This window comes from Streptomyces sp. TLI_146, assembly GCF_002846415.1.
Classification (GTDB): domain Bacteria; phylum Actinomycetota; class Actinomycetes; order Streptomycetales; family Streptomycetaceae; genus Streptomyces.
Map to the genome: position 1 here is coordinate 4,785,810 of NZ_PJMX01000001.1, position 113,043 is coordinate 4,898,852.

Consider the following 113,043-nt stretch of genomic DNA (forward strand, 5'->3'; position numbering starts at 1 on the left):
CCGAACTGGGTCGGCGCCGCGCTCGCCGCCTCGGCGGTCGTCCTCGCCGTCGTCTCCAGCGCACTGGAACGGCGTACGCGGACGGACAGCCGCATCGTCACGGGCGCCGCGCCCGAGTCCACCCGCGCCGCCGCGGCGCACCACTGACCACCCCGCAGCGCCCGGTCACCCCTGGCCAACAGCTCTGCCGCACCAAGGAGTCACCCCTCATGAGCACCACCACCGCAGTTGCCCCGCTCACCATCCAGGACGCCGAAGCCCTTGTGGAGGCGGCTCGCGCCGCCGCCGACGAGGCCGGGGCCACGGTCGCCGTCACCGTGCTCGACGCCGGTGGCCATCTCCTCGCCTTCCGCCGCGATGACCGCGCCGTACTGATCGCTGGCGAGACCAGCAACCGCAAGGCGTACACCGCGCTCCAGCTCGGCACTCCGACCGCCGACCTAGTCGACGCGGTCCAGCCCGGTGGGCTCTTCCACACCCTGCCGACCGCGCTCGACCGGCCGTTGCTCTTCATCGCGGGCGGCGTCCCCGTCCACCGCGACGGCCGGCTGATCGGGGCGATCGGTGTGGGCGGCGGGTCCCACGAGCAGGACCACGGCTTCGCCACGGAGGCCGTCCAGCGGCTCGTCTGAGCCCGCTGCCCCCGCAGCTTCACCGCTCTGCGGCAGGCCCGTGCTCAGCCCGCGGCGACCGTCAGCGGAGCGAAGCGGCGGGTCCAGTCGCCGGGCAGGCCGGGGATGTTGCGGGTCATCACCGCGTTGAAGGCGATCGGTTCCAGACCGTTCGCCTTCAGCCAGTTGAGCAACTCCTCGTGGCGTACGTCGACATCGGTGCGCAACGGGCGGTCCGTGCCCGCGGCGAGCGAGGCGATCAGGGCCTTCGCGGTCTCGGTGTCACGCGCCACCAGCGGGCCCACGACATGGGTCTCCATGTTCGGCCAGGCCGCCGCGTAGCCGATGAGGCCACCGGAGTCCTCGGCGACCCGCAGTTGGTCGGCGAAGGCGGGCAGCCGGGTGATCACATGCGTGCGGTCGCGGCCGAAGACGTCGTCGTCCAGCCGCAGGATGGCGGGCAGGTCCTCGGCGGTCGCCGGGCGCGTCGCCACAGTGGGGGCCGGGCCCGAGGCCCGGAAGTGGCCACGGACCATCTCGGCGCGGCCGGTGGTCTCGAAGCCCAGCTCCTCGTAGAGCGGCTGTCCGTACGGCGTGGCGTGCAGCGTGACCGGCCGGTCGCCCAGCTCCGCCAGAACGTGTCGCATCAGCCGCCGCCCCACGCCCTGCCGTGCGTGCTTCTCGGCCACCAGGACCATTCCGATGGCGGCGAGATCCGCGTACGAGGTGACCACGCAGGCGGTGACCAGGCCTTTGCCGTCCGGGTCGTCGATGCCGTAGCCCCTTCCCGCTGTGAGCAGCAGGCCCCACTTGTGCTCCTCGCGCGGCCAGCCGCGGTTCTCGGAGAGGTCGGCGCAGGAAACCAGGTCGTCAATGGTCAGGCGGCGGATCGGAAGCTCGTCGAGCGGTGAGGGCATGGGGATCAGGCTGTCCGATAAACCCGTACCTCGTCCACCGTTTTGCGCATACAGCACGTGGCTTTCGGCCACGCTCTGTCAGCTCCCGCCCCGGATGTTTCACGTGAAACAGGCAACAAGGGCGTTGTTTCACGTGAAACCGAGAGCGTCGTTTCACGTGAAACACAGAGCCCCTGGAGGATCAAGGCGGCCCGGGTGCCGGGCGCACAGGGCTTGACCAGGGGTACTAGCCTCGGCGTACATGGCGAGACTTCATCTCTTCGACCTCGACGGAACCCTCATCAGGGGCTCCGCCGCGCCGGTCGAGATATCCCGGCAGCTCGGGCTGCTGGAGGAGATCGGCGAGCTGGAGCGGGAGCTGTCCAGCGGTCTGATCGGGCCGCCCGAGTACGCGGCCCGGGTGCACGAGCTCTGGTCGGGGCTGACGCAGGAGCATGTGACGGCTGCGTTCGTCTCGGCGCCCTGGCTCGCCGGGATCCAGGACGTGTGGCGGCAGATCCGTCAGGGCGGCGACTACTGCGCCGTGATCTCGCTCTCGCCGTCGTTCTTCGTCGAGCGGCTGCTGGAGTGGGGAGCCCATGCCGCGCACGGTTCCGTCTTCCCCGAGGTGCCCTTCACCCGGCCCGTCGACCCGGCGGGGATCCTCAGCGCCGCCGCGAAGGTGACGGTCGCGGAGCGGCTGCGCGCCGAGTTCGGGGTGAGCAGGGAGGACTGCGTCGCGTACGGGGACTCCATGTCCGACGTGGAGCTCTTCGCCGCGGTGCCCGTCTCGGTCGCCGTGAACGCCGACCGCCATCTCGCCGGAAGAGCCACGCACACCTACACCGGAGGCGACCTCCGTGAGGCCTACGCACTGGCACAGGTCACACGAGCCTAAGGGGAATGCCGGTTCGGATACCCGGGATTCCTGCTATTTGTCCCCGCGAACTCCCTGAAGCTGACATGCTCCGTTACGGGAGGGACGGGACTCCCGGACGTCGGTAACTGCGGCCAGAGTTCGAGGCGAGACAAGGGATGAACGCTCCGACCAACACGTCGACCGACGCTGTGCTGATACGCCGCACTCTCGCGGAGATCGCACCGTTAGCGGACAAGGTCACGTCGTACTTCTACGCTCTGCTCTTCATAGGCGACCCGGAGCTGCGGACACTGTTTCCGGCAGCGATGGACGCCCAGCGGGACCGGTTGCTGAAGGCGCTGCTCACGGCCGCCGAGCATCTGGAGAACACCGCCACACTCACTGAATATCTTCGCCAGCTGGGCCGGGGCCACCGTAAGTACGGCACCCGGCCCGAGCATTATCCGGCCGTCGGCGAGGCGCTGATCGGGGCGCTGGTCCGGTACGCCGAGAAGACCTGGGACGAGCCGACCCAGGCCGCCTGGGTCCGGGCGTACACGACGATGTCGCAGATCATGATCGACGCGGCCGACGAGGACGAACTGCACCGGCCGGCCTGGTGGTACGCCGAGGTCGTCTCGCACGATCTGAGGACCCCGGACATCGCGGTGGTCACGCTCCGCCCGGACCAGCCGTACCCCTTTCTGGCCGGGCAGTACACGACGCTGGAGACGCCCTGGTGGCCGCGGATATGGCGGCACTACTCGCTGGCGTCCGCGCCCCGCTCCGACGGGCTGCTGTCACTGCACGTCAAGGCGGTACCGGCCGGCTGGGTCTCCGGGGCGCTGGTCCACCGTGCCCGCCCCGGAGACACCCTGCGCCTGGGGCCGCCCGCCGGGTCGATGGTGGTCGACCACACCACCGACGACGGCCTGCTCTGTCTGGGCGGCGGCACCGGCATAGCGCCCATCAAGGCGCTGGTCGAGGACGTCGCCCGGTACGGGGAGCGGCGGCCCGTGGAGGTCTTCTACGGCGCCCGCAGCAACCAGGACCTCTACGACATCGACACCCTGCTGCGGCTGCAGCAGGCGCACTCCTGGCTGTCGGTGCGGCCGGTGGTCTCGGAGGGTCCGGGCAGGCTCAGCGGGCGGCTCCCGGAAGCGGTGCGCGAGTACGGGCCGTGGACCTCGTACGACGCCTATGTGTCCGGGCCGCCCGGGATGATCCGCAGCGGGGTGACCACCCTGCGGGACATCGGGATCCCCTCCGACCGGATCCGGCACGACTCCGTGGAGGAGCTCGTCGCGGCGAACGACTGAGGCGGCGCCCCACCGGGTCCGCGTGCCCGGTGGGGGATCAGCCCAGGTCGGGCGCGTGCATCGCGCGGACGCCCTCGATGTTGCCGTCGAGGTAGTGCCGCAGCGACAGCGGCACGAGGTGGACGGAGGCGATGCCGACGCGGGTGAATGGGATCCGGACGATCTCGTACTCGCCGCACGGCTCGTCCACCTCGGGGCCGTGCCGCAGGGATTCGTCCATGGAGTCGAGCCGGCAGACGAAGAAGTGCTGCACCTTCACGCCGGTCGCCCCGCCGTCGGCGCCGATGTGCTCGACGGTGTCGACGAAACAGGGCACCACGTCGGTGATCTTCGCGCCGAGCTCCTCGTGCACCTCGCGGTGCAGGGCCTCGACGACGGTGGAGTCCTCCGGCTCGACGCCGCCGCCGGGGGTGAGCCAGTACGGATCCATGCCGGGCTTGGTGCGCTTGATCAGGATGAGGTCGTCGCCGTCGAGCAGGACGGCTCGTGCGGTGCGCTTGACCACGGGTCGGACGGTCATGGGAGAAATGTGGCCCGTGGCGGCGCCCGCGAAACTCCCTCAGCACCAGTCGACCGCGGCGCGCAGCAGCCACTCCTGCGCCCGCGCGATGTGCGGCAGGGCGAGCGTGCCGGTGCGCACCGCCAGGAAGTAGGTCCGCAGCGAGGGCACCGGCGGGTCGAGCAGGGCCACCAGCTCGCCGCGCTCCAGCGCTCCCTCGCACAGATAGCGCGGCAGTACGGCCAGGCCCGCGCCCGCCGTCACCGTCTCCAGGACCGCCCGCAGGTCGGGCGCGATCACCGTGCCCGCGGCGGCCGGCTTGGTGTCGAAGACCGCGGCCCAGTAGCGCGAGACGAGCGGCAGCGACTCGTGCACCTCCACCACCGGAATGTGCTCCAGTACGCCGGGGCCCCCGCGCCGCAGCGCCCCCGGCGCGACCCGCGAGGCCCAGCGCACCCCGGCGACCAGGACGTGCTCCTCGTCGCAGAGCGGGGTCGCGCTGAGCAGCCGGCCACGGGGGCGGGCGGTGGCGACGGCCAGGTCGTGGTGGCCTGCGGCCAGGCCCTCCAGGGTCTCCTCGGCGTTGCCGAAGGAGGCCCGCAGCGCGATCCCCTGGGGGACCAGCGAGGTCAGCGCGGGCAGGACGCGCAGCGAGGTGAACTCCGCCGGTCCCGCGAGGTGGAGGGTGCGTACGCCCGACTCCTCGTACGAGCCGGACTCCGCGATCTCGACCAGTGCGTCCAGATGCGGGGCGGCCCGCTGGGCCAGTTCGTCGCCGACGGTCGTCGGTGTCACTCCCCGCGCCTGGCGCAGGAACAGCGGTCGCCCCAACTGCCGCTCCAGGGTGCGGATCTGGCTGGTCACGGCGGGCTGCGAGAGGCCGAGCAGGGCGGCGGCCCGGGTGAAGGAGCCCGCGCGGTGGACCGTGACGAACGTGCGCAGCAGGGCGAGGTCCATGGCTGCCCTCCCGTTCCGAACTGCCTCACGGCGTCCCCGGCCGGACACAACTATAAATATGTCGATAGGTCTCTGTCGCTACCGTGATTGGACACTGACACAGAGTCAACTAGCCTTGGTGACGCGGTTCTTCGCGCGTGGAACCGGGGCGGTCCGAGCCATGAGGGGGGAGGCTCGGACCGCCCGTCTCACGCCGCGGCCGAGGCCTCGTCCAGTGCCCGCCGTACGTCGGCGACGAGGTCCGCGGTGTCCTCGGCCCCGGCCGAGAAGCGGATGAAGCCCTCCGCGACCTTGTCACCGCCCCAGCGGCCGCGCCGCTCGGCCGTGGAGCGCACTCCGCCGAAGCTGGTGGCGTCGTCCACCAGCCGCAGCGCCGCCAGGAACCGTTCCGCGTACGCGCGGTCGGGCAGGTCGAAGGAGACGACACAGCCGAAGCGGCGCATCTGCGCGGCCGCCTGCCGGTGCGCGGGGTCGGACGGCAGCCCGGGATGGCGCACCCCGCTCACCTCGGGGCGGTCGAGCAGCGCCTCGGCGACGGCCAGCGCGTTCGCCGACTGCCGGTCCGCGCGCAGCTGGAGCGTGGCCAGCGAGCGGTGCGCGAGCCAGGCCTCCATCGGCCCCGGAATCGCCCCGACGACCTTGCGCCATCGACGTACGCGCGCGACGAGCTCGGGGTCCCGGCAGACCACATAGCCGAGCAGCAGGTCGCCGTGGCCGGTGAGGCCCTTGGTGCCGCTGGCCACCGCGAAGTCCGCGCCGAGCTCCAGCGGGCGCTGGCCGAGCGGGGTCGCCAGCGTGTTGTCGACCGCGACCAGCGCGCCCGTGTCGTGGGCGGCCCGCGCGAGGCGCCGGATGTCGCAGACGTCCAGGCCCGGGTTGGAGGGCGTCTCGATCCACAGGAGGGCCGCGCCGTCCAGGACGGCGAGCTGGGCATCGCCCGCGGTCGGCGCGGTGCGGACCTCGACCCCGTACGCGGCGAGCTGCTCGCGCACCAGGGGCAGTGCCTGGTAGCCGTCGTCCGGCAGGACCACGGCGTCGCCCACGCGCGCGTGGGAGAGCAGGACCGCCGAGACCGCGGCCATGCCGGAGGCGAACACGACCGCCTCGGCGGGCGCGTCTGGGGACTCCAGCTCGGCGAGGGCGCGCTCCAGATGGGTCCACGTCGGATTGGTGTCCCGGCCGTAGGTGTAGGGGCCCGCCGCCTCGCCCGGCAGGTGGAAGTGCGCGGCGAACACCGGCCCCGGCAGCGAGGGTTCGTACGCCACCGGGTCCGGGAGCCCGGCCCGTACCGCTCTGGTGCCGTCGCCCGGCTCCTGGGGAGGGTTCACACCGGAGGTCATCCGCGCTCCCCTCAGTCGTTGTCGTCGGGCAGAACGACGTTCAGCGCCCAGGACACGATCGAGATGATCAGGCCGCCGAGGAGCGCGGTCCAGAAGCCCTCGACATGGAAGTTGAGGTCGAGCTTTCCGGCCAGCCACGAGGTGAGCAGCAGCATCAGGGCGTTGATCACAAAGGTGATCAGGCCGAGGGTGAGGATGAACAGCGGGAACGAGAGGAGCTTCACGACCGGCTTGACGATGAAGTTCACCACCCCGAAGAGCAGGGCGACCAGAATCAGCGTCAGGGCCTTCTTGCCGGTGCTGTCACCGGTGAGCGTGATGTTGTCGACCAGCCAGATGGCCACGGCCAGGGCCGCCGCGTTGGCGAGCGTCTTGACTACGAAATTCTTCATGTGTCTGATCGTGGCAGACGTGATCGGTACCAGTGCAGGGGCGGACGGCGATGAAGCAATTCCGGCTTGACGAACTCGAGGCGGAGCGCGCCGCCAACGACGGCGCGTACCTGCAGTTTCTGCGGGAAAGGAACATGTCGGCCGGGCTCTACGCGCTGGACGCGGGCGATCAGGACCCGCAGAAGCCGCATGCCCAGGACGAGATCTACTTCGTGGTGAGCGGCCGGGCGTCGATCACGGTCGGCCTGGAGACCACCGAGGTGGCGCGGGGCAGCGTCGTCTACGTGCCGGCCGGGGTCGCCCACCGGTTCCACCACATCGCCGAGGACCTGCGGGTTCTGGTCGTGTTCTCTCCCCCTGAGAGCTGAGGGCGGCCCCCGGGTATCCCTAGGGGTTCGGTCAGGGGAGTTCAAGGGCTGCGAGGCCCCCGTTCGATGCCCCCGCGCACCTAGCATCGAGGGTGTCGAAGGCAGCAGCCCGAGACTCCAGGAGAATCACGAGCACGAAAGAGGTATGGACGATGGCCGCACGGGAGATATTCGCGGGGATGCCCTGGTGGGTGAAGTGGGTCGCCGTGCCCGTCATCGCCCTGGTCGTATTCGGCGGTCTCATCGCCAGCGTGGTGGGCTTCCTGTTCGGCCTGCTCTTCAAGGTGCTGATCTTCGTGGCCCTGGTCGGCGGTCTCATCTACGTCGTACGGCGGTTCATGTCCTCGTCGTCCTCGCGCGGCGACTGGTAGGCGGCGGCGCGCATTTCGTACGGGCGCCGTCCGCAAAGGCACAGCGCTCGTACAGAACGACCCGGGATTAGCCCGGCTGAGGGATGGAAAGGCCGAACCCCTCATGGCGCCAGAGGCGGCCGTTATGGTGAAAACCTCTGCTGCCTCGGGCGGGCTCCTTGCCCGTCAGCACGCCTGGGGGTGACCTGTGGCCACGGCTGCGAACGCCGGTGTCCCTACCCTGATCGGTTCCGTCCAGCGGGCGCTGCGCCTGCTGGAGGCGGTGGGCGCCCATGTCGACGGCGCTCCCGCCAAACAGCTGGCCCGGGAGGCCGGGCTGCCGCTCCCGACCGCGTACCACCTGCTGCGCACCCTCACCCACGAGGGCTATCTGCGCAGGGAGAACGGGGTGTTCGTCTTCGGCGAGGCGGTCGAGCGGCTGGCGGACGGCGGAGCGCTGCAGAATCGTCGCACCAAGATCAGCCGGTCTCTCGCGGAGTGGCGCGACGCCATCGGGGTCCCCGTCTACTTCGCGGTCTACCGCGAGGGTGAGATCGAGATCGCCGGAGTGGCCGACACGCCGTCGGTCCCGGCCGTCGAGGAGTGGGCCGATTTCCGGGAGACCGGACACGCCCACGCCATCGGCCAGTGCCTGCTGAGCCAGCTCGACGAGAAGGCCCGCGAGGACCACCTGGACCGGCACCCCGTCCGCGCGGTCACGCCCTATTCCGTACGCGACCGCCGGACTCTTCTGGACCGCCTCGCGGCTACGGAGCGTATGCAACCGGTCGTCGAACGACAGGAGTACGCACTGGGCACGGTCTGCGCGGCCATCCCGATCACAGCGGGCTCCGGGGCCGCCACGATGGCCATCTCCCTGCCGCTTCACCAGCAAGAACGCCTGCTTCCGGCGATCGAGCAACTCCGCGGCGAGGTCGGCAGACTGCTCAGCTCCCTCGCCTTCTCTATCAGTATCTGAAAACTCACTCCTTGTGATCTGCTACCACTTACAGCACCATGGCGTCACGAAGGCCAGAGGGATCATTCCTGGCCATTTCAGCTACAGCGGGGTACGTGATGCGTGAGGTCCTGGCAGAGGTCATGATGAGCTTCCTCGTCTCCGAGGAGCTCTCCTTCAGGATCCCGGTGGAGCTCACCTACCGCGCCGACGATCCGTACGCGGTCCGCATGACCTTCCATCTGCCCGGCGACGAACCCGTGGCCTGGACCTTCGGGCGGGAACTGCTGCTCGACGGCATCAACACCCCCACCGGCGACGGGGACGTGCACATCGCGCCCTCGCGCCCCGAGGAGCTCTCCGACGTCCACATCCGCCTCCGGGTGGGCGGCGAGCGGGCGCTCTTCCGGGCCGGGGCCGGTCCGCTGGTGGCCTTCCTCGACCGCACCGACAGGCTCGTACCGCTGGGGCAGGAGCGCGCGCTCGGCGACTTCGACGGACACCTGGACGAGGCGCTGGGGCGGATCCTGGCCGAGGAGCAGAACGCGGGCTGAGCGCCGCCTACTTCTTGCGGCGCCGGCCCCGCCCGCCCCGCAACGGCCCACGGGCCCCGGCGGCCTGGCGGTCGGCCGAGACCACCAGTGCCGCCAGCGCCGTGGTCACCGGGACCGAGGCCACCAGGCCGATCGAGCCCACCAGCGTCCGGACGATCTCCTCGGCGACCAGCTCGCTGTTGGCCACCGTCCCCACGCTGCTCTGCGCGATCGAGAACAGCAGCAACAGCGGCAGCGCCGCGCCCGCGTACGCCAGGACCAGCGTGTTGACCACCGACGCGATGTGGTCGCGGCCGATGCGGATGCCCGCCCGGTACAGCCCGCGCGGACCCATCGTCGGATTGGCCTCGTGGAGCTCCCAGACCGCCGACGTCTGGGTGACCGTCACATCGTCGAGCACCCCGAGCGAGCCGATGATCACTCCGGCTAGCAGCAGACCGGACATGTCGATCTCCGGGTAGAGCCCGTGGATCAGACCGGTGTTGTCGTCGGTGTTGCCGGTCAGCGAGGCCCAGCCGATGAACAGCGACCCGAGCAGTCCGATCAGGACGAGCGAGACCAGCGTGCCGAGCACCGCGACCGAGGTGCGCGCCGACAGGCCGTGGCACATGTACAGCGCGATCAGCATGATCGCGCTCGACCCGACCACCGCGACCAGCAGCGGATTGGAGCCCTGGAGGATCGCCGGGAGGATGAACAGCGTCAGCACGGCGAACGAGACGACCAGCGCCACCAGCGCCATCACCCCGCGCAGCCGGCCGACGACCACGACCGCGAGCGCGAAGATGCCCGCGAGCAGCGCCATCGGGAGCCGCCGGTTCACATCGGTCACCGAATACTGCAGGTCGTGCGGGGCGTCGGGGGCGTACGCGACGATCACGCCCTGCCCCTTGTGGAGTTGGCGCGGGGCGTCGGGCTGGACGATCTCGGTGAAGGTGCGGCCCTTCTCCTTGCCGCTGGTGACTTCGATGGTCGCCTTGGCGCACAGTCCCTGCCGGGAGCGCTTGGCGTCCTGGCCCTCGGGGGGCGAGGTGTCGCCGTTCGGCGGGGTCTGACCGGCGTTGACCGACTTGCAGTCGACCTTCTGGAGGGCGGTGACCTTCGCTTGCTGGGTCTGGCGGTCGAAGCCGACTCCGGTGCGCTGGTGCGACGGCGTCCCGCCGGGCCACAGCACGGCCAGGCCGACGAGCACCGCCAGGGAGAACGGGATCAGCACGGCGGCGATCACCTTGCGGAGATGCTTCGAGACCGGCGCCGCGGGACCGTGGCTGTGGGTGTGCCCATGGCTCTGGCCGTGCGGGTGTCCGTGGGCGTCTTCGGGGGGCTGCTCTGCTGACGTCACCGCCCGATCATCGCAAGAACGACGGGGCCCCTCTGTTCAGCGCGCTGGAGATGACGCTAGCGTGGTGACACCTTTGCACACGCGGGAGCTCGGAGCACCGGGCTGAGAGGGCGCTGAAAGCCGTACGAACCGTACGGAAGCAGCTGCGCCGACCGCCGAACCTGTTACCGGGTAATGCCGGCGTAGGGAGTAGGTCTCATGACCATTCAGGATGCACGCACGCCTGCCTCGAACCAGAGCGAGGCCGGGAAGTCCATCGGCTGGCACAAGGGATACGTCGAGGGCTCGCGCCCCGACCTCCGGGTCCCGGTCCGACAGGTGCACCTCACCAACGGCAAGGACGTCACGCTGTACGACACGTCCGGGCCGTACACCGACCCGAACATCGAGACGGACGTCCGCCGAGGTCTCGCGCCGCTCCGGGAGAACTGGATCATCGCGCGCGGGGACACCGAGGAGTACGCGGGCCGCCCGGTCCGCCCCGAGGACGACGGCATCAAGCACACCTCGCCGCGCGGCGGACTGAAGAACCTCGACGCGGTGTTCCCGGGCCGCCCGCGCCAGCCGCGCCGCGGCCGCGGCGGCCAGGCCGTCACCCAGCTCGCGTACGCCCGCCGGGGCGAGATCACCCCGGAGATGGAGTACGTCGCGATCCGCGAGAACGTCTCCCCCGAGGTCGTCCGCGAGGAGATCGCGGCCGGGCGCGCGGTGCTGCCCGCCAACGTCAACCACCCCGAGATCGAGCCGATGATCATCGGCAAGCGGTTCCTGGTGAAGGTCAACGCCAACATCGGCAACTCCGCCGTCACCTCCTCCATCGAGGAGGAGGTCGACAAGATGACCTGGGCCACCCGCTGGGGCGCCGACACGGTCATGGACCTCTCCACCGGCCGCAACATCCACACCACCCGCGAGTGGGTGCTGCGCAACTCCCCCGTCCCGATCGGCACCGTTCCGCTCTACCAGGCGCTGGAGAAGGTCGACGGCCGCGCCGAGGAGCTGACCTGGGACATCTACAAGGACACGGTCATCGAACAGGCCGAGCAGGGCGTCGACTACATGACGGTCCACGCGGGCGTGCTCCTGCGGTACGTGCCGCTCACCGCCCGCCGCAAGACCGGCATCGTCTCGCGCGGCGGCTCGATCATGGCCGCCTGGTGCCTCGCGCACCACAAGGAGTCGTTCCTGTACGAGAACTTCGAGGAGCTCTGCGAGATCCTCGCCGCGTACGACGTGACGTACTCCCTGGGCGACGGGCTGCGCCCGGGCTCCATCGCGGACGCCAACGACGAGGCGCAGTTCGCCGAGCTGCGCACGCTCGGCGAGCTCAACACGATCGCCAAGCGCCACAACGTCCAGACGATGATCGAGGGCCCGGGCCACGTCCCGATGCACAAGATCAAGGAGAACATCGACCTCCAGCAGGAGATCTGCGAGGAGGCGCCGTTCTACACGCTCGGCCCGCTGACCACCGACGTCGCCCCGGCGTACGACCACATCACCTCCGGCATCGGCGCGGCGATGATCGCCTGGTGGGGTACCGCGATGCTCTGCTACGTCACGCCCAAGGAGCACCTGGGCCTGCCGAACCGCGACGACGTGAAGACGGGCGTCATCACCTACAAGATCGCGGCGCACGCGGCCGACCTCGCCAAGGGGCACCCGGGCGCACAGGAGTGGGACGACGCCCTCTCGGATGCCCGCTTCGAGTTCCGCTGGGAGGACCAGTTCAATCTGGCCCTCGACCCGGACACCGCCCGGGAGTTCCACGACGAGACGCTGCCCGCCGAGCCGGCGAAGACCGCTCACTTCTGCTCGATGTGCGGGCCGAAGTTCTGCTCGATGAAGATCTCGCAGGACATCCGCCGCGAGCACGGCGGGGACCTGGCGGCAGGGGACATCGAGGCCGGAATGGCGGAGAAGTCCGCGGAGTTCGCCGCAGCGGGCAACCGCGTCTATCTGCCGATCGCGGAGTGACGTACGCGTACCGATGTTTCACGTGAAACAGCGATCCCTGTTTCACGTGAAACATGCGCGGCCTTCGAGAAGGCCGTGGTTTCACGTGAAACGAAGGTGTACCCGGGACCCGGGTGGTTTCACGTGAAACGGGCGCCCCGAAGCGCCGGTTACTCCGGCTGGTGTTCGGGGCCCCCGAAGTCGGGACTGGTGAAGTCCGGACTGGTGAAGCTGGGCCGGGTCCCCGTGGGCGAGTCACCCGGACTGTCGAAGTCGGGCCGGTCGTAGCCCAGGCTCGGTATCCGGCCCGTCGAGCGGCGCCTGGGCGCACCCGGACCGGAGCCCGGGTCGGCCAGCGCCTCGCGCAGGAACGGGTAGATGCCCCGCTCCATCAGGGCGTGACGCCAGGCCTCACGGGCCCGGGAGACCTCCTGGGCTCTCTCGTCGCCCACCTCGTTCTCCTCCGGTTCGGCGACGACCTGGGTGGCGCCGTTGCGGATCGCGGTGAGCAGGAGGCTGATCGCCGCGGCGAGTATCGCGGCCGCGGTGAGCGCCCCGAAGAACCAGCCGGCCGTCAGTAAAGTGTCGGCGAAGGCGGGCTCGGGGTTGAGCATCTTCAGGATGTAGCCCACCAGCAGGAAGATGGCGGCGGCGGTCCCGGAGAGGACGGGCGCCAGCACCGCGACGACCGCGCCGACGCCCGCGCCCGAGGTGGAATCCGGACTGTCGACCACCGGCGGCGTCATCACCGAGCCGCGTTCCGAGGTGAGCGCGGGGGTGGCGGGCGCACGCAACTCCTCGCGCACCCTGACGTAGTGGTCGTACTCGGCTGCCGCGGCCGCCGAGACGAGAGCACCGGCGTTGAGCACCATGGTGCGCAACTGCTCGGTGTTGAGCCGTACTCCTATGCCGGCCAGCTCGGGCCGGTCGGGCGCGGTGCGCAGTGCGTCGTCGAGGATCCGCTCGAACTCCGGGCGGTCCTCGGTCAGCAGGTGCGGAGCGCTGTTCATGTGCATCCCCCGATGCTCCGTAGGGCCGGAAAGCCCGCCTGATGAACGGGCAATCGGGCGGAAACGGAGGAGAGCCTGCTACGGATAAGCCGATGGTAGAGCGGTTCCGGCACGGGGTGACAGGGTGTTTCCGAAATCACCTTGCTACCGCCCGAGCCGGTGCTTTCCCGATTACGCCTCAGTCATGCAGAGGCAACTGCACGACCAGCAGTTTTCCGGCCATGGTCACTCCGCCGTCCATGGCGATGGCGAGACCGTCCGCGTACACATGCGGTCCCTCCACGACCGGACGGGAGTCTTCCTCGCCGTCTTCGGTGCCCACTTCGCCCAGGAGGTAGGGGATCGGGCTGTGTCCATGGACCACCCGCTGCCCGCCGTACGCCGAGAGCAGCTCGCGGGCGGCCTGGGGGCCACCCTCGTCGCGGAAGGCGAAACGCTTGGTGAACTTGCGGAACAGGTCCCAGCACTCGTCGGCGTCGTTGCGGGTGAGCAGCGCGTGCACGGTGTCGTTCACGGCCTCGATGGAGTCGCCGTACTCCAGATACGCGGTGGTGTCGGAGTGCATCAGCAGATGGCCGTCCTCCTGCTCGATCGCGTCGAGGCGGGACATCCACTGGAGGTGGACGTCCTGGAGGCGGTCCATGTCGGCCTTCTGACCGCCGTTGAGCAGCCAGGCGGCCTGGAAGGTGGCGGTGCCCGCACCGGAGTTGACCGGGGTGTCACCGAAGCGCTTGGCGCCGATCAGGAGCAGCTCGTGGTTGCCCATGAGCGCCTTGCAGTAGCCGCCGGCGGCCGCGGCCTCGGCCGAAAGCCGCATCACCAGGTCGATGACGCCGATGCCGTCGGGACCGCGGTCGGTGAAGTCGCCGAGGAACCAGAGGCGGGCGTTGCCCGCGGCCCAGTTCCCGTCGACGTCGATCAGCCCCTGCTCGCGCAGCGCGGCCAGGAGTTCGTCGAGGTAGCCGTGGACGTCGCCCACGACGAAGAGCGGCCCGAGGCCGTCCGGCAGGGGTGCCGGGGCGGGTTCGCTCTCCACCCGGACCTGCACGGTGTCCCCCCGGTTGATCACCGGGAGGTCGCGTGCCGTCGGGGTGTAGCCCTCCGGCGGCTCCTCGTCCGCGAAGGCGTTCCCCGGGTGGATGTCCGCGGGGTACGCCTCCATCGGGTGCAGGCCCACGGGAGGGTGGGGCTGCGCCGGTGGAGGCATCTCGACGGGTGGGGGCGGCGGGGGGACCTGCGCGGAATGCGCGGGAGCCTGCGCGTACGGAGGCACCCGGAAGTCACGCAACGTCTCCGTCCGCTCGGGTCCCTGACCGGCCCCCTGAGTCATCGACCCCTCCACCACCGTCGCGCCGCCGTACACCGTGGGACCCCCCTGGTCGGGCGGGGATCCGTGGTGTCGTGCGCCCATCATAGGAATGAGGCTCGTGCTGTGTGACGCACCAGGGGTGGTGAATCCCGGTGCGGCCGGTGTTCACCGGTGGTTATGTCCTCATTGTGTTGGTCTAGTCCTTGTCCGCATCGCTGTCGGGGCTCCTGTCCGGCACGTTCGGGTCCTGTCCGAGTCCCCTGCGGGGTTCCGCGACGGGGGAGCGCGGGGGACTGACCGTCGTACGCGGCGACCGGCGCTGCGACGACGTACGGATGATGAGTTCGGTCGGTATCACCTGCTCGATCGGGTGACCGTGGTCGATGCCTTCGATGGCGTCGATGAGCAGTTGGACCACGGCCGTGCCGATGCGCCGGGGCTTGAGCGAGAGCGTGGTGATGGGCGGTTCGGTGGTCGCGTACACGGTGGACTCGCTGCAGCAGACGAGCAGCAGGTCCTCGGGCACCCGCAGTCCGTATCTGCGGGCGGCCGCCAGCAGATCGGTGCCGTTGGGGTCGAACAGTCCGTACACGGCGTCGGGACGGTCCGGGCGGGCGAGCAGCCGGTCGGCCGCGACGGCGCCCGCGCACGGGTCGTGGGCAGGGTAGGACTCGTAGACCGGGTCCTGCCCGACCCGCTCGCACCAGCGCAGATACGCCTCGGTGGAGAGCCGGGTATAGGTGTCGGTGGTGGTGCCGGTGAGGAGGCCGATCCGGCGGGCGCCGGCGGCGGCGAGATGGTCGAGCAGTTCCAGTACGGCGGCCTCGTGGTCGTTGTCGACCCAGGCGGTCACCGGCAGCGACCCCGCGGGGCGGCCGTCGGAGACCACCGGCAGGCCCTGGCGGACCAGTTCGGTGACCACGGGGTCCTGGTCGGAGGGGTCGATCACGACGGTGCCGTCGAGGGCGACGTTCGACCAGACGTCCGCGGGGCTGCGGCGTGAGGTGGCGGGCAGGATGACGAGGGCGTAGCCGCGCGCCAGCGCGGCCGATGTCGCGGCCCTCGCCATCTCGGCGAAGTAGGCGAACTCGGTGAAGGTGAAAGGTTCATCCCCGTACGTGGTCACGGTCAGGCCGATCAAGCCGGACTTGCCGGTACGGAGCGTGCGGGCCGCTGCGGATGGGCGATAGCCCAGCCGGTCTGCGACCTCGCGGACGTGGCGGCGGGTGGCGTCGGGGAGCCGGCCCTTGCCGTTGAGCGCGTCGGAGACGGTCGTGATGGAGACACCGGCGGCGGCGGCCACGTCCCGAATGCCCGCCCGCCCCAGCCGGCGACCGGTCGACCGGCTCACCTGGTGCTTCCCTGCTGCTGTCATGGCGAGCCGATAGTAGGGCGAGGCGAGACAGTTGGCCCGGGTGCATATGCACGCGTTGACAGGCACGTTTCTGCATGATCAGAAATGGCTAAGCGCCTTGATTTGCATGGGAGTTGGAGGCAGTCGCGTTGTGGTGGCGGTTGTCGATCGGTGGGCGGCTGCCGAATGCCCGATGTTTCGAAGAGGTCTCAACTCACCTGCACGAGGGATGCGCGCCACGGCGCGAGCCACCGGCGCACGGCTTTGACGGGGAGCGCTCCCCCTCCCCTGCGCTCGCGTTCCCCGGGGCCGGGCGGGTGAGGGAGGGCGTGTCCGGAGGATGCCCCTTCGGCTCTTCGCAGGGGCGCCGAATCCTCATAAGGTGAGCAGTATTCGTACGGATGGAACGGTCGAGGAGGACCTGCGGTGAGCGAGACGAGCCCCAAGCTGCGCGCCGAGCTGGACGGCATCCCCACCTACAAGCCGGGCAAGCCCGCGGCCGCCGGCGGCCCGGTCGCCTTCAAGCTGTCCTCCAACGAGAACCCGTACCCGCCGCTGCCGGGGGTGATGGAGAGCGCCGTCGCCGCCGCGGGGAACTTCAACCGCTACCCCGACATGGCCTGCACCGGTCTGATGAACGAGCTGTCCGACCGCTTCGGGGTGCCGCTCTCCCACCTCGCCACCGGCACGGGCTCGGTCGGTGTGGCCCAGTCCCTGCTCCAGGCCACCTCCGGCCCCGGCGACGAGGTCATCTACGCCTGGCGCTCCTTCGAGGCGTACCCGATCATCACCCAGATCAGTGGCGCGACGTCCGTGAAGGTGCCGCTGACCTCCGGCGATGTGCACGACCTGGACGCCATGGCCGAGGCGATCACCGACCGGACCCGGCTGATCTTCGTCTGCAACCCGAACAACCCGACCGGCACCGTGGTCCGCCGGGCAGAGCTGGAACGATTCCTCGACCGGGTGCCCTCGGACGTGCTGGTGGTCCTGGACGAGGCGTACAAGGAGTTCGTCCGCGACGCCGACGTGCCGGACGGTCTGGAGATCTACCGCGACCGCCCGAACGTGGCAGTGCTGCGCACCTTCTCCAAGGCCTACGGGCTCGCCGGGCTCCGGATCGGCTTCGCCGTCGCCCATGAGCCGGTGGCGGCGGCGCTGCGCAAGACGGCCGTCCCCTTCGGCGTCAGCCAGCTCGCCCAGGACGCGGCGGTCGCCTCGCTGCGCGCCGAGGACGAACTGCTCGGGCGGGTCGGCTCGTTGGTGAGCGAGCGCGACCGGGTGTACGGGGGCCTGCTCGGCCAGGGCTGGAACCTGCCCGAGTCGCAGGCGAACTTCGTCTGGCTGCGCCTCGGCGAGCGGACGGTCGAGTTCGCGCAGGCCTGTGAGGCGGCGGGCGTGGTGGTCCGGCCGTTCGCGGGCGAGGGCGTGCGGGTCACGATCGGTGAGACCGAGGCCAACGACCTCTTCCTGAAGGTGGCCGAGGGCTTCCGCAAGGCGAACTAGGGCCTTTTCGCGCCCGGGGCCGGATCCGCGACGGCGACGGGGCGGCCCTGACGGTGGCGGCGCGGCCCAGCGCCTGTCGTCACCTTCCCGTCTGCCCTGCGGCGCGCCCTGGGCCGGTTCCTGGAGGCGGTCCACCCGGATCCGGTCGCCGGTGCGGATTGCGGTGAGCAGCCTCGGGTCCCCGTCGATCCGGCCGACGATGTTGCACGCGCTCGCCAGGCGGCATCCTCCCCCAAGCTCTTAAGGAGCAGGGGGACCCCCACCCCGCGAGACGGGTGTGGGGCCGTAGGGCGGCGCCAGCGCGTCGCCCTCGGTCCAGAACGCGACCGTGCCCGGCTCCACCACCTCGCGCGCGTCCGGCTCCAGCGCGGGGGAGACCGGGGTCTCGAAGTAGACCTCCTCGCCCCAGGTGCGGGCGGTGGAGACGATCGGGAGTGCCCCCGCGAGCGCCGCGCTCGTGGGGGTTTCTTCGAGGGTGGCGGTGAGCTGCCCGGTGGGCCATGAGATGCGTATCCGCATGGGTCGAAATTCAACAAGATGTTGAAGCGACCCGGCGTAGAGGCACCCCCCCGCTTGAAGGTCGCGGAAGCGTGTGCGACATAATGCTTGTGAATGTGAACGCGTTCACAAGCGTGTCCCGCTTCGTCCCGGAATCAGTGGGATCAGAGGGGCAAACTGCCGCTGTGATCACGGCGATGTTAGGAGATGACGTTGTGAATCTGGCTCTGGCGCCGGAAACACTGGCGCGATGGCAGTTCGGCATCACCACCGTCTACCACTTCCTCTTCGTACCGCTCACGATCTCGCTCGCCGCGCTCACGGCCGGCCTGCAGACCGCGTGGGTGCGAACCGAGAACCAGAAGTACCTCAAGGCGACGAAGTTCTGGGGCAAGCTCTTCCTGATCAACATCGCGATGGGTGTCGTCACCGGCATCGTCCAGGAGTTCCAGTTCGGTATGAACTGGTCCGACTACTCGCGGTTCGTCGGTGACGTCTTCGGTGCCCCGCTCGCCTTCGAGGCGCTCATCGCCTTCTTCTTCGAGTCGACCTTCATCGGTCTGTGGATCTTCGGCTGGGACAAGCTGCCGAAGAAGATCCACCTCGCCTGCATCTGGATGGTCTCGATCGGCACCATCCTCTCCGCGTACTTCATCCTGGCCGCCAACTCCTGGATGCAGCACCCGGTCGGCTACAAGCTCAACAAGGCCACCGGGCGCGCGGAGCTCACCGACTTCTGGCACGTGCTGACGCAGGACACCACCCTGGTGGTCGTCTTCCACACGCTCACCGCGGCCTTTCTCACCGGTGGCGCGTTCATGGTCGGCGTCTCCGCCATCCATCTGCGCCGCAAGAAGCACATCCCGGTGATGCGCACTTCGCTCCGGCTCGGTCTGGTCACGCTCGTCGTGGGCGGACTGCTCACGGCCGTCAGCGGCGACCAGCTCGGCAAGGTCATGTTCAAGCAGCAGCCCATGAAGATGGCGGCGGCCGAGGCGCTGTGGGACGGCGAGAAGTCGGCGCCCTTCTCGATATTCGCCTACGGAGACGTGGCCAAGGGCCACAACAGCGTCGAGATCTCGGTGCCGGGCCTGCTCTCCTTCCTCGCCGACAACAACTTCTCCTCGTACGTCCCCGGCATCAACGACGTGAACAAGCAGGAGCAGCAGAAGTACGGGCCCGGCGACTACCGGCCCAACATCCCGGTCACCTTCTGGGGCTTCCGCTGGATGATCGGCTTCGGCATGACGTCCTTCGCCATCGGAGCCGTCGGACTCTGGCTCACCCGCAAGAAGTTCCTGCTGGCACCCGGGCTCAGGACCGGTGACGACGAGGTGCCGCATCTGGTCCTCTTCCGGAACAAGGCCCTCGGCTCCCGGCTGACCGGCTGGTACTGGTTCATCGCCATCTGGACGCTCGGCTTCCCGCTGATCGCCAACTCCTGGGGCTGGATCTTCACCGAGATGGGCCGTCAGCCCTGGGTCGTGTACGGCGTGCTGCGCACCAAGGACGCGGTCTCCCCCGGTGTCTCGCAGGGCGAGGTCCTCACCTCGATGATCGTCTTCACCCTGCTCTACGCCGTGCTCGCGGTGATCGAGGTGCGGCTGCTCGCGAAGTACGTCAAGGCCGGACCGCCCGAGCTCACCGAGTCCGACCTCAACCCGCCCACCAAGATCGGCGGGGACGACCGCGACCCCGACCGGCCGATGGCCTTCTCGTACTGAGGCTGAGGAGACAGAGGCATGGAACTCCACGACGTCTGGTTCGTACTCATCGCGGTCCTGTGGACCGGCTACTTCTTCCTGGAGGGCTTCGACTTCGGAGTCGGCATCCTCACGAAGCTGCTGGCCCGCGACCGCAAGGAGAAGCGGGTCCTGATCAACACCATCGGGCCCGTCTGGGACGGCAACGAGGTGTGGCTGCTGACCGCGGGCGGGGCGACCTTCGCCGCCTTCCCCGAGTGGTACGCCACGCTCTTCTCCGGCTTCTATCTGCCGCTGCTGATCATCCTGGTCTGTCTGATCGTGCGCGGTGTGGCCTTCGAGTACCGGGCGAAGCGCCCCGAGGAGCAGTGGCAGCGCAACTGGGAGGAGGCCATCTTCTGGACCTCACTGATCCCGGCTTTCCTCTGGGGCGTGGCCTTCGGCAACATCGTGCGCGGAGTGAAGATCGACGCGCACAAGGAGTACGTCGGCACCTTCTGGGACCTGCTCAACGGGTACTCGATCCTCGGCGGACTGGTGACGCTGTTCCTGTTCACCTTCCACGGCTCGGTCTTCACCTCCCTGAAGACCGTCGGTGAGATCCGCGAGCGGTCGCGGGCGCTGGCCCTGAAGCTGGGCCTGGTCACGGCCGTACTGGCACTCTCGTTCCTGATCTGGACGCAGGTCTCGCGCGGTGACACCAAGAGCCTGGTCGCGATGGTGATCGCGGTCGTGGCGCTGGTCGGGGCGGTCGGTGCGATCAAGATCGGCCGTGAGGGCTGGTCGTTCGCGCTCTCGGGCATCACGATCGCGGCCGCCGTGGCGATGCTCTTCCTGACGCTCTTCCCGAACGTCATGCCGTCCTCGCTGCACGAGGAGTGGAACCTCACGGTCTCCAACGCCTCGTCGAGCCCGTACACGCTGAAGATCATGACCTGGTGCGCGGGCATCGCGACCCCGGTGGTGCTCCTCTACCAGGGCTGGACGTACTGGGTGTTCCGCAAGCGGATCGGCACTCAGCACATCGCCGACGCGCACTGAGTCCGCACAGGGGGTGTGTTTCACGTGAAACACACCCCCTGCCCCCGTAGCCCCCTGACCCTTCGAGGGGATGTTTCACGTGAAACCGATCGACCCGCGACTGCTCCGCTACGCCCGGGCCACCCGTCTCTTCCTCGCGGCCGTCGTCGCCCTCGGCCTGGTCGGGGCGGGGCTGGTCGTCGCGCAGGCGATGCTCATCGCCGAAGTGGTGGTGGGGGCGTTCCAGGACGACCTCGGCGCCGGTGGGCTGCGGACGCCCCTGCTGCTGCTCGGGGCGGTCGCGGTCGGGCGGGGGCTGGTGTCCTGGCTGACCGAGCTGGCCGCCCACCGGGCGAGCGCCGCGGTCAAGTCGGAGCTGCGGGGACGGCTTCTGGAGCGGGCGGCCCTGCTGGGGCCCGAGTGGCTCAGCGGCCAGCGGACCGGTTCGCTGGTCGCGCTGGCCACCCGCGGGGTGGACGCGCTCGACGACTACTTCTCGCGCTATCTGCCGCAGTTGGGGCTCGCGGTGGTGGTGCCGGTGGCGGTGCTGGCCAGGATCGTCACCGAGGACTGGGTGTCGGCGGCGACCATCGTTGTCACCCTGCCGCTCATTCCGCTCTTCATGGCACTGATCGGCTGGGCCACCCAGGCGCAGACGGACCGCCAGTGGCGGCTCCTCTCCCGGCTGTCCGGGCACTTCCTGGACGTGGTCGCCGGGCTGCCGACGCTCAAGGTGTTCGGCCGGGCCAAGGCGCAGGCCGAATCGATCCGGACGATCACCTCGGAATACCGCCGGGCCACGCTGAAGACCCTGCGGATCGCGTTCCTGTCGTCGTTCGCGCTGGAGCTCCTCGCGACGCTGTCGGTGGCGTTGGTCGCCGTCGGCATCGGTATGCGCCTGGTCCACGGCGATCTGGACCTCTATACGGGGCTGGTGATCCTGGTCCTCGCCCCGGAGGCGTATCTGCCGCTGCGGCAGGTCGGCGCGCAGTACCACGCGGCGGCGGAGGGCCTGGCGGCCGCCGAGGAGATCTTCGAGGTCCTGGAGACGCCGCTGCCCGAGGGCGGTACGGGCGCGGTGCCGGCGGGCCCCGTGCGGATCGAGGTCGACGGGGTGACTGTCCGTCATCCGGGCCGGATGGAACCGTCGTTGGCGGCCGCGTCGCTGACGGTCGAGCCGGGTGAGACGGTGGCGCTGACCGGGCCGAGCGGCGTGGGGAAGTCGACGCTTCTCGGCGCGGTGCTGGGCTTCGTGGCGCCGGACGAGGGCCGGGTGCGGATCTCCGGCACCGATCTGGACGCGCTCTCGCTGGAGCAGTGGCGCGAGCGGATCGCCTGGGTGCCCCAGCGGCCGCATCTGTTCGCCGGGACGATCGCGGAGAACGTACGCCTGGCACGGCCGGACGCGCCCGACACGGCGGTACGGGACGCCCTGCGGGACGCGGGCGCCCTGGAGTTCGTGACCGCGCTGCCCGAAGGCCTGGAGACCGAGCTCGGGGAGGGCGGCGCCGGGCTCTCGGCCGGGCAGCGCCAACGGCTGGCCCTGGCAAGGGCGTTCCTCGCCGACCGGCCGGTCCTGCTGCTCGACGAGCCGACGGCGGCACTGGACGGGGCGACCGAGGCGGGCATCGTGGACGCGGTGCGCAGGCTGTCGGCGGGCCGCACCGTCCTGCTGGTGGTCCACCGCCCCGCCCTGCTCGCGGTCGCGGACCGGGTGGTGGAACTGCGGCCGGGCGGGGGTGGGGGCGGCGAGGCGGCGCGCGGGGCCGGTGAGGTGGCCGTCGCGACGACTTCCCGTGCTGAGGTTTCCGTACCGGCTCCGGCTTCGGCTTCGGCCTCGGCCCCGGAGCTGTTCACGGCTTCTGCTTCTGGTGGGCGGGCCGCCCCCCGGGACGTGCTCGCGCGGGTGCGCGGGGCCGCCGGAGGGCTGCGCGGGCGCCTCGCGCTGGCGTTGGTGCTGGGGGCGTTGGCGCTCGGCTCGGCCGTGGGGCTGATGGCGGTGTCCGGGTGGCTCATCTCGCGGGCCTCCGAACAGCCGCCGGTGCTGTATCTGATGGTGGCCGTGACGGCGACCCGGGCGTTCGGCATCGGGCGGGCCGTGTTCCGGTACGCCGAGCGGCTGGTGTCCCACGACGCGGTGCTGCGGATGCTCGCCGAGGTGCGCGTCGCGGTGTACCGCAGGCTGGAGCGGATCGCCCCGGCGGGGCTGCGCTCCACCCGGCGCGGTGATCTGCTGTCCCGCCTGGTCGCGGACGTGGACCAGCTCCAGGACTACTGGCTGCGGTGGGCGCTGCCGGCCGCCGTGGCCGTGGTGGTCTCGGTGGCCAGTGCAGGGTTCACCGCCTGGCTGCTGCCCGAGGCCGGGGCGGTGCTCGCGATCGGACTGCTGGTCGCCGGAGTGGCCGTGCCGATGGTCAGCGGCGCGTGCGCACGCCGGGTCGAGCGCCAACTGGCGCCCGCACGCGGCCTTCTGGCCACCCGGGTGGCCGATCTGCTCACCGGAACGGGCGAGTTGACGGTCGCGGGCGCGCTCGGCCGCCGTACCCGGGAGGCGAAGGACGCCGACTCGGCGCTCACGCGGATCGCGTCGCGGGCCGCCGCCGCCATCGCGCTCGGCGGCGGTCTCTCCGCGCTGACCTGCGGACTGACCGTGGCGGCTGCCGCCCTCGTCGGGGTTCAGGCGGTCGCCGACGGGCGCCTGGACGGGGTGCGGCTCGCCGTCGTGGTCCTGGTGCCGCTCGCCGCCTTCGAAGCCGTCAACGGCCTGCCGCTCGCCGTCCAGGCGCGCCAGCGGGTCCGGCGCAGCGCTGAACGGGTGTACGAGGTGCTCGACGCGCCCGTGCCCGTACGGGAGCCGGAGCACCCGGCCGCCGCGCCCGCCTCGCCCTTCCCCCTGGAGGTGCGCGGGCTGGCGGCCCGGTACGACGGGCAGAGCCGGGACGCGCTGAGCGACTTCACGCTGACGCTCACCCCGGGCCGGCGCGTCGCCGTCGTCGGGACCTCCGGCTCCGGCAAGACCACCCTCGCTCAGGTGCTGCTGCGCTTCCTGGACGCGCGCGAGGGCACATACCGGATCGGCGGGAAGGACGCGGCGGAGCTCGCGGGCGACGACGTCCGGCGCTTGGTCGGCCTCTGCGCCCAGGACGCCCACCTCTTCGACAGCTCCGTACGCGAGAACCTGCGGCTGGCCCGTACCGACGCGGACGAGGACGCGCTGCGCGACGCGCTGGCGGCGGCCCGGCTGCTCGACTGGGTGGACGGGCTGCCCGACGGCCTCGACACGCTCGTCGGGGAGCACGGCGCCCGGCTCTCGGGCGGCCAGCGCCAGCGGCTCGCGCTGGCCCGCGCGCTCCTGGCCGACTTCCCGGTCCTCGTCCTGGACGAGCCCGCCGAGCACCTGGACCTGGCGACGGCCGACGCGCTCACGGCGGATCTGTTGCGGGCGACTGAGGGCCGGACGACGGTGCTGATCACCCACCGGCTGCGCGGCCTGGACGCCGTGGACGAGGTGGTGGTGCTGGCCGAGGGCCGGGTGGTGCAGCGCGGGGCGTACGACGAGCTCGCCCTGGTCGACGGGGAGCTGCGGCGGATGCTGGAGCGCGAGCGCGACAGCGACCTCCTCCAGGAGGCCCGCCCGGCCTGAGACGGGTCCGTGCCGGGGCTCCGCCCTCGCCTCGCGTCAGGCCCGACTTTCCTCGCCAATTGGGACTTACTAGGCTCAAGGGCATGTCAGTGCCGGATCCGAAGGACTCCCAGGACACCAAGGACCAGGACGCGCTCGACGCGGCGACCCTGGCCACCCGAAGCCTCCAGGGTCTGTCCACCGAGCTCACCGCGCGCGTGCCGCAGCTGCTCGAAGCGATGCGTTCCGTCGGTACCGGCCTGGAGCTGCACTCCACGCTCGACCGGATCTGCGAGACCGCCGCAGAGCTGGCCGACGCGAAGTACGCGGCGATCGGGGTCGTCGACGAGTCGGGCACGGGGCTCTCCGACTTCGTGACGTACGGCGTCACGTTCGAGGAGGCCGCCGCCATCGGCCGACGTCCGGACGGCCACCGGGGGCTGCTCGGCTGGCTGATCCACCACCCCGAGCCGCTGCGGCTCGGGAACCTCTCCGCGGATCCGCGCTCGGCCGGGTTCCCCGCACACCATCCACCGATGCGGACCTTCCTCGGGGTTCCCATCCGGGTGCAGGGCGAGGTCTTCGGGAACCTCTACCTCACGGAGAAGAACGGCGGAGCCGACTTCAACGACTACGACCTGCACATGGTGCGGGTGCTGGCCACCGAGGCGGGGATCGCGATCGGCAACGCCCGGCTGTACGAGGCGGCGCGTCAGCGCGAGCGGTGGATCGACGGATCGGTCGCCGTCACCACCGCGCTGCTCTCGGGCGGCGACGCGGACGACGCCCTGGAAGTCGTCGCCGAGCAGGCCCGCAACCTCGCGGACTCCGACGCCGGAATCGTGCTGCTGCCCGCCGAGGAGGGCGGCCTGGAGATCGTCGCCGTCTCCTCCGACGAACCCGGCTCGGTGCTGGGCGTGGTGATTCCCCCGGAGAGCCCCGTCGTCGCCACGCTCCTGGAGGGCGAGGCGGTCTTCGTGGACGACGCGGCGACCGACGCCCGGATGATCACCAAACTCGCGGAGCGGTACGGGCCGAGCATGATGCTGCCGCTCCACAGCGGCGGCCGGGTGCTGGGCGCGCTCGCCACCCCGCGTGCGCGGGGAAGCCGCCCGTTCACGGAGGCGGAACGGACGCTGGCCACCCAGTTCGCCTCGCAGGCCGCGCTCGCGCTGATGATGGCGGAGGCGCAGCGCGACAGGGAGCGGCTCGCGGTGTACGAGGACCGCGACCGGATCGCCCGGGACCTCCACGACCTGGTCATCCAGCGGCTGTTCGCCACCGGGATGATGCTGGAGGGCGCCCAGCGCAAGTCGGTCGTGCCCGAGGTGCAGAAGGGCGTCGGCAAGGCCGTCGACGAGCTGGACGTGACGATCCAGGAGATCCGCACGGCGATCTTCGCCCTCCAGCAGGGGCCGGCCGAGGCGCCCTCCGGGCTGCGCACCCGGGTCCTGCGGGAGATCAACATGGCGGCCGTCCCGCTCGGCTTCAAACCCGCGCACCGCTTCGTCGGCCCGGTCGACGCCCTGGTCGGGGAGCTGACCGGCAAGAACCTCATCGCGGCCCTGCGCGAGGCGCTGTCCAACGCCTTCCGTCACGCCGGTGCCTCGCGTATCGAGGTCGTCGTGGACGCCACCGTCCAGCTCCCGGACGGGAGTCAGGGCGTGCGGCTCAGCGTCGCGGACGACGGCGTCGGCATCCCCGAGGGCGGCCGCCGCAGCGGCCTGCGCAACCTGCGGCGGCGCGCGGAGGCGCTGGGCGGATCCAGCACGTACGGGCCCGGCACCGGGGACGACGGCGGTGGGACGACAGTGGTGTGGGAGGCCCCGCTGTAGGAGCGGGCCGGGAGTCGGCCCAACCCCGAGCTACGAAAAGGCGTGGGCTTCCTCTGTGTGGGCGGCCTCTACCCCGTATCCCTACGCCACTTGGGGGGAGCGGCCCCCCGGCGAGAGGTGTGTTTCACGTGAAACATGCTCCGGCCGCGCGACGATCCGGGCATGCGTCTCGGACACCTGTGCAGGGCCCTCACGCTGGTCCTGTGCGTCATCGCCGGGCCGCTGACTCCCGTCGCCACGGCCGCCGACGACCCCGATGTGCCCCGTACGAGCCTGGCGGTGGCACGGCTCTATCGGGACGCCGCCCAGGCGACCACCGCGTACGAGCAGGGCAGACGCGCGGCCGAGGCCCAGCGGGCGAAGGCGGAGTGGCTCGACCGGCTCCTCGCCGACCGGCGGCGCGATCTCGTACGGCTCCATGACGACATGGGCCGGGTGGCCCGCGCGCAGTACCGGACCGGCGGGAACATCGCGTACACCGCACAGCTGCTGCTCGCCGACGACCCCGAGGAGCTGATGCGCGGTCAGCGGCTCGCCTGGCAGGCCGACATGGCCGTGACCCGGCTCTACGGGAAGGCGCGCCGCGCGGAAGGGCGGCTCACCGCGGCCCAGCGGCGGGCCCAGGCCGCCTGGCGCGACCTCGCGGACCGCAGGGACCAGCTGGAGGGCATCAAGAGGTCCATCGCCGCGCGCCTGGAGGAGGCACGCTGGGAGCTCCAGGGCGAGGCCGACCGAAGCGTGGCGGCGGGCCAGTGCCGGGGTGCCGTACGCCTTGAGGAGCCGCCGGGGTCACGCCCCGCGAGCGCGTGGACGGCGCCCGTGGAGACGTACCGGCTGTCGGCGGGCTTCGACAGCGCGGGCGAGCGCTGGGCCCAGCGCCACACCGGCCAGGACTTCGCGGTGGACATCGGTACGCCCGTACGGGCGGTCGGCGCGGGCCGGGTCGTCTCCGTCTCGTGCGGCGGCGGCTTCGGGATCGAGGTCGTCGTCGGGCATCCCGGCGGCTACTACTCCCAGTACGCGCATCTGGCGGCGGTCACCGTGGACCAGGGCGACCGGGTGGCCACCGGTCAGTGGATCGGCCAGGCGGGCACCACCGGCAACTCGACCGGCCCGCACCTCCACTTCGAGATCCGGCTCACCCCCGAGATGGGCTCGGCGGTCGATCCGGTGCGGTGGCTGGGCGAGCGCGGGGTGACACTGCGCAGCAACGCCGCCGAGCCGGAACCGGACGGGTCGTGACGCCGGTGTGCCGCCTACGCGCGCGTGGCTGCGGGTTGCTGCGGCAGTGCGGCTCAGAGGTCAGGGGGCAGGGGTCAGAGGGAGGCGAGGATCCGCTCGATGACGACCGCGACGCCGTCGTCGTTGTTGGCGACCGTGTGGCCCGAGGCGGCGGCCACGACGTCCGGGTGGGCGTTGCCCATGGCGTAGGAGGTGCCCGCCCAGGTGAGCATTTCCACGTCGTTGGGCATGTCGCCGAAGGCGACGACCTCGGCCGGGGTGATGCCGCGCTCGGCGCAGCACAGTTCGAGCGTGGACGCCTTGGAGACGCCGGGGCCGCTGATCTCCAGGAGGGCGGTCGGGCTGGACCGGGTGATCTCGGCGCGCGCCCCCACGGCCTTGCGGGCCAGCGCGAGGAAGTCATCGGGCGGCAGCTCGGGGTGGTGGGCGAGCACCTTGAGGATGGGCTCGTCGACCGTGTCGGCGTCCTCGGCCAGCAGCTTCTCGGCGGGCGCGATGCTGCTGGCGGCGTCCATCAGCATCGGGGGATACGCCAGTTCGTGGTGGAGCCCGCCGGTCTGCTCGACGGCGAAGGACGTGCCCGGGGCGGCGGCGCGCAGGATCTCGACGACATCCAGGGCGGCCGCACGGTCCAGTGGGCGGACCTTGACGAACCGGTGCTCGTCGACACTGCCGTGCAGATCGACGACGGCCGCGCCGTTGCCGCAGATGGCCAGGCCGTGGCCGTGGACGTGGTCACTGACGACGTCCATCCAGCGGGCGGGGCGGCCGGTGACGAAGAAGACCTCGATGCCCGCCTCCTCGGCGGCCGCGAGCGCCGCGACCGTACGCTCCGAGACGGACTTGTCGTCGCGCAGCAGCGTGCCGTCCAGATCGGTCGCGATGAGCCGGGGGACGACGGGGGCGGGCTGCTCGGTCGGGAGGGGCTCGGTAGCTGAGGTCACAGATCCCATTCTCCCGTACACAGGTGCACGGGCGTGCGAGGGAGTGCACAGGTGAGTACGCACGCGGGGGCGTGCGGGGCGCAGGGGGCGCATGGGGTTGCCGACCGCCCACGGCCAGGGACGGCGGGGCCCCAGGAGCTATGGCCGGCCCCCTGGAAGCCATGGAGGGACGCCGGGAGTGTCAGAGGGAGCCGTTAGTGTCGTAGGTATGCGTCTGAGCACTGTGATTCTTCCGGTACGCCGCTGGCACGACGGCGGTCGCGACGAGTGGCTGCGAGCCGAGGAGCTGGGCTTCCACACCGCGTACACCTACGACCACCTGTCCTGGCGGACGTTCCGCGACAGGCCGTGGTTCGGCGCGGTGCCGACGCTGACCGCCGCTGCCGCCGCCACCTCGCGGATGCGGCTGGGCACGCTGGTCACCTCGCCGAACTTCAGGCACCCGGTGACCCTCGCCAAGGAACTGATAACGCTCGACGACGTCTCGAACGGCCGGATCACGCTCGGGATCGGGGCCGGTGGCAACGGCTTCGACGCCACCGCCCTGGGCCAGCAGGCGTGGACGCCGCGCGAGCGGGCCGACCGCTTCGCCGAATTCGTGCCGCTGCTCGACCGTCTGCTGACCGAGGAGGCGATGACGTCCGAGGGCACCTTCTACTCGGCCGTCGAGGCGCGCAACATCCCCGGCTGCGTGCAGCGGCCGCGGCTGCCGTTCGCGGTGGCGGCGACCGGTCCGCGCGGCCTGAAGCTGGCGGCGCGGCACGGGCAGGCGTGGGTGACCACGGGCGACCCGAAGCTCTTCGAGACGGGCACGCCCGACCAGTCGGTCGAGGCGATCCGCGGACAGATCAAGAAGCTCGGCGAGGCCTGCGACGACATCGGCCGTGATGTGGACGAGCTGGACAAGATCCTGCTCACCGGTTTCACGCCGGAGCCCGGTCGGGTGCTGGAGTCACTCGACTCCTTCGTGGACTTCGCGGGCAGGCACTTCGAGCTCGGCGTGACGGAGATCGTTCTGCACGCGCCGATCCCGGACTCGACCTTCGCCGCCGACCGGAAGGTGTTCGAGCAGATCGCCACGGAGGGGCTGGCGCAGCTGCGCTGACGCGGTGGGGGCGCGGACGGCGCGCCCCCCTTCGTCTTCCCCGTGTCCGCACCCCCGCGCGGCTCAGCTCTTGGCGCGTACGCGTCCGCTCAGCCAGGGCGTGAGCGTGCCGCCGAGGACGAGTTCCTTGTACGTCTCGTCGCCGGGAAGCGGCACCACCAGCCACCACCCCGGCGGGAAGAAGCGGCCCTTGACGTACGCCAGGTCGCCGTAGACCGAGCGGAGGAACGCGGGAACCGCGTCGCGCGGCACGTCGTGGAACTCCACCCCGTCGACCGTGATCTTCGCGTCGTCCTCCGCGAAGAGCTGCACGGTGACGGCGGGAGAGCCGCCGAGCTCGACGAACGCCTCGTGCGGAAGCGAGCCGTCCGGGTCCAGGACGGTGAACGCCCCGGCCGAGCTGCGGCGTGAGGAGCGGTCGGCGCCGATGTCGTCGGTGACCTCGATGTCGAGGTTGTGCGCGCGGGCGACCTCGCGGATCGCGGCGACGGCGCTCTCGGTGCTGGGCAGACGCGGATGTGCCATGCGTCGATCATCTCAGCCGGGGGCCATGCCCGGAGAGGCGTTCACCGACCGGCGTTCACCGACCGGCATGCGCCGACCGCTTGCCCTGGCAACGGCGGACCTCACTCCGGAAGGCGCAGGTACGTCGGCGGTACGGAGTCGGTGAGCCACACCCCGTTCGCGCTGATGTGGAAGGCATGGCCGTCCCGTCGCATCGCCGCGGCGTCCACGCTCAGGACGATCGGGCGGCCGCGCCGGGCGCCGACCCGGGTCGCCGTCTCGCGGTCGGCGGAGAGATGCACATGGTGGCGGGCCATGGGCCGCAGCCCCTCGGCCCGGATCGCGTCCAGGCTGCGGGCCACCGTGCCGTGGTAGAGGTACGCGGGCGGCTCGGCGGCCGGGAGGCCCAGGTCTACGGCGACGGTGTGGCCCTGACTGGCCCGGATCCGGTCGCCCTCGACCGCGAACCGGCGCTTGTCGTTGACGTCGACGACATGGTCGAGCTCAGCGCGGGTGATGGGGAAGTGGTGCGCGGCCGCCGCCCGCAGCAGGGTGGCGATCTCGACCCAGCCGTGCGGGTCGAGGGTCAGTCCGATGCGCTCGGGCTGGTGGCGCAGGTGTTTCGACAGGTACTTGGACACCTTCACGGTGCGTGCGGCGTCCGGTGTTTCGGCCATACCACCAGGGTGCCGGGCAAGGACCGGCCCGGCACCCCAATTTCCCCGTCGGCGTCACGGCTTGCCCCTCAGCCGGTCCGCCTTGAACGTGCGCGTCCCGTCTTGATCGCCAGCGCCCCGCCCGCCCGTTACCGCCCCGCCTCGACCGCTACCGTCCCGCCTTGAGCTGCTCGGCCGCCCAGCGCGCCCACTCCTCGTGCATCGCGCTGAGCCGCTTGCCGTACTCCAGGGCCAGGCGGCCGTGGAGGGAGAGTGGGTCGTCGTCCCACTCGATCGCGGCCTCCGCCTCCTCCAGGCCGGCGAGCTGGCGGGCGGAGCGCTCGGCCTCGGTCAGGAGATACGTCTGCGCCTCCAGCGGGGTGAGCAGGCCGAGGAAGAAGACGCGCAGCAGGGAGTCGCTGCGGCGGGTGCGGGAGGGTTCGGTCTCGACGAGCCAGTGGCGCAGCTCGGCCCGGCCCGGGTCGGTGATGGCGTACTCCTTGCGGCCCCGGGGGCCCTCGGCCGCCACCTCGACCAGGCCGGAGTCGGCGAGCTTGCCCAGCTCGCCGTAGACCTGGCTCTGGGTCGCCGACCAGACGTGGGAGAGCGAGGTCTCGAACAGTTTCATCAGGTCGTAGCCGCTGGCCGGACGTTCGGCCAGCAACCCCAGGACCGCGTGACGAAGGCTCATGACCCTCACTTTACATTCCACTCTTGACACGTCAATGCAGGACCCTCTACTTTTGACATGTCTAAGTTGGAATGTGGAGCGGGCGAGAGCCCGACGAAGGGGGACTCCCATGAACTACCTGCGCGGATTCATCCCGTGGATCGTCTTCGCCGCCGTCGGCAGCGAGCACTGGGAATGGGGCGCGGTCGCCGCGCTCGCCTCGGGAGCCTGGTTGTTCTCCATCGACCGCAAGCGCGGCGTGGCGGGCGACTCGCTGATCCTGGAGCAGTCCACCATCGCCTTCTTCGCCGTGCTGAGCGTGGTGGCCTTCGCTGCGCCGGACAGCGGGCTGCGTGAGTACGGCGGGGCGCTGGCCACCGGATGGCTGGCCCTCACGGCCTGGGCGACGCTGGCCGTCCGGCGGCCCTTCACCACCGGGATAGCCAAGCGGCAGGCGCCGCGCGAGGTGTGGAACAACCCGGTGTTCCTGCGCATCAACGTGGTGCTGACCGCCGCCTGGGCCGCCGCCTTCACCGTCACCGCCGTCGGACTCGCCGTCGTCCACGCCGAGGCCCTGGGCAGCGCCGCCGCGATAGCCGTGCAGGTCGCCGGGTTCGCCGCGCCCGCGTTCTTCACCGCCAAGTACCCCGAGCGCGCCCAGCGCGCGGCACAGGCCGCCAAAGTAACCGCTATCACGCAGTGATGACGGTCAGTTAGGTTTGATCCACAGACAAGTGCGGTTATCCACAGGGCTTGTGGCTATTCTGTGGACAACGTACGGGCCGAGAGAGCGTCCAACGTACGGGACTGGACCTCCCGTTCGGCAGCGGCGGAGATGAACGCGGCGACGTTCGCCGGGCCGACCAGGTCCCGTACGGCCCGGAGCGTGTGCGCGGGCAGAGTGACCGGCCCCGGGTCGGGATCGGCCGGGGCGGCCGGTGCCGTGGCGCCGAGATGCTGCTGCAGGTGCCGGGTGGCGAACAGGCGCATGGCCCGGGCCAGTTCGGCGTCCACGGTCTGCTGGGCGAGCGGCCGCAGTCGGCGCACCAGACCGGCGGCCTCGGCGGCCTCCGCGTCGGTGGGCGGCCGGTGGCCCAGATAGCGGGCGAAGACGTGCTCGGTGGTGAAGTCGAGGAAGCGGGCGGCGATGTGCTCCACCTGGCCGCGCAGCTCGCGCAGATGCCCGGAGATGGCGTCCAGGGGGACCCCGGCCGCGTGCAGCTCGGCGGCGACCGCCAGCTCCTGCGGGCTGGGGACCAGGAACTCGCGGTCGTTGCCGGGGATGCGCTCCAGGATGCCCAGTTCGACCGCTTCGGCGACGGCCTCGTCGTCGGGCTCGCCGCCGAAGGTGGCGTCGAGATCGTCCCGGGAGATCCGGGCGGCCTCCTCGTCGGTCCAGGGCCCGTTGACCTCGGCGACCAGGCCGAGGACACCGCCCAGGCCGCGGCCCGCGTCCCAGGCCTCCAGGAGTTCCTTGATGGAGGCCAGGGTGTAACCGCGGTCGAGCAGATCGGCGATCTGGCGCAGCCGGGCCAGATGCGTCTCGCCGTACACATTGGACCGGCCGCGCCGCTCGGGCCTGGGCAGCAGGCCGCGGTCCTGATAGGCGCGGATCGTGCGGACCGTGGCGCCGCTCGCGTGCGCCAGGTCCTCGATGCGGTACTCGCAGGAAGGGAGGGAGTGTGGCACCGCTTGCTGCGGCGCAGGCTGGACCGACTGCTGAGCCGGTGACTGGACCGGCGCCGCCGATGGCTGTGTTGCTGGCTGCCCGGACAAACCTTCTCCCTCTACCCCAGGGCGGCGCGGCCGACCGCACCCGCTGCCGCACGGGCCGCCGGCGAGGTCGCGAGATATTCGACGGCCTTGCGCAGGGAGCCCTCCTGCGAGGGATGGTACGACCGCCGGAAGTAGCGGGGTATGGCCGCGCCGAGCTCCTTCCAGCTGGGCAGCAGACCTTGCCGTACCGCCCGGTTGTGCTCGCGCAGCGAATAGCGCAGCCGGCCGGCGAGCTGGGGGTCGTGACGGATCAGATAGGAGGCACCCCAAACCCACAGCCAGAGCAGCACCGGGGCGACGACGACCATGCCCTCCACCCGGCGGGCGTAGCGGGGCAGGCCCTCGCCGCCGCAGTGCTGGTACATGTCGAAGGCGACGGCGCGGTGTTCGACCTCCTCCGCGCCGTGCCAGCGCAGCAGGTCGAGCATGATCGGGTCCGAGCCGGCCCGGTCTAGGGCCTCGGCGTGCAGCACCCAGTCCCCCAGCACCGCCGTGAACTGCTCGATCGCGGCGATCAGCGAGAGCCGGAAGCGCAGCCACTCCTGGGTCGGTATCGGCGCGCCGAACGGTGGCCGCTCACCGAGGAGTTTGTCGAAGAGGAAGTCGACGTGGCGGGTGTACGCGGCGGTGTCGAGGCGCTGCTCGGCGAGGTGGTCGAGGACGTAGGCGTGCTGGACGCTGTGGGTGGCCTCCTGGCCCATGAAGCCCTTGACGTCCTTGAGCAGCACCGGGTCGGTGACCAGCGGAAGGGCTTCCTTGAAGACCTTCACGAACCACCGCTCGCCCGCGGGAAGGAGCAGATGCAGGACGTTGATGACATGGGTGGCGGTGGGCTCGTCCGGTATCCAGTGCAGGGGGGTCTCGTGCCAGTCGAACGAGACCCGCCGCGGGGTGATCCTGTAGTGCTCGGGGGTCGCGTCCTCCCGGCGCTCCGTGCTCACAGCGGTGGCTCCAATCGGGCGATCGCGCGCAGGGTGCGGGGCGTGAAGCGGGACATGAGGTGGGCGCCGCGGGCCTCGGGCGTCACCGGCACCACGGCCTGGTTCTTCACGACCGCGCGCAGGATCGCCGTGGCGACCTTCTCCGGCGGGTAGTTGCGCAGGCCGTAGAGCCGGGCGGACTTCTTCTGGCGGCGCTTCTCCTCGGTCTCGTCGACCCCGGCGAAGCGGGCGGTGGAGGTGATGTTGGTGTTGACGAAGCCGGGGCAGATGGCGCTGACGCCGATGCCCTGCCCGGCCAGTTCGGCGCGCAGGCACTCGCTGAGCATCAGCACCGCGGCCTTGGTGGTGGAGTAGGCGGGCAGCGCCTTGGAGGGCTGGTAGGCGGCTGCCGAGGCGGTGTTGACGACGTGACCGCCCTGGCCGCGGTCGGCCATCTGCTTGCCGAAGATCCGGCAGCCGTGGATGACGCCCCACAGGTTGACGTCGAGGACCTTCTTCCAGTCCTCGGAGGTGGTGTCGAAGAATGAGCCGGAGAGGCCGATCCCGGCGTTGTTCACCAGGACGTCCACGATGCCGTACTCGGCGGCGACCTTCTCGGCGAGCTTCTCCATGGCCTGCTCGTCGCTGACGTCGACCGTCTCGGCCCAGGCCTGGGGGGCGCCGATGAGCCGGGACATCTCGGCGGTCCGGGCCGCCCCCTCCGCGTCCCGGTCCACGGCGACGACCCGCGCACCGGCCTCCGCGAACGCGAAGGCGGTGGCCCGGCCGATGCCGCTGGCCGCGCCGGTGACCAGGACCAGCTGGCCGCCGAAGCGGTCCGCGTACCGGCCGGTGGCCACGGCGTCCTGCGCCGGGACGCCGTCCTCGTTGGCGGTGATGAACTCGGTGATCCAGGCGGCCAGGCGGTCGGGCCGGGTGCGCGGGACCCAGTGCTTGGCGGGCAGGGTGCGGCGGACCAGCTGGGGCGCCCAGAGCTCCAGTTCGTCATAGAGCCGCTCGGAGAGGAACGCGTCGCCGGTCGGCGTGATCAGCTGCACCGGCACGTGCGCGTAGGCGTCGGCGCGCGGGCGGCGCAGCCGAGCCCGGACGTTGTCCCGGTAGAGCCAGGCGCCGTGCGCCGCGTCCTGGGGCAGGGACGACGTGGGGTAGTCGCCGGAGGGGACCTTCTCCACGCGTTCGAGGATCTTCGGCCACCGCTTGCCGAGCGGGCCGCGCCAGGCGAGCTCGGGGAGGACCGGGGTGTGCAGCATGTACACGTACCAGGACTTGGCGCCCTGGCCGAGCAGCTGGCCCACCCGGCGGGGGGTCGGGCGGGTCATCCGGGTCTTGATCCAGTGCCCGAAGTGGTCGAGGGAGGGGCCGGACATCGAGGTGAAGGAGGCGATCCGGCCCTCGGTGCGCTTGACGGTGACGAACTCCCAGGCCTGGACGGAGCCCCAGTCGTGGCCGACCAGATGCACCGGCCGGTCGGGGCTCACCGCGTCGACGACCGCCAGGAAGTCGTCGGTCAGCTTCTCCAGGGTGAAGCCGCCGCGCAGCGGGGCCGGAGCGGTCGAGCGGCCGTGGCCCCGTACGTCGTACAGAACGACGTGGAAGCGCTCGGCCAGCCGGACGGCGACCTCCGACCACACCTCCTTGCTGTCCGGATAGCCGTGCACGAGCACCACGGTCGGCTGCTCCACGTCGCCGAGTTCGGCGACGCACAGCTCGATCCCTCCCGTGCGCACCCAGCGCTCGCGCGCGCCCTTCATGCTGTTGCCCGTCGGCTCTCCCACGCTCACGCCGCCTTCTCCTCGGCCCAGCGCCGCACATGCGGCAGATCGTCGTCCAGCCAGAACGCGCTCTGCTCGGGGTCCTTGGAGTCGGTGACGACCAGGATCTCCTCGAACTTCGCGCCCGTACCCCGGAACCCGAGGTGCGGCTCGACCGCCCACAGCCCCGGACGGGGCGGGTGGTCGGAGAACTTGTAGGGGCTCCACAGCGGCGACCAGCCGTCGCGGTGGCCGTGCAGCGCGTCGCTCGCCAGGCCCTTGAGCGACTGGGTGCCGAACCCGAAGACGTTCGGCGACCAGCGGCGCTCCTTGACCTGGTCGACCTTGTGGGCGATCACGCCGAACGGGTACGCGCGGTGCCGGTTGGCGTAGCCCTGGCGGACCATGAGGCGGTCCACGTCCTCGTAGATCTCGCGCAGCGGCCGCCGCTCGCGGACTTCGCGCAGGATCAGCTCGCGGTGCGCCTCAAGATCGGCGAGGAGCCGGTCGTGCACGGGGTTGAGGCCCAGGCAGCCCGAGTAGCCGATGTCAGCCGTGAAGCCCTTGTAGACCGGGGCCATGTCGAGGATGAACGGCATCCCCGCCTCCAGCCTCCGGTTGGTGGGGAAGAACTGGAGCGGGATGCGGAAGTTCACGAACGCCGTGCGGTCACCGAACCAGGCGAACGGCAGGTGGAACCAGTCCCGCACACCGCGCTCGCGCAGCCACTCCCGCTGCATACGGGCCGCCTCGCGCTCCGTCACGCCCGGCTTGAGCTGGGCCGCGACGGCCTCCGCGCACTCATAGGCGAGCCGCTGCACTTCCCTGAACCCGCTGAGCCGCGCGTCGAGTTCCGTCTTGACCGCCGTTGGCATCGCGCCACACCCCTGTCGCCGTACGCGTGCGTAACTTGACACTGATGAATGTGACAATGCACGGCGGCTACGTCAAGGGTTCCGGGCCGACCTGTGGACGACGAGGGCGTTGTAGACAACTTGATCCCCCGTCGGTGGGCGTTTCTCAGGGTCCCGTCAGCCTTCCGTAGGGGGCACCTAGGGGGCCGTACCTCTGGAGTCGGACACGGATCCAGCCGCCTGGTCTGACGATTGGTGTGGCCTGCGCCACTACCTTCGAAGTGTGAATGTGATCGCGACCGAAAGCCTGAGCAAGCGGTTCCCCCGGGTGACCGCGCTTGACCGGCTCTCCTTGGACATCGGGCCCGGTGTGACCGGCCTGGTGGGTGCCAACGGAGCCGGCAAGTCGACGTTGATCAAGATCCTCCTCGGCCTCTCCCCGGCCACGGAGGGCACCGCCGCGGTGCTCGGCCTCGACGTCGCCACCAGCGGTGGCGCGATCCGTGAGCGCGTCGGCTACATGCCGGAGCACGACTGCCTGCCGCCCGACGTCTCGGCCACCGAGTTCGTCGTGCACATGGCGCGCATGTCGGGCCTGCCGGTGACCGCCGCCCGCGAGCGCACCGCCGACACCCTGCGCCACGTCGGCCTCTACGAGGAGCGGTACCGCCCGATCGGCGGCTACTCGACCGGCATGAAGCAGCGCGTCAAGCTCGCCCAGGCGCTCGTCCACGACCCCCAGCTGGTCCTGCTCGACGAGCCGACCAACGGCCTCGACCCGGTCGGCCGCGACGAGATGCTCGGTCTGATCCGCCGCATCCACACCGACTTCGGCATCTCCGTCCTGGTCACCTCGCACCTCCTCGGCGAGCTGGAGCGCACCTGTGACCACGTAGTGGTCATCGACGGCGGCAAGCTGCTGCGGTCCAGCTCCACCAGCGACTTCACCCAGACCACCACCACCCTCGCGGTCGAGGTCACCGACTCCGACGCGCACCCGGACGGCACCGAAGCCGTGCGCGGCGCGCTCGTCGCGGCCGGCATCACGCTCCACGCGGGCGTGGAGGAAGGCCTGCCGGGCGCCGGGCACATCCTGCTCGTGGAGGCGGCGGGCGAGGAGACGTACGACGTGGTGCGCGACACCGTCGCCGGGCTCGGCCTCGGCCTCGTACGGATGGAGCAGCGCCGCCACCACATCGCGGAGGTCTTCAAGACCCCGGCGCAGGCCCCGGAGCCCGTCTCCGAGCGCGCCGCCGCCGCTGTGTTCGATCAGCGGCCTCCAGCCCCGGGGGCGACCGCCGCCGCACAGCAGAACGGAGGCGGCAGCCATGGCAGCTGAGGCCGCAGGGACGCGGATGACACAGAACCAGATCGCCCAGACCCAGATCCACAACATCGGCTACCGCAACTACGACGGCCCGCGCCTGGGCCGGGCGTACGCACGGCGCTCGCTCTTCTCGCAGTCGCTGCGCGGGGCGTACGGACTGGGCCGCAGCGCCAAGTCCAAGGTGCTGCCGATGCTGCTGTTCGCGGTGATGTGCCTGCCCGCGGCCATCATGGTCGCGGTCGCCGTCGCCACCAAGGCCAACGACCTGCCGGTGGACTACACGCGCAACGCGATCCTGATGCAGGCCGTCATCGGCCTCTTCATCGCCGCGCAGGCCCCCCAGACCGTCTCGCGCGACCTGCGCTTCCGCACCGTGCCGCTGTACTTCTCGCGGCCCATCGAGCGCGTGGACTACGTCCTGGCCAAGTTCGCGGCGATGGCCTCGGCGCTCTTCATCCTCACGGCGGCGCCGCTCGTCGTGCTCTACGTGGGCGCGCTGCTCGCCAAACTCGACTTCGCGGACCAGACCAAGGGGTTCGCACAGGGACTGGTCTCGGTGGCACTGCTCTCGCTCCTGTTCGCCGGCATCGGCCTGGTGGTCTCGGCGCTCACCCCGCGCCGCGGCTTCGGCGTCGCGGCCGTCATCGCGGTCCTGACGATCTCCTACGGGGCGGTCTCCGCGGTCCAGGGCGTCGCCTTCGACCAGCAGTCCACCGGGTCCATCAAGTGGTTCGGGCTCTTCTCCCCCATCACGCTCATCGACGGGGTGCAGACCGCCTTCCTCGGCGCGACGTCGGCCTTCCCGGGCCGCGTGGGGCCGGGCGCCGGGGCCGGCGTGGTCTATCTGCTCGTCGTCCTCGCGCTGATCGCCGGTTCGTACGCCGTCCTGATGCGCCGCTACCGGAAGGTCGGGCTGTGACCACCATCGACATCGACCACACCTCCCGCTGGTTCGGCAACGTGGTGGCCGTCAACGACGTCACCATGTCGATCGGCCCCGGGGTGACCGGACTGCTCGGCCCCAACGGCGCCGGAAAGTCCACGCTCATCAACATGATGGGTGGTTTCCTCGCCCCCTCGACGGGAAGCGTGACGCTCGACGGACGCCCCATCTGGCGCAACGAGGACGTCTACCGGCAGATCGGCATCGTCCCCGAGCGGGAGGCGATGTACGACTTCCTTACCGGCCGAGAGTTCGTCGTCGCCAACGCCGAACTGCACGGGCTCGGGGCCAAGGAGGCCCAGCGGGCGCTCGCCACGGTCGAGATGGAGTACGCGCAAGACCGCAAGATCCAGACGTACAGCAAGGGCATGCGCCAGCGCGTGAAGATGGCGTCCGCGCTGGTCCACGACCCTTCGGTGCTGCTGCTCGACGAGCCCTTCAACGGCATGGACCCGCGCCAGCGCATGCAGCTGATGGACCTGCTGCGGCGGATGGGCGCCGAGGGCCGCACCGTCCTGTTCTCCTCGCACATCCTCGAAGAGGTCGAGCAGCTCGCCGCGCACATCGAGGTGATCGTGGCCGGGCGGCACGCGGCGAGCGGTGACTTCCGCAAGATCCGCCGACTGATGACCGACCGCCCGCACCGCTATCTGATCCGCTCCAGCGACGACCGCGCGCTCGCCGCCGCGCTGATCGCCGACCCCTCGACGGCCGGGATCGAGGTCGACCTCAAGGAGGGCGCGCTGCGCATCCAGGCGGTCGACTTCGGGCGGTTCACGACGCTGCTCCCGCAGGTCGCGAAGGCCCACGGCATCCGTCTGCTGACCGTCTCGCCGTCCGACGAGTCGCTCGAATCCGTCTTCTCCTACCTTGTAGCGGCCTGAAAGGAGCTGTGAGCGTCATGTACAACCCCACAGTCGCCCGGCTCACCTACCGGGCCCTGCTCGGCCGCCGCCGGGCCGCCATCCTCTGCGTGCTGCCGGTGCTGCTGATCGTCATCGCGGCGGCGGTCCGGTCCTTCAGCGGCGCCGACGACCAGGTCGCGGCCAATCTGCTGGGCGGGTTCGCGCTCGCCACGATGGTCCCGCTGATCGGTGTCATCGCGGGCACCGGAGCCATCGGGCCCGAGATCGACGACGGCTCGATCGTCTATCTGCTGGCCAAGCCGGTGAAACGCCCGACGATCATCTTCACCAAGCTGATCGTGGCGATCGCGGTGACCATGGCCTTCTCGGCCGTCCCCACCTTCATCGCCGGAATGATCCTCAACGGCAACGGCCAGCAGATCGCGATCGCCTACACGGTCGCGGCCCTGGTCGCCTCGATCGCGTACGCGGCGGTCTTCCTGCTCCTGGGCACGGTCACCCGGCACGCGGTGGTCTTCGGCCTGGTCTACGCGCTGGTCTGGGAGAGCCTGTTCGGCAACCTGGTCCCCGGCGCGCGCACGCTGAGCGTCCAGCAGTGGTCGCTCGCCCTCGCCGAGCGGATCGGCACGAACGGCTTTATCACCTCGGACGTCGGCCTGCCGGCCGCGGTCGTCCTGCTGACGGCGGTCACGGTCCTGGCGACCTGGTACGCGGGCCAGAAGCTGCGGACGCTGAAGCTGGCCGGGGAGGAGTGACCTCGCGGGCAGAGGCGAGCGTCACCCTCCCGGGACCCGGGCGGCGGCCCTCGGGCCCCGCCCGGGTCATCATCGAGGCATGACGACGCTTCACGGTCCGGGCACGCGCCGGGCCCCCGAGCCGGCCCGGCCGGTGCGGGCCTGGGTGCGTTCCTCACCGGGGACGCACATCTGGCTGGTGGTCATCGCGATCACCAGCATCGTCATCGAACTGTCCAGCCAGGACCTCGGGCACTATCTGCTGCACCGCAACAGCAGCAACATCCACGAGCTCACCAAGCACCCCGCACAGTCGCTGTTCACCAGCGCCTTCTGGATCGAGGACCCGTCCTCGTTCCTGCTGTACCTGGTGCTCTTCGAGCTCGTCCACGCGCCCGTGGAGCGCTGGATCGGCACCGTGCGGTGGCTGATCGCGGTCGCCGCCGCCCATGTCGCGGCCACGCTGGTCAGCCAGGAGGTGGTGCTGTGGAGCATCCAGAACCACGAGGTGCCCAAGCGGATGGCGCACGTCGTGGACATCGGGGTCAGCTATGGGCTCGCCGCTTCGGCGGGGCTGCTCGTGTACCGGCTGCCGCGGCCCTGGCGGTGGCTCTACCTCGCGTGCGTGGTGGCGTTCTTCGGGATGCCGCTGCTGACGGGGGGCACGTTCACGGACATCGGGCACGGAGTCGCGCTGGCCATCGGGCTGGCCTGCTGGCCGCTGACCAGGGCTAAATCAGTGGCTTCGAACGGGCGTGCGGTGCACAGTGGTTGAGGGCCCCAGGGCAGACCGCTTCGAGCGCGCCACCGGCGCGGGTCACCCCGGGGCACGGGATCGGTAAGGGGCGTCCACCCATGGTGGACGCCCCTTACATAACAGCTAACAGCTAACAGCTAACGGCTGACAGCAGCCAGCGCGCCCGCGCTCACGCGCCCAGCAACTGCTCCAGCACCACGGCGATCCCGTCGTCCTCGTTGGACGCGGTGATCTCGTGGGCGACGGCCTTCAGCTCGTCGTGGGCGTTGGCCATGGCCACGCCGTGCTCGGCCCAGCCGAACATCGGGATGTCGTTGGGCATGTCGCCGAACGCGATCGTGTCCGTCGACCGGCAGCCGAGCCGCCGCGCGGCCAGCGACAGGCCCGTCGCCTTGCTCAGGCCCAGCGGAAGCAGCTCCACCACGCCCTCGCCCGCCATCACCACGTCGACCAGGCTGCCGACGACCTGGCGCGCGATCCGTGCCAGCTCGTCGTCACCGAGCTCCGGGTGCTGTATGTAGACCTTGTTGAGCGGCGCCGACCACAGCTCGGCGACCTGGTCGAAGGCGACGACCGGCAGCGAGCCCTCCTGGACCCGGTAGCCGGGGCCGACCAGCACCTCGCCGTCGAGCCCGTCCCGGCTCGCGGCCAGCGCCAGCGGGCCCACCTCGGCCTCTATCTTCGACAGCGCGAGCCCCGCCAGCTGGCGGTCCAGCGTCACCGACGTCAGCAGCCGGTGCTCGCCCGCGTGGTAGACCTGCGCGCCCTGGCCGCACACCGCGAGCCCCTGGTACCCCAGGTCATCCAGGATGTGCCGGGTCCAGGGCACCGCGCGGCCGGTCACCACGATGTGGGCCGCGCCCGCCGCGGTGGCCGCGGCGAGCGCTTCACGGGTGCGCTCCGAAACGGTCTCGTCGGAGCGCAGCAGCGTCCCGTCCAGATCGGTCGCGATCAGCTTGTACGGGAACGGCTTCCCCGGGGCGGTGCTCACTTGGCGATGGGCTCCAGCACCTCGCGGCCGCCCAGGTACGGGCGGAGCACGGCCGGGACCCGCACCGAGCCGTCGGCCTGCTGGTGGTTCTCCAGGATCGCCACGATGGTGCGCGGCACCGCGCACAGCGTGCCGTTCAGGGTGGCCAGCGGGGCGACCTTGCTCTTGCCCTCGCTGGTGTCACGCATGCGGACCGACAGACGGCGCGCCTGGAAGCCGTCGCAGTTGGAGGCCGAGGTCAGCTCGCGGTACTTGCCCTGCGTCGGGATCCACGCCTCGCAGTCGTACTTGCGCGAGGCGGAGGCGCCCAGGTCACCGGTGGCCACGTCGATCACCTGGAAGGGCAGTTCGAGGCCGGTCAGCCACTGCTTCTCCCAGTCCAGGAGCCGCTTGTGCTCGTTCTCGGCGTCGTCCGGGTGGACGTACGAGAACATCTCGACCTTGTCGAACTGGTGGACCCGGAAGATGCCCCGGGTGTCCTTGCCGTACGTACCGGCCTCGCGGCGGAAGCACGGCGAGAAGCCCGCGTAGCGCAGCGGCAGCTTCTCCGCGTCGATGATCTCGTCCATGTGGTACGCGGCGAGCGGGACCTCGGAGGTGCCGACCAGGTAGTAGTCGTCCTTCTCCAGGTGGTACACGTTCTCCGCGGCCTGGCCGAGGAAGCCGGTGCCCTCCATGGCGCGCGGGCGGACCAGCGCCGGGGTGAGCATCGGGATGAAGCCGGCCTCGGTGGCCTGCGCGATCGCCGCGTTGACGAGGGCGAGCTCCAGGAGCGCGCCGACGCCCGTCAGGTAGTAGAAGCGCGAGCCGGAGACCTTGGCGCCGCGCTCGACGTCGATGGCGCCCAGCGCCTCGCCGAGCTCCAGGTGGTCCTTGGGCTCGAAGCCCTCGGCCCCGAAGTCGCGGATGGTGCCGTGCGTCTCCAGGACGACGAAGTCCTCCTCGCCGCCGACCGGCACGTCCTCGTGGACGATGTTGCCGAGCTGGAGCAGGAGGCGCTTGGCCGCCTCGTCCGCCTCGTTCTGCTCGGCCTCGGCGCTCTTGACGTCGGCCTTGAGCTGCTCGGCCTTCTGCAGGAGCTCGGCGCGCTCCTCGGGCGAGGCCTTGGGGATGAGCTTGCCGAGCGCCTTCTGCTCGGAGCGCAGCTCGTCGAAGCGGACGCCGGACGACCTGCGCCGCTCGTCGGCTGAGAGCAGGGCGTCGACGAGCGCGACGTCCTCTCCACGGGCGCGCTGGGAGGCGCGAACACGGTCGGGGTCCTCACGGAGCAGGCGAAGGTCAATCACCCCTCAAGGCTACCGGTGCGGATCCCTGGCACCCCACCGGATATCCCCGCCGCGCCCGTTCCGCGTGTCGGTTTGCCCGAATTGCCCGTATTGGGAAATGTGGTGGAGGAATTCCGGGACGGGCGTCAATAAAGCCCGTCCTTTTCCCTGAAAAGGGGTGCTTTCCGGACTTCCGTTGACCGGACTCCCTTGCATCCCAAGGGACTTGTCCACAGAAGTACACAGGCCGGGAAAGTTATCCACAGGGTGTGGGGAGTTCTTGTGGACTGCCCGCAAGATCCCTTCCGTGGCGCGGTGCGGGGCCAAGGATTCCCAGTTCGAGCCTCTCCCACACACTCATTCGGGTGGGAATTGCTCGCCCTAAAGAGTTCATCGAGGGAATTGGGGTGACATCGCCCTTGCTGATCTTCTGTGGACGGATGCGTCGTCACTAGAGGTATTTGTCGACTCTGTCCGGTTGCGTTGTCGACTTACCCACAGGTCGAGAAGAGAGCCTGTGGATAACTTTGTGGACAGTGAAAATCAGCAGGTAGGACTACGGGTGGGCCGGTGGAAAACCCGCCCGGACGCGACTCACCCCGGGCACGACTCGCCCCGGGTGCGGCTCCTCCTGGGTGCGGCTCACCTCTGGCCCCGGCTCGCCGGGGCAGCGCTCAGGCCCGGCCGTCCTGGCTGCGCGCCAGCCACTCCGCCGCCGCCACGAACTCGGCGTCCGAGGTCCCCGGCCGTGCCGTGCGCACCTCGTCGGCCGTCACGCCCGCGCGCGGGTACGAGCCGAGGAAGCGCACCTTCGGGCAGATCCGCTTCAGCCCCATCAGCGCCTCGCCGACGCGCCGGTCCGAGATGTGGCCCTCGGCGTCCACCGCGAAGCAGTAGTTGCCGATGCCCGCGCCCGTCGGCCGGGACTGGATGAGCATCAGGTTGACCCCGCGTACGGCGAACTCCTGGAGCAGTTCGAGCAGCGCGCCCGGGTGGTCGTCGCCCAGCCAGATCACCACGGACGTCTTGTCCGCCCCGGTCGGCGCGGCGGGCCGGGCCGGGCGGCCCACCAGCACGAACCGCGTCTCCGCGTTCTCCGCGTCGTGGATCTCGGTGACCAGCGGCTCCAGCCCGTACGTCGCCGCCGCGAACTCGCCCGCGAACGCCGCGTCGAACCGGCCCTCCTGGACCAGGCGGGCGCCGTCCGCGTTGGACGCGGCCGACTCCCACAGCGCCTCGGGCAGATGGGTGCGCAGCCAGTTGCGCACCTGCGGCTGGGCCACCGGGTGCCCGGTCACCGTCTTGACGTCCGACAGCTTCGTCCCCGGCCGCACGAGCAGCGCGAAGGCGATCGGCAGCAGCACCTCGCGGTAGATCATCAGCGGCTCGCCGGAGGCCAGCTCGTCCAGGGTCGCGGTGACCCCGCCCTCCACCGAGTTCTCGATGGGCACGAGCGCGGCCGCGGCCTCCCCGTTGCGTACCGCGTCGAGCGCGGCGGGCACGGACACCATCGGCACCAGCTCACGGGTCGCCGCCTCCGGCAGCGTGCGCAGGGCGGCCTCGGTGAAGGTGCCTTCGGGACCGAGATACGTGTATCGCGTGGCGGACATACCCGTCACCCTAATGGCCTGCCGTCACGGGCGAAGGCCGTCTCGAACGGTCAGGACCCACCGGTCACGGCTCACGACTCCAGCAACAGCTGACCCACGTACTCGCCCGCGCGCGGCCCGCCGGGCACCGCGAACAGACCGCTCGACTCGTGCCGGATGAACGCCGACAGCGCGTCGCCCCGGTCGAGCTTGCGCTGCACCGGTACGAAGCCCCGCAGCGGGTCGGCCTGCCAGGCGACGAAGAGCAGGCCCGCGTCCGGCACCCCGTCCGCCGAGATCCCGTCGTGGTACGAGAAGGCGCGCCGCAGCATCGCGGCGCCGCCGTTCTGCTCGGGCGCGGAGATGCGGGCGTGCGCGTTGTCGGGGATGACCAGCTTGCCGTCCGGGCCGAACTTGTCGAGCTGCATCGCGGTCGTCTCGGTACCGCCCGAAAGAGGGGCGCCGTTCGCCTTCTTGCGGCCGATCACCTGCTCCTGCTGGGCGAGCGGCATCTTCTCCCAGTCGTCGAGCAGCATCCTGATCCGGCGCACCACCGCGTACGAGCCGTTCGCCATCCACGCCGGCTTCCCGCTGTCCGGGACGAAGATCCGCTTCTCGAAGTCGGGGTCGGCGGGCTTGGGGTTGCCGGTGCCGTCGATCTGGCCCATCAGGTTGCGGGCCGTCATCGGCTTCTTCGTGGCGCCGGGCGTCCGGTTGAAGCCGTTCATCTGCCAGCGCACCCGGGCCGCCGCGCCCGCGTCCTTCTGGAGCGCGCGCAGCGCGTGGAAGGCCACCAGGGCGTCGTCCGCGCCGATCTGCACCCACAGATCGCCGTTGGAGCGCTTGGGGTCCAGCCGGTCCGAGGAGAAGTCCGGCAGCGGGTCCAGCTCGACGGGGCGCTGCGCCACCAGGCCCGTACGGTCGAAGAAGGTGCGGCCGAAGCCGAACGTGACGGTGAGCGAGGACGGGCCCGCGTCCAGCGCGACCCCGGTGTCCGCGCCCGTCGGCTCGCCCGCCATCAGCGCCTTCGCCGTCGCCGACCAGCGCCGCAGCAGCGCCGCCGCCTCCCTGCGCCCGGCGCCGGGCGCGAGGTCGAAGGCGATCAGATGACCGCAGGCCTGAAGCGGAGTGGAGATCCCCGCTTGGTGTTTCACGTGAAACGGGACCTCGGTGGCGCCGACCGAGGACAGCTCGGGACTCCCCGACCCGTCCGACTCGACGGCGGCGTGGACGAGCGCGCCGCCCGTCGCGCCCAGCGCGACACCGGCCGCGCCGGCCGCTCCCACCGTGCCGAGCAGGCGCCGACGGGTCATGTCGAGGGGCGCGCCGGCGCTGTCGGTGCTCTGGTTGATCTCGTTGATCTGGTCGGTCATCTGGTGCGTACTCAGCCGATCTTGATGTTCTTGTCGACGGTGACCTGGTCGATGTCGGAGGTCCGCACGGTCACGGACACCTGCCAGTCGCCCGGCATCGGAAGCTGGACGCCGCTCGCGCTCCAGTGTCCCCGGGTGATGCGCTCGGGCGCGACGGGCAGCGGGCCGATCGCCTTGGCGGTCAGTGTGAAGGCGACCCTCACCTCCGGCGCGTCCAGCGGCTTGGCGGCGGCGTCGTCCGTCCACACGTGCATCTCGTTGGCGCCGGTGCGGCCCGGGTCCAGGGTGAGGCGGACCGTGCCCTTGCCGTTCTTGCCGCCGGTGTCGAAGGGGATGCGGAGGCTGATCGGCCGGTCCGGCACGGCCACCTGGGTGTTCGACTGGGCGGCGGCCGCGGCCTCCTGCGTACGCCCCGGCTCGGTCGACGACAGGATCGTGGCGGCGGCGAGCACCGCCACCGCGACCCCGGCCTCGGTGAGCACCGAGCGCCGCAGCCCCGACCGCTGTGGGTCGGCGTCGCGGATGCGCTTCTCGCGCGCGATTGTCATGGCGGCCTGCTGGCGGGCCAGCTGCTGGGCGCGTTTGCGGTCGGCCGGGCCCTTGGCGTCGTCCGGCACGCTCACCGGCTCCGGCTCCTCGATGAGCTCGGGCTCGGGCTCGGCCGTTCGCTGCTCGACGATGGAGGCCGCCTCGGCCTCGGGGGCCGCGTGCTCGGAGAGCTGCCCGGTCCAGCGGCGGGAGATGTACGCGGCCGAGAGCAGCACCGCGATCAGCCCGGCCTTCACCAGCAGGATCTGCCCGTAACCGGTCCCGGTCAGCGCGGACCAGGAGCCGACCTGGCGCCAGGCCTGGTAGACGCCGGTCGCCGCCAGGACGGCGACGCTCCAGAAGGCGATCCGGGAGAACCGCCGCACCGCCGCCCGCTCCACCGCGGGCGTCAGGTGCAGCGCCACCAGCAGGGTCGCGAGCCCGCCCAGCCAGGTCGCCACGGACAGCAGGTGCACCACCGCGACGGGCATCGCGAGCGCCGTCTGGATGCCGGTCGAGGCGTGCTCGGCGAGCGCCCAGGTGGCGGCGATGCCGGCGGCCACCACGAAGCCGCCGATGGCGAGGCCGTAGGTGAGGTCCTTCTTCTCCTCGTCCTCGCGCTTGGCGTACGCGCCGAACAGTACGGAGATGAACAGCGCGGCCGCGCTGAGCAGCAGCAGCCGGGAGCTGAGCGCGGCACCGGACTTGGTCTGCAGGACAGCCTTGAGCCCGTCGAGGTCGAAGGCGTCCGCGAGCTCCCCGGAGCCGGTGTAGGGGGTGCGCAGAAGCAGCAGCGCGATGGTGGCCGCGGTCATCGTCAGCCAGCCGCCGACGACGAGCCGCTGCACCGGGCGCACCGAGGCGCCGCGCTGCCAGCAGGCCAGGACGAAGGCGCCGCCGCCGGTGAAGAGGATGAAGCCGGCGTAGGCGGCGTAGCGCATGGTGTCGTAGAGCGCGCCGACCAGACCGCCGCCGACGTCCGGGGCGGACAGCGAGACGGAGGTCTTGGAGGGGGCGCCGATGGAGAACGTGAAGGCGCCCGCGACCGGGTGGCTGTCGGCCGAGACGGCCTGCCAGGCCACGGTGTAGGTGCCCTTGGGCAGCCCGTCGCGCAGGCTCACTCCGTACTTCACGATGGAGCCGCTGCACAGGTTGAGCAGTTCGCCGGTGTCGGCGCGCTTGCCGTTCGGGTCGAGGACCCGGATGGACTTGTTGTCCATGGCGACCTGCTCGGAGAAGGTGAGGTCGACGTCCTTGGGGGCGGAGGCGACCACCGCCCCGTCCTTCGGGTTGGTCGCGGTGACCGCGGCGTGCGCCGAGGCGGGGGAAGCGGTCGCGAACACCGCGCCGAGCAGGGCTGCCGCGACGAGCAGCAGCCGGGCCAGGGCGGTTCCGAAGCGTGGGGCGGTGGCCGTCATCGTCTGTTCAGTCCCTCATCCCTCAGTGGTGCTTCGGGTTGTAGGTGGATTCCTTGACCGGCAGTTCGACCTTGACCGTGCCGGTCTTCTCGAAGTGCAGCTCGATGGAGACCTTCTCGCCCTGCTTCGGCTTCTTCTTCAGACCCATGAACATGATGTGGCTGCCGCCCCGTTCGAGGTCGAGTCGGCCGTTCGCCGGGATGTCGAAGGCCTTCACCTCCTGCATCTTCTGGTTCTTGGTCTCGTGGATCGTGACGTCGTCGGAGATGTCACTGGTGACCTTGGTGAGCTTGTCCGCGGTCTTGCTGTCGTTCTTCACGACCAGGAACCCGCCCGCCATGTCGGCGCTGACCGGCTGCGGCATGAAGGCCTGGCTGACCTTCAGGTCGGGCTTGGCGTCGGAGCTGTCGGACGAGCAGGCCGCCAGCGCCAGCCCGGCGGTCAGGGCTATGGCGGAGGCGAGGGTGGTGCGGCGGTTCACGGGTTCTCTCCAAGAATGATCTTCGGCAGGTCCTTGGTGTAGTCCTCTGCGGTGGCGGTGTCGCCGTACAGGACGTACCCCTGGTCGGTCTTCGGCGAGAAGGCGATGACCTGGGCGCCGTGCATGGACACGACCTTCCCGTCCTTGTCCTTCGTCGCCGGGTCGATACCGATGCCGATCGAGCGGGCCCCGGCCTGGATGGTCGGGAAGTCACCGGTCAGGCCGATGAACGACGGGTCCAGCGCCTTCAGCCACTTGCCGAGCGACTCGGGGGTGTCCCGTTCGGGGTCGGTGGTCACGAAGACGACCTGGAGCTTGTCCTGGTCGGCCTTGGGCAGCTGCTTCTTGGCGACGGCGATGTTGCCCATCGTCAGCGGGCACACGTCGGGGCAGTGGGTGTAGCCGAAGTAGATGAGGGTCGGCCTGCCCTTGGTCCGCTCACGGAAGTCGAACTTCTTGCCCTGGGTGTCGGTCAGGACGAAGTCCGGCTTGGTGAACGGCCGGTCCAGGACGGTGCCGGCCTTCTTGCTGGTGTCGGCGGAGACATCGGTGACGGGGCTCTTGGCCTTGTCGTCGCTGCCACCGCACGCGGTCAGGGTGAGTGCCGCCGCCACCGCGAAAGCGATGGCAGCCGGCACGTACTTGGTGCGCATGGGGAAAGTTTCCGGTCGGGGGGAGGGATCTGGCGGGATCACGCGTCCCGGCGGCGTCCGGCGAGTACGCCGAAGGCCACACCGGCGACGCCGATGACGATGCCCACGACACCGAGCACGCGCGCGGTGTTGTCGGTGTCCTTGGAGTCCGAGGCGGCCTCGGTCTTCTTGTCGTCGTGCCCGGCCATGTCGTCCTTCTTGTCGTCGGACGCGGGCGCGGCACCGCCGTGGTGGTCGGCGGAGGCGGCGGACAGCGTGAGCACCGGCGCCGGGTTCGCCGGCTCCTCGGCGCCCTGCTTCTGCTCCTCGATCCAGCGGACGGCCTCGCCGTTGCTGTACGTCTGGACGGCCTTGAAGACGAGCTTGTCGGTGTCGGTGGGCAGCGCGCCGATGGAGAGCGGGAACTTCTGGAAGTAACCGGACTCGATCTTGCCGCCGCTCCAGGTCACCTTGGTGACGGCCTCGTTGATCTGCTTGCCGTGCACGGTCAGCGGCTTGTCGAGCTTGGACTTGGTGACCTCGACGGTCCAGCCCGGCAGCGCCTGGGGCTGTACGGACGCCAGCGGGTGGTCGGCCGGGAAGTTCACTTCGAGCTTCACGGTCTGCGCGTCGTCGCGCTCGTTGGGCACCTTGAAGTTGACGACGGCGTAGCCGCCCTTCGCGGCCGATCCCTCGGGCTGCACGCTGACGTGCGCGAGGGCGGGGCCGGCCAGCATCACGACGGACGAGGCGGCGACGGCACCGACGACGGCGAGACGGCGGGAAACGTTCATGGTGAAGACACTCCAGTCAGCAGGAAGGTAAGGGCGACGGTCCGGCGCGCGGATGCGCGCGGACTCCGCGGACCACTCCTGGGACGGGTGTCGTCTGGTTTACGTGAGTGGGCCGCGTCAGGCTGCGAGGGTGAATACGGCGGGCGGCCCGCGCCTGATCACCGAGTGCTGAAGTGCTTCCCCGGCCGGCGGCAGGGGGGCGGCGAGCCGGGCGAGCGGGAGGCGCGGGCCGTGCCCGGGCGCCCCGGGAAGACCGGCGAGCAGAGCCCGTACGAACCCGAGGGCGGCGCGCAGTGAACGTGCGCACGCCCCTTCGGCGGCGGTGGTGGCTGCCTGGGCGGAGAGCCGCACCAGACGGAAGAGCGCGGCCTCGCCTCGCCGCAGCAGCCAGCCGGTCAGCAGCGCGGCCAGCAGATGGCCGAGGAGCATGGGGAGCGACGGGAGCAGTCCGGCCACGGCGCTGTGCGCCGAGGCGGAGTCGGCCATTCCGGGCATCCCGGCCATGGGGCCGTGTGCGGCGGAGGCGCCACCCGAGGGCGGGCGCAGGCCCGCGTCGGTGACGATCCGTCGCGCGTCCGAGGCCGTCAGCTGGGCCGACGCGGCCGGGCCGCAGACCAGCTTGGCGGCGAGCCGCAGCAGCGAGGTGTCGCCGGTTGCTCCGTTGCCGGAGGCGGCGGCGGTGTGCTGGCCGATGCCGAACAGGGTGTGGAGGCCGAGCTGTCCGGCGGCCAGGGCGCCCGCGATGGACGGCAGCGAGCGCTCCCGCCCGGCGAGCGGCGCGGCGATGGCGAACACCCCGAGGAACCCGGCGAGCAGCGTCCACCACGGGACCGTCGCACAGGCGGCCAGGACGTGCCCGAGCGCGGACAGCACGACGCAGACCGCGGCGAAGACCGCGGCCCTCAGCAGCCGGAGACCGGCCCCTGCGTCGGTGTGTCGGGCGTGTCGGGCAGACATGGCGGGGCCATCATCGCACCAGCCTTACCCGTCTCATACGGCAGGTCCACAAGGTGCCGTATTCCTGTGATGATCACATTCTTCCCCGCCTGTCCGGAACCCGACGGGTGGCCGGGCGCGGCGTCCATACACCGGCACGGGGAGCGCACACATCCGCCGAATGAGCGCTATCACGTCAAGTCCGTGCTTACGAACCACGGGTTGCGGCAATACGTAGGGGTATGTCGAGCCGCAGCCAGGAGGCTGGAGCATGAGCATCTGGTGGTCACTCCATTTGCGGCGCGAGGCCGCGAGCGTTCCGCTCGCACGTCGTCTCCTGCTCGGCACCATGGAGACCGCCGGTGTCGATCCGGACATCTCCTACGACCTGTCGGTCGCACTCGGTGAAGCGTGTGCGAACGCGGTCGAGCACGGAGGGGACGAAGGATCCGGCACCTCGGCGGCGTACCGGGTGACCGCGTATCTGGACGGCGAGAAATGCCGTATCGAGGTCGCCGACTCGGGGCCGGGCTTTCCCGTACGACGAGGCCGTCGCACCGCAGCACGGATGAACAGCACATTGGGCTCCGCCATGGCGGAGCAGGGCAGAGGACTCTGTCTGATCGAACAGCTCGCCGACCACGTCCACTTCGGCAACCGGCCGGGCAGAGGCGCCGTGGTGAGCTTCGACAAGATCCTGAAGTGGCGGGAAGGCGCCCTCCTCAACGTCTCGTGACACACGACGCGGGAGCGTCCGGTGAACACGACGCGGGCGTGAGCGGTCGTACGCACACGGGCGTGAGCGGTGGTACGGGAAGAGCCCGGCCACCCCGAAGGGCGACCGGGCTCCGGCTCTCGCGGTGGCGTCAGCCCTGCTTGACCCGCGCCATCCACGCCTCGACCTCGTCGGCCCGGCGCGGCAGCGAGGCCGACAGGTTCTCGTTGCCGTCCTCGGTCACCAGGATGTCGTCCTCGATCCGGACGCCGATGCCCCGGTACTCCTCGGGCACCGTCAGGTCGTCGGCCTGGAAGTACAGACCGGGCTCGACGGTCAGGCACATGCCCGGCTCCAGGTCGCCCGCGACATACGTCTCGGTGCGCGCGGCGGCGCAGTCGTGGACGTCCATGCCGAGCATGTGGCCGGTGCCGTGCAGGGTCCAGCGGCGCTGGAGGCCGAGCTCCAGGACCTTCTCCACATCCAGGTCGCCGCACAGGCCCCACTCGACGAGCTTCTCGGCGAGGACGCGCTGGGCGGCGTCGTGGAAGGCGCGGTAGGGGGCGCCCGGCTTCACCGCGGCGATACCGGCCTCCTGGGCCTCGTACACCGCGTCGTAGATCTTCCGCTGGAGCGGCGAGAACGTGCCGTTGATCGGCAGCGTGCGCGTGACGTCCGCGGTGTACAGCTCGTTGGTCTCGACGCCGGCGTCGAGCAGGAGGAGCTCGCCCGGGCGCACGGCGCCGTCGTTGCGCACCCAGTGCAGGGTGGTGGCGTGCGGGCCGGCCGCGCAGATCGAGCCGTAGCCGATGTCGTTGCCCTCGACGCGGGCGCGCAGGAAGAACGTTCCTTCGATGTAGCGCTCGCTGGTCGCCTCGGCCTTGTCGAGCACCTTGACGACGTCCTCGAAGCCGCGCGCGGTGGCGTCGCAGGCCTTGCGCAGCTCGGAGACCTCGAAGGCGTCCTTGACCAGGCGCGCCTCGGACAGGAACTCCCGCAGCTCCTCGTCGCGCTCGGCGGTGACCTTGTCGGTGAGAGCCGCCTCGATGCCGGCGTCGTGGCCGCGCACGGCGCGGACCGGGCCGGTGGCCTCCTTGAGCGCGGCGGCCAGCTCGCGGACGTCCTTGGCCGGGATCCCGAGGAGCTGCTCGGCCTCGCCCAGCGAGTGGCGGCGGCCGACCCACAGCTCGCCCTGGCCGTCCAGCCAGAACTCGCCGTTCTCCCGGTCGGAGCGCGGCAGCAGGTAGATCGTCGCCTCGTGGCCGTCGCCCTTGGGCTCGAGGACGAGCACGCCGTCCTGCGTCTGGTCGCCGGTGAGGTACGCGTACTCGGTGGAGGCGCGGAAGCTGTACTCGGTGTCGTTCGAGCGGGTCTTCAGGTTGCCCGCGGGGATCACCAGGCGCTCGCCGGGGAAGCGGCGGGAGAGCGCGGCGCGGCGGTCGGCGGTGTGCGCGGCCTGGGCGATCGGCTCCAGTCCGTGCAGCTCGGTGTCGGCCCAGCCGGACTTCATGTTCTCGGCCAGCTCGTCGGACACGCCCGGGTACAGGCCGTTCTTGCGCTGCTTGATCGGCTGCTCTTCCGACTCTTCCGGGGTCTCCGGGGTGAGCTGCTCGGCCACGGTCTGCCTCCACTTAGTACGACATTGGACCTCCGTCCATCGTACGGGCGGGTGGAAAAGGGTCCAGGGCCGTAGGGCCTGTTACACCGTGTAGGCGACCGCTACCGGGCCGCGGCCGTCGGTGGCCCGCTCCGCGGCTCCTCCCAGGCCCGCGGAGCCGCCCGGTCCGCTACGCGAAGCGGGCCGCGAGCAGCACCACGTCCTCGTCGCCGCCCGCTACGTCGAGCCCGTCGGGCAGCACCGTCCGCAGCACGTGGTCGGCGATCGCGCCCGGGTCGTCGCGGGCGGCCCTCGGCACGCTCGCGGCCGCCGCGTGGAGCCGGGCGAAGGCCCGGTCCATCGGGTCGCCGGTGCGGTGGAGCAGCCCGTCGGTGTACAGCAGCACCGTTTCTCCGGCCGCGGGCTGGATCTCCACGCTGGGCGCCTCCCAGCACGCCAGCATCCCCAGCGGCGCGGAGAGCGAGGTCTCCACGTACTCGGTGCGGCGCTCGCCGACGATCAGCGGCGGCGCGTGCCCCGCCCCGGCGAGGACGATCTTGCCGCGCGCGGGCTCGCAGTACGCGAAGAGCGCGGTCGCCGAGCGGGCCGGCTCGGTCAGCCGCAGCAGCAGTTCCAGGTCGGAGAGGACGGCGACCGGGTCCTCGCCCTCCATCACCGCGTACGCCCGCAGGCTGGCGCGCAGCCGGCCCATCGCGGCGACGGCACTCGGCCCGGACCCGGTGACGGACCCGACCGCGAGGCCGAGCGCGCCCTCGGGCAGCGGCAGCGCGTCGTACCAGTCGCCGCCGCCGCGCGGTCCGGTGCGGTGGCGGGCGGCGAGCTGCACCCGGGCCACCCGGGGCAGTCTGCTGGGCAGCAGCTCCTCGGTGACGGTGGCGAGCCGGGTGTGCGCGCGGTCCAGCTCGACCAGCCGGGCCACCTGCTCGGCGGCCTGCCGCAGATAGAGCCCGACCAGGTGGCGGCGGCGCTCGGGCGGCTCGGCGGGCTCGTCGTAGAGCCAGACCACCGCGCCCATGCGGTCGCCCGTGTCGGTGGTCAGGGGCAGCGCGTAGCTGGCGGCGTAGCCGAGCCGGGCGGCGACCTCGCGGTGGCGCGGATCGGGGCCGGAGCCGCCGCTGCCCGCCTCGCCGACCAGGTCCGAGCCGCCGTCGGCGTCGGGGAGGCCGTCGAGGATCCTGCCGTACGGGGTGGCGCTGCGCGGGACCGTCTCGATGTGGCCGAGGTCGGCGTGGGCCAGGCCGAGGCCGGTGGTGACGGCGGGGCCCAGACCGTCGGCGGGCTCCAGGACGACCAGGCCGCGGCGGGCGCCGACCAGCGCGGCACCGGCCCGCAGCAGCTCGTTGAGGGCGTCGTCGAGCACACAGGTGCGGGAGAGCCGCTCGGTGAGTTCGTGCAGCGTGGTGAGGTCGGAGACCCAGCCGGCCAGCCGGTCCTGGATCACCGCTCCGGGGCCCGTGGGAGGGACGGGCGCGGATGTGGACAGAGGCGCAGAAGTGTGCGCGGGGGGTGGGACGGCTGGATCGATTCCAGCCACTTTCGGCAGGTGCGGGGCGCTCATGGCAGTCGGCTTTCCGACCGGTCGATTCTGCTGAATAGCATCGCAAACCCCCATGTCAATCTGCGCCGCCATCAATGCATCCAGATGTACACGCACAAGTAAGGGGATGTCCAGCATTGTCCTAGCAGGATTGTTGGTGTCCAGGGGGTGTTCAACTTGGCGGAAAAATGCCCCCTATGGCCTATCTCTGGGGTCGACTGAGGGCGTTCAAGAGCGCGTCATATCGAGCTGGTTGGGTACGTACTCGGTGATGGCCAGGGGCAGTTGACGGTGTCCCGGAACCCGGCGGCGGGTCAGGGCGTCTTAACACCCGACGGCCGCGCCCCATCCCCGAGTGGCGGGGATTTTTTGCACAAGGGACGGCAAGCGCCACGCGCACGCCACCCCTCGCCATGCGTTTAATGGTCACAGCCCACGCTCGGTCCTGACGGGTTACCCGTACCGCAGGCTCGCAGAGCATGTACGCGCAGTGAAGTGATGCACACATGGTGTGATGTGGACCTCGGCGTTCAACGGAAAGGAACGAGCGCTCATGCGCGAGATCCTCGGAAGGCGACGCAGGCTCCGGTTCCGGCGCAGTGAAAGGGCTGCTCAGCTTGGCGCCGCGCTGACCTGCGCGACCGAGTGGAAATGGCCCGTACTCCCAGGTGTGGGACTCAAGGCGGCCGGCGGCCGCGGCGACCGGGGCCGCGGCTGTGCCTGTCCCGACCCCGATTGCGCCGTTCCCGGGGCGCACCCCTTCGACCCGGGGCTCCTCGCGGCCTCGACCGACGAACGCCTGGTGCGCTGGTGGTGGACCAACCGCCCGGCGGCCCCCGTGCTCCTGGCGACGGGCGGCACGGCGCCGTGCGCGGTGAGCCTCCCGGCTGTCGCCGGGGCGCGAGCGCTCGTGGTGCTCGACGAGATGGGCATCCGGCTCGGCCCCGTGGTGGCGACGCCCACCCGGTGGTCGCTGCTGGTGGCTCCGTACTCGATGGAACGTCTGGGTGACCTCCTCTACTCCAAGGACTGGGTGCCGAGTTCGCTCCGCTTCCACGGAGAGGGCGGATATCTGGTGCTGCCCCCGTCCGAGACGGGGAAGGGGCAGGTGCGCTGGGAGCGGGCTCCGCTGCCGGGGTCGGCCAGGCCCTGGCTGCCGGATGTGGAGGCGGTGGTGGACGCGCTGGTCGCGGCGTCGACCAGCGCACCGGACGGCGGATCCCGGCTCGCGTACTGAAGCCGGTGCCCCGGGACGCGTACTTGGTCAGCGAACGGGGCGGGCACCGAGTTCCCGCCGGGACCCGGTGTCACTCGTTCGGGTGTGAGAGCGCCCCACTTGTACGGGAAACGGGCGCGCGGATCACCGGGCGCCCGGTTTCCGTCGCTATCTTCGGCCCACCGCAGGAATTCCATGGGATGGGTGGGCCGCCGTGAACCTCCGCATGATCGGTATCGGGGCCGTGGTGGTGTTCACGGTGCTGCTGCCGCTGGCGGCTTCGGCCGGACCGGCCGAAGAGCCGGAGCCGGCGGGGGCCGGGTCCGCGGGCGGCGATCCCGCCCGGACCGATCCCGCCCCCCGGATCGATCCCAGCCGTGCCGAGGCCGCCGACTCCGAGGGGTCCGATTCCGTTCTGCCCGGTGGCTCCGGCTCGGTACTGGACGATTCCGTTCCGGATGACTCTGTTCCGGGTGACGCGGAGCGGGTTCCCCACGCGCGCGTGGGCGAGGTGCCTGTCGAGCCGGCCGCCCGCTGCGGGCCCGAACTCGTCTCGCCCGACGGCGTCGAGGCGCAGACCTGTGTGCTGACCGAGGGCCACGACGCCTGGGCGCGCACCTACTACCGCAATGCCACTGGCGGACGGTTGCGCTCGGTGCTCACACTGATGGGGCCGGGCGGCCACACCGTACAGACGAACTGTGCTGTCGGTGCGGGAGATCAACCGGGAGTGTGCGAGACGCCGAGAGAGCCCGCGAGGGGAAAACCTGGCGCGTACTCGGCGGTCGCGGAGTTCGCCGGAACAGGCGATGAGGCGCCTCTGTTGCTGCGCTCCGGATCCAATGCGGCCTACGGCGCGGCGCTCAACTCGGCGGCGGACGCGGCTCGTTGAGAGGCAAACGGCCACGTGGGCGCGTACGGCGAACCGGAAGAGAAAATGGAAGGGCCCGATCGCTGGCGACGGGGGATGCACCAGCGACCGGGCTCTTAGAACGGTAACAAGAGATCTGTCATTCGCAAATTCGATCTCGGTTATTCGGACACCGATTTATCTGCGACTACCGGGAGTTGTGACGCGGGTCACCTGTCCCGTGACAGGAATGGTCACGCTCAGCTCAAGGTCACCTGGCGGTTGGTGAGACCGCCGCGCGCCCTGCGCTCCTCCGGCGTGAGCGGCGACTCGTCCGCCAGCGCCACCGCGAGACGCTCCGCGAACGCCGCGGCCGGCTTCTCGCACTCCTCGGCCGTCATCGCGCTCGGCAGGTCCCACACCGGAACGGTCAGACCGTGCGCCCGGAACGAGCCCACGAGCCGGGTGCCCTCGCCGAGCGAGGAGGTGCCCGCCGCGTGCAGCCGGGCGAGCGCGTCCAGAAGGCGCTCCTCCTCGTGCGGCATGACCCACCGAAGGTGGTTCTTGTCGGGCGTCTCGCACCAGTAGGACGAGTCGACCGACGTGAGCCGTACGGTCGGGATCGCGGCCGCGTTGGCGCGCTCCAGGGAGGCGGACACCTCGGGGGTGACGTTCTCTGTGCCTTCTTCGTCCCGCACCCAGAACTCGAACCCGCTGTGCACGGCGGGCTCGAACGCGGCGGCCGGGTCCAGCAGGTCCTGGAGGCGGGGGCCCTGCGGGTCGACGCGCTGGGCGGCGACCGGCGTACCCGGCTCCGCCGTCAACGCGCGCGTGAGCGTGTCCGCCAGGTCGCGGCTGAGGTCACCGGACGGCGTGTCGTTCTGGAGGCCGAGCAGCACCGAGCCGTCGTCGCGGCGCAGCGCGGGCCACGCCATCGGCAGGACGGTCGCGAGCGTCACCGACGGCACGCCCTCGGGCAGCCCGTCCTTGAGGGTGAGTTCGACGGTGGCGGCGGGGACCAGCTCGCGCAGCGCGACCCAGTCGCACTCGCCCGCCAGGCCCTCGAACGGGCGCTGGACCAGCTCGGTCACGGCGTGCGACGCGGCCCGGCCGTGGCAGGCCTTGTAGCGGCGGCCGGAGCCGCACGGGCAGGGCTCACGGGCTCCGACGACCGGCACCTCCCCGTCCTTGAGCTGCGGCGCGGCGGCCTTCGTCTGGGGGCGCTTCTTGGCCATGGTGTGGCTCTCTCCCGACTGCGGTGGTGCGGTGTCGCTGTGTCGGGCGCGAGCCTAGTCGTACGGGTCGGCACACGGCGTACGGCTCGGTGCAAGTCGTACGGTGCGGTCCGCCTACGGAGGCGGTGGCCGGGTCCTACGGGCGGCCCGGGCGCTACGCGTGGGGTTCGTTGGGCGGTCGGCCCGGCGGGCGGGGTCCGGCCGTACGAGGTGCGCGGCGGCTCGGCCCGGCGGGTGGGTGCGCGGCCGGCTCCCCGGCGGTGTCCCGGGCTCAGTCCAGGTCGTCGAAGGCGTCCGCGAACTCCAGCCCCGGCATCGCCACGTGCGCGACGAAGTCGTCCCGGGCGGGCCCGCGGCCGTTCTCGCGCCCCTGTGCGCGGTCGTACCCGGCGGTGATGATCACCCAGACGGTCACCTCGCCGGACGCGCTGTCCCGTACGCCCCAGTCCTGGGCGAGCGCGCTGATGATGTTCAGACCGCGGCCCCCGCGCGCGGTGACCGAGGGTGTGGCCGGAATCGGCCGGGTCGGTCCGCCGCCGTCGGTCACCTCGACCGTCAGCCGGCCCGCCTTGTCGATGCGCCAGGCGGCCCGTACGTCCCCGTCGCCCACGTCCGCGCGCCCCAGCGGTCTGCCGTGCCGGCAGGCGTTGCTGAGCAGTTCCGACAGGACCAGTACGGCATCGTCCACGACCGGCTCCGACACTCCGCTGCCGAGCAGTTGCTCACGCATCCGGTGTCTTGCCTTGCCCACGCCCGCAGGGCCGTGGGGCACGGCCATGCTCGACGACGTGGGCACCTCCTGTGCCACCACCAACGCCACCCCCGAGACCTCCTTCACCCCACGCCACGGTGTGGATGCCCCAATGGACTGGACCGGAAACCGGCCAACCGGTGTCCGGTGACGCACTCGTAACGATCGAATACGGAACGAACGCGCCGGTGCACTCCCTGTCACCAGTATTACTGGTGACACGAGGGGGGAGGGCGACTACGTATGCGGCGCTCCCGGGGCGCTCTTGGGGAGCTTTCGCGGCGCTCCGCGAGACCCCGGGGGATGGCCTACAGGCGCCCCAACTGGTGCAGAACCTGCTTCGGGCGATTGGTGATGATGGCCTCGACCCCGAGGCGTACGCACAGTTCGACGTCCTCCGGCTCGTTCACCGTCCAGACGTGGACCTGGTGGCCCGCCGCGTGCAACCGGTCGATGTAGCCGGGGTGATTGCGGACGATCCGCATGCCGGGGCCCGCGATCCGGGCGCCCGCGGGCAGCCGTCCGTCGCGCAGCCGGGGCGACAGGAACTGCATCAGATAGACGGTCGGGATGTCCGGCGCGGCCGCGGCGACGCGGTGCAGGGAGCGCGCGGAGAAGCTCATGATGCGTACGGGCGACGTCTCGCCGGCCGGCGGCGGCTCGGCCAGGCCGAACCGCTTGAGCAGGTGCAGCAGTCGCTCCTCGACCTGCCCGGCCCAGCGGGTGGGGTGCTTGGTCTCGATGGCCAGCTCGATGCGGCGGCCCGCGTCGGCGACGAGCTCCAGGAGCCGTTCGAGGGTGAGGACGGAGGTGAAGGACGGGTCGCCCCAGTCCGGGCTCTCCTCGCTGTCCTTCCAGGAGCCGAAGTCGAGCGCCGAGAGCTCGGAGAGCTCCAGGGCGGAGACGGCGCCGCGGCCGTTGGAGGTCCGGTTGACGCGGCGGTCGTGGACGCAGACGAGATGGCCGTCGGCGGTGAGCCGGACGTCGCACTCCAGGGCGTCCGCGCCGTCCTCGATGGCCTTCACGTACGCGGCGAGGGTGTGCTCGGGCGCGTCCTCGGAGGCGCCTCGGTGGGCGACCACCTGGATGGAGGCCCGGTGGGGCGTATGACTGTCGTGCTGCCGTGCTTGGGTCACCGCGTCATCGTGCCACTGCGGAGGGGGCGAAGGGCGGCTTGCGGGCGGGTGCCCGGTCGCCGGGAGCACGGATACACAGCTCCTGCTTACAGTGGCCTGACAGCTTGTGGGAAAAGCTGAGCCCTGACATGTGCACACGTCCGCACCGTGCGATACGCGATTGTCGGACCCCTGACGCACCATGGTCGGTGTCGCGTCCCCAAGTCGAAACATACCGACCCCGAGACTGAGTGGAACCGAGGAGAGAGAGCTGTGAGCACCGAGAACGAGGGCACCGCGGTCCCGGCCGTCCCGCCTGCCCCGTCGTCAGCACCGCCCGCGCCTCCCGCCCCTCCCGTGACGTCCGAGGAGGCCGCGGCGTCCGCTTCGGCGGCCGAGCCCGCAGCTCCGCAGGCCGAGCCGGTGGCTCCGTCCCCGAAGGCCGAGCCCGCGGCCACGCACGCGACGGCGGAGCCGACGGCCGCGCCGGAGGCGGCGAGCGGGCCGGAGCCGACCTCCGTCCCGGAGCCGACCTCCGTACAGAAGGCGGCTTCCGAGCAGGCGCCCCCCGGGCAGGTGCCGACTTCCGCACAGGAGGCGGCCTCCCCGCACCAGCCCGCGCCCGAGGCGCACGACCCCGTCACCGCGCAGCTGCCCGGCGGCCCGGTGCACGCCGATCCGTACGGCGGGGCGCCCGCCACGCACGCGCAGGGGCCCGCCGGCGGTTGGCCGACGCCCCCGCCCGCGCTGCCCGGGTACGGCGGCGGAGGCGGCGGCCCGGTCTGGGGCGCGCCCGTGCCCGAGCCGCAGGGCCCGCGCCGAGGCCGCGGCGGCCTGGTCGCGGCCGTCCTGGTGGCCGCGCTGGTCGCGGGTGGCGTCGGCGGTGCCATCGGCTACTGGGCGTCGGACCGCGAGGACGGCTCCAGCGGCTCGACCACGGTCTCGGCGTCCGACACCCCGAAGGACTTCAAGCGCGACCCGGGCACGGTCGCGGCGGTCGCCGCCAAGGCGCTGCCGAGCGTCGTGACGATCCAGGCGGAGGGCAACGACGGCGAGGGCGGCACCGGCACCGGCTTCGTCTACGACCGCGAGGGCCACATCGTCACCAACAACCACGTGGTGGCCTCCGCTGCCAACAGCGGCAGGCTGACGGCGACGTTCTCCAACGGCAAGAAGTACGACGCCGAGGTGGTCGGCCGGGCGCAGGGCTACGACGTGGCCGTCATCAAGCTCAAGAACGCCCCGTCCAACCTGGTCCCGCTCGCCCTCGGCAACTCGGACCAGGTCGCCGTCGGAGACTCGACGATCGCGATCGGCGCGCCCTTCGGCCTCTCCAACACGGTCACCACGGGCATCATCAGCGCCAAGAACCGCCCGGTGTCGTCCAGCGACGGCGCCAGCCCCAAGGCGTCGTACATGAGCGCCCTCCAGACCGACGCCTCCATCAACCCGGGCAACTCGGGCGGTCCGCTGCTCGATTCGCGCGGCGCGGTCATCGGCATCAACTCGGCCATCCAGTCGGCCGGCAGCGGCGGCTTCGGCCAGTCGCAGGCGGGCTCCATCGGCCTGGGCTTCGCCATCCCGGTCAACCAGGCGAAGAACGTGGCGGAGCAGCTAATCAAGACCGGCAAGCCGGTCTACCCGGTGATCGGCGCGACCGTCGCCATGGACGAGAAGGGCCAGGGCGCCAAGATCTCCCCGCAGGCGTCCGGCGGCACCGCGGCCGTGGTCGCCGGCGGCCCGGCGGACAAGGCGGGCCTCAAGCCCGGCGACGTCATCACCAAGTTCGGCGACACGGTGATCGACAGCGGCCCGACCCTGATCAGCGAGATCTGGACGCACAAGCCGGGCGACCAGGTCCAGCTCACGTACAAGCGCGACGGCAAGGAGGCGACGGTCACGGTCACCCTGGGCGAGCGCACGGGCGACAGCTGACCCCCTCGGCCACGCCACGGAGGCCCGTCCGTCCCCGGCCGGGCCTCCGCACCACGATGGCCCCTCCGCTAGGCTGTAGCAGCCCCGACGCCGGTCGGCACGGGGCGAGGGTGGGTTGCCCGAGCGGCCTAAGGGAACGGTCTTGAAAACCGTCGTGGCGCGAGTCACCGTGGGTTCAAATCCCACACCCACCGCGTGTACGGGCCATGGCCCGTGAAAAAAGAGGTGCCCCGGACATCCGGGGCACCTCTTTTTTTGCTGCCGGGGCGCCTCGTCAGGTTGAGGTGGCCCGGCTTCCGTACGGATCAGACGCCGGCGGTCGCGCGGCGGCGGCGCAGGAGGGCGAAGCCGGCGGCGCCGAGGGCCGCGGCGCCCGTGCCGCCCGCGTACAGCGCCGTGTTGTCGCTGCCCTGGTCCTTGACCTCGGCACCGGCGGCGACACCGCCCTGGGGGACGGTCCGGGTGCCCGCCGAGTGGGTGGACGCGGCCGGGGCGGGCGTGGTGGACGACTTGGCCGGAACCGACGACTTGGCCGGGGCGGCCGCCGCGCAGCCCTTGGGCAGGGACGGGAACGGGCTGATCGCGTAAGGGGTGTTGCCGCCCTGGGTGCGCTGGCCAAGCTTCGGCGTCGCGGTGTCAGCACCGATGATCTTGATGCCCATGGCGCCGTCGACCGGGTGGGCGCGGTCTGCGGCGGCCAGCACCTTGCGCGAGGCGTCACGCAGCTGGGCCTTCGGACCGGCCGGGCCGTTGGTCAGCTTCACCGAGAGGCCCTCGCCGAAGACGCTGGGGACGATCTGCGTCACCGTGCAGCCGGCGCGGGTGCTGCTGAACTCCGAGGAGAGCTTGCCGGTCGAGCTGTTGAGGACCACGTACATCCCGTGCACATACGCGTCGGCGTCGCCGCCCACGGCCTGGGTCTCCAGGATCTTGTCCATGTGCCCCTTGGAGACGAACTCTGCGCGGTAGTGGCCGTTGGAGAACTTGTGGACCGCGATCTTCTCGCCGTTGACGAGCGTGAACGAGGAGTCGCCGCCCAGGTCGGCGCCGCAGCCCGCGGGAAGCTTGGGGAACGGGGTGTTCTTCGCCGCGTGCTCACCGCCCTCGACCCACTGGGAGAACGTCGGCACGGCCGTGCTGGTTCCCATGACGGCGATCCCGGCCGCCATGTCCTGCGTGTGCGCCTTGTCGACGGTGGCGACGATCTTGCCCTTGCCGTCCCTGAGTTCGGCCTTCGGGCCCGACTTCACGGCGTTGGTGAGCGTCACCGAGAGCCCCGTACGCACCGAGGGGATGGTCGCGACCGACGTGCACTTCTCGGGGGCGGTGGCCGCGGCGCCGCCCGGCGTGGCGGCGAGTGCGGCGGACGGGGTGAGGAGGGCCCCGGCGAGTGCGGCCGTGGCGATCGCGGCGTGAACGGTGACGCGGCGGGAGGTGTAGGTCGACATGAACGACTCCATGAAGCTGATCGGCCATCTGGGCCGGAGTGAGTGAGGAGGTGGAGAGTCGCAATGCCGCCCGCTCTGTCGGGTGGGGCCGTTGAGGCTGGGCGGTGGCTGCAGAAGAAAATCTATGCAGCGGCTGTGCGTGAACCGTACGTGCCATGTCACGGGCGTGTGACAGGCGATCAGCTTGATGACCTGCGGGGATGTGGGGATGTGGGGATACGGGGATGCGGTGGGATAGCGGCGACGCGGGGATCGCGGTGCCGCGGGCGTGGGGCGTACGTAAGGGGCCCCGGCCCATGGGTGGTGCCCCTTACAGGTGTGCACACGCATGATCGGGGCGTGCGCGGATGACAGGTGTGTACGCGGATGACAGGGGGGGGTACGCGAACGCCCCCTCAGTACGCCGTCGTCAACCGTGCCGCCGACGCGATCGTCGCCCGTGCCTCCCGCTCCGTGAGGCCGGTCCGTACCGCGGCGGCGGTGAGGTGGTCGGCCAGCGCGTCGCCGATGCCGTTCTCGTAGGCGCGGCAGGCGGCCCAGAACAGGCGGGTGTTGCGCTGGCCCTCGTGGGCGGCGAGGACGAACTGCACCAGCCCGTGGCCCCGGTCGGCGCCGTGTGCCCGGGGGTGGTGGGCGCGCGCCGGGGGCGTGAGCAGATCGAGGAGCGCGCCGGGGCAGGGCGCGGGTGCCAGATGGGCCGTTCCCGGGGCGAGCCGGTAGACGCCGTTGCTGGTCAGCGAGCCGGGGCCGACCAGATAGCCGCCCGCGCCCCGGACGTCGATCCCGGGCGCCAGCCGGCTCGCGGAGTTGGGGACGACCCGGTCGGGCGGTCCGGTCAGCCAGATGTGCCGTCCACCGCTGGGCGTGATCACGACGACCGTCTCCGGGATCGTGAACAGGTGCCGCAGCGCCAGGTGTTGGAGGGCCGCCACGGACTCGGGCGGCGGGTCGGCGGTGAGCGGCATGAAGGGCGGCGACGGCGACGGCCGCACCGCCCCCGGGACGCGCTGCGGCGGGACCGACGACCGTTCCGCCGCTCCCGCCGGCGCGTCCGTCGCACCGGGAGCCGAGCCCGGCACCGCCCCCACGTACCCGTCGGCCGCCTGCTCCGGCTGCCCCGGCTTCATCGTGTCCAGGTCGATCCCGATGAGATGGTGCGGCGGCCGCCCGCAGGCGATGCCGTACCCGGTGGCCCAGGGGGCGGCCGCGAACAGCGCCCGTACGGCCGCCGGATCCGTGGTCGCGTCGTGCACCCCGTGCCCCGGCAGCCCGCACTCGCCCCGGCAGGGCGCGGGCTGCGGCTCGTCGTGGTGCGGTGAGCGCAGCGCGGGGAGCTTCGAACGGGACAGCGGAATGACGGGGAGCCCGCGCTCGGCGACGGAGAGAGCGTGGGCGAGGGCCAGGGTGGAGGCATGCCGGTCGATGGTGGCCATGCCTTCCATGTTCGTACGAGTGTTCGAAAAAGGGAAGCGGGAAACGGTTCGGGTTCCCGTGGGGTCGGGGAGTGCGAGGAGGGGGACGGGAGGGGGCGGGCTGCGGGCGTGGGCTGACCGGCTGCGGGGGCCTGTGGCGGGCGGATACGGGGCCGGAAGGGGCGGGAGGTGGGTGTGCGGCAGGCGAGGCGCGTGCGTCCGTCACCCCGGTGACGGGAGGGTGGCGCGGAAGATTGGCCGAAAATGCGCTGAAACGGTTCTCCTCCCTTGTGGGCCGGTGTGTGACGCGGTGCGTCTGGGTCGGCATGAGAGCTCTGGGGTTTTGGAGTCGTGTTGGTGGTTTATCGACATGTCCTCACGCTTGCGGGCGAAACGCGCCGACTGGGCTGGTTCGACGGGGATTCGGTGGGCAACTCTGATCTCGCGACGTCGCAACAGCGTCCGGGGCGGTCGGCCAACTTCCCCGGAACAAGCCGTACTTCTGGTTCCTGGAGGAATAGACATGGCACACATCCGCACCGCCCGCGTCATGGCCGCCGTCGCCGCCCTGCCTCTCGCAGTGGGGCTCTTCACGGGGGTGGCCGCCGCGGACAACGGCTCCTTCGCGGACCACGGATCGAACGCGGCAGTGGCGACCGTCAGCGGGAGCGGCGTCGGGCACGACAACAACGGGAACTCGTCCACCACGCAGCAGCAGGCGGTGGGTTCAGGCGCCTCGAACCAGAGCAACACCGCCCAGGTGAACGGATCCGCCTTCACGGCGATCCGTCAGGACAACGTGTCGGTCAACTTCACCAACCTCTGGTGAGCCGGGGCCCCTCGGGGTCGGGGTCAGTGGGGTGAACGACTGCCCGGGTGGCGGCGCTGCGGCGCGGCCACCCGGGCGGTTGTGTGTCCGGGGGTGGGGGGACGCGCGTGCGTACGCGTACGCGTGGGCGTCTGCTGTGCGGTCTCCGGGCCGATTGCCCCCCGGGCGTGCTCACGCGCACGCGTCGATGCCTGCGGGGCTGCGGGGCTGTGGGGCTGTGGGGCTGTGGGGCTAAGGGTCCGTGGGTCTATGGCGGCGTCGGCATGAGCATTGACACGGCGGCCATATCTGACGGACAGTCAGAAACCCCGCCCGTAAGCGTACGTCCGGACTCCGGAGGCCGCCGCCGTGCACCTCGCCCCGACCGAACGCCAGCAGCGCCTGCGCGCCGAACTCCGCGCGTACTTCCGCGCCTTGATGCCGGACGGTGAGGGCGCCTCTCAAGGCACGGCCCCGGAGAGCGCTGATCCGGAGGGTGGCGATCCGTCGGGCGGTGATCCCGCGGCGCAGCGCGCCCTGCTCCGGCGCATCGGCGCCGACGGGATGCTGGGGCTGGGCTGGCCCGTCGAGTACGGCGGCCAGGGGCGCGGCCCCGACGAGCAGTTCGTCTTCTTCGACGAGGCGTACCGCGCGGGCGCGCCCGTCTCGATGGTCACGCTGAACACCGTCGGACCGACCCTGATGCGGTACGGGACCGAGGAGCAGAAGGCGTACTTCCTGCCCCGGATCCTCGCCGGCGACCTCGTCTTCGCCATCGGCTACAGCGAGCCGGAGGCCGGGACCGACCTCGCCTCGCTGCGGACCCGGGCCGTACGGGACGGTGGGGACTGGCTGATCGACGGCCAGAAGATCTTCACCTCCAACGCCCAGAACGCCGACTGGATCTGGCTCGCCTGCCGTACGGATCCGGCGGCGCCCAAGCACCGGGGCATCTCGATCATCCTGGTCCCTACCGACGCGCCGGGCTTCTCGTGGACGCCGATCCGCACCGTGGGCGGCCTGACCACGACGGCCACGTACTACGACGGGATCCATGTCCCGGCCGGGAACCTGGTCGGCGAGGAGAACGCCGGATGGGGGCTGATCACCAACCAGCTCAACCACGAGCGGGTCGCGCTCGCCGCGATCGGCATGCAGGCCGAGGATTTCTACGAGGCGGCGCTCGCCCGCGCCCGCACCCCCGATCCGGTGACCGGGCGGCGCAGGGTTGACGAGCCCTGGGTGCGTTCCAGGGTCGCCGAGACGCATGCCCGGCTGGCGGCGAATCGCCTGCTCAACTGGCGTTTGGTGGGGGATGTGGGGGCGGGTTCGCTGGCCCCCGGCGACGCGAGCGGCGTGAAGTTCATGGGAACCGAATCGGCCGTCGAGGTGTATCGAATGTGCCAGGAGATCACGGGGGAAGCGGCGCTGGTGCGGCGGGGTTCACCGGGCGCCGTGGGGGACGGGGAGCTGGAGCGGATGAACAGGGCGGCACAGATCAACACGTTCGGGGGCGGGGTGAGCGAGGTGCAGCGGGAGATCGTCGCGACGATGCGGCTCGGGATGAAGAGGGGGCGGAGGTAGATGGGCGAGAACGTGTCCGCGAGCCGGGAGACGCGAACTGCAACAGGCTCGGAGCCACCGCCCCAAGGCATGGAGGGACGAGATGCGGCTGCCGAGGGGAGGAACGTGCGCCGGGCGGTGGAGGAGCCGCCCGAGCGCCCGGACCCGGGCGGGTTGTACGGGCGCCTGAAGGCGTACGAGGGGAGGTCGGCGGCGAACGAAGGAGTCGGCAAGGACCTGGTCAACGAGCCGATGATCAGGCACTGGTGCGAGGCGATGGGCGACACCAACCCGGCCTACCGGGGGCCGGACGCGATCGCGCCGCCGACCATGCTCCAGGCCTGGACGATGGGCGGCCTCTCGGGGCACTCGGACCGCTCGGGAGCCCACGACGAACTGTTCGCGCTGCTCGACGGAGCGGGCTTCACCTCGGTGGTCGCGACGGACTGCGAGCAGGAGTACGTACGGGAGCTGCGCCCGGGCGACCGCATCACCTATGACTCGGTGATCGAGACGGTCTCCGAGCGGAAGACCACCAAGCTGGGGACGGGCCACTTCATCACCACGCGGATGGACGTCCGGGCGAACGGCAAGCTCGCGGGCAGGCACCGCTTCCGGATCCTCAAGTACGCCCCGGCGCGCCGCAAACCGCAGGGGCGGCGGCCGAGACCGGTCGTCAACCGGGACAACGCCGGGTTCTGGGACGGAGTCGCCGCGCACAAGCTGCTGATCCAGCGCTGCGCAGACTGCGGTGAGCTGCGCTTCCCCTGGCTGCCGGGGTGCAACGGGTGCGGGGCGGCCGAGTGGGACACGGTCGAGGCGAGCGGCGCCGGGACGGTGTTCTCGTACGTGGTGATGCATCACCCGCGATTCCCGGGGTTCACCGTCCCCGAGGGCACCGAAGCTGCCGCAGGCGGTACCGCCCCCGACGACGACGGGCCGGGGCCGTACGCGGTGGGGCTGATCGAGCTGGCCGAGGGCGTGCGGATGATCAGCAACGTGGTGGGGGTCCCGTACGACAAGGTACGGATCGGGATGCCCGTGCGGCTCGAATTCCTGCGGGTGGACGAGGAGTTGGAGCTGCCGGTGTTCCGAGGGGGTGAGGGTGGCTGATGGACTTCACCCCCACCGAGGAGCAGTCGGCCGTCCGTGAGCTGGCCGGGGAGATCTTCGGGGACCTCTCCACCCATGAGCGCCTCACCGCGGCCGGGACGGGGACGGACACCGAGCTGTGGAAGGCGCTGTGCGGGGCGGGGCTGCCCGCGGCCGTCGAGGAGACGGGGCTGCTCGGGCTGGTCCTCGCCCTGGAGGAACAGGGGCGGACCACCGCCCAGGTGCCCTTCGCGGCGAGCTGTGTCTACGGAGTCCTGGCACTGGCCGCCCACGGCTCCGAGGAACAACGCGACCGGCTGCTCCCGGCCCTGCGGGACGGCACCGCGACGGCGACCGGCGCTTTCCCCGCACACGGCGGCGTACGGGCCTCGGCGGACGGGGGGCCTACAGGGGAGCTGACCGGAGTGGTGCCGGTGGTCCCCTGGCTGCGGGATGCCACGCACGTCCTGGTCCCGGACGCGGACCGGACGCTGTGGTGGATACGGACGGGAGCACCCGGGACCGCGACAGAGCCGGTCGAGACGACCGCGCCCTGGTCGGCCGGGCGGCTCACGCTCTCGGGGGCGCGGGGCGAGCGGATCGGCGGGCCCGGGCCGGGGACGTACGAGGATGTGCTGGCGACCGCCCGTACGGCCTTCGCCGGATTGCAGACGGGGGTGTGCGCGGGGTCGCTGGCCCGGGCGGTGGAGCACACCGGCACCCGTGAGCAGTTCGGGCGGCCGCTCTCCACCAACCAGGCGGTCCTGCTGCGGGCGGCCGACGCGTACATGGAGACCGAGGCGATACGGGTGACCTCGTACGAGGCGGCCTGGCGGCGCGACCGGGCACTGCCGTACCGCACACACGCGCTGACGGCGGCCTGGTGGGCGTCCGAGGCGGGCCGGAGGGTCGTCCACACGGGCCAGCATCTGCACGGCGGACTCGGTGCCGACCTGGAGCACCCGGTGCACCGGCACTTCCTCTGGGGACGCCAGATCGACGCCTATCTGGGGTGCGGCGCGGAACTGCTGGACGAACTGGGCGGATTGATCGTCGACGGCCAGGAGGGGCAGCACGGCCAGGACAGGCGGGACGGGCAGGGCTGGCGAGGCGGATCGAACGGGCAGGACAGGCGCGACGGACAGGGCAGGCACGACGGGCAGGACCGAGAGGAGGGCGTGGCATGAAGGTGGGCGACGAGCTGCCACCGCTGGAGATTCCGATCACCCGGACGCTGATAGTCGCCGGGGCCGTGGCCTCCCGCGACTACCAGGACGTGCACCACGACGCGGTGCTCGCCCAGGAGAAGGGATCCCCGGACATCTTCATGAACATCCTGACCACCAACGGCCTGGTCGGGCGGTACATCACCGATCACTTCGGCCCCGAGGCACGGCTGCGCTCGGTGCGGATACGGCTGGGGGCGCCCAACCACCCGGGCGACACGATGACCTTGACGGGCACGGTCACCGCGGTGGAGGCAGGCACGGCCGAGGTGCGGGTGGTGGGGGCCAACGGGCTGGGCCACCACGTCACCGGCACCGTGACGGTCGCACTCCCCCGGGCCGGGGCGAGCGGTGTCGGGGAGGTGGCGGTATGAGTGTCCGGCGGGCCGACTCACTCGGCGGGAAGGCGGCGATCGTCGGGATAGGCGCGACCGAGTTCTCCAAGGACTCGGGCCGCAGCGAGCTGAAGCTGGCGGTGGAGGCGGTGCGCGCCGCGCTCGACGACGCCGGGCTCACCCCCGACGACGTCGACGGGATGGTCACGTTCACCATGGACACCAGCCCGGAGATCACCGTGGCTCAGGCGGCGGGTATCGGCGAGCTGTCGTTCTTCTCGCGGATCCACTACGGCGGCGGCGCCGCGTGCGCGACCGTTCAGCAGGCGGCGCTGGCGGTGGCCTCGGGGGTGGCGGAAGTGGTCGTCTGCTACCGGGCGTTCAACGAGCGCTCAGGGCGGCGGTTCGGGTCCGGGGTGCAGCACCGGGAGCCGTCCGCCGAGGGGGCGGCGCTCGGCTGGTCACTGCCGTTCGGGCTGCTCACCCCGGCCTCCTGGGTCGCGATGGCCGCGCAGCGGTATCTGCACGCGTACGGTCTGACGCCCGAGGCGTTCGGGCACGTGGCCGTCGTCGACCGGCGCCATGCGGCGACCAACCCGGCGGCGTACTTCTACGGCAGGCCGATCACGCTCGCCGAGCACGCCGCCTCGCGGTGGATAGTCGAGCCGCTGCGGCTCCTCGACTGCTGCCAGGAGACGGACGGCGGCCAGGCGATCGTCGTCACGACGGCCGAGCGGGCGCGGGATCTGCGCCGCCCGCCCGCCGTGATCACCGCGGCCGCGCAGGGAGCGGGCCGCAGACAGGAGGGGATGACGAGTTTCTACCGGGACGGTCTGACCGGGCTGCCCGAGATGGGGGTGGTGGCGCGCCAGCTCTGGCGGACGTCCGGGCTCACTCCGGCCGAGATCGACGTGGCGATCCTGTACGACCACTTCACTCCGTTCGTGCTGATGCAACTGGAGGAGTTCGGGTTCTGCGGGCCGGGGGAGGCGGCGGATTTCGTGGCGGCGGACGCGTTGGCGCTGAACACGCACGGGGGGCAGCTGGGGGAGGCGTATCTGCACGGGATGAACGGGATAGCGGAAGCGGTCCGGCAGGTCAGGGGGCTGGCGGTCAATCAGATACCGGGCGCCGGGCGGGTGCTGGTGACGGCGGGTACGGGGGTTCCGACGTCGGGGCTCGTGCTGAGCGCGGACGGCTGAACCTCCGTACCCGGAAGGATGATCCTGTCCACGGACGGCTGAGGCACGCGGTCGAGCGGTGGCCGGAAGAACCTGACGGCCTTTCACTCGCCTTATGCGCAGCCTCACATCGATCCGGCCCTGGTACCTGGGCATCGTCACGCCACCGCTGGCCGTGGCCACCACGCTCGCCGCTCTGCTCACGCTGAGCCCACCCGCGTCGGCCACACCGGTGCCGGACGTCCCGGCCGTCGCCGCCGCTCCGGAGGCCTCCCCGGACGCCGCCTCGGTCGCCTCCTCTGTGGCCTCATCGGGCCTCTCCGTGGATGGCGCCTCGGGCCTCTCTGCGAACGCCTCCTCGGGCCTCTCCTCGGGCGTCGGCGCTGCCGTCGTGCCGGATGCCGTTCCGGCGGACGCGGTGGACAGTCCGGCGGTGCTGGCGCGGGCCGTGCAGTTCAAGGGGGCGGCGTTCGACACCTGCCAGGCGCCGCCGCTGGCGACGATGAAGGCCTGGCGGTCCTCGTCGTACCGAGCGGTCGGCGTCTACTTCGGGGGGCGCGGGCGCGGCTGCCCGGACCAGCAGCACCTCAGCCGGAGCTGGCTGGCGAGTGTGGACGGGATGGGCTGGCGGGTGCTGCCGATCTTCGTCGGCTCGCAGTCGCCGTGCGTGCGGTCGGCGGCGAAGAAGAAGGTGCGGATGGGCAGCCGTTCGGCGACCCAGGGGCGGACCGAGGGGAGGCAGGCGGCCGAAGCGGCCGGGAAGCTGGGCATCCGGCAGGGCAGCGCGCTCTACCTGGACATGGAGGCGTACGACGCGGACAACGCGGGGTGTGCGCGGACCACGCTGGCGTTCGTCCGTGCCTGGAACCGTGAGGTGCGCGGGCAGGGCTTTCTGCCCGGGTTCTACAGCAGCGCCGCGTCGGGGGTGCGGCACATGGAGCAGGCCAGGCGGGCCGGGCAGTCCGACCTGCCGTCGGTGATGTGGTTCGCGCGGTGGGGTTCCGGGTCCTCCTTGTACGGGGAACCGACCCTGCACGCGGACGCGTGGCGGCCGCACCGGCGTATCCACCAGTACGCGGGGAACGTGACCGAGACGCACGGCGGGCGCCGGCTCGTGGTGGACCGGAACACGGTGGACGCGCCGGTGGCCCGGTTCAAACCCTGACGAGCGCCGGGGGCTCCTCCACCTTCAGGAGGTGCAGCCACCCCTACCCGTACAACCTGAGAGGGATCCCGCTTCGCGACCTGGGGCCGATCCGTGGCGTAGCGGGCGCTCCTAGCGTGGAGGTATGACCACGCCTGTCTGCAACAGCGCCTCCCGGGCGGCGACGCCATACCCGTCGTTCGCCTCGTACATGCGGGCCCGAGGCCCCGTGCTGCTGCGCACCGCACGCTCGCTGACCGCGAACCCGAGCGACGCCGAGGACCTGCTGCAGACGGCCCTCACCAAGACGTACGTCGCCTGGGACCGGATCGAGGACCACCGGGCCCTCGACGGCTATGTGCGCCGTGCGCTCCTCAACACCCGGACCTCGCAGTGGCGCAAGCGCAAGGTGGACGAGTTCGCCTGCGACGAGCTGCCCGAGCCGGAGACGGTGCCCGAGCCGGACCCGGCCGACCAGCAGGTGCTGCACGACGCGATGTGGCGCGCCGTGATGAAGCTGCCGGACCGCCAGCGGGCGATGGTCGTGCTGCGGTACTACGAGGACCTGAGCGAGGCGCAGACCGCCGAGGTGCTGGGGGTCTCCGTGGGCACGGTGAAGAGCGCGGTCTCCCGGGCGCTGGGCAAGCTCCGCGAGGACCCGGAGCTCGCCCCCGTCCGCTGACCGCACGTCCCCTGACCGCGACACCGGCGGCCGATAACGGGCGGCCGAAAGCGGGCGGTGGGGCGCCGCGTACGGCGTGACCTTGGTCTCGTGGGTGATTCATTACCTCCGGGTAGTGACATACCGCGCGGTACGTGAGCAGAATCGGCACACCCCTATCGCCACGTGGCGCACCGTAGCGCCCACCGGGAGGCCGCCGTGCTGAGCACCATGCAGGACGTACCGCTGCTGATCTCGCGGATCCTGACCCACGGGTCCACGATCCACGGCAAGTCGCAGGTCACGACCTGGACCGGCGAGGCGGAGCCACGGCGCCGCAGTTTCGCGGAGATCGGCGGGCGGGCGGCGCAGCTGGCCCACGCCCTGCGCGAGCTCGGCGTCGAGGACGGGCAGGCGACCGCCACCCTGATGTGGAACAACGCCGAGCATGTCGAGGCATACCTCGCGATCCCCTCCATGGGCGCGGTGCTCCACACGCTGAACCTGCGGCTTCCGGCCGACCAGCTGATCTGGATCGTCAACCACGCGGCCGACCGCGTGATCATCGCCAACGGTTCGCTGCTGCCGCTGCTCGCTCCGCTGCTGCCGCATCTGCCGACCGTCGAGCACATCGTGGTCTCCGGGCCCGGCGACCGTTCGCTGCTCGACGACATCGACGGCGCGGGGCCGCAGGTGCACGAGTACGAGGAACTGCTCGCGGGCCGCCCGACCTCGTACGACTGGCCGCAGCTGGACGAGCGCACCGCCGCCGCCATGTGCTACACCTCCGGCACCACGGGCGACCCCAAGGGCGTCGTCTACTCGCACCGTTCGGTCTATCTGCACTCGATGCAGGTCAACATGGCCGAGTCGATGGGGCTCACCGACAAGGACAAGACCCTGGTCGTGGTGCCGCAGTTCCATGTGAACGCCTGGGGGCTGCCGCACGCGACCTTCATGACCGGCGTCGACATGCTGATGCCGGACCGCTTCCTGCAGCCCGCGCCGCTCGCCGAGATGATCGAGCGCGAGAAGCCCACGCACGCCGCCGCCGTGCCGACCATCTGGCAGGGGCTGCTCGCCGAGGTCACCGCGCGCCCCCGGGACCTCACCTCGATGGTGCGGGTCACCATCGGCGGCGCGGCCTGTCCGCCCTCGCTGATGGAGGCGTACGACAAGCTGGGCGTCCGGCTCTGCCACGCGTGGGGCATGACGGAGACGTCGCCGCTGGGCACCATGGCCAACCCGCCGGCCGGGCTCACGGCCGAGGAGGAGTGGCCGTACCGGGTCACCCAGGGGCGCTTCCCGGCGGGCGTCGAGGCGCGGCTGGTCGGTCCCGGCGGGGAGATCCTGCCCTGGGACAACGAGTCGGCGGGCGAGCTGGAGGTCAGGGGCACCTGGATCGCGGGCGCGTACTACGGCGGCGCGGGCGGCGAGGACTTCCGCCCCGCCGACAAGTTCAGCGAGGACGGCTGGCTGAAGACGGGCGACGTCGGGGTGATCAGCGCCGACGGCTTCCTGACGCTCACCGACCGCGCCAAGGACGTCATCAAGTCGGGCGGGGAGTGGATCTCCTCGGTCGACCTGGAGAACGCCCTGATGGCCCACCCCGAGGTAGCCGAGGCCGCGGTCGTCGCCGTCCCCGACGAGAAGTGGGGCGAGCGCCCGCTCGCCACGGTCGTGCTGAGGCCGGGCGCGACCGCCGACTACGCGGCCCTGAAGGAGTTCCTCTCCCGGTCGGTCGCGAAGTGGCAGCTGCCGGAGCGGTGGACGATCGTCGAGGCGGTGCCGAAGACGAGCGTGGGGAAGTTCGACAAGAAGGTGATCCGCAAGAAGTACGCGGACGGGGAGCTGGACGTCACGGAGCTGCGCTGACGCGTGGTCCGGTGAGGCGACGGTCCCGTCGAGGCGGCGTCGGCCACGTTTCACGTGAAACATGGCGGGCCCGATGAGGTGGCGATGGCCATGTTTCACGTGAAACGTGGCTGACAGAGTGGGCTGGGGTGTGTTTCACGTGAAACGTCCCCCGGCCCCCTCCTCGTTGGCGCCGGGCAGGGCGCCAACGCTCCCGACGGCGTAGGTCAGTTCGTGCCGATCTTGGCGAGCAGGTCGACGATCCGGCCCTGGACCTCGGTGCTGGTCGAGCGTTCGGCCAGGAACAGCACGGTCTCCCCCGCCGAAAGCTTCGGGAGCTCCGGCTGGTTGAGGCCCGCCGAGGTGTAGACGACGAGCGGGGTGTGGTTCAACTGCCCGTTCGCGCGCAGCCAGTCGACGATCCCGGCGCGGCGGCGGCGTACCTGCATCAGATCCATCACGACCAGGTTCGGCCGCATCTGGCCCGCCAGGGTCACGGCCTCGGTGTCGGTGGCGGCGCGGGCGACCTGCATACCGCGCCGCTCCAGGGTGGCCGTCAGCGCGAGGGCGATCTCCTCGTGCTCCTCGATCAGCAGGACCCGGGGCGGGTGCTGCTCGCTGTCGCGGGGCGCGAGGGCCTTGAGGAGTACGGCGGGGTCGGCGCCGTACGCCGCCTCGCGCGTCGCCTGGCCCAGCCCGGCCGTCACCAGCACCGGCACCTCGGCGGCGACGGCCGCCTGGCGCAGCGACTGGAGGGCGGTACGGGTGATCGGCCCGGTCAGCGGGTCGACGAAGAGCGCGGCCGGGAACGCCGCGATCTGGGCGTCGACCTCCTCACGGGAATGCACGACCACGGGCCGGTAGCCGCGGTCACTCAGCGCCTGCGAGGTGGAGACGTCGGGTGCGGGCCAGACGAGCAGCCGGCGCGGGTTGTCGAGCGGCTCCGGCGGCAGCTCGTCGTCGACAGGCTGCGGGTGCGGGCGGTTGGCGACCTCGACGGCGCCTCCGGGCCCGTCCAGCGGCTCGGGCCCCTCGGCGCCCTCGTCGGGCGCTCCTATGGCGTACGCGCGCCCCTGGCCCTCCGAGGGGGGCGAGAGCAGCGACGTGGGTGACGGGCCGGGGCGTTCGGCCTCGGTGGTCCCGGCCGGGCGGTCGCCTTCGGGGGGCGTACCGAGCTTGCGGCGCCGCCCCGAGCCCGAGGGACCGGCGGTCGGCTGGGTGAAGGGCACGCCTTGGCCGAGCGTGCGCACGCTGATCGAACGGCCCTGGGAGGCGTCGTCGGGCATGGGCGCCGCCTCGGCGGGCAGCGGCTGGCGGGCGGGCACGGCGCCGCCCGAGGTCTCCGGCCCGTTCGCCGGAACCGCGCCGCCCACCGCCCACGCGGGCGGCTGCTCCACGGGGTGCGGCTGCGGCGGGGTGTGCTCGTCGGCGGCCTCGTTGCGTACGGCGTCGTGGCGTCCGCGACCGGCGGCCGGGCGGGGCTGACCGGCCGGGGAGGCCTGCGCGGGCCCGTTCGCCAGCGGACGGTGGGCCGGGGCGGCAGGGCCACCGCTCTGGCCGGGGCCGTTCGCCAGAGGGCGGTGAGCCGGGGCCGAAGGGGCCGGGAGGGGCTGGTGGGGGTCGGGGACGCCGGGGCGGTTCGGGTCCACGGGGATGCCGGTGCCCTGGCCGGGCGCCGCTCCGGGGAGTCCGAGGGGGCGGCCGGGCGCGTTCGCCGGGGGCTGCCCGGCGTCGGCCGGGCCGGAAGCCGGGACGGACATCGGGCCGGAAGCCGGGCCGTTGGCGGGGAAGCCCTCGGGCCTGGCCGGGCGGTCCGCCTCGGCGGGCGGGAGCGCGAACGCGGTGCGTACGGCCCCCTCCTCGGCCTCCGGGGCGGGCGCCAGAGCCCTGCGGGCCCGACGGCCGCCGGGTTCCGCGTCGGCGGCGTGTGCGTCACCGGCAGGGGCGTCGCCGCTGGTGGCGGGCAGGGCGCGGCGGGCGCGGCGGCCCGAGGGAGCGGCCGGGTCGGCCGCCATGCCCTGGGGCGGAACGGTCTCGCTCAGCGCGGCCGGGCGTCCGGCGCCGGGCTGGCGGGCGCTCTCGGCGGCGGTGACGACCGAGCCCTCGGAGGGCGCGGCGGCGTCCTCGGCCGGGCTGGGCCGCCCGCGCCGCCGCCCCGTCCCGGAGGAGCCGCCGGTGTCGCCGGACGGACCGGCATCGGGGGCGCCCGAAGTCCCGTCGCCGGGGCCGCCGATGGGGCCCGCGGGGCCGGCGCCGGGGGCGTAGGGGTGGGCGCCGCCCGTGGAGCCCTGGGCGCCCGGCATACCGGTGGCCGGGCCGTTGGGGGTCCCGCCGGACGGGCCGCCGGGGCCGAAGGGGTGAGCGCCGGGGGAGCCCCCGGGCGTACCGCCCGCATCGCCGTGCGGCGCACCGCCGGACGGACCGGCACCGGGCACTCCGCCGGATCCCGGGCCGCCCTGCCCCGTACGGGAAATCCCGCTGGGACTCCCGGCGGATCTCCCGCCGGAACCCGCGCCACCGCCGTCGCTCTCGCCCGCCTGCTGCGCGGGGATGCGTTCAAGGGCCGCCGGGGAAGCGGCGGCCGGGTCGGCCGGCTGGTCCCCCTGGGCGCGTGCCCGGCGGCGGCCGGTCGGGGACTTCTCCTCCTCGACGGGGCTCTCCAGGAACGCGTCCGTGGAGGCCCGCCGGGCGCGGCGGCGCCCCGATCCGGTCGGCTGCTGGGCCGTGACCACAGCGACCTCGGCCGCCGCGGGCTCCGGCACCGAGCCCGCCCCCTCCCCCAGCGGCACTTCCAGGACGTACGCGCTGCCGCTCATGCCCGGCACCTCGACCGTCTGGAGGACACCGCCGTGGGCGCGCACGATGCCCTGGACGATGGGCTTGTGGACGGGGTCGCCCCCGGCGTACGGCCCGCGCACCTCGATGCGTACGACCTCGCCACGCACCGCCGCCGCGACGACGACCGTGGAGTCCATATAGCCGCCTGCGGCCACCGGCGCGTTGCCCGTGGCGTCGACGCCCGCGACGTCCGCCACCAGGTGGGCCAGCGCCGTGGAGAGCCGCGCGGGGTCGATCTCGGCCTCGATCGGCGGCGCGTGGACGGCGAACTGGGCCCGGCCGGGCCCGATCAGCTCGACGGCGCCCTCGACGCCCGCCGCGACCACGGTCCCGACCAGCACCTTGGCCTTCTTCAGCTCCTCCGTACCGGAGTCGAGCCGCTGGAAGGCCAGCACGTTGTCGACGAGGGTGGTCATCCGGGCGTATCCGGCGGCCAGATGGTGCAGGACCTGGTTGGCCTCGGGCCACAGCTGGCCCGCGTCGTCCGCCGCCAGCGTGGACAGCTCGCGGCGCAGCTCGTCCAGCGGCCCGCGCAGCGACCCTCCGAGCACCGAGAGCAGCTGCTGGTGGCGCGCGGACAGCGCGTCGTAGCGGGAGGTCTCGCGCTCCAGGACCTCCGCGTGCTTCTTGGCCTGCTCCTCGTACGGGCGGCGGTCGGTGAACGTCATCACCGCGCCGACCAGCAGGTCCCCGTCCCGTACCGGCGCGGTCGTCAGATCGACGGGCACGCCCGCGCCGCTCTTCGTCCACAGCATCTGACCGCGCACGCGGTGCTTGCGGCCGGACTTCAGCGTGTCGGCGAGCGGGCTTTCCTCGTATGGGAACGCCTCGCCGTCGGCGCGCGAGTGCAGCACCAGCGGGTGCAGCTCCTGGCCGCCGAGGTCGCTGGCGCGGTAGCCGAGGATCTGCGCGGCGGCCGGGTTGACCAGGACGACGCGGCCCTCGGTGTCGGTGCCGACGACGCCCTCCGCCGCCGCGCGCAGGATCATCTCGGTCTGCCGCTGCGAACGGGCCAGCTCGGCCTCGGTGTCGACGGTTCCGGAGAGGTCGCGGACGACGATCATGAGGAGTTCGTCGCCGGAGTAGTGCGCGCCGCTGCTTCCGTAGGAGGAGGACGGTGAGGCGTACGCGTCGCGTCCGTCCTCCAGGTTGGCGCTGGTCACCTCGACGGGGAACTCGCTGCCGTCGGTGCGCCGGGCCACCATCCGGGTCGGCTTGGTGCGGCCCTGCTCGTCCTCGGTGTCGGGGCGGCGCATCGAGCCCGGGATGAGCTTGGAGTCGAAGGTGGGCAGCAGGTCGAGCACGCCCCGCCCCACGAGCCCGGTCCCCGGAGACTCGAACATCTCCAGGGCGATGGTGTTCGCGTTGACGACCGTGCCGTTGCAGTTGACGAGCACGAGCCCGTCCGGAAGGGCGTCAAGTATGGCTGCGAGGCGAGCAGCGCCTCGGGATGGCCTGCTGCTCACGACGACGCTTCCTCCCTGAACCACTGCACCTTGCGGCCTGTCACTGGGAGGGAGTCTAAAGGCAGGGGATGTGCGAGCGGCGGCGGATGAGGGGGAGCTCTCACCAATGTTCTGTGACCACGGCGTATGCCGGGAGATTGCGCCGACGGGGTGGGGCGCACCCGGCGCCCCTGCCGGGGCCGCGTGCTTCGGGCGCCCCGTCGGCGCGCTCACCGCGTGGCCGTCCGAGCCCTCACCGAACCTTCACCGGGCGCTCACCGGGCTCCGGGGAGAACCGGCACGAACGCGTCCCACCGCGCCATCTCGCAGCCGTTGTGCCGGTTGTACTCGGCGTCGACGGGCCGGCCCGCCCAGGTGCCGGTGACCCGGGCGGTGGAGTCGCCGCCGTAGATCATCGTGCACCGGGCGCCCGGAGGGACGGGCGCGAAGGGGTCCTTGCCCCAGGTGGTGAGCTTGTCGAGCCGGTCGCACGCCTGGAGGATCTGAGGGTGGTTGCCGCCGGCCGGGTGGCACTCCAGCTCGTACGTACCGTCGGTCTCGCCGTTGTGCGCGACGGTGACCGTGAGGTGGTCGTGGTTGCCGCCGCCGCTGTCGAGGAGGGGGAGCGGGGGCAGCGGCAGGGGGGCGGCGGCTAAAGCCGGGGGCGAGGCGGCGAGCGCGGCCGTGGCGGTGGTGGCGAGCGCGGTGACGACGAGGCGACGCAGCATGCGGGGCTCCACGGGGTGGACGAGGTGGGTCCGGCCCCACCGGGGGTGAACGGATTCGCCATGCCTAACGCGCGGGGGCGCCGGGCGTTGCGCATGGGCTGGGGGGCCGCCGCCGAGTCGGCTCTGGAGCGGGTCGCCGAGCGGGTCGCCGAACCAGTCGCCGAGGCGATCGTCGGGACGGTCCGTGAGTCCGCCGCGAGCACCTTCGGAGTCCGCGAAGAGTGGGTCGCCTAACGCTTTGCTCTGGCCCCCACCTGCCTAGTACCGTGGGGTGCGATTGGTGACGCGGAGCAAGGCTGTGTCATCATCTGCACGCACCACTCGCGCACGCGGGGGGTTGTGCTGGAGGCGTCGCCTAGTCCGGTCTATGGCGCCGCACTGCTAATGCGGTTTGGGTCTTAAAGCCCATCGAGGGTTCAAATCCCTCCGCCTCCGCCAGCTGAACCCGAAGCCCCGGCCCCACGGCCGGGGCTTCGGCCGTTTCCGGGCGGGTGCGGCCCGCAGGGGGGCCGGTGGGCGCAGATCCGGTGACCCCGGTCACATTTCCCCTGTTACGGGCACATCGCGCCCGCCGGACCCTCTCCCCCACCTCAGTCCCCATAGGGGCGTTTTCGCAGGTCAGGAGGGGGGTGGGCAATGGATTTCGCGTCACGGCGCAGGTCATGTAATGTTGTTCCCGCAACGCCGACCGGGAAGAAAAAAACCGGGAAGCAACGCAACAAGCACTCGTAGCTTAACGGATAGAGCATCTGACTACGGATCAGAAGGTTGCAGGTTCGAATCCTGCCGAGTGCACAGCCGAAAGGCCCCCCGGAGAGATCCGGGGGGCCTTTCTCGTATGCCCGCACCGGCCCGCCCTCCCTCGGTCCGCCCCCGGGCCCATCCCCAGCCCCGGCCCGTTGTCAGTGCCCCCGGCTACCGTCGTAGACATGGCTGGGGTGTGGCGCAGTAGTGGGGTTCGGTGGGGGGAGGACGGGCCTGGGCTGGTGTGGGTGGGGGAGCGGGGGGATCGGCGGGTCAGTCCGATCGTGTTCGGGGGTGACGTGGGGTTTCGGGTCGTCGGGGAGCGGACCTGTGTCGGGGCGAGAGGGAATCCCTGTCCCGGGGACGTGGTCGTCGCGAGGGGGAGTTCTCAGGCTCGGTGCGGGGAGTGTGCTCGGCTCGATCGGGTTCATTCCGTCGCCGCCGATCGGGTGCCTGACGATCCTCGGGTCTATCGCGTCTATCTGGCCTGGTTCGGGCCCGGACTCGTCAAGGTCGGGATCACCGCCGAGGAGCGGGAGGGCGCGCGGCTGAGGGAGCAGGGGGCCGTCTGCTTCTCCTGGCTGGGGCGCGGGCCGCTGATGGCCGCCCGGCGGTGCGAGGAGCTGCTGCGGGCCGCTCTGGGGGTGCCCGATCGCGTCTCGTACGAGCAGAAGCGCCGGATCAGGGCCTCGCTTCCCGGGGGCGGTGAGCGTCAAGGAGAAGTGCGCGCGCTGCATGCGCAGGCCGTCGGGCTCGGCGGGTGGCCCGAGTCGCTGGAGGCTCTGGCGTGCCGGGTCGTCGACCACGGGCGGCTGTTCGGGCTCGACGGACTCGTGCCCGCGCACGGGGTCGTGCGCGAGCTGGTGCCCGACGGGGTCGTCGGCGGGCGCGTTCTCGCCGCCGCCGGGCCCGATCTCCACCTGGAGGCGGAAGGACGCGTCGTCGTCCTGGACACGCGGCTCATGAGCGGGTGGGGGCTCGGGGCCGCGCCCGCCGGTGGGGGGATCACCGTGCCCGTCCGGGCACTGCGGCCTCCTGACGTGCAGGACCAGCTCTTCTGAACCCGAAAGGCCCGAACCGGGACCCCCTCGGAACCGTCCCCGGGGACCCTTTGGTCAAGACTTGGATCCCCTTTGGATCCCTTCGAGTAAGGGGTATGGACACGTTCACCGATGACAGCGGAGGGTGGGGCGCATGAGTGATCACCTTGTGGCCGGTCTCGTTGCCGGTATCGAACCGCCCTACTACACCGTCGTGTTCACCTCCCTGCGCACCGAAGGCGACCGGGGGTACGGCGAGACGGCCGACCTCATGACGAAGCTCGTCGCGGAGATACCGGGCTACCTCGGATACGAGAGCGCCCGCACCCCGGGCGGCCTCGGCATCACCGTCGGGTACTTCCGCGACGAGGACGCCATCGCCGCCTGGCGCTCCCGTCTGGAGCACCAGAGCGCGCAGAAGCAGGGGCGCGCCGAGTGGTACGAGAGCTACAGCGTCCATGTCGCCAAGGTCGAGCGGAGCTACAGCTTCCAGCGCGAGGGCACCGGTGAAGGCGCCGGCAGCTGAGGCCGAGGCCGCCCTTGTGCGGGCCTTCTGGGCCCGCCTCGGGCTGCCCGGGCTCGTCGACGTGCACACGCACTTCATGCCCGACCGCGTCCTGAAGAAGGTCTGGGCGTACTTCGACTCGGCCGGGCCGCTCACCGGGGTGGAGTGGCCCATCGCGTACCGGGAGGAGGAGGCGCGGCGCATCGAGCTGCTCGGCGAGTTCGGCGTGAGCGCCTTCACCTCGATGCTGTACCCGCACAAGGCGGACATGGCGCGCTGGCTCAACGGGTGGGCCGTCGACTTCGCGCGCCGCACCCCCGGCTGTCTGCACACGGCCACCTTCTTCCCGGAGGAGGGCGCGGGCGCGTACGTCGGGGAGGCGCTCGACGTAGGGGCCCGGGTCTTCAAGGCGCACGTCCAGGTGGGGGGCTACGACCCCAACGACCCCCTCCTGGACGCCGTGTGGGGCGCGCTCGCCGAGGCCGCCGTGCCCGTCGTCGTCCACTGCGGCTCGGGGCCCGCGCCCGGCAAGCACACCGGGCCCGAGCCCATCGGGCGTCTCCTCGCCCGGCATCCCCGGCTGCGGCTGATCGTGGCGCACCTGGGGATGCCGGAGTACGTCGACTTCATGGCGCTCGCCGACGCGTACGAGGGGGTCATGCTGGACACGACCATGGCGTTCACGGACTTCAGCGAGCGGTTCGCGCCCTTCCCGAAGGACGCGCTGCCCCGGTTGCGCGATCTCGGCGACCGGGTGCTGCTCGGCTCGGACTTCCCCAACATCCCGTACGGCTATCTCCACCAGCTCGAAGCCCTGGAACGGCTCGGGCTCGGGGACGACTGGCTGCGGGGCGTCTGCCACGGCAACGGCACCCGGCTGTTCGGCCTCCCGGACCCGGACCCCGGCAGGTAAGCGGCACCCGGCTGCTCGACCTCCCCGACCCGGACCCAAACCCCGGCCCCTGACCGAGTCCCTGCCCTTTCTCAGGGAATTCACAGGAACGCGCAAGGGCGTTCTCAGGGGGCGCTCACAGGGTGGTGGGCATGACCACCACCTCCCCGCAGGGGCGTACCGAATTGCTGAGGCCGGACGGGACCGCCGTCCGGGTGCTCGTCGTGGACGACGAGGCGGCGCTCAGCGAGCTGCTGTCCATGGCGCTGCGCTACGAAGGGTGGCAGGTGCGCAGCGCCGGGGACGGGGCCGGTGCGGTGCGGGCCGCCCGGGAGTTCCGGCCCGACGCGGTCATCCTCGACATCATGCTGCCCGACATGGACGGGCTCGCCGTGCTCGGGCGGCTGCGCCGTGAACTGCCGGACGTGCCCGTGCTGTTCCTCACCGCCAAGGACGCGGTCGAGGACCGGATCGCCGGGCTCACCGCGGGCGGCGACGACTACGTCACCAAGCCGTTCTCGCTCGAAGAGGTCGTGGCCCGGCTGCGCGGGCTGATCCGCCGCTCCGGCAGCGCGACCGTGCGGAGCGAGTCGATGCTCGTCGTCGGGGACCTCACGCTCGACGAGGACAGCCACGACGTGACCCGGGGCGGGGTGAACATCCACCTCACCGCCACCGAGTTCGAGCTGCTGCGCTATCTGATGCGCAACCCGCGCCGGGTGCTCAGCAAGGCGCAGATCCTCGACCGGGTCTGGTCGTACGACTTCGGCGGCCAGGCCAACGTCGTGGAGCTGTACATCTCGTATCTGCGGCGGAAGATCGACGCGGGCCGGTCGCCGATGATCCACACCCGGCGCGGGGCCGGGTACCTCATCAAGCCCGGCGAGTGAGCCGGATGCGTTCCCGGCGCACGCCGAGGCGGCCGCGCCGGTGGACGCTGCGGACCCGGCTCGTCGTCTCCGCCGTCGCGCTGATCGCGGTCGTCGCGGCCGTGATCGGGACGGTGACGGTCATCGGGATGCGCTCCCACCTCCAGCGGCAGCTGGACGACTCGCTGCGGCCCGCCGTCGAGCGCGCCCGCCACTTCGGTCCCAGTGGTCTCTCCACGGACTTCGTCTCCGCGCCCGGCCAGCCGTTCGGCACGGTCGGGCTGCGCACCGGCCCCGACGGGCAGCCCGCCGCCGGGGCCACCAGCGTCCGGGGCGAGCCCGGCTCGTCGCCCCGGGGGATCCAGCAACCCCTCACCGCGGGCCAGATGGGCGCGCTGGCGGCGGTGCCCAAGGACGGGCGCGTCCACACCGTGTCGGTGCCGGGCCTCGGCTCGTACCGGGCGCAGTGGGAGAGGGACGGCTCGGCCCTGGTCGGCTTCCCGCTCAAGGACGTCGAGTCGACCGTCGACAACCTGGTCCTCGTCATCGTGTGGGTGACCGCCGCGGGGCTGGTCGCCGCCGGGATCGCGGGCGCCGCCATCGTCGGCGTGGCGCTGCGCCCGCTGCGCCGGGTCGCCGCGACCGCCACCCGGGTCTCCGAACTGCCGCTGCACAGTGGCGAGGTGGCGCTGCACGAGCGGGTCCCGGACGCCGAGGCCGACCCGCGTACCGAGGTCGGGCAGGTGGGCGCCGCGCTCAACCGGATGCTGGGGCACGTCGGTTCCGCGCTGGCCGCGCGGCAGGAGAGCGAGACGCGCGTACGGCAGTTCGTCGCCGACGCCAGCCATGAGCTGCGCACCCCGCTCGCCTCCATTCGCGGGTACGCCGAGCTCACCCGGCGCGGTACGGAGGAGGTCGGGCCCGCCACCCGCCACGCGCTCGGGCGCGTCGAGGCGGAGGCCCGGCGGATGACCGGGCTCGTGGAGGATCTGCTGCTGCTCGCACGGCTGGACGCCGGACGCCCGCTCTCGTACGAGAGCACTGATCTCTCGCCGTTGGTCGTGGACGCGGTGAGCGACGCGCGGGCGGCCGGGCAGGGGTACCGGTGGCGTCTGGAGCTGCCGGAGGTGCCCGACGACCCGGTCTCCGTCCTCGGCGACGGCGCCCGCCTCCACCAGGTCCTGGTCAACCTCCTGGGCAACGCGCGCACCCACACACCCCCCGGCACCACCGTCACCGCGCGCGTGGCGCGCCGGGGCGCGTGGGCCGTGCTCGAAGTCGAGGACGACGGTCCGGGCATCCCGTCGGCGCTGCTGCCGCACGTCTTCGAGCGGTTCGCGCGCGGCGACGCCTCCCGGTCCCGGGCGCACGGCTCGACCGGCCTCGGCCTCGCCATCGTGCAGGCGGTGGTGGCCGCGCACGGCGGCGGCGTCTCGGTGCGCTCGGCCCCGGGCAGCACGGTCTTCAGCGTCCACCTGCCCGCGACGGCCTCGGCCCGACCCGCGCTCTCCCCCCACTCACAGCCTGGCCACAGTCGCACCACACAGGTGTGACAGCGGTCCTCGCGAGGGTCGGTGGCATGCGAACCGACATCTGTGTGGGGACCCTGCCGGCACGGGAGCACCTGCCCGTCGGTGCGGCGGGCGGGCCCGTACTCGACGTGGTGGTCCCCGTCCACAACGAGGAGCGGGACCTGGAGCCGTGCGTGCGCCGGCTCAGCGAGCACCTCGCCCGCACCTTCCCGTACGCGTTCCGGATCACCGTCGCCGACAACGCCTCCACCGACCGCACGCCCGAGGTCGCGGCGCGCCTCGCCCGTGAGATCGAGGGCGTACGCCACGTCCGGCTGGAGGAGAAGGGGCGCGGGCGGGCGCTGCGGACCGTGTGGTCGGCCTCGGACGCGCCCGTGCTCGCGTATATGGACGTCGACCTCTCGACCGATCTGAACGCGCTGCTCCCGCTGGTGGCCCCGCTGATCTCGGGCCACTCGGACCTCGCGATCGGCTCCCGGCTCAGCCGGGCCTCGCGCGTGGTGCGCGGGCCCAAGCGGGAGTTCATCTCCCGCGCGTACAACCTGATCCTCAAGTCGTCGCTCGCGGCGCGCTTCTCGGACGCCCAGTGCGGCTTCAAGGCGATACGCCGCGATGTGGCCGAGCGGCTGCTGCCGATGGTCGAGGACACCGGCTGGTTCTTCGACACCGAGCTGCTGGTGCTCGCCGAGCGGGCCGGGCTGCGCATCCACGAGGTGCCGGTGGACTGGGTCGACGACCCGGACTCGACCGTCCACATCGTGCGGACGGCGACCGACGACCTCTTGGGCGTGTGGCGGGTCGGGCGCGCCCTCGCGGTCGGCGCGCTCCCCCTCGACCGGCTCGCGCGCCCGTTCGGCGACGATCCGCGCGACCGGGCGATCAGCGGCGTACCGGGCGGGCTCGCCCGCCAGCTCGTCGGGTTCTGCGTGATCGGCGCGCTCTCCACCCTCTTCTACCTCGGCCTCTACTCCCTGTTCCGGACCGGCGCCGGACCCCAGACGGCCAACGCCGCCGCCCTGCTGGTGTCCGCCGTCGCCAACACCGCCGCGAACCGGAGGCTCACCTTCGGCGTACGGGGACGGGACCGCGCGATGCGCCACCAGGCGCAGGGGCTCGTGGTGTTCGCCATCGGGCTCGCCCTCACCAGCGGCTCGCTCGCGGCCCTGGGCGCCGCGAACGGCGACCCCTCGCACTCCACCGAGGTGGCGGTCCTGGTGGCGGCCAACCTGGCGGCCACCGTGCTGCGCTTCCTGCTCTTCCGCGCCTGGGTCTTCCCGGACCGCGCCACCTCACTCCCCCATCAGAAGGACGCCACCCGATGACCACGACCTCCTACCCGGCCGGCGCCCCCGAGGGGGCCGCCACGGCCCGGCCCAGGGCGGCGGCCGCCCGGCTGTGGCGCGGCCGCACCACCGACCCGGCCTGGGTCCGTCCCGCCTTCCTCGGCCTCCTCCTGCTCACCCTCCTCACGTACCTCTGGAACCTCAGCGCCTCCGGGTACGCCAACTCCTTCTACTCGGCGGCCGTCCAGGCGGGCAGCGCGAGCTGGAAGGCGATGTTCTTCGGCTCGCTGGACTCCGCCAACGCCATCACCGTCGACAAGCCCCCGGCCGCGCTGTGGCCGATGGCGCTCTCGGTACGGCTCTTCGGCCTCGGCTCCTGGCAGATCCTGCTGCCCGAGGTGCTGATGGGGGTGGGCACGGTGGCGGTGCTGTACGCGGCGGTGCGGCGCCGGTTCAGCCCGGCGGCGGGGCTCATCGCGGGCGCGGTGCTCGCGCTCACCCCGGTCGCGGCGCTGATGTTCCGCTTCAACAACCCGGACGCGCTGCTCGCCCTGCTGATGACCGCGACCGTGTACTGCGTGCTGCGCGCGCTGGAGGACGCGCGGACGAAGTGGCTGGTGTGGGCGGGCGTGGCCGTCGGCTTCGCGTTCCTGACGAAGACCCTCCAGGCGTTCCTGATCCTGCCGCCGCTCGCCGTGCTGTACGCGGTGTGCGCGCCCACGACCGTACGCAAGCGGCTCGGTCAGCTCGCCCTGTCCGGGCTCGCCACGGTGGTCTCGGGCGGCTGGTGGGTGGCGGTCGTGGAGCTGTGGCCCGCGTCCTCGCGCCCGTACATCGGCGGCTCGCAGCACAACTCCTTCCTGGAGCTGACCTTCGGCTACAACGGCCTCGGCCGGATCAACGGCGACGAGACCGGCAGCGTGGGCGGCGGTGGCGCCGGCCGGGGAGGCGGCGGCTGGGGCACGACGGGCCTGGACCGGATGTTCGGCTCCGAGGTGGGCGGTCAGATCTCCTGGCTGCTGCCCGCCGCGCTGCTGCTGCTCGTGGCGGGCCTGGTGGTCACCTGGCGGGGCCCGCGGACCGACACGGGCCGGGCGGCGTTCCTGGCCTGGGGCGGGGCGCTGCTGATGACCGCCGGGATCTTCAGCTTCATGGCGGGGATCTTCCACCAGTACTACACGGTCGCCCTCGCCCCCTATGTCGCCGCGCTGGTCGGCATGGGCGTGACCGTGCTGTGGGAGGAGCGGACCCGGCTCGCGGCGGCCGCCGTGCTGGGCGCGTCGGTGGCGCTGACGGCCTGGTGGTCGTACGTGCTGCTCGGTCGCACGCCCGACTATCTGCCGTGGCTGCGGTGGGCGGCGCTGACCGTCGGTCTGGCGGCGGCGGCCGGGCTCGCGCTCGCGGGACGGCTCGACCGGCGGCTGGCGCTGGGCGCGGCCGGGGTGGGGCTCGTGGTGTCGCTGGCCGGGCCGTTCGCGTACACGGTGAGCACGCTCCGAACCGGCCACACCGGCTCGATCGTCACGGCGGGTCCGGCGGGCGCGTCCATGGGCGGCGGACCGGGCGGCGGGCGGATGCGGGGCGGTACGGGAGGCGAGTTCGTCTTTCCGGGCGGGCAGAACGGGCGGCCCGCGCAGGCAGGCCAGGGGCAGATGCCGCAGGGTGGCGCGATGGTTCCGCCGGGCGGCGGCGCCCCGCAGGGCGGCCGGGCGGGCATGCCGCCCCAGCTCCCCGGCGGCGGCCGGTTCCCCGGCGGCATGGGCGGCGAGCGCGGCGGACCCGGCGGCATGGGCGGGCTGCTCAACGGCGCCCGGGTGAGCGCCAAGGCGAAGTCCCTGCTCACGACGGATGCCGACGGGTTCACCTGGGTCGCGGCGGCCGTCGGTTCACAGAACGCGGCCAGCTACCAACTGGCCACCGAGAAGCCGGTGATGGCGATCGGCGGCTTCAACGGCAGCGACCCGTCGCCGACGCTCGCGCAGTTCAAGAAGTACGTGGCCGAAGGGAAGATCCACTACTTCATCGCCGGAGGCGGCGGAGGCGGTGTCGGTGGCGGCGGCATGAGGGGCGGCCAGGGCGGTGCCACCTCCCTCGCCACCTGGGTCGCGGCCACCTTCACCAAGGTCACCGTCGGCAGCGCCACCTTCTACGACCTGACGGCCCCCGCCAAGTAGCGGCCGCCACTGGGGCGGTGGTCCGGGAACGACCCGGACCACCGCCCTTCCGTCTGCGCCGGGGAAACAGGCTTTACACCGTACAAGGAATCCCTTTACGGTGTACGTCAACGTCCCCATACGCTGTACAACTCCGCAAAGGAGCCCGCATGACGGCCACGGCCGCCGACACATCGGCCACCCCCACGCGGCACCCGCAGCGCTGGCTGATCCTGGGTGTCATCTGCCTGGCCCAGCTCACCGTGCTGCTGGACAACACCGTTCTGAACGTCGCGATCCCCTCCCTGAGCACGTCGGTCGACGCCTCGACCGCGGACATCCAGTGGATGATCAACGCGTACTCGCTCGTCCAGTCCGGACTGCTGCTCACCGCGGGCAGCGCGTCCGACCGCTACGGCCGCAAGAAGATGCTGGCGGCCGGGCTCGCGCTCTTCGGCATCGGCTCGCTGGCGGCCGGACTCTCCCAGAGCGCCGGGCAGTTGATCGCCGCGCGCGCCGGGATGGGCGTCGGCGGCGCGCTCCTGATGACGACCACGCTCGCCGTCGTCGTGCAGATATTCGACAACGAGGAGCGGGTCAAGGCGATCGGCCTGTGGGCCACGGTCAACTCCCTCGGCTTCGCCGCCGGGCCGCTGATCGGCGGTCTGATGCTCGACCACTTCTGGTGGGGTTCGATCTTCCTGATCAACATCCCGGTCGCGGCGCTCGGCCTGGTGGCCGTCCTGGTCCTCGTCCCCGAGTCGAAGAACCCGCTGGGCGACCGGCCGGACCTGCTCGGCGCGCTGCTCTCCACGGTCGGCATGGGCGGAGTGGTGTACGCGATCATCTCGGGCCCGGGCCACGGCTGGACGTCGGCGCACGTGCTGGTCTCGGCCGCGGTGGGCCTGGTCTTCCTGGCCGCGTTCGCCCGCTGGGAGCTGTCCATCCCGTACCCGATGCTGGACATGCACTTCTTCCGCAACCAGAAGTTCACCGGCGCCGTCGCGGGCTCGATCCTGGTCGCGTTCGGCATGGGCGGCTCGCTGTTCCTGCTGACCCAGCACCTCCAGTTCGTGCTCGGATACGGGCCGTTGGAGGCGGGTCTGCGCATCGCGCCGCTGGCGCTGAGCGTGATCGTGCTGAACGTGGCGGGCGTGGGCGCACGGCTGCTGCCCAAGCTGGGCGTGCCCAGGACCATCGCGCTCGGCATGGCGGCGAACGCCTCCGGACTCGCGGCGATCGCGCTGCTCGGCGGCGAGCACTACAGCGGCATGCTGCTCGGGCTCGTGGTGATGGGCGCGGGCATCGCGGTCTCGATGCCGGCCATGGCCAACACCCTGATGAGCGCGATCCCGCCGGAGAAGGCGGGCGTGGGCGCGGGCGTCAACGGCACGCTGGCGGAGTTCGGCAACGGGCTCGGCGTGGCCGTGCTCGGCGCGGTCCTCAACTCGCGCTTCGCGGCGCTGGTCCCGTCCGTGGTGGGCGCGGCCTCGCTCCCGGCGGCGCTCGCCGCGGCGCGTGACGACTCCGAGCGCTCCAGGATCTCGGACGCGTTCGCCTCCGGCCTGGAGACCAGTCAGCTGGTCGGGGCGGCGGCGGTGCTGGCCGGAGGCCTGCTGGCGGCGGCGCTGCTCGCCCGGGCGGAGCGCGCCGACAAGACGGTGGAGCCTGTGCCCGCGGCATAGCATCTACGGGGCGGACGGCAGCATTCCGCAGTGCGGTGCCTGCCGTACCGCCCCACTCGACTACCGCCGCAGGAAACGCCGTACGACTGTCATACGTATACGTACAGACAGTCCGACGAACCACGAGGAGGGCACGCCATGGTGTCGGCAGCCGACCGCGCGAACAATCCGACGCGTACCAGCGTGTGGCTGGAGGGCGGCAAACCGGCGGGCCGCGCGCGCCGGAGCGACCAGTCGGCGACCGCGAGCTCCCTCGACCGGGACAGGATCATCGCGGAGTCGGTGCGCCTGCTGGACGCGGAGGGCCCGGCGAAGTTCTCCATGCGCCGTCTGGCGGGCGAGCTCGGGGTCACGGCCATGTCGCTGTACTGGTACGTGGACACCAAGGACGACCTCCTGGAGCTCGCCCTGGACTCGGTGTTCGGGGAGCTGCGGGTGCCGGATGTGGACGGCGCCGGGGCGGACGCGGACTGGCGGGACCAGCTGCGCGAACTCGCCGTCAGCTACCGCTCGGTCATGGTCCGCCACCCCTGGGTCTCGCCGCTGGTCGGCCGCTACCTCAACATCGGGCCGCGCTCGATGGAGTTCGCGGCCGCCGCGCAGAAGATCCTCAGCCGCTCCGGGCTGCCCGCGCACGGCATCACGGGCGGGCTCTCGGCGGTCTTCCAGTTCGTGTACGGCTTCGGCACGATCGAGGGCCACTTCGTCGCGCGCTGCGCGGAGGCCGGGGTCACCCAGGACGAGTACTTCGCCCAGGCGATGGGCGCCCTGCGCGAACGCCCCGGCTTCCACGAGGCGATGGACCTGGCGGAGGAGCTGATGGAGGCGCGGGGCGGGGACACGGTGGAGGAGATGCGGGAGCGGGATTTTGTGTTCGCGTTGGAGATTCTGATTGCTGGGATCGAGGCGAAGCGGGAGCGGTAAGGGGGGTGTTGCCGCTGCTCGCGCTCCCGCTGGGCCGGGTCGGCCCGCGCCTGGCCCAGGGGCCCCGGGTGGCGGAGCACCCCCGCTCCGCGTGGACATTCCATGCGCTGGACGACGCTACGCTCCCGCCTATGGCTGACGCTTTCGTCACCGGTGGCGAGCACCCGTCATGTGGCATCTGCCCTTCGCGCCGATTCCCGCTCGGCGAGTTCGACGTGTTCGAGCGGCCGTGTGCGGAAGCCCCGTTCGATCCTGTTGACGGCCACCGCTACACGGCGGCCGGTGTCCCGGTGTGCGTGCACCCGCACAAGGTGGGGCTGCCGCCGGGCCGGTACAAGACCGACGGCACCCCGTTCACAATCGAGCTGAAGCTGCCAGACAGCCCGGCGGCGCTCGACGCGTACTTGTACGAGGTGATGCACAGCGCAGCGCCCGGCGTGCTGGAACTGCTCATCGAGCAGGCGGCCGAGGAGATTCCCCGGGTGTTCCCGCAGGTGGACGTCCTCCGAGCGCTGCGCCGTGCGCTCAACTAGTGGGCGGTGGCGAATCCGGGAACAAAGCGGCGGCCCCCGTCGAGGATGCCGACGGGTTCGTACTTGGCCATGACCGCCGCCCTGCGCTTGGCGGTCTCGTCCCTGCCGAACCAGTACCGCTCGTTCATCGGCCCCCACGCGGCCCGGTAGACCTGGTGGGTGTAGTCGCCGTGGTCCCACGTGCCGATGGCCTCGCGGTCCGTGGCGTGGATGAACCTGATCCCGGTCCGGTCCTGGATGCGGCTGAGGACGGTGAACTGAGCGGCGAGGGCGTGGATCATCTCGTCCACCGCGATGGCCACCGGGACTTCCGCGGCCTCCTCGTCGCCCTCGGTCATCTCGTAGACGGCGGACTTGATCGCCATGGCGCGCATGGCCTCGGGGAACAGGGGCTCGGTGTCGTGCGCGATGTCGAACCCGTCGACGAGGGCGTAGCCCATGAAGCTGGTCCAGTCCTCGTCGTACTTCGCACATGCGGTGCGCAGCCGGTCGTATTCCGGGTCGGCCTCGACGCTTGCCAGGATCTGTCGGGCTCGCTCCGCGACCCGCTCCGGGGCCGGTCGTACTAGCGTTACGGACACTGCTGCACTCTCCTTCGCTTGGGTGCATCGGTGGACCCGCCCGGCTGCCGACCGCCGTCATACGGGGCAGGCGGGCGGGGGCTCATGGGTTCGTGCCGCGCGGTCTGCCGGGGTCATGTGGTGCCGTCTGGGGCTGCGCAATGCGGCGAGGGAGACGGCGGACAGACCTCGCATCGGTAGATGTCATGCATGGCGGTCGTCCTCCGCCCGGATCTGCTCCCGCTCACAGGCCGCCGCGAGTTCCCGGGCGAGCACGGACGCTGCTGCCTGGATCTTCGGGACTACCGCCTCCAGCCACTCGCACTCGGCCGCGCATCGCTGCTCGTGTGCCGCGATGCATCTGCGCAGCTCGCCCCACTGGCTTCCGCTCACTGGTCCGCGCCCTTCGCGATGGTCTGCGCGAGCAGCCGGACAACGGCTGGATGGGCGTTGCCCAACTCGATCAAGACCGTCTGCTTGGCCACGCAGGGCTCATCCATTCCGAGGGAGGGAAGCGTGATGTTCGCGGCGCACAGTGCCCGGCGCAGTTCCTTCAACGCCTCCTCCGCGACTGCCCACGGGTCACCGGCGTCAGGCAGGGGCAGCGGGGGCGGGCCGAGGACTTCGATCAACCGGTGTGCCACGTCGTCCCGTACCGGCTCCACGTCCACGTACGCCCGTCCGCCTATCGGGGCGGCCGCGCCCATCGGGATGTAGAAGCCACGGGCCAGCAAGGCCAGGTGCAGTTCCTCGGCGAGTTGCGCCCCGATGCGTCGCGCTTCGCTGTGCGTGTCCACGGTGGCCCCAGCTCCGTTTCCGTTGCGGTCTCTGCTTCCTCTACGCAACCGCGTGACCACACACGGCGGTACCGTTGCCGCAACGTCGGGACTTGAAAGCCTTGAAAGTCCTTGAGAGTGCGGGGAGTTGATGGTCATGGCGAAGCGGGCGCCGAACACGGCTCTGGCTCGGCTGCTCGCCGAGACCCACTGGACGTACCGCCAGTTCGCGAGGGCCGTGAACCGCCTCGGAACGGAAACCGGCTCTCCGCTGCGCTACGACGAGTCCGCGGTGGGCCACTGGCTCAACGGCACCACGCCGCGTCCAGCGGTTCGCTCCTGCCTCCTCGAAGCCTTGTCGCGGCGGCTCGGACGCCCGGTCACCCACGCTGAAGCGGGCCTGCCGCTCCCCTCCGGTCAATCCCCCACCGCCACGGATACCGTGGAAGGGATGATCGACCTGGGGAGGCTCGACATGGACCCGTCACGCCGAAGCGTCCTGGGCGCCGGCCTCTTCTCCGTTGCCCTCACCATCCCCGGCTGGCCCGACGTCATCGGCCGCGCCGAAGCCGTCCAGAGCGGCCGTGCCTCGCGGATCGGTATGAACGAGGTGGACATGGTGGTCGCCATGACCGAACGCGTCTCGGAGCTTGACGACCAGTTCGGCGGCCGCCACGCACGGCCCATGGCCGCCACGTTCATGGTCAACACGGTCGCCTCATACCTGCGGGCCGACGCCCCGGAGAACGTCCGCCAAGCCATGCTGTCGGCGGCTTCGGACCTGCTGTACCTCACCGGCTACATGGCCGTGGACGAGGGCCTGCACGGACTCGCGCAGCGCTACTACGTCAAGGCTCTGGAACTGGCGGGCGCCGCCGAGGACCACCTGACGTACTGCACGACACTGCGGGGCATGAGCGTGCAGGCCGTGGACCTCCGCCACGGCGCCAAGGCCATGGAACTGGCCGACGCTGCCGCCGCAGCCTCCCCCAAAGCAGGGCCCCGGATGCGCGCCTTCCTCGCCGGGCAACAAGCCCACGCCGCCGCCCAGACCGGCGACCGTACTGGTGCCCTCCGGTACATGCGGGAAGCCGAAGCCGCCATGGACCGCGCCGAGTCACGCAGCAAGGCGTTCGGCTCGTACGACCCGTCGTCGCTCAACTACCACGTCAGTCAGGTGCGTTACGAACTCGGCGACGTGCCCGGGGCCATCGAGGCCATGCAGCATTCCGACCAGCTCCGCTACGGCATCTACAGGCGCGCCAGGGTCCGTCACCGTGCAACGCTCGCCGAGCGACAACTGGAAGTCGGCCACTTGGAAGCCGCCTGCGCGACCTGGCACCAGGCGCTCGACGACTACCCCATGGTCCAGTCCGGCCGCGCCGACGACCGCATCAAGACCATGTTCAGCCTGATCCGCCCCCACCTGAAAAACGCATCGGCCCGCGACCTGTACGAGCGGGCCCGCACCATCGCATCGCCCGCCCTGGTCGGCTGACCCAGCCGGAGGATTTGCGCCGGCGCGCGGATGGACTCGTCTCCCCGCAGGGGGGCATCAACCAGTGCCGTCACCGGCAAGGCATAAGGCCCCGGATTCCTCCCGGGCCTCTTGCCTGCTGCGCCCTCGGCAGGATCCGACCCTGAACCTTCTGATCCGTAGCTCTAGCGGGATCGGTCAGGGACGGTCATAGCGGTCGAGGTCGGGCCCTGGAAGGGCTCTGCTGAGTGGGGGCGGTTGCTGGGGTTACGGTACGGGGCTGCTGTACAGCTACGGCCGATCACCGGCGGCCTGACCTGCACTCACCTAATCGATCAACATCCTGCCGCTTTGTCGGCAACGATCATCTCTGAGCGCCGTACCGCGACTCGGGAGGGAACTGGCATCTGGCGCCGCATCGCACGTTCGAGCCCTAGGGTTCTGCGCTCCGGACACTGTTTACAGCCAGACACCTCTGCGCTAAATTCTGCAACGAAGCCGGAGCTTTCCGGCCACCGAAGTTTCCGGCTTCGGGCTGATTGGTGTAATGGTGTGCGAATTCAAGCCGGTTGATTCGCACAAGAACACGCTCATACGGTGAGAGTTCCTCGGTTCGATTCCGAGGTCGGCAGAGTCTACCACCGTGGTAGGTTCTGCCGACTCCGGCAATCAACCCCTGGGGAAATCCTTGGAGCGCGAGAAACGCCATCGTGCACATATGCGCAACATGGAAGCCCTTGAAACATCTTTCGAAGTGGCTAGCAGATCCTGCAAGGAAGCAATCCGGCATGGGGATGAACACGAGATTGTAGCCCTAACTCGAACCTGCGCTCTCCTCCTCGGCGCTACGCTTGAGGATCGACTGATGACAATCATCAGCTCACGCTACTTCCCGGAATCCAGCGAGCAGCGAGTCATGCAGGAACGGACCGTGCTCGACATGTGGAATCAAACGCTCGTCGAAGCATTCGCGGTTCGCTACAAGGTGCCGCGCCGGAGGATTCCCTCTGCGCTGCCATACACCAGCGCAGCATACTTCTCTGGGATGAAGACGGTTCTTGATGACTGGATGGAACCGCTCATCAATACGAGGAACTCCCTGGCGCACGGGCAGTGGATCGTTGCTTTCAACGAGCAGCGAAATAGCGTTAATCGGGATCGAACCAAGCGACTCAACGCCCTGACGCTGTGGCACCTGCGGCTGCAAAAGAACATGCTCAGACACCTAGAGCGACTAATTTTTGACCTGTCAGCCACCCAGTACGCTTTTGAGCGCGACTTCGACAAGCATTGGGCGAATCTGAAAGCTGCCCAAATGAGGATTTCCATGGACAGGTCTCAGGAGTGGGAGATGCTCCTACAGCGCCGCCACCAGCGAGGGAAGGGGCACATTAAGCGAAACTATCGGCAGCTTCTCGATGCTGGACTCATTTAGGCAGTTCGGTTTCGAATCGAGGTCGGCGGAGCGGCTTTGGGCGGGAGCTGCTTTGGCGCGAGTGATCATGGCCCCGTAAGCTCCGGCGCGTCGGGCAGTCCGTGGACCTGCCCGCTCAAGCACGACGTGGGGCCATGATCTTCGAGGCTCGCGCCGAAGCGGCTGCCTAAAGCCGTGGAGCCGACCGCCCCAGCCACGGCGTACCCCCTCTCTGACGTCAGGCGGCTGATCGCCATGCTCGCGGCACGGGCGGCGGCCGGGCCAGAGCGGGGCGGAGGCAGGAGCGCAGGCCCGACCGGGGGCCGGGCCGCGCGCGGGGAGCGGAGCGAGCCGCCTTGAACCTGTAGAGAAAGTTGTTACTCAGGCTCCCAAGGTCAGGCCCAGGGCCATACGCAGATCCGTTGGCGCTCGCCCGCCGCTATCGGGCTGACCAGCCACACCATCGTCAAGGAGCCTTGGATCAGGGTCAGCGTCGTCAACTGGTTCTCGCGGAGCTCTCGTTCCGTCTTCCGGCCCTCCGCCAGGAACGCCCGCGCCGCCCGCAGCGTCTCGCCCTCGAACCCCGGCAGCGCCGTCCGCACCGCGATCCGCAGCCAGCGCACCGCCTCCTCCACCGAGTCGACCTCCAGGGCGGCGGCATTGACGCCCTCCCCCGTGTCCCGGCGCTCGGCCGAGAACTCGCACAGGAACCCCGGGCCCCTCAGCATGGAAGCTCCGCCGTCACCGTGCGGCCCGCCTCGTCGCCCGTCACCGACAGGCGGTTCGCGAGCGCCATGACGATGTTCAACCCCCGGCCGTGAACGGCCTCTTCCGGCGCCTCGGTGACCTTCGGGCCATCCGGCGCCCCGCCCGAGTCCGTGACCGCCACGGTCACCCGGCCTTCGGTGACCGTCAGCATCACCCGGAGCACGTGCCCCGCCGTATGCGTCAACGCGTTCGTCCCCAACTCGCTCACGACCAGGACCGCATCGTCGCCCCGGGGGTGCTCCCGTAAGACATCCCGGGTCCAGCGCCGTGCGCGAGCCACTTCTTCCGGGGAACCTGGGCAGATCAGCCCCCAGACTCCGGGAGGGCCACTCATATACTCGTCCATACAAGTTACTCCGTGCTGGTAGGCGGCCCATGGACCGGGTTTTCACGGGGCTCGTGCTAGATGAGTCGAACGCCGTCGTGTGCGCGGACGGCCGGCGGGGACATGCGATCCAGTGCGTCCAGGACGCGGACCGCGTACGCCTCGTCGGCGAGCTCGACCACTTCCTCGCGGGTGACCCAGCGCAGGGCGCGGGTCTCGTCGCCGACCGTCGGAGCGCCGTCGATGGCTTCGCAGCGGAAGACCAGGGAGACGATCAGGCCGGTCATGTTCTTGTAGACGCCGGTCAGCGTCGCCGGGAGGGCGATCTTGATGCCGGTTTCCTCCAGGACCTCGCGCTGCAAGGCTTCGGGGAGGGTTTCCTCGCGTTCGACCACGCCGCCGGGTGGCTCCCACTTACCGTTGTCGCGCCGCTTGATCACAAGCGCGCGGCCCGCGTCGTCGACGATGACGCCAGCGACGCTGACGGAGTGCGGGCGATCGGCGCTCACGTTCCTCGGCCCTCCCGGGTCTGGCTAGGCTCTCCACCATAGCGATCCAGGTCAGCTGCTCGTCTAGATATCTAAAGGAGTACGCGCATGGCTCTCCCGTCCGGCCTTCTGGGCACGCTGGACCCGACCAGCGACCGTGCCGTCTTCCGCCAGATCGCCGACCACCTGCGCGAATCCATCGACAAGGGGCGCTTTCGCGAAGGCGACAAGCTGCCCTCGGAGACCGAGCTCGTCGAGCACTACGGCGTCTCCCGCATGACCGTTCGCAACGCCCTCTCGATCCTCCAGGGCGAAGGGCTCGCGGTCTCCGAGCACGGCAGGGGCGTCTTCGTACGGCCCCGCCCGCCCGTACGCCGTCTCGCCTCCGACCGCTTCGCCCGCCGCCACCGCGACCAGGGCAAGTCCGCCTTCACCGTCGAGGCCGAAGCCGCAGGCGTCCACTCCGAAGTGGACGGCCTGGAGGTGAAGGAGGAGAAGCCCTCCCAGGACGTCTCCGCCCGCCTCGGCTCCCCGCGCAAGGTCCTCGCCCGCCGCCGTCGCTACCTCATCGACGGACGCCCGGTCGAGTTCGCGACCTCCTACCTCCCCCTCGACATCGCGCGCGGCACCCAGATCGCCGAGCCCAACCCCGGCCCCGGCGGGATCTACGCCCGCCTGGAGGAGAACGGCCACCGCCTCGACCACTTCGACGAGGAGATCCGCGCCCGCATGCCCTCCCCGCAGGAGGTCCGCATGCTCCACCTCGCGACCGGCGTCCCCGTGATCCACCTGATCCGTACCGCGTACGACACCGAAGGCCGAGCCGTCGAAGTCTGCGACACCGTCATGGCCGCCGACGCGTTCGTCCTCGCCTACCAACTCCCAGCTACCTAGGCCTACTTGGGGCCATGGGGCGGCGACTCAGGGCCTGTGGCACAGCCCCTGGAGACAAAAAACGGGGCGGCAGGCCGTCCCCTGCCTGCCGCCCCTTTCGGGCGCCTCCGCTCGGGGCACCCGAGTCTGGTTAGTTCGCCGCCTTCGGCGTCTCGGAGGTTCGCGACGACTTCAGCGCGACCTCCTTGATGAACAGCGTCACGAAGAAGGCGAGCAGGGCGCACGGCGCCGCGTAGAGGAAGACGTCCGCCACCCCGTGGCCGTACGCGCTCTCCATCACCGTGCGCAGCGGCGCCGGAAGCTTGTCCAGGTCGGGGATGCCGCCGCCACCCCCGGCGCCCAGGCCCGCCGCCTGCGGGCCGAGGTCGGCCAGGCCGTCCTTGACGTAGTGCGTGACCCGGTTGGCCATCACCGCGCCCAGCGCGGACACGCCCACCGCGCCGCCCAGCGAACGGAAGAACGTCACCACGGACGACGCCGAGCCGAGGTCGGCCGCCGAGACCTGGTTCTGCGTGCAGAGCACCAGGTTCTGCATCATCATGCCGATGCCGAGGCCCATCAGCGCCATGTAGATCGCGAGCTGCCAGTACGCCGTGTCGTACCGCATCGTGCCGAGCAGCGCGAGACCCGCCGTGACCAGGACGCCACCGCTCACCAGCCACGCCTTCCAGCGGCCGGTCTTGGTGATGACCTGGCCGGAGACCGTGGAGGAGATGAACAGGCCGCCGATCATCGGGATCGTCAGCACACCCGACATCGTCGGGGACTCGCCGCGCGCCAGCTGGAAGTACTGGCTGAAGAACACCGTTCCGGAGAACATCGCCACGCCCACGAAGAGCGAGGCCAGCGAGGCGAGCGTGATCGTGCGGTTGCGGAAGAGCCGCAGCGGGATGATCGGCTCGGCCGCCCTCGACTCCACGTACACGAATACCGCGCCCAGCAGCACCGAGCCGCCGACCATCGCGGCCGTCTGCCAGGAGACCCAGTCGTACTTGTCGCCTGCGAACGTCACCCACACCAGCAGCAGCGACACCGCCGCGCTGATGAAGAACGCGCCCGCCCAGTCGACCTTCACCTCGCGCTTCACGACCGGCAGCTTCAGGGTCTTCTGGAGGACGATGAGCGCGATGACCGCGAAGGGCACGCCCACGTAGAAGCACCAGCGCCAGCCCAGCCAGTCCGTGTCCGTGATCACGCCGCCGAGCAGCGGGCCGCCGACCGTCGCGACCGCGAACGTGGCACCGAGGTAGCCGCTGTACCGGCCGCGCTCACGCGGCGCGATCATCGCGGCCATGATGATCTGGGCGAGGGCGGACAGACCGCCGACGCCGATGCCCTGGACGACCCGGCAGGCGATCAACATGCCCGCGTTCTGCGAGAGCCCGGCTATCACCGAACCGCTGACGTAGATGATCAGGGCTATCTGGACCAGCAGCTTCTTGCTGAACAGGTCGGAGAGCTTGCCCCACAGCGGCGTGGTCGCGGTCATCGCGAGCAGCGAGGCCGTGACTACCCAGGTGTACGCGGACTGGCCGCCGCCCAGATCGCCGATGATCTGCGGAAGGGCGTTGGAGACGATCGTCGAGGACAGGATGGCGACGAACATGCCGAGCAGCAGCCCGGACAGCGCCTCCATGATCTGCCGGTGGGTCATCGGCGCGCCGGACCCCTCGTGGGGCTGCCCTCCGTGGGCGGCGCTGCCGTCCCGCACACCGGCCGGTGTGGATGTAGCCATGAACTTCCTTCTCCTCTAAGCCTGTTGGGCGGCGGGTGTACGGGCGAGGGGCTCCTCGCGGCAGTCGAAGCTCTCTCTGAGCCGCGCGAGCATGACGTTCAGCTGCCCGACCTCCTCGTCGGACCAGTCCCGCAGGGTCCGGGCGAACATCTGCGCCGTGCGCCGCCCGAGCTCGTCGAGCATGGCGCGGCCGGCGGGGGTGAGCCGCAGGATCCGGGACCGCTTGTCCAGCGGGTCGGGGTCGCGCTCGATCCAGCCGCGCGCGGCCACGTGCGCGACATGACGGCTCGTCACCGACATGTCCACATCGAGGAGTTCGGCGAGGCGGCTGATCCGCATCTCGCCGTGGCGGCCCAGGAGCGTCAGGACGGCGGCGGACCCGGCGGGGCACTCGGCCGGCAGGATCCGGCCGAGCCCGCGCTTGACGGCCCCGATGGCGCTGAGCTGCCGGGCCAGCTCCTCGTAGTGGCTCTGCGCGGCCATCGAGCCCTCCTCTGAGATTCCTTGATCTCGTTGCTTAGGGCAACCATAGGATTGATTGGTTGCTGAAGGCAAGCGAATGTGGGCGGATTGGTAGTAAAGTGAAGGCAAAGTGTTCGCATATGGGAAGTCAATGCCCAGGTGGGGGCGGGTGGCGGGCCCCGCTCGCGGTGTGCGTACGCCGTGAGCGTGCCGTGTACGTGCCCGGGCGCGCGGGGGCGGGGGTTGGGCGGAACCCGGGACTTCGCTAGGGTCCCGTCCATGGCACACAACACCCCGGGCCCCGAGGGCAACTACGACCCCGCGGGCAGCACGCAGATGTTCCGCGCCTTCGTCGACGAGGGCGCGCCGCAGGGCCGCCAGGCGGCGACCCCGGCGGCGGCGCCGGCCGGTCCGCGCGTCGGCCTGATCGTGGGCATCGTCGTCGTACTCGCCGTCCTCGCGGGTGTCGCCTGGCTCGCGCTGGGCTGACCCCTCCCGTACCTCCTGTCGAGACCCGTTTCGTCAGCGCCAGTCGGCGGTGACGAAACGGGTCTCGATGTGCGTTCCGAGCGGTACGCGCCAGGCGTCCAGGCAGACGGTGTACGTACGTGTCGTGGCGGTGCGGGCGGCCACGGGCGCGAGGGGCTGGGTGGAGGTGACCGTCGCCCAGTCGATGCCGAGCAGGCCGATGACGTGGGTGGCGAAGGTGAGCGTTCCCGACTTCACGGGGGTGCCGCCGGTGTTGCGGAGAGGGACGGCGACGGTCTCGCAGCGGCGGGTGGGGGTGGGGGTTCGGGTGGGGGTGCCTAGGGTCAGGGCGGCGGGGGTGGGGGCTGGGGTGCTGGGGGCGGGGGTGCTGGGGGTGCCGCCGGTTCCGGCTGTGCCGCCTGTGGTGCCCGTGGTGGGTCCGCCGCTGGGGGTGCCTGTGGCTCCGCCTGAGGATGTGCTTCCGCCGCTCGCCGTGCCGCTGCCGCTTCCGTTGCCGGGTGCGCCTGTGCCGCTTGTGGCTCCGCCTCCGGGCGTGCCGGTGCTTCCGGGTGGGCTGGTGCGGTTTGTGGCGCCGCCGCTCCCCGCTGAGCCGCCTCCGCTTTTGCTGTCCGGCCCACCGCCGCTGGGGGTGGCCGAGCCACGGGTGGGCCCGGCGGTACCCGTCTCACCCGCCCCGTCCAGCGGAACCAGTTCCACCTTGCCGTGAGGCGGCACCGCCTTGCCCGGCGGGGCCTCGCTGCCCACGGCCACATACGGCTTGCCGCCGTCCCCGCCGCAGGCGGCCAGCGTGCCGCCCAGCGCGAGCGTGGCGGCCGCCGATACGCCGATCAACGCAGCACGTCGCATCGCGCCAGTGTTGCTGACGGGGCGTCAATTGTGAACCCCGGGACGGGGCTGAGGCGAGGGAGAGGGACGCGCCCAGCGCTGAAGGGTGCCGCTGCGCCCACCCGTGCCGCCCCTAGCGGCACGACTGCCCGCAGCTAGGGAGAGGGGAAACGGGGTCCGTCGGGCCGTGCCCCGCGCGGAGGCGCCAAGGCAGCGCGGCGTCTGCGGTGGCGCAGCCAGGGCCGCGCCCCGCGCGAAAACGGGCAGGCGGGAGCCGGTGCGCCCCCGCGGGCCTCCGCCGCGCCCCGCGCGAAAGCGGGCAGGCGGGAGCCGGTGCGCCCCCGCGGGCCTCCGCCGCGCCCCCTAGTCCGCGATCAACCCCTCCCGCAGCTGGGCCAGTGTCCGCGTCAGCAGGCGCGAGACGTGCATCTGGGAGATGCCGACTTCCTCGCCGATCTGGGACTGGGTCATGTTCGCGAAGAAGCGGAGCATGATGATCTGGCGTTCGCGGGGCGGGAGTTTGGCCAGGAGGGGCTTGAGGGACTCGCGGTACTCGACGCCTTCGAGCGCCGCGTCCTCGTAGCCGAGGCGGTCCGCAAGGGAGCCCTCGCCGCCGTCGTCCTCGGGGGAGGGGGAGTCGAGGGAGGAGGCCGTGTACGCGTTGCCGACCGCCAGGCCGTCCACCACGTCCTCTTCCGAGACGCCCAGGACCGCCGCCAGCTCCGGGACGGTGGGGGAGCGGTCGAGCTTCTGGGCCAGCTCGTCGCTCGCCTTCGTCAGGGCGAGGCGCAGCTCTTGGAGGCGGCGCGGGACCCGCACCGACCAGCTCGTGTCGCGGAAGAAGCGCTTGATCTCGCCGACCACCGTCGGCATCGCGAACGTCGGGAACTCCACGCCCCGTTCGCAGTCGAACCGGTCGATCGCCTTGATCAGGCCGATCGTGCCGACCTGGACGATGTCCTCCATCGGCTCGTTGCGGGAGCGGAAGCGGGCCGCCGCGTACCGCACCAGCGGCAGGTTCAGCTCGATCAGGGTGTCGCGTACATACGTACGCTCCGGGCTCTCCGCGCTGCCCAGCGCGGCCAGCCGCAGGAACAGGGAACGGGAGAGCGTGCGGGTGTCGAGCGGTTCGTGGGGCCCCGTGGACCCCGTGGACCCCGTCGTGCCTGTCGCTTCCCGCCGGGGGGCGGCGATGGAGATCGCCGGAGCGGCGGTGTCCAGTGCCTCGGGGGAGCCGGGCACCGCACGGCTGTCGATGGCTTCCGAGCTCTCGCGCACATCGGGCGCGGGCACGCTCTTCATGAGCGTGAGCACCTGCACCTTCGAGCTGCCCTGTTCTGCGGACATGCCACCCCCTTGAGGTCGCGGACGGTCGCGGTGGCCACGACCATCGGAGGAACGCAGCCTCCACCTGAATACCGGAGGCGGAGCTGCGGCAAACGCGGTTCCAGCAGAATGTCACATGTCGGCAACACGCTGTAGTGACATGTCGACAAGTCACAGGTGGATCCGTGCAGTTAACAAGGGGTGTGCCGGTTTTGCCGCCGGATTGTTCACCCGGACGTGGATCACTCGATCCGGTTACGCCTCGATTCGATTTGCGGATCGAAGCCGCGCGAAGCTCCTGGCCAGCAGCCTGGACACATGCATCTGGGACACACCCAGCTCCTGGCTGATCTGGGACTGCGTCAGATTGCTGTAGTAGCGGAGCATCAGGATCCGCTGCTCGCGTTCGGGCAGTTGTACGAGGAGGTGGCGGACCAGATCGCGGTGCTCGACCCCGGCCAGCGCCGGGTCCTCGTAGCCGAGCCGGTCGAGCAGGCCCGGCAGGCCGTCGCCCTCCTGGGCCGCCTCCAGAGAGGTCGCGTGGTACGAGCGGCCCGCCTCGATGCAGGCGAGCACCTCGTCCTCGCCGATCTTCAGCCGGTCGGCGATCTCGGCGGTGGTGGGCGAGCGGCCGTGAAGGGTCGTCAGGTCCTCGGTGGCGCCGTTCACTTGGACCCAGAGCTCGTGCAGCCGGCGCGGGACGTGGACGGTGCGCACGTTGTCGCGGAAGTACCGCTTGATCTCGCCGACCACCGTCGGCATGGCGAACGTCGGGAACTGCACCCCGCGCTCCGGATCGAACCGGTCGATCGCGTTGATCAGCCCGATCGTGCCGACCTGGACCACGTCCTCCATCGGCTCGTTGCGGGAGCGGAAGCGGGCCGCCGCGTACCGCACCAGCGGCAGGTTCGCCTCGATCAGCGCCCCGCGCACCCGGTGGTGCTCCGGAGTGCCCGGTTCCAGGCCCTTGAGCTGCCCGAAGAGGACCTGCGTGAGCGCCCGGGTGTCCGCACCCCGGCTGCTGGTCCGCACCGGGGTCTGGGCGGGCGTCTGCGGGGGCGCCTGCGCGGGGGGCCGGTGGCTCTCGTGGGGCTCCTGGGGCTCGTTCTGGGGTGGCACTTGAGGTGCGGTACTGGCCGGCACGGTCAACGCCACCCCTTTGCGGTCACTGCGCGGTCAATGTCGTGGTCACTGTCGCGGTCAACTTCGGTCGAACCATCGTCGACTCATCCGTCAAAAGCGGTCATAGCATCACAAGACATGTCCACTGTGTGCAAGCACCGTATAACCACGTGTTGAGGGCAAGTTGGGCATTTGCTCCGTGCGGGGCCCGCCCCCGGGCATGCGAAAGGCCCCGCACCACTCGGGTGCGAGGCCTCGTCGCGTACCGGCTCAGAACGGGTAGTCGGCGATCACCCAGGTGGCGAACTCGCGCCACTGCGCGGCCGCCGCCTGGTGCGCCGGGTGTTCGAGGTAGCGCTTCAGCGCGTCCGCGTCCTCGACCGCCGAGTTGATGGCGAAGTCGTACGCGATGGGCCGGTCGGTGATGTTCCAGGCGCACTCCCAGAACCTCAGCTCCGGAACGAGCCCGTCCAGTTCCTCGAACGCCTTCACTCCGGCGGCGACCCGCGCCTCGTCGCGCGCCACGCCTTCGTTGAGCTTGAAGAGGACCAGATGGCGGATCATGTGTGCTCCTTGCCGTGCGTACGTGTCAGCGCCCCCGCCGATCGTACGAGCGGTCCCCCATGAATCAGCGAATCAGCGGACCAGCTCGGTCATGAACTGGCCGATCCCCTTCGCGGCGGAGGAGATCCCCTCGAAGCCCGTCTGGACCATCCCCGCGGCCTCCACGGGCGAGGTGATGATCGTGTACAGCACGAAGACGACCGCGCAATAGAGCAGGACTTTCTTCACGTCCACGTGCGTGCACCCTCCCCGGCTCCCCTGTGCGCTCGCGTGAGTCTAACCAACACCACTTCCGCCGTCCTCACCCCGTCTTTAAGGACCAAGGACCCCCGGATCGGGGCCCTTCGCCGGACGTTACGGACGTGACGCGAGCGCAGGATGGTTCCAGAGCCCAGCGGATCTGGCAGGAATCCGAGGGGCCGGAACAGGGCCTCACTGCGGGGTCCGCGCCGCGAGCTTCCCCCTGAACGCGGCACGGACCTGCGGCCCGTTCTCGTCGGGGGGAGCGGCTTTGTCCCCCCGACGCCGCTCCCCCCGTTCCAGACATGAGAGCCCCGGTCGTCCTCGGCCGGGGCTTTCGCGTGTCCTGGGTGCCGCGCGGGTACGCAAGAAGGGCCCCGACGCTGTCGGGGCCCTTCTGAGAGCGGTAGCGGAGGGATTTGAACCCTCGGTGACTTGCGCCACACTCGCTTTCGAGGCGAGCTCCTTCGGCCGCTCGGACACGCTACCGAGAGAGAGCTTAGCCCAAGGTGGCCCGTGGTTTGAAATCCGTATGCGGCGACCGGGGTGAGACGTGGGTCACGGCCCGCCCGGAGCCTTGCCGCAGCCCGGCCGCAGCCCGGTCAGCGGTCCCGGAAAAAGGCCGTCAGCTGGCGGGAGCACTCGTCCTCCAGGACGCCCTGGATCACCTCGGGGCGGTGGTTGAGGCGCCGGTCGCGCACCAGGTCCCACAGGGACCCGGCCGCGCCCGCCTTCTCGTCGCGCGCCCCGTACACGACCCGTTCGACCCGGGACTGCACCAATGCGCCCGCGCACATGACGCACGGCTCCAGGGTCACCACGAGCGTGCAGCCGGTCAGCCGCCACTCGCCGGTCTTCCGCGCCGCCCGGCGGAGCGCGACGATCTCCGCGTGCCCCGTGGGGTCGCCGGTGATCTCACGCTCGTTGTGGGCGGTGGCGAGCACCTCGCCGGCCGGGGACAGCACGACGGCGCCGACCGGCACATCGCCGGCCAGCGCGGCCCGCCCGGCCTCCCCGAGGGCGGTGCGCATCGGCTCCGCCCAGGGGTCGCGTACGGGATCGTGCGCCACGGCCACTAGCGCACGGCCTCCAGCACCTCGGCCGCGCCCAACACGTCCGCGATCTCCACCAGCGCGTCCGAGTCGAGCGTGAGCAGCTGGCCCTCGCTCACCCCGAGGTCGGCGAGGATCGCGGTGTCCCCGAGCGGGCCCGCGGGCACCGGGTCGAGGGCATCCACGGCTTCGTCGTCCGGGTCCTCCTGTTCGTCGAGGTCGCCGTCCTCCGTGCCGTCGAGGTCCAGCGCGTCCAGGTCGTCGGCGCTGTCGTCGGAGGCCGGATCGCGGCCGAGCAGTTCGTCGGTCAGGAGGATCTCTCCGTACGAGGAACGGGCGGCGGCTGCGGCGTTGGAGACGTAGATGCGCGGGTCCTCCTCGCCGTCCACGCGAACGACGCCGAACCAGACATCCTCCTGCTCGATGAAGACGAGAACCGTGTCGTCGGCCCCGTCGGCCGTGGCCTCCCGGGCCAGGTCGGCGAGGTCGGCGAGGGTCTCCACATCGTCGAGCTCTGTGTCGCTCGCTTCCCACCCGTCTTCGGTGCGCGCGAGCAGTGCGGCGAAGTACACCGTGACTCTCCCACTGGTCATAGGCGTGCCGGTTGGGGGTCCCCCCGGCCGTGGCTTCACTGGAATCGTTGCAGAAACAACGCCGTTGCGAGAGTTCTTCCGCGGTTGCGTTTCTCCGGTCGCCGCACTGGCCGGATTCTCAGGTCACCAGCGGAAGGTTCGCATGCGCATGGCCTGGCGCATACGGGCCGCGCGGGCGCGGCGGGGCTGGACGCGGTCGCGCAGGGCCTTCGCCTCGTGCAGCTCGCGCAGGAACTGGGCCCGCCGGCGGCGCCGCTCGGCGGGGGTCTCGGGCGGCGCGTCGGCCGTGCCGCCCGTGTCGTCCTGCTGGTCCGTGTCCTTGTCGTCCTGCTTGCCGGCGTCCTTCTCGGCCATGAGTGGGCACCACCCCGGGGGTGTGTCAGTCCCTCGTCCGTCCCTCGTCAGTCCCTCCCACCTTCCCTCGGGTGGGTGGTTTGATGCCAGCGCGGACGGCGCGGGCGGGCCGTTTACCCGGTTACTGTGGGGTTATGCGTCTCCACGTCGTCGACCACCCCCTGGTCGCCCACAAGCTCACCACCCTGCGCGACAAGCGCACCGACTCCCCGACCTTCCGGCGTCTCGCCGACGAGCTGGTCACCCTGCTCGCGTACGAGGCCACGCGCGACGTGCGCACCGAGCAGGTCGACATCGAGACCCCGGTGACCCCGACGACGGGTGTGAAGCTGTCGTACCCGCGTCCGCTGGTGGTCCCGATCCTGCGGGCGGGCCTCGGCATGCTGGACGGCATGGTCCGCCTGCTGCCGACCGCCGAGGTGGGCTTCCTGGGCATGATCCGCAACGAGGAGACCCTGGAGGCCTCCACGTACGCGACGCGCATGCCGGAGGACCTCTCCGGGCGCCAGGTGTACGTCCTGGACCCGATGCTGGCCACGGGCGGCACGCTGGTCGCGGCGATCAAGGAGCTCATCAAGCGCGGCGCGGACGACGTCACGGCGGTCGTCCTGCTGGCCGCGCCGGAGGGCGTCGAGGTCATGGAGCGCGAGCTGGCGGGGACGCCGGTGACGGTGGTGACGGCGTCGGTGGACGAGCGGCTCAACGAGCACGGGTACATCGTGCCGGGCCTGGGCGACGCGGGCGACCGCATGTACGGCTCGGCGGAGTAGTTCGGCCCGGGGTTCGTCCGCGGGCCGGTGGTGGGTTGCTCGCGCAGTTCCCCGCGCCCCTAGGTAGTTAGGGGCGCGGGGAACTGCGCGACCAGCCATCTACGGTCCGCAGACGAACGCGAGCCGGGGTGCGGGGGCCGCAGGCCCCGCAGAGGGGGTCCGGGGCGCAGCCCCGGGAGCGCCACCTCCACCTCCACCCACCCCCGGAGGGTTCAGGGAAGGGGCGGGGAGGGGCTCAGCACTTCGCGGGAGTCTGCGGCGCCGGCTTGCCCAGGGACGCCAGCGCCGTGGCCGCCTGCTGAGCCGGATCCAGCGTCTGGAACGTCGAGCCCAGAATGAGGTCGACGTCCGGCGTCGTCCGCGCGTCGGTCTTCTGCGCCGCGCCCTTCAACTGCGTACCGAGGACCGAGAACGCCCCCCGCGTCGCCCCGGGCGCACCCAGCAGTATCCCGTTCCCGGTGACCTTCTTGTCGTACTCCTCCGGCGCGTTACCCACCTTGCCGATGGCGAACCCGCGCTTCTTGAGCTCGTCCGCCGTCTCCTTGGCGAGCCCGCCCCGGGGCGTCGCGTTGTAGACGTTCACCGTGATCTGGGCGGGTTTCGGCAGCGCGGCGGCCGCGGCGGTGGCCGTGGACGGCGACGGGCTCGGCGCGCAGTCGTGCTTCGCGCCCGCCGTCTCCTTCTTCGCGTCGTCCGACCCGCCGAAGACGTCGATGAGCTGGACCGTCCCCCAGCCGATCAGACCGAGGACCACGACGGCGGCGACCGCCGCGAGCAGGAGCCGGCCGCGTCGGCGGGGGCGGCGCATCCGCGGGTACTTGTCGCCCGTGATGCGGTACTTTCCGCCCATGCCGGGGGGAGTGAGCATGCTCATGTGCGCAGCGTAGTGCGGCCCGGTGGCGATGCCTACTAAATGATCAATGGATGGCGCCCGTATGCGCGGGAAAGGGCCCGAAAGGATCAGTACGGATCACTCCGGACGGGCGTTCCCCGGCCGTCGGAACGGAACCGGTCGGCCCGAAGCGGAGACGCTCAGTCCATTTCCAGTACGCGCGCGTGCAGCACCTGCCGCTGCTGGAGCGCCGCGCGCACCGCGCGGTGCAGCCCGTCCTCCAGGTACAGGTCGCCCTGCCACTTCACGACGTGGGCGAAGAGGTCGCCGTAGAACGTCGAGTCCTCCGCCAGGAGGGTCTCCAGGTCGAGCTGGCCCTTCGTGGTGACGAGCTGATCGAGCCGGACCGGGCGCGGCGCGACGTCCGCCCACTGCCGGGTGCTTTCCCGGCCGTGGTCGGGGTACGGCCGCCCGCTTCCGATGCGCTTGAAGATCACACGGAAAGCCTACCGGGCAAGCGGCTCCGGGCGCAGCCATGGTGCGCGAGTGCGATCCTGGGCGGAGTGCCGCAAACCCGACATTGGGGGCTCGCCATGACCGACAGCGACGAGACGCCGGGCGCGGCGCGGGACGTAACGCCGGGTTCGGAGCCGGGCGCGAATCCGGGCGCGCCCCCGGAGGCGCCGCCCACCGCCACCTCCTCCGTCTCCCTCCCGCCCCCCGTCGCCGAGATCGCCACCGGGTACGCCTTCACCGGTCCCGCCATGGAGCTCGGCTCCGTGCTCTGGGACGGGCAGTGCCACGCCGACGCGCCGGTCCGTATCCCGCTCGCCATGCTCAACCGGCACGGTCTTGTCGCCGGAGCGACCGGCACCGGCAAGACCAAGACGCTCCAGCTCATCGCCGAGCAGCTGTCCGCGAACGGCGTCCCGGTCTTCCTCGCGGACGTGAAGGGGGACGTCTCCGGGATCTCCGCGCCCGGGCAGGACAACCCCAAGGTGCGGGAGCGGGCCGGGCAGGTCGGGCAGAAGTGGGAGGCGGCGGGCTTCCCCTGTGAGTTCTACGCGCTCGGCGGCATCGGCACGGGCATCCCGCTGCGCGCCACGGTCACCAGCTTCGGGCCCGTACTCCTGTCGAAGGTCCTCCAGCTCAACCAGACGCAGGAGCAGTCGCTCGGGCTGATCTTCCACTACGCCGACTCCAAGGGCCTTGAGCTGTACGACCTGAAGGACCTCAAGGCGGTCACCGGCTTCCTGGTCTCGGACGTCGGCAAGCCGGAGCTGAAGGGGATCGGCGGGCTCTCGGCCGCGACGGCCGGGGTGATCCTGCGGTCGATCACGGCGTTCGAGCAGCAGGGTGCGAGCGATTTCTTCGGCGAGCCCGAGTTCGACGTCACCGAGCTGCTGCGGCTGGCGCCGGACGGGCGCGGGCTCGTGTCCGTACTCGAACTGCCCGCCGTCCAGGACAAGCCGCAGCTCTTCTCGACCTTCCTGATGTGGCTGCTCGCGGAGTTGTTCAACGGGCTGCCGGAGGTCGGCGACGTGGACCGGCCCAAGCTCGTCTTCTTCTTCGACGAGGCGCATCTGCTGTTCAGCGGGGCGTCGAAGGCGTTCCTGGAGTCGATCACGCAGACGGTGCGGCTCATTCGCTCGAAGGGGGTCGGCGTCTTCTTCGTCACGCAGACGCCGAAGGACGTGCCCGCGGATGTGCTGGGGCAGCTGGGCAACCGGGTGCAGCACGCGCTGCGGGCGTTCACGCCGGACGACGCGAAGGCGCTGAAGGCGACGGTGCGTACGTTCCCGAAGTCGCCGTACGACTTGGAGTCCACCCTCACCGGGCTCGGTACGGGCGAGGCGGTGATCACGGTCCTGAGCGAGTCGGGGGCGCCGACGCCGGTGGCTGCGACGCGGCTTCGGGCGCCGCAGTCCTTGATGGGGCCGGTGCCGGGGGAGGACCTCGACCGGCTGGTCAAGTCCTCGTTGCTGTACGGGCGTTACGCGGAGGCGGTCGACCGGGAGTCGGCGTTCGAGAAGCTGTCCGCGCAGGAGAGGGGGCGGGAGGAGGTGGCTGTGCAGGCGGCCCTGCCGGAGGGGAAGAAGGACAAGTCGCTGGCGGAGCAGGTGGTGGGGAGCGGGGTGTTCCGGTCGCTGGCGCGGTCTGTGGGGACGCAGCTGGGCCGCGAGATCACGCGCTCACTTTTCGGCACGCGGCGCAGATAGGTATGCCCGGGGTTCGTCTGCGGGCCGGTGGTGGGTTGCTCGCGCAGTTCCCCGCGCCCCTTTTTGGCCCGGTGTTCGTCTGCGGGCCGTCCCCAACTGGTCGCGCAGTTCCCCGCGCCCCTAAATGCGCCCCTCCGGGCCGCCCAGGGGATTGCCGCGCAGCGGCACCTATAGGGGCGCGGGGAACTGCGCGAGCAACCGGCCACGGTCCGCGGACGAACGAGGGTTTTCAGGGGCGCGGGGAACTGCGCGACCAGCCATCCACGGTCCGCAGACGACCAACCAAGGCGTCCGGGCCGTAGGGCGCGATCGCCGCCGCGTCCAGGTCGTCCGCGCCCATCCGGGTCGCCAGCGTGTACGGGCCCGCGAAGGCCCATTCCATCGGGATCTGCTGGTCCAGCAGCATCCCGACCAGCGCGGCTGGGGGTCCCCCCTGGTCCTTAAGACCTTGGGGGAGGGCTGCGGCCCAGCAGCGCGTCGGCCTCCGGCTGCTGGGACAGGTGCAGCGTGTGTTTCGAGCTCGGTGCCATACGCCGATGATCAGCGGCGGGCCCACGCTTCGCACCCGCCCGTCCCCGTTTCCCGGTGAACTCACACTTTCGTATGACTGGCGCACCCGTTCGGAATGCCGACCCGGACGGCGGGTAGTGCTGGGGCCGACCAACTGGTGCCATCAGGAGGGGAAGCCCAGTGACGCAGCCGTTCGTCCTGCCGGATTTCTACATGCCGTATCCGGCGCGGCTCAATCCCCATCTCGAAACCGCCCGGGTCCACTCCCGCGAGTGGGCGCGCGAGATGGGCATGCTGGAAGGTTCCGGCATCTGGGAGCTGAGCGACCTCGACGCCCACGACTACGCGCTGCTGTGCTCGTACACCCACCCCGACTGCGACGCGGAGGCCCTCTCCCTGGTCACCGACTGGTACGTGTGGGTCTTCTTCTTCGACGACCACTTCCTCGAACAGTTCAAGCGGACCCTCGACAGTGACGGCGGCAAGGCCTATCTCGAACGGCTGGCCGCCTTCATGCCCATGGATCTCGACGACGGGTTTCCCGAGCCCACCAACCAGGTCGAGAAGGGGCTCGCCGACCTGTGGGCCCGGACCGTTCCCGGCATGTCCTACGGCTGGCGGGAACGGTTCGCCGAGTCCACCCGCAACCTCCTCAACGAGTCCATGTGGGAGCTCGTCAACATGAACGCGGGGCGCGTCGCCAACCCCGTCGAGTACATCGAGATGCGCCGCAAGGTCGGCGGCGCGCCCTGGTCGGCGGGGATCATCGAGTACGCGGCGAACGCCGAACTCCCGGCCGCCGTCGCCTCCTCGCGCCCGCTGCGGGTCCTCACCGACGCCTTCGCGGACGGCGTCCATCTGCGCAACGACCTCTTCTCGTACCAGCGGGAGGTGGAGGACGAAGGAGAGCTCAGCAACGGGATCCTCGTTCTGGAGACGTTCCTCGGGTGTTCCACCCAGGAAGCCGCCGAGACCGTCAACGACCTCCTCACCTCCCGGCTCCAGCAGTTCGAGAACACCGCCCTCACCGAAGTCCCCGCGCTGTG

At 71.2% G+C, this 113,043-nt stretch carries 104 protein-coding genes, 4 tRNA genes, 4 pseudogenes and 1 riboswitch (2 of these 113 running past the window's edge); of the genes and pseudogenes, 56 read left to right on the top strand and 56 right to left on the bottom strand.

Annotated features, from left to right (window positions below; translation table 11 throughout):
- On the top strand, positions 1-147 hold the 3' portion of the coding sequence (locus BX283_RS21480) for an MFS transporter (protein ID WP_101389181.1). The gene continues 1,065 nt to the left of window position 1, outside the view; only the last 147 of its 1,212 coding nucleotides appear in the window; the start codon falls outside the window, past its left edge; the stop codon is at positions 145-147.
- A gap of 62 nt (positions 148-209) precedes the next feature.
- Positions 210-632 (top strand): heme-binding protein, encoded by a 423-nt coding sequence (locus BX283_RS21485; RefSeq protein WP_101389182.1) that lies wholly within the window; start codon positions 210-212, stop codon positions 630-632.
- Between the two features lie 44 nt (positions 633-676).
- Here BX283_RS21485 and BX283_RS21490 read toward each other — a convergent pair whose 3' ends face one another.
- The gene (locus BX283_RS21490; protein ID WP_101389183.1) at positions 677-1,528 is read right to left on the bottom strand and encodes a GNAT family N-acetyltransferase; all 852 of its coding nucleotides are present in this window, start codon (positions 1,526-1,528) and stop codon (positions 677-679) included.
- Between the two features lie 241 nt (positions 1,529-1,769).
- Here BX283_RS21490 and BX283_RS21495 point away from each other — a divergent pair, with 241 nt between their 5' ends.
- Positions 1,770-2,405, top strand: coding sequence for an HAD family phosphatase (locus BX283_RS21495; protein WP_101389184.1), 636 nt, complete (start codon positions 1,770-1,772; stop codon positions 2,403-2,405).
- A 158-nt stretch (positions 2,406-2,563) separates the two neighbouring features.
- A pseudogene (locus BX283_RS21500) lies at positions 2,564-3,685 on the top strand (globin domain-containing protein); the annotation flags it as partial.
- A 37-nt stretch (positions 3,686-3,722) separates the two neighbouring features.
- Here the strand turns inward: BX283_RS21500 and BX283_RS21505 are convergent.
- From BX283_RS21505 to BX283_RS21520, 4 genes are all read right to left on the bottom strand, one after another.
- Positions 3,723-4,205 carry an NUDIX domain-containing protein gene (locus BX283_RS21505; RefSeq protein ID WP_101389186.1) on the bottom strand — a complete coding sequence of 161 codons (483 nt, stop codon included), beginning with the start codon at positions 4,203-4,205 and terminating at the stop codon, positions 3,723-3,725.
- 39 nt (positions 4,206-4,244) lie between these two features.
- A complete protein-coding gene (locus BX283_RS21510) occupies positions 4,245-5,141 on the bottom strand; it encodes a LysR family transcriptional regulator (protein WP_101389187.1) in 897 nt (298 codons plus the stop codon).
- Positions 5,142-5,329: 188 nt separating this feature from the next.
- Positions 5,330-6,481 (bottom strand): cystathionine gamma-lyase, encoded by a 1,152-nt coding sequence (locus BX283_RS21515; RefSeq protein ID WP_101389188.1) that lies wholly within the window; start codon positions 6,479-6,481, stop codon positions 5,330-5,332.
- Positions 6,482-6,492: 11 nt separating this feature from the next.
- Complete coding sequence (locus BX283_RS21520) at positions 6,493-6,873, bottom strand: phage holin family protein (protein WP_101389189.1); 381 nt, start codon at positions 6,871-6,873, stop codon at positions 6,493-6,495.
- Positions 6,874-6,923: 50 nt separating this feature from the next.
- Between BX283_RS21520 and BX283_RS21525 the strand changes: the two genes are divergently transcribed.
- From BX283_RS21525 to BX283_RS21540, 4 genes are all read left to right on the top strand, one after another.
- On the top strand, positions 6,924-7,241 hold the full coding sequence (locus BX283_RS21525; protein WP_067162214.1) for a cupin domain-containing protein: 318 nt from the start codon (positions 6,924-6,926) through the stop codon (positions 7,239-7,241).
- Between the two features lie 152 nt (positions 7,242-7,393).
- Positions 7,394-7,612 carry a DUF5326 family protein gene (locus BX283_RS21530; RefSeq protein ID WP_101389190.1) on the top strand — a complete coding sequence of 73 codons (219 nt, stop codon included), beginning with the start codon at positions 7,394-7,396 and terminating at the stop codon, positions 7,610-7,612.
- A gap of 187 nt (positions 7,613-7,799) precedes the next feature.
- Positions 7,800-8,570 carry an IclR family transcriptional regulator gene (locus tag BX283_RS21535; protein WP_180357217.1) on the top strand — a complete coding sequence of 257 codons (771 nt, stop codon included), beginning with the start codon at positions 7,800-7,802 and terminating at the stop codon, positions 8,568-8,570.
- Positions 8,571-8,668: 98 nt separating this feature from the next.
- Positions 8,669-9,103, top strand: coding sequence for an SsgA family sporulation/cell division regulator (locus BX283_RS21540; RefSeq protein WP_101392496.1), 435 nt, complete (start codon positions 8,669-8,671; stop codon positions 9,101-9,103).
- 7 nt (positions 9,104-9,110) lie between these two features.
- On the opposite strand, the gene BX283_RS21545 is transcribed toward BX283_RS21540, so the two are convergent.
- Positions 9,111-10,445, bottom strand: coding sequence for a YibE/F family protein (locus tag BX283_RS21545; protein WP_101389191.1), 1,335 nt, complete (start codon positions 10,443-10,445; stop codon positions 9,111-9,113).
- 71 nt (positions 10,446-10,516) lie between these two features.
- Positions 10,517-10,651: riboswitch (TPP riboswitch) on the top strand.
- Here BX283_RS21545 and thiC point away from each other — a divergent pair.
- Positions 10,644-12,422, top strand: a complete 1,779-nt coding sequence (thiC, locus tag BX283_RS21550) for a phosphomethylpyrimidine synthase ThiC (RefSeq protein WP_101389192.1) — start codon at positions 10,644-10,646, stop codon at positions 12,420-12,422. (Overlaps the previous riboswitch by 8 nt.)
- Positions 12,423-12,571: 149 nt before the next feature.
- Here the strand turns inward: thiC and BX283_RS21555 are convergent, their stop codons facing one another.
- The 3 genes and pseudogenes from BX283_RS21555 to BX283_RS21565 form a co-directional block, all read right to left on the bottom strand.
- Positions 12,572-13,417 carry a hypothetical protein gene (locus BX283_RS21555; RefSeq protein WP_101389193.1) on the bottom strand — a complete coding sequence of 282 codons (846 nt, stop codon included), beginning with the start codon at positions 13,415-13,417 and terminating at the stop codon, positions 12,572-12,574.
- Between the two features lie 172 nt (positions 13,418-13,589).
- Positions 13,590-14,756, bottom strand: a complete 1,167-nt coding sequence (locus tag BX283_RS21560) for a metallophosphoesterase (protein WP_257584347.1) — start codon at positions 14,754-14,756, stop codon at positions 13,590-13,592.
- Between the two features lie 232 nt (positions 14,757-14,988).
- Positions 14,989-16,095, bottom strand: a pseudogene (locus tag BX283_RS21565) (LacI family DNA-binding transcriptional regulator); the annotation flags it as partial.
- A 405-nt stretch (positions 16,096-16,500) separates the two neighbouring features.
- On the opposite strand from BX283_RS21565, the gene hisC reads away from it, so the two are divergent.
- Entirely contained in the window at positions 16,501-17,580 is a 1,080-nt protein-coding gene (hisC, locus tag BX283_RS21570) for a histidinol-phosphate transaminase (RefSeq protein ID WP_101389194.1), read from the top strand.
- A 129-nt stretch (positions 17,581-17,709) separates the two neighbouring features.
- On the opposite strand, the pseudogene BX283_RS21575 reads toward hisC, so the two are convergent.
- Positions 17,710-18,099, bottom strand: a pseudogene (locus BX283_RS21575) (cyclophilin-like fold protein); the annotation flags it as partial.
- A 194-nt stretch (positions 18,100-18,293) separates the two neighbouring features.
- Here BX283_RS21575 and BX283_RS21580 point away from each other — a divergent pair.
- From BX283_RS21580 to BX283_RS21600, 5 genes are all read left to right on the top strand, one after another.
- Entirely contained in the window at positions 18,294-19,802 is a 1,509-nt protein-coding gene (locus BX283_RS21580; RefSeq protein WP_101389195.1) for a cytochrome ubiquinol oxidase subunit I, read from the top strand.
- 18 nt (positions 19,803-19,820) lie between these two features.
- On the top strand, positions 19,821-20,822 hold the full coding sequence (gene cydB / locus BX283_RS21585; protein WP_101389196.1) for a cytochrome d ubiquinol oxidase subunit II: 1,002 nt from the start codon (positions 19,821-19,823) through the stop codon (positions 20,820-20,822).
- Between the two features lie 79 nt (positions 20,823-20,901).
- On the top strand, positions 20,902-24,444 hold the full coding sequence (gene cydD / locus BX283_RS21590; protein ID WP_101389197.1) for a thiol reductant ABC exporter subunit CydD: 3,543 nt from the start codon (positions 20,902-20,904) through the stop codon (positions 24,442-24,444).
- A gap of 83 nt (positions 24,445-24,527) precedes the next feature.
- Positions 24,528-26,258 (top strand): GAF domain-containing sensor histidine kinase, encoded by a 1,731-nt coding sequence (locus tag BX283_RS21595; RefSeq protein ID WP_101389198.1) that lies wholly within the window; start codon positions 24,528-24,530, stop codon positions 26,256-26,258.
- A gap of 162 nt (positions 26,259-26,420) precedes the next feature.
- Positions 26,421-27,500 carry a M23 family metallopeptidase gene (locus BX283_RS21600; RefSeq protein ID WP_101392498.1) on the top strand — a complete coding sequence of 360 codons (1,080 nt, stop codon included), beginning with the start codon at positions 26,421-26,423 and terminating at the stop codon, positions 27,498-27,500.
- Positions 27,501-27,574: 74 nt separating this feature from the next.
- Here the strand turns inward: BX283_RS21600 and BX283_RS21605 are convergent, their stop codons facing one another.
- Positions 27,575-28,453, bottom strand: a complete 879-nt coding sequence (locus tag BX283_RS21605; protein WP_101389199.1) for a Cof-type HAD-IIB family hydrolase — start codon at positions 28,451-28,453, stop codon at positions 27,575-27,577.
- Between the two features lie 199 nt (positions 28,454-28,652).
- On the opposite strand from BX283_RS21605, the gene BX283_RS21610 reads away from it, so the two are divergent.
- Positions 28,653-29,549, top strand: a complete 897-nt coding sequence (locus BX283_RS21610; RefSeq protein WP_101389200.1) for an LLM class flavin-dependent oxidoreductase — start codon at positions 28,653-28,655, stop codon at positions 29,547-29,549.
- A 63-nt stretch (positions 29,550-29,612) separates the two neighbouring features.
- Here BX283_RS21610 and BX283_RS21615 read toward each other — a convergent pair whose 3' ends face one another.
- The 3 genes from BX283_RS21615 to BX283_RS21625 form a co-directional block, all read right to left on the bottom strand.
- Complete coding sequence (locus tag BX283_RS21615; RefSeq protein WP_101389201.1) at positions 29,613-30,074, bottom strand: hypothetical protein; 462 nt, start codon at positions 30,072-30,074, stop codon at positions 29,613-29,615.
- Between the two features lie 101 nt (positions 30,075-30,175).
- A complete protein-coding gene (locus BX283_RS21620; protein ID WP_101389202.1) occupies positions 30,176-30,730 on the bottom strand; it encodes an RNA 2'-phosphotransferase in 555 nt (184 codons plus the stop codon).
- Between the two features lie 148 nt (positions 30,731-30,878).
- The gene (locus BX283_RS21625) at positions 30,879-31,400 is read right to left on the bottom strand and encodes a PadR family transcriptional regulator (RefSeq protein WP_101389203.1); all 522 of its coding nucleotides are present in this window, start codon (positions 31,398-31,400) and stop codon (positions 30,879-30,881) included.
- 109 nt (positions 31,401-31,509) lie between these two features.
- On the opposite strand from BX283_RS21625, the gene BX283_RS21630 reads away from it, so the two are divergent.
- Positions 31,510-32,082 carry a hypothetical protein gene (locus BX283_RS21630; protein ID WP_101389204.1) on the top strand — a complete coding sequence of 191 codons (573 nt, stop codon included), beginning with the start codon at positions 31,510-31,512 and terminating at the stop codon, positions 32,080-32,082.
- A 56-nt stretch (positions 32,083-32,138) separates the two neighbouring features.
- On the opposite strand, the gene BX283_RS21635 is transcribed toward BX283_RS21630, so the two are convergent.
- From BX283_RS21635 to BX283_RS21650, 4 genes are all read right to left on the bottom strand, one after another.
- Positions 32,139-33,068, bottom strand: a complete 930-nt coding sequence (locus tag BX283_RS21635; RefSeq protein ID WP_101389205.1) for a MerR family transcriptional regulator — start codon at positions 33,066-33,068, stop codon at positions 32,139-32,141.
- A 98-nt stretch (positions 33,069-33,166) separates the two neighbouring features.
- Positions 33,167-34,096 (bottom strand): metal-dependent hydrolase, encoded by a 930-nt coding sequence (locus BX283_RS21640; protein ID WP_180357218.1) that lies wholly within the window; start codon positions 34,094-34,096, stop codon positions 33,167-33,169.
- A complete protein-coding gene (locus BX283_RS21645; RefSeq protein WP_101392500.1) occupies positions 34,093-35,847 on the bottom strand; it encodes an SDR family oxidoreductase in 1,755 nt (584 codons plus the stop codon). The genes BX283_RS21640 and BX283_RS21645 overlap by 4 nt, the downstream gene beginning before the upstream one ends.
- A 26-nt stretch (positions 35,848-35,873) precedes the next feature.
- Positions 35,874-36,722, bottom strand: coding sequence for a M24 family metallopeptidase (locus tag BX283_RS21650; RefSeq protein ID WP_101389206.1), 849 nt, complete (start codon positions 36,720-36,722; stop codon positions 35,874-35,876).
- A 268-nt stretch (positions 36,723-36,990) separates the two neighbouring features.
- On the opposite strand from BX283_RS21650, the gene BX283_RS21655 reads away from it, so the two are divergent.
- The 5 genes from BX283_RS21655 (at position 36,991) to BX283_RS21675 (ending at position 41,346) form a co-directional block, all read left to right on the top strand.
- Positions 36,991-38,040 carry an ABC transporter ATP-binding protein gene (locus BX283_RS21655; RefSeq protein ID WP_257584350.1) on the top strand — a complete coding sequence of 350 codons (1,050 nt, stop codon included), beginning with the start codon at positions 36,991-36,993 and terminating at the stop codon, positions 38,038-38,040.
- 16 nt (positions 38,041-38,056) lie between these two features.
- Complete coding sequence (locus tag BX283_RS21660; RefSeq protein ID WP_101389207.1) at positions 38,057-38,947, top strand: ABC transporter permease; 891 nt, start codon at positions 38,057-38,059, stop codon at positions 38,945-38,947.
- Positions 38,944-39,855, top strand: coding sequence for an ABC transporter ATP-binding protein (locus BX283_RS21665; protein ID WP_101389208.1), 912 nt, complete (start codon positions 38,944-38,946; stop codon positions 39,853-39,855). The genes BX283_RS21660 and BX283_RS21665 overlap by 4 nt, the downstream gene beginning before the upstream one ends.
- Before the next feature lie 17 nt (positions 39,856-39,872).
- A complete protein-coding gene (locus tag BX283_RS21670) occupies positions 39,873-40,592 on the top strand; it encodes an ABC transporter permease (RefSeq protein WP_101389209.1) in 720 nt (239 codons plus the stop codon).
- A gap of 79 nt (positions 40,593-40,671) precedes the next feature.
- Entirely contained in the window at positions 40,672-41,346 is a 675-nt protein-coding gene (locus tag BX283_RS21675) for a rhomboid-like protein (protein ID WP_101389210.1), read from the top strand.
- Between the two features lie 151 nt (positions 41,347-41,497).
- On the opposite strand, the gene BX283_RS21680 is transcribed toward BX283_RS21675, so the two are convergent.
- The 9 genes from BX283_RS21680 to BX283_RS21720 all read right to left on the bottom strand — a co-directional run bounded on the left by BX283_RS21680 (position 41,498) and on the right by BX283_RS21720 (position 51,356).
- Positions 41,498-42,319: an HAD family hydrolase gene (locus tag BX283_RS21680; RefSeq protein WP_101389211.1), complete on the bottom strand. Its 822-nt coding sequence runs from the start codon at positions 42,317-42,319 to the stop codon at positions 41,498-41,500.
- Positions 42,316-43,605 (bottom strand): serine--tRNA ligase, encoded by a 1,290-nt coding sequence (gene serS, locus BX283_RS21685; protein WP_101389212.1) that lies wholly within the window; start codon positions 43,603-43,605, stop codon positions 42,316-42,318. The genes BX283_RS21680 and serS overlap by 4 nt, the downstream gene beginning before the upstream one ends.
- Positions 43,606-44,258: 653 nt before the next feature.
- A complete protein-coding gene (pheA, locus tag BX283_RS21690; RefSeq protein WP_101389213.1) occupies positions 44,259-45,194 on the bottom strand; it encodes a prephenate dehydratase in 936 nt (311 codons plus the stop codon).
- A 71-nt stretch (positions 45,195-45,265) separates the two neighbouring features.
- Complete coding sequence (efeB, locus tag BX283_RS21695; RefSeq protein ID WP_101389214.1) at positions 45,266-46,546, bottom strand: iron uptake transporter deferrochelatase/peroxidase subunit; 1,281 nt, start codon at positions 46,544-46,546, stop codon at positions 45,266-45,268.
- 11 nt (positions 46,547-46,557) lie between these two features.
- A complete protein-coding gene (locus tag BX283_RS21700; protein WP_101389215.1) occupies positions 46,558-48,492 on the bottom strand; it encodes a copper resistance protein CopC in 1,935 nt (644 codons plus the stop codon).
- 22 nt (positions 48,493-48,514) lie between these two features.
- A complete protein-coding gene (locus BX283_RS21705; RefSeq protein WP_101389216.1) occupies positions 48,515-48,973 on the bottom strand; it encodes a copper chaperone PCu(A)C in 459 nt (152 codons plus the stop codon).
- On the bottom strand, positions 48,970-49,626 hold the full coding sequence (locus tag BX283_RS21710; protein WP_101389217.1) for an SCO family protein: 657 nt from the start codon (positions 49,624-49,626) through the stop codon (positions 48,970-48,972). Before BX283_RS21710 ends, BX283_RS21705 begins: the two co-directional genes overlap by 4 nt.
- A gap of 38 nt (positions 49,627-49,664) precedes the next feature.
- Positions 49,665-50,399 (bottom strand): YcnI family protein, encoded by a 735-nt coding sequence (locus tag BX283_RS21715; RefSeq protein WP_101389218.1) that lies wholly within the window; start codon positions 50,397-50,399, stop codon positions 49,665-49,667.
- 117 nt (positions 50,400-50,516) lie between these two features.
- Positions 50,517-51,356, bottom strand: a complete 840-nt coding sequence (locus tag BX283_RS21720) for a hypothetical protein (RefSeq protein WP_101389219.1) — start codon at positions 51,354-51,356, stop codon at positions 50,517-50,519.
- 250 nt (positions 51,357-51,606) lie between these two features.
- On the opposite strand from BX283_RS21720, the gene BX283_RS21725 reads away from it, so the two are divergent.
- On the top strand, positions 51,607-52,071 hold the full coding sequence (locus BX283_RS21725; RefSeq protein ID WP_101389220.1) for an ATP-binding protein: 465 nt from the start codon (positions 51,607-51,609) through the stop codon (positions 52,069-52,071).
- Between the two features lie 130 nt (positions 52,072-52,201).
- On the opposite strand, the gene BX283_RS21730 is transcribed toward BX283_RS21725, so the two are convergent.
- Together BX283_RS21730 and BX283_RS21735 are read right to left on the bottom strand one after the other, a co-directional pair.
- Complete coding sequence (locus BX283_RS21730) at positions 52,202-53,668, bottom strand: aminopeptidase P family protein (RefSeq protein ID WP_101389221.1); 1,467 nt, start codon at positions 53,666-53,668, stop codon at positions 52,202-52,204.
- A gap of 169 nt (positions 53,669-53,837) precedes the next feature.
- Positions 53,838-55,343: a PP2C family protein-serine/threonine phosphatase gene (locus BX283_RS21735; RefSeq protein WP_101389222.1), complete on the bottom strand. Its 1,506-nt coding sequence runs from the start codon at positions 55,341-55,343 to the stop codon at positions 53,838-53,840.
- A gap of 415 nt (positions 55,344-55,758) precedes the next feature.
- Between BX283_RS21735 and BX283_RS21740 the strand changes: the two genes are divergently transcribed.
- Both BX283_RS21740 and BX283_RS21745 read left to right on the top strand, forming a co-directional pair.
- The gene (locus BX283_RS21740) at positions 55,759-56,442 is read left to right on the top strand and encodes a bifunctional DNA primase/polymerase (RefSeq protein ID WP_101389223.1); all 684 of its coding nucleotides are present in this window, start codon (positions 55,759-55,761) and stop codon (positions 56,440-56,442) included.
- 193 nt (positions 56,443-56,635) lie between these two features.
- Complete coding sequence (locus tag BX283_RS21745; RefSeq protein WP_257583459.1) at positions 56,636-57,313, top strand: hypothetical protein; 678 nt, start codon at positions 56,636-56,638, stop codon at positions 57,311-57,313.
- Between the two features lie 218 nt (positions 57,314-57,531).
- Here the strand turns inward: BX283_RS21745 and BX283_RS21750 are convergent, their stop codons facing one another.
- The 3 genes from BX283_RS21750 to BX283_RS21760 all read right to left on the bottom strand — a co-directional run bounded on the left by BX283_RS21750 (position 57,532) and on the right by BX283_RS21760 (position 60,393).
- Positions 57,532-58,506, bottom strand: a complete 975-nt coding sequence (locus BX283_RS21750; RefSeq protein ID WP_101389224.1) for a DUF5926 family protein — start codon at positions 58,504-58,506, stop codon at positions 57,532-57,534.
- Positions 58,507-58,777: 271 nt separating this feature from the next.
- Positions 58,778-59,413, bottom strand: a complete 636-nt coding sequence (locus BX283_RS21755; protein ID WP_101389225.1) for an ATP-binding protein — start codon at positions 59,411-59,413, stop codon at positions 58,778-58,780.
- 152 nt (positions 59,414-59,565) lie between these two features.
- On the bottom strand, positions 59,566-60,393 hold the full coding sequence (locus BX283_RS21760; protein ID WP_101389226.1) for a glycerophosphodiester phosphodiesterase: 828 nt from the start codon (positions 60,391-60,393) through the stop codon (positions 59,566-59,568).
- Between the two features lie 252 nt (positions 60,394-60,645).
- Between BX283_RS21760 and BX283_RS21765 the strand changes: the two genes are divergently transcribed.
- Both BX283_RS21765 and BX283_RS21770 read left to right on the top strand, forming a co-directional pair.
- Positions 60,646-62,307 (top strand): trypsin-like peptidase domain-containing protein, encoded by a 1,662-nt coding sequence (locus BX283_RS21765; protein ID WP_101389227.1) that lies wholly within the window; start codon positions 60,646-60,648, stop codon positions 62,305-62,307.
- A 109-nt stretch (positions 62,308-62,416) separates the two neighbouring features.
- Positions 62,417-62,501: transfer RNA gene (locus BX283_RS21770), tRNA-Ser, on the top strand.
- A 111-nt stretch (positions 62,502-62,612) separates the two neighbouring features.
- Here BX283_RS21770 and BX283_RS21775 read toward each other — a convergent pair.
- Together BX283_RS21775 and BX283_RS21780 are read right to left on the bottom strand one after the other, a co-directional pair.
- A complete protein-coding gene (locus BX283_RS21775) occupies positions 62,613-63,755 on the bottom strand; it encodes a hypothetical protein (RefSeq protein ID WP_101389228.1) in 1,143 nt (380 codons plus the stop codon).
- A gap of 395 nt (positions 63,756-64,150) precedes the next feature.
- Positions 64,151-65,188 (bottom strand): bifunctional DNA primase/polymerase, encoded by a 1,038-nt coding sequence (locus tag BX283_RS21780; protein ID WP_101389229.1) that lies wholly within the window; start codon positions 65,186-65,188, stop codon positions 64,151-64,153.
- A gap of 502 nt (positions 65,189-65,690) precedes the next feature.
- On the opposite strand from BX283_RS21780, the gene BX283_RS21785 reads away from it, so the two are divergent.
- The 9 genes from BX283_RS21785 to BX283_RS21825 all read left to right on the top strand — a co-directional run bounded on the left by BX283_RS21785 (position 65,691) and on the right by BX283_RS21825 (position 75,052).
- A complete protein-coding gene (locus BX283_RS21785) occupies positions 65,691-65,996 on the top strand; it encodes a hypothetical protein (protein ID WP_101389230.1) in 306 nt (101 codons plus the stop codon).
- A 348-nt stretch (positions 65,997-66,344) separates the two neighbouring features.
- Complete coding sequence (locus tag BX283_RS21790; protein WP_101389231.1) at positions 66,345-67,559, top strand: acyl-CoA dehydrogenase family protein; 1,215 nt, start codon at positions 66,345-66,347, stop codon at positions 67,557-67,559.
- Between the two features lie 69 nt (positions 67,560-67,628).
- On the top strand, positions 67,629-68,651 hold the full coding sequence (locus BX283_RS21795) for a bifunctional MaoC family dehydratase N-terminal/OB-fold nucleic acid binding domain-containing protein (protein ID WP_101389232.1): 1,023 nt from the start codon (positions 67,629-67,631) through the stop codon (positions 68,649-68,651).
- Positions 68,651-69,817, top strand: coding sequence for an acyl-CoA dehydrogenase family protein (locus tag BX283_RS21800; RefSeq protein ID WP_101389233.1), 1,167 nt, complete (start codon positions 68,651-68,653; stop codon positions 69,815-69,817). The genes BX283_RS21795 and BX283_RS21800 overlap by 1 nt, the downstream gene beginning before the upstream one ends.
- Positions 69,814-70,230, top strand: coding sequence for a MaoC family dehydratase (locus BX283_RS21805; protein WP_101389234.1), 417 nt, complete (start codon positions 69,814-69,816; stop codon positions 70,228-70,230). The genes BX283_RS21800 and BX283_RS21805 overlap by 4 nt, the downstream gene beginning before the upstream one ends.
- On the top strand, positions 70,227-71,393 hold the full coding sequence (locus BX283_RS21810; protein ID WP_101389235.1) for a lipid-transfer protein: 1,167 nt from the start codon (positions 70,227-70,229) through the stop codon (positions 71,391-71,393). Before BX283_RS21805 ends, BX283_RS21810 begins: the two co-directional genes overlap by 4 nt.
- A gap of 94 nt (positions 71,394-71,487) precedes the next feature.
- On the top strand, positions 71,488-72,537 hold the full coding sequence (locus BX283_RS21815) for a DUF1906 domain-containing protein (RefSeq protein WP_101389236.1): 1,050 nt from the start codon (positions 71,488-71,490) through the stop codon (positions 72,535-72,537).
- Between the two features lie 124 nt (positions 72,538-72,661).
- Positions 72,662-73,198 carry a SigE family RNA polymerase sigma factor gene (locus tag BX283_RS21820; protein ID WP_101389237.1) on the top strand — a complete coding sequence of 179 codons (537 nt, stop codon included), beginning with the start codon at positions 72,662-72,664 and terminating at the stop codon, positions 73,196-73,198.
- 198 nt (positions 73,199-73,396) lie between these two features.
- Positions 73,397-75,052: a long-chain fatty acid--CoA ligase gene (locus BX283_RS21825; RefSeq protein ID WP_101389238.1), complete on the top strand. Its 1,656-nt coding sequence runs from the start codon at positions 73,397-73,399 to the stop codon at positions 75,050-75,052.
- 206 nt (positions 75,053-75,258) lie between these two features.
- Here the strand turns inward: BX283_RS21825 and BX283_RS21830 are convergent, their stop codons facing one another.
- Positions 75,259-79,335 carry a PAS domain-containing protein gene (locus BX283_RS21830; protein ID WP_101389239.1) on the bottom strand — a complete coding sequence of 1,359 codons (4,077 nt, stop codon included), beginning with the start codon at positions 79,333-79,335 and terminating at the stop codon, positions 75,259-75,261.
- A gap of 254 nt (positions 79,336-79,589) precedes the next feature.
- Positions 79,590-80,042 (bottom strand): SSI family serine proteinase inhibitor, encoded by a 453-nt coding sequence (locus BX283_RS21835; RefSeq protein WP_101389240.1) that lies wholly within the window; start codon positions 80,040-80,042, stop codon positions 79,590-79,592.
- A 60-nt stretch (positions 80,043-80,102) separates the two neighbouring features.
- Here BX283_RS21835 and BX283_RS40700 point away from each other — a divergent pair, with 60 nt between their 5' ends.
- From BX283_RS40700 to BX283_RS21895, 13 genes are all read left to right on the top strand, one after another.
- A complete protein-coding gene (locus BX283_RS40700; RefSeq protein ID WP_180357219.1) occupies positions 80,103-80,276 on the top strand; it encodes a hypothetical protein in 174 nt (57 codons plus the stop codon).
- Positions 80,277-80,386: 110 nt separating this feature from the next.
- Positions 80,387-80,480: transfer RNA gene (locus BX283_RS21840), tRNA-Ser, on the top strand.
- A gap of 284 nt (positions 80,481-80,764) precedes the next feature.
- Positions 80,765-80,837, top strand: a tRNA-Arg gene (locus BX283_RS21845).
- A 134-nt stretch (positions 80,838-80,971) separates the two neighbouring features.
- Positions 80,972-81,847 carry a DUF2797 domain-containing protein gene (locus tag BX283_RS21850; RefSeq protein ID WP_101389241.1) on the top strand — a complete coding sequence of 292 codons (876 nt, stop codon included), beginning with the start codon at positions 80,972-80,974 and terminating at the stop codon, positions 81,845-81,847.
- A 133-nt stretch (positions 81,848-81,980) separates the two neighbouring features.
- A complete protein-coding gene (locus BX283_RS21855) occupies positions 81,981-82,352 on the top strand; it encodes an antibiotic biosynthesis monooxygenase (RefSeq protein WP_101389242.1) in 372 nt (123 codons plus the stop codon).
- Positions 82,333-83,244 (top strand): amidohydrolase family protein, encoded by a 912-nt coding sequence (locus BX283_RS21860; protein WP_257583474.1) that lies wholly within the window; start codon positions 82,333-82,335, stop codon positions 83,242-83,244. The genes BX283_RS21855 and BX283_RS21860 overlap by 20 nt, the downstream gene beginning before the upstream one ends.
- A 131-nt stretch (positions 83,245-83,375) precedes the next feature.
- On the top strand, positions 83,376-84,113 hold the full coding sequence (locus BX283_RS21865; RefSeq protein ID WP_101392502.1) for a response regulator transcription factor: 738 nt from the start codon (positions 83,376-83,378) through the stop codon (positions 84,111-84,113).
- A gap of 5 nt (positions 84,114-84,118) precedes the next feature.
- A complete protein-coding gene (locus tag BX283_RS21870) occupies positions 84,119-85,645 on the top strand; it encodes a cell wall metabolism sensor histidine kinase WalK (RefSeq protein WP_101389244.1) in 1,527 nt (508 codons plus the stop codon).
- Between the two features lie 26 nt (positions 85,646-85,671).
- Complete coding sequence (locus tag BX283_RS21875) at positions 85,672-86,946, top strand: bifunctional glycosyltransferase family 2/GtrA family protein (RefSeq protein ID WP_101389245.1); 1,275 nt, start codon at positions 85,672-85,674, stop codon at positions 86,944-86,946.
- The gene (locus BX283_RS21880; protein ID WP_101389246.1) at positions 86,943-89,081 is read left to right on the top strand and encodes a glycosyltransferase family 39 protein; all 2,139 of its coding nucleotides are present in this window, start codon (positions 86,943-86,945) and stop codon (positions 89,079-89,081) included. Before BX283_RS21875 ends, BX283_RS21880 begins: the two co-directional genes overlap by 4 nt.
- Before the next feature lie 149 nt (positions 89,082-89,230).
- Positions 89,231-90,745 (top strand): MFS transporter, encoded by a 1,515-nt coding sequence (locus BX283_RS21885; protein WP_101389247.1) that lies wholly within the window; start codon positions 89,231-89,233, stop codon positions 90,743-90,745.
- A 138-nt stretch (positions 90,746-90,883) separates the two neighbouring features.
- Positions 90,884-91,669 (top strand): TetR/AcrR family transcriptional regulator, encoded by a 786-nt coding sequence (locus BX283_RS21890; RefSeq protein ID WP_101389248.1) that lies wholly within the window; start codon positions 90,884-90,886, stop codon positions 91,667-91,669.
- 131 nt (positions 91,670-91,800) lie between these two features.
- On the top strand, positions 91,801-92,202 hold the full coding sequence (locus BX283_RS21895) for a hypothetical protein (RefSeq protein ID WP_101392503.1): 402 nt from the start codon (positions 91,801-91,803) through the stop codon (positions 92,200-92,202).
- Here the strand turns inward: BX283_RS21895 and BX283_RS21900 are convergent.
- From BX283_RS21900 to BX283_RS21910, 3 genes are all read right to left on the bottom strand, one after another.
- A complete protein-coding gene (locus BX283_RS21900; RefSeq protein WP_101389249.1) occupies positions 92,199-92,783 on the bottom strand; it encodes a hypothetical protein in 585 nt (194 codons plus the stop codon). The genes BX283_RS21895 and BX283_RS21900 overlap by 4 nt on opposite strands.
- Positions 92,784-92,966: 183 nt before the next feature.
- Positions 92,967-93,155: a hypothetical protein gene (locus BX283_RS21905; RefSeq protein WP_101389250.1), complete on the bottom strand. Its 189-nt coding sequence runs from the start codon at positions 93,153-93,155 to the stop codon at positions 92,967-92,969.
- Positions 93,152-93,559 (bottom strand): hypothetical protein, encoded by a 408-nt coding sequence (locus BX283_RS21910; RefSeq protein WP_101389251.1) that lies wholly within the window; start codon positions 93,557-93,559, stop codon positions 93,152-93,154. Before BX283_RS21910 ends, BX283_RS21905 begins: the two co-directional genes overlap by 4 nt.
- A gap of 136 nt (positions 93,560-93,695) precedes the next feature.
- Between BX283_RS21910 and BX283_RS21915 the strand changes: the two genes are divergently transcribed.
- Both BX283_RS21915 and BX283_RS21920 read left to right on the top strand, forming a co-directional pair.
- A complete protein-coding gene (locus BX283_RS21915) occupies positions 93,696-95,036 on the top strand; it encodes a tetratricopeptide repeat protein (protein ID WP_257583481.1) in 1,341 nt (446 codons plus the stop codon).
- An 844-nt stretch (positions 95,037-95,880) separates the two neighbouring features.
- On the top strand, positions 95,881-96,450 hold the full coding sequence (locus BX283_RS21920; protein ID WP_101389252.1) for a hypothetical protein: 570 nt from the start codon (positions 95,881-95,883) through the stop codon (positions 96,448-96,450).
- A gap of 374 nt (positions 96,451-96,824) precedes the next feature.
- Here BX283_RS21920 and BX283_RS21925 read toward each other — a convergent pair whose 3' ends face one another.
- From BX283_RS21925 to BX283_RS21935, 3 genes are read right to left on the bottom strand one after another with little or no spacing between them, the layout of a single operon-like run.
- Positions 96,825-97,157 (bottom strand): hypothetical protein, encoded by a 333-nt coding sequence (locus tag BX283_RS21925; RefSeq protein ID WP_101389253.1) that lies wholly within the window; start codon positions 97,155-97,157, stop codon positions 96,825-96,827.
- Complete coding sequence (locus BX283_RS21930; RefSeq protein WP_101389254.1) at positions 97,151-97,543, bottom strand: ATP-binding protein; 393 nt, start codon at positions 97,541-97,543, stop codon at positions 97,151-97,153. The genes BX283_RS21925 and BX283_RS21930 overlap by 7 nt, the downstream gene beginning before the upstream one ends.
- Positions 97,544-97,599: 56 nt before the next feature.
- Positions 97,600-98,031, bottom strand: coding sequence for an NUDIX hydrolase (locus BX283_RS21935; protein ID WP_101389255.1), 432 nt, complete (start codon positions 98,029-98,031; stop codon positions 97,600-97,602).
- Positions 98,032-98,118: 87 nt separating this feature from the next.
- Here BX283_RS21935 and BX283_RS21940 point away from each other — a divergent pair, with 87 nt between their 5' ends.
- A complete protein-coding gene (locus tag BX283_RS21940; RefSeq protein WP_101389256.1) occupies positions 98,119-98,904 on the top strand; it encodes a GntR family transcriptional regulator in 786 nt (261 codons plus the stop codon).
- Between the two features lie 130 nt (positions 98,905-99,034).
- Here BX283_RS21940 and BX283_RS21945 read toward each other — a convergent pair whose 3' ends face one another.
- On the bottom strand, positions 99,035-100,639 hold the full coding sequence (locus BX283_RS21945; protein ID WP_101389257.1) for an MDR family MFS transporter: 1,605 nt from the start codon (positions 100,637-100,639) through the stop codon (positions 99,035-99,037).
- Positions 100,640-100,654: 15 nt separating this feature from the next.
- Positions 100,655-101,122 carry a MarR family winged helix-turn-helix transcriptional regulator gene (locus BX283_RS21950; RefSeq protein WP_101389258.1) on the bottom strand — a complete coding sequence of 156 codons (468 nt, stop codon included), beginning with the start codon at positions 101,120-101,122 and terminating at the stop codon, positions 100,655-100,657.
- Between the two features lie 258 nt (positions 101,123-101,380).
- Between BX283_RS21950 and BX283_RS21955 the strand changes: the two genes are divergently transcribed.
- Positions 101,381-101,590 carry a hypothetical protein gene (locus tag BX283_RS21955; RefSeq protein WP_101389259.1) on the top strand — a complete coding sequence of 70 codons (210 nt, stop codon included), beginning with the start codon at positions 101,381-101,383 and terminating at the stop codon, positions 101,588-101,590.
- 33 nt (positions 101,591-101,623) lie between these two features.
- Here BX283_RS21955 and BX283_RS40705 read toward each other — a convergent pair whose 3' ends face one another.
- From BX283_RS40705 to BX283_RS21995, 9 genes are all read right to left on the bottom strand, one after another.
- Entirely contained in the window at positions 101,624-102,436 is an 813-nt protein-coding gene (locus BX283_RS40705) for a hypothetical protein (protein WP_180357220.1), read from the bottom strand.
- 342 nt (positions 102,437-102,778) lie between these two features.
- The gene (locus tag BX283_RS21965; RefSeq protein WP_101389261.1) at positions 102,779-103,762 is read right to left on the bottom strand and encodes an RNA polymerase sigma factor SigF; all 984 of its coding nucleotides are present in this window, start codon (positions 103,760-103,762) and stop codon (positions 102,779-102,781) included.
- Positions 103,763-103,996: 234 nt separating this feature from the next.
- A complete protein-coding gene (locus tag BX283_RS21970) occupies positions 103,997-104,884 on the bottom strand; it encodes an RNA polymerase sigma factor SigF (protein ID WP_101392505.1) in 888 nt (295 codons plus the stop codon).
- A gap of 249 nt (positions 104,885-105,133) precedes the next feature.
- On the bottom strand, positions 105,134-105,427 hold the full coding sequence (locus BX283_RS21975; protein ID WP_101389262.1) for a Dabb family protein: 294 nt from the start codon (positions 105,425-105,427) through the stop codon (positions 105,134-105,136).
- A gap of 72 nt (positions 105,428-105,499) precedes the next feature.
- Positions 105,500-105,661, bottom strand: coding sequence for a hypothetical protein (locus BX283_RS40710; RefSeq protein ID WP_180357221.1), 162 nt, complete (start codon positions 105,659-105,661; stop codon positions 105,500-105,502).
- A 410-nt stretch (positions 105,662-106,071) separates the two neighbouring features.
- Positions 106,072-106,156: transfer RNA gene (locus BX283_RS21980), tRNA-Ser, on the bottom strand.
- Between the two features lie 113 nt (positions 106,157-106,269).
- Entirely contained in the window at positions 106,270-106,698 is a 429-nt protein-coding gene (gene tadA / locus BX283_RS21985) for a tRNA adenosine(34) deaminase TadA (protein ID WP_101392506.1), read from the bottom strand.
- A 44-nt stretch (positions 106,699-106,742) separates the two neighbouring features.
- Positions 106,743-107,312, bottom strand: coding sequence for a hypothetical protein (locus BX283_RS21990; protein WP_257583486.1), 570 nt, complete (start codon positions 107,310-107,312; stop codon positions 106,743-106,745).
- Between the two features lie 123 nt (positions 107,313-107,435).
- On the bottom strand, positions 107,436-107,666 hold the full coding sequence (locus BX283_RS21995) for a hypothetical protein (RefSeq protein WP_101389264.1): 231 nt from the start codon (positions 107,664-107,666) through the stop codon (positions 107,436-107,438).
- 134 nt (positions 107,667-107,800) lie between these two features.
- On the opposite strand from BX283_RS21995, the gene upp reads away from it, so the two are divergent.
- The gene (gene upp, locus BX283_RS22000) at positions 107,801-108,436 is read left to right on the top strand and encodes a uracil phosphoribosyltransferase (protein WP_101389265.1); all 636 of its coding nucleotides are present in this window, start codon (positions 107,801-107,803) and stop codon (positions 108,434-108,436) included.
- A gap of 235 nt (positions 108,437-108,671) precedes the next feature.
- On the opposite strand, the gene BX283_RS22005 is transcribed toward upp, so the two are convergent.
- Together BX283_RS22005 and BX283_RS22010 are read right to left on the bottom strand one after the other, a co-directional pair.
- The gene (locus BX283_RS22005) at positions 108,672-109,310 is read right to left on the bottom strand and encodes a LytR C-terminal domain-containing protein (RefSeq protein ID WP_101389266.1); all 639 of its coding nucleotides are present in this window, start codon (positions 109,308-109,310) and stop codon (positions 108,672-108,674) included.
- A gap of 158 nt (positions 109,311-109,468) precedes the next feature.
- The gene (locus BX283_RS22010) at positions 109,469-109,765 is read right to left on the bottom strand and encodes a type II toxin-antitoxin system VapB family antitoxin (protein ID WP_053725882.1); all 297 of its coding nucleotides are present in this window, start codon (positions 109,763-109,765) and stop codon (positions 109,469-109,471) included.
- A 267-nt stretch (positions 109,766-110,032) separates the two neighbouring features.
- Between BX283_RS22010 and BX283_RS22015 the strand changes: the two genes are divergently transcribed.
- A complete protein-coding gene (locus BX283_RS22015; RefSeq protein ID WP_257584352.1) occupies positions 110,033-111,487 on the top strand; it encodes a DUF853 domain-containing protein in 1,455 nt (484 codons plus the stop codon).
- Between the two features lie 268 nt (positions 111,488-111,755).
- Here the strand turns inward: BX283_RS22015 and BX283_RS22020 are convergent.
- A pseudogene (locus BX283_RS22020) lies at positions 111,756-112,017 on the bottom strand (hypothetical protein); the annotation flags it as partial.
- A 160-nt stretch (positions 112,018-112,177) separates the two neighbouring features.
- Between BX283_RS22020 and BX283_RS22025 the strand changes: the two are divergent.
- Positions 112,178-113,043, top strand: partial view of a Geosmin synthase gene (locus tag BX283_RS22025; protein ID WP_101389268.1) — the beginning only. 1,366 nt of this gene lie beyond the right edge of the window; 866 of the gene's 2,232 nt are visible here — the first part of the coding sequence; its start codon is at positions 112,178-112,180; its stop codon lies beyond the right edge, outside the window.

Excerpts from the sequence above, each read along its gene's own strand:
- BX283_RS21780 (WP_101389229.1), bottom strand. The coding sequence starts at position 65,188 with ATGGCCACCATCGACCGGCATGCCTCCACCCTGGCCCTCGCCCACGCT.
- BX283_RS21855 (WP_101389242.1), top strand. The coding sequence starts at position 81,981 with ATGAGTGATCACCTTGTGGCCGGTCTCGTTGCCGGTATCGAACCGCCC.
- BX283_RS21870 (WP_101389244.1), top strand. The coding sequence starts at position 84,119 with ATGCGTTCCCGGCGCACGCCGAGGCGGCCGCGCCGGTGGACGCTGCGG.
- BX283_RS21850 (WP_101389241.1), top strand. The coding sequence starts at position 80,972 with ATGGCTGGGGTGTGGCGCAGTAGTGGGGTTCGGTGGGGGGAGGACGGG.
- BX283_RS21955 (WP_101389259.1), top strand. The coding sequence starts at position 101,381 with ATGGCACACAACACCCCGGGCCCCGAGGGCAACTACGACCCCGCGGGC.
- BX283_RS21930 (WP_101389254.1), bottom strand. The coding sequence starts at position 97,543 with ATGGACGAGTATATGAGTGGCCCTCCCGGAGTCTGGGGGCTGATCTGC.
- BX283_RS21700 (WP_101389215.1), bottom strand. The coding sequence starts at position 48,492 with ATGACGGCCACCGCCCCACGCTTCGGAACCGCCCTGGCCCGGCTGCTG.
- BX283_RS21595 (WP_101389198.1), top strand. The coding sequence starts at position 24,528 with ATGTCAGTGCCGGATCCGAAGGACTCCCAGGACACCAAGGACCAGGAC.
- BX283_RS21785 (WP_101389230.1), top strand. The coding sequence starts at position 65,691 with ATGGCACACATCCGCACCGCCCGCGTCATGGCCGCCGTCGCCGCCCTG.
- BX283_RS21890 (WP_101389248.1), top strand. The coding sequence starts at position 90,884 with ATGGTGTCGGCAGCCGACCGCGCGAACAATCCGACGCGTACCAGCGTG.
- BX283_RS21820 (WP_101389237.1), top strand. The coding sequence starts at position 72,662 with ATGACCACGCCTGTCTGCAACAGCGCCTCCCGGGCGGCGACGCCATAC.
- BX283_RS21865 (WP_101392502.1), top strand. The coding sequence starts at position 83,376 with ATGACCACCACCTCCCCGCAGGGGCGTACCGAATTGCTGAGGCCGGAC.
- BX283_RS21650 (WP_101389206.1), bottom strand. The coding sequence starts at position 36,722 with ATGCCAACGGCGGTCAAGACGGAACTCGACGCGCGGCTCAGCGGGTTC.
- BX283_RS21520 (WP_101389189.1), bottom strand. The coding sequence starts at position 6,873 with ATGAAGAATTTCGTAGTCAAGACGCTCGCCAACGCGGCGGCCCTGGCC.
- BX283_RS21710 (WP_101389217.1), bottom strand. The coding sequence starts at position 49,626 with ATGCGCACCAAGTACGTGCCGGCTGCCATCGCTTTCGCGGTGGCGGCG.
- BX283_RS21610 (WP_101389200.1), top strand. The coding sequence starts at position 28,653 with ATGCGTCTGAGCACTGTGATTCTTCCGGTACGCCGCTGGCACGACGGC.
- BX283_RS21795 (WP_101389232.1), top strand. The coding sequence starts at position 67,629 with ATGGAGGGACGAGATGCGGCTGCCGAGGGGAGGAACGTGCGCCGGGCG.
- BX283_RS21660 (WP_101389207.1), top strand. The coding sequence starts at position 38,057 with ATGACACAGAACCAGATCGCCCAGACCCAGATCCACAACATCGGCTAC.
- BX283_RS40700 (WP_180357219.1), top strand. The coding sequence starts at position 80,103 with ATGCCTAACGCGCGGGGGCGCCGGGCGTTGCGCATGGGCTGGGGGGCC.
- upp (WP_101389265.1), top strand. The coding sequence starts at position 107,801 with ATGCGTCTCCACGTCGTCGACCACCCCCTGGTCGCCCACAAGCTCACC.
- pheA (WP_101389213.1), bottom strand. The coding sequence starts at position 45,194 with ATGTCCGCCACGCGATACACGTATCTCGGTCCCGAAGGCACCTTCACC.
- BX283_RS21495 (WP_101389184.1), top strand. The coding sequence starts at position 1,770 with ATGGCGAGACTTCATCTCTTCGACCTCGACGGAACCCTCATCAGGGGC.
- BX283_RS21675 (WP_101389210.1), top strand. The coding sequence starts at position 40,672 with ATGACGACGCTTCACGGTCCGGGCACGCGCCGGGCCCCCGAGCCGGCC.
- BX283_RS21615 (WP_101389201.1), bottom strand. The coding sequence starts at position 30,074 with ATGGCACATCCGCGTCTGCCCAGCACCGAGAGCGCCGTCGCCGCGATC.
- BX283_RS21510 (WP_101389187.1), bottom strand. The coding sequence starts at position 5,141 with ATGGACCTCGCCCTGCTGCGCACGTTCGTCACGGTCCACCGCGCGGGC.
- BX283_RS21530 (WP_101389190.1), top strand. The coding sequence starts at position 7,394 with ATGGCCGCACGGGAGATATTCGCGGGGATGCCCTGGTGGGTGAAGTGG.
- BX283_RS21950 (WP_101389258.1), bottom strand. The coding sequence starts at position 101,122 with ATGGCCGCGCAGAGCCACTACGAGGAGCTGGCCCGGCAGCTCAGCGCC.
- BX283_RS21875 (WP_101389245.1), top strand. The coding sequence starts at position 85,672 with ATGCGAACCGACATCTGTGTGGGGACCCTGCCGGCACGGGAGCACCTG.
- BX283_RS21720 (WP_101389219.1), bottom strand. The coding sequence starts at position 51,356 with ATGTCTGCCCGACACGCCCGACACACCGACGCAGGGGCCGGTCTCCGG.
- BX283_RS21735 (WP_101389222.1), bottom strand. The coding sequence starts at position 55,343 with ATGCTGGACATCCCCTTACTTGTGCGTGTACATCTGGATGCATTGATG.
- BX283_RS21515 (WP_101389188.1), bottom strand. The coding sequence starts at position 6,481 with ATGACCTCCGGTGTGAACCCTCCCCAGGAGCCGGGCGACGGCACCAGA.
- BX283_RS21620 (WP_101389202.1), bottom strand. The coding sequence starts at position 30,730 with ATGGCCGAAACACCGGACGCCGCACGCACCGTGAAGGTGTCCAAGTAC.
- BX283_RS21800 (WP_101389233.1), top strand. The coding sequence starts at position 68,651 with ATGGACTTCACCCCCACCGAGGAGCAGTCGGCCGTCCGTGAGCTGGCC.
- BX283_RS21725 (WP_101389220.1), top strand. The coding sequence starts at position 51,607 with ATGAGCATCTGGTGGTCACTCCATTTGCGGCGCGAGGCCGCGAGCGTT.
- cydB (WP_101389196.1), top strand. The coding sequence starts at position 19,821 with ATGGAACTCCACGACGTCTGGTTCGTACTCATCGCGGTCCTGTGGACC.
- BX283_RS22015 (WP_257584352.1), top strand. The coding sequence starts at position 110,033 with ATGGAGCTCGGCTCCGTGCTCTGGGACGGGCAGTGCCACGCCGACGCG.
- BX283_RS21965 (WP_101389261.1), bottom strand. The coding sequence starts at position 103,762 with ATGTCCGCAGAACAGGGCAGCTCGAAGGTGCAGGTGCTCACGCTCATG.
- BX283_RS21880 (WP_101389246.1), top strand. The coding sequence starts at position 86,943 with ATGACCACGACCTCCTACCCGGCCGGCGCCCCCGAGGGGGCCGCCACG.
- efeB (WP_101389214.1), bottom strand. The coding sequence starts at position 46,546 with ATGACCGACCAGATCAACGAGATCAACCAGAGCACCGACAGCGCCGGC.
- BX283_RS21975 (WP_101389262.1), bottom strand. The coding sequence starts at position 105,427 with ATGATCCGCCATCTGGTCCTCTTCAAGCTCAACGAAGGCGTGGCGCGC.
- BX283_RS21715 (WP_101389218.1), bottom strand. The coding sequence starts at position 50,399 with ATGAACGTTTCCCGCCGTCTCGCCGTCGTCGGTGCCGTCGCCGCCTCG.
- BX283_RS21915 (WP_257583481.1), top strand. The coding sequence starts at position 93,696 with ATGGCGAAGCGGGCGCCGAACACGGCTCTGGCTCGGCTGCTCGCCGAG.
- BX283_RS22005 (WP_101389266.1), bottom strand. The coding sequence starts at position 109,310 with ATGAGCATGCTCACTCCCCCCGGCATGGGCGGAAAGTACCGCATCACG.
- BX283_RS40705 (WP_180357220.1), bottom strand. The coding sequence starts at position 102,436 with ATGCGACGTGCTGCGTTGATCGGCGTATCGGCGGCCGCCACGCTCGCG.
- BX283_RS21645 (WP_101392500.1), bottom strand. The coding sequence starts at position 35,847 with ATGAAGGGCGCGCGCGAGCGCTGGGTGCGCACGGGAGGGATCGAGCTG.
- BX283_RS21540 (WP_101392496.1), top strand. The coding sequence starts at position 8,669 with ATGCGTGAGGTCCTGGCAGAGGTCATGATGAGCTTCCTCGTCTCCGAG.
- BX283_RS21775 (WP_101389228.1), bottom strand. The coding sequence starts at position 63,755 with ATGTCGACCTACACCTCCCGCCGCGTCACCGTTCACGCCGCGATCGCC.
- thiC (WP_101389192.1), top strand. The coding sequence starts at position 10,644 with ATGACCATTCAGGATGCACGCACGCCTGCCTCGAACCAGAGCGAGGCC.
- BX283_RS21670 (WP_101389209.1), top strand. The coding sequence starts at position 39,873 with ATGTACAACCCCACAGTCGCCCGGCTCACCTACCGGGCCCTGCTCGGC.
- BX283_RS21815 (WP_101389236.1), top strand. The coding sequence starts at position 71,488 with ATGCGCAGCCTCACATCGATCCGGCCCTGGTACCTGGGCATCGTCACG.
- BX283_RS21810 (WP_101389235.1), top strand. The coding sequence starts at position 70,227 with ATGAGTGTCCGGCGGGCCGACTCACTCGGCGGGAAGGCGGCGATCGTC.
- BX283_RS21525 (WP_067162214.1), top strand. The coding sequence starts at position 6,924 with ATGAAGCAATTCCGGCTTGACGAACTCGAGGCGGAGCGCGCCGCCAAC.
- BX283_RS21505 (WP_101389186.1), bottom strand. The coding sequence starts at position 4,205 with ATGACCGTCCGACCCGTGGTCAAGCGCACCGCACGAGCCGTCCTGCTC.
- BX283_RS21625 (WP_101389203.1), bottom strand. The coding sequence starts at position 31,400 with ATGAGCCTTCGTCACGCGGTCCTGGGGTTGCTGGCCGAACGTCCGGCC.
- BX283_RS21885 (WP_101389247.1), top strand. The coding sequence starts at position 89,231 with ATGACGGCCACGGCCGCCGACACATCGGCCACCCCCACGCGGCACCCG.
- BX283_RS21925 (WP_101389253.1), bottom strand. The coding sequence starts at position 97,157 with ATGCTGAGGGGCCCGGGGTTCCTGTGCGAGTTCTCGGCCGAGCGCCGG.
- BX283_RS21490 (WP_101389183.1), bottom strand. The coding sequence starts at position 1,528 with ATGCCCTCACCGCTCGACGAGCTTCCGATCCGCCGCCTGACCATTGAC.
- BX283_RS21995 (WP_101389264.1), bottom strand. The coding sequence starts at position 107,666 with ATGGCCGAGAAGGACGCCGGCAAGCAGGACGACAAGGACACGGACCAG.
- BX283_RS21630 (WP_101389204.1), top strand. The coding sequence starts at position 31,510 with ATGAACTACCTGCGCGGATTCATCCCGTGGATCGTCTTCGCCGCCGTC.
- BX283_RS21485 (WP_101389182.1), top strand. The coding sequence starts at position 210 with ATGAGCACCACCACCGCAGTTGCCCCGCTCACCATCCAGGACGCCGAA.
- BX283_RS21895 (WP_101392503.1), top strand. The coding sequence starts at position 91,801 with ATGGCTGACGCTTTCGTCACCGGTGGCGAGCACCCGTCATGTGGCATC.
- BX283_RS21835 (WP_101389240.1), bottom strand. The coding sequence starts at position 80,042 with ATGCTGCGTCGCCTCGTCGTCACCGCGCTCGCCACCACCGCCACGGCC.
- BX283_RS21750 (WP_101389224.1), bottom strand. The coding sequence starts at position 58,506 with ATGGCCAAGAAGCGCCCCCAGACGAAGGCCGCCGCGCCGCAGCTCAAG.
- BX283_RS21600 (WP_101392498.1), top strand. The coding sequence starts at position 26,421 with ATGCGTCTCGGACACCTGTGCAGGGCCCTCACGCTGGTCCTGTGCGTC.
- tadA (WP_101392506.1), bottom strand. The coding sequence starts at position 106,698 with ATGCGCACCGCCCTCGGGGAGGCCGGGCGGGCCGCGCTGGCCGGCGAT.
- BX283_RS21555 (WP_101389193.1), bottom strand. The coding sequence starts at position 13,417 with ATGCACATGAACAGCGCTCCGCACCTGCTGACCGAGGACCGCCCGGAG.
- BX283_RS21740 (WP_101389223.1), top strand. The coding sequence starts at position 55,759 with ATGCGCGAGATCCTCGGAAGGCGACGCAGGCTCCGGTTCCGGCGCAGT.
- BX283_RS21990 (WP_257583486.1), bottom strand. The coding sequence starts at position 107,312 with ATGACCAGTGGGAGAGTCACGGTGTACTTCGCCGCACTGCTCGCGCGC.
- BX283_RS21920 (WP_101389252.1), top strand. The coding sequence starts at position 95,881 with ATGACAATCATCAGCTCACGCTACTTCCCGGAATCCAGCGAGCAGCGA.
- BX283_RS21605 (WP_101389199.1), bottom strand. The coding sequence starts at position 28,453 with ATGGGATCTGTGACCTCAGCTACCGAGCCCCTCCCGACCGAGCAGCCC.
- BX283_RS21945 (WP_101389257.1), bottom strand. The coding sequence starts at position 100,639 with ATGGCTACATCCACACCGGCCGGTGTGCGGGACGGCAGCGCCGCCCAC.
- BX283_RS21805 (WP_101389234.1), top strand. The coding sequence starts at position 69,814 with ATGAAGGTGGGCGACGAGCTGCCACCGCTGGAGATTCCGATCACCCGG.
- BX283_RS21940 (WP_101389256.1), top strand. The coding sequence starts at position 98,119 with ATGGCTCTCCCGTCCGGCCTTCTGGGCACGCTGGACCCGACCAGCGAC.